The 114,093-nt window shown below is 50.6% G+C and carries 113 protein-coding genes, 1 tRNA gene, 2 rRNA genes and 2 pseudogenes (1 of these 118 only partly in view); 60 read left to right on the plus strand and 58 right to left on the minus strand.

Features of this window, described 5'->3' with window-relative positions:
• The first annotated feature begins 55 nt into the window (after nt 1–55).
• Genes rpsP through rplS form a run of 4 tightly spaced genes read left to right on the plus strand, consistent with a single transcriptional unit; the run spans nt 56 to nt 1,960 of the window.
• On the plus strand, nt 56–304 hold the full coding sequence (rpsP, locus tag ACMYUL_RS02380; protein ID WP_003740833.1) for a 30S ribosomal protein S16: 249 nt from the start codon (nt 56–58) through the stop codon (nt 302–304).
• A gap of 18 nt (nt 305–322) precedes the next feature.
• Nucleotides 323–832 (plus strand): ribosome maturation factor RimM, encoded by a 510-nt coding sequence (gene rimM, locus ACMYUL_RS02385; protein WP_415771870.1) that lies wholly within the window; start codon nt 323–325, stop codon nt 830–832.
• The gene (trmD, locus tag ACMYUL_RS02390; protein ID WP_070514387.1) at nt 832–1,581 is read left to right on the plus strand and encodes a tRNA (guanosine(37)-N1)-methyltransferase TrmD; all 750 of its coding nucleotides are present in this window, start codon (nt 832–834) and stop codon (nt 1,579–1,581) included. The genes rimM and trmD overlap by 1 nt, the downstream gene beginning before the upstream one ends.
• A 13-nt stretch (nt 1,582–1,594) precedes the next feature.
• Nucleotides 1,595–1,960: a 50S ribosomal protein L19 gene (gene rplS, locus ACMYUL_RS02395; RefSeq protein WP_003740828.1), complete on the plus strand. Its 366-nt coding sequence runs from the start codon at nt 1,595–1,597 to the stop codon at nt 1,958–1,960.
• Nucleotides 1,961–2,113: 153 nt separating this feature from the next.
• Here the strand turns inward: rplS and trhA are convergent, their stop codons facing one another.
• From trhA to ACMYUL_RS02410, 3 genes are all read right to left on the minus strand, one after another.
• Nucleotides 2,114–2,731 (minus strand): PAQR family membrane homeostasis protein TrhA, encoded by a 618-nt coding sequence (trhA, locus tag ACMYUL_RS02400; RefSeq protein WP_070514386.1) that lies wholly within the window; start codon nt 2,729–2,731, stop codon nt 2,114–2,116.
• 141 nt (nt 2,732–2,872) lie between these two features.
• Entirely contained in the window at nt 2,873–3,463 is a 591-nt protein-coding gene (locus ACMYUL_RS02405; RefSeq protein WP_070514385.1) for a tyrosine-protein phosphatase, read from the minus strand.
• A gap of 214 nt (nt 3,464–3,677) precedes the next feature.
• A protein-coding gene (locus tag ACMYUL_RS02410; RefSeq protein ID WP_415771101.1) for an IS5 family transposase occupies nt 3,678–4,473 on the minus strand; the annotation gives its coding sequence in 2 pieces (ribosomal slippage) (nt 3,678–4,106 and nt 4,108–4,473; 795 coding nt in all).
• A 114-nt stretch (nt 4,474–4,587) separates the two neighbouring features.
• On the opposite strand from ACMYUL_RS02410, the gene ACMYUL_RS02415 reads away from it, so the two are divergent.
• From ACMYUL_RS02415 to tyrS, 15 genes are all read left to right on the plus strand, one after another.
• Nucleotides 4,588–6,042: a transferrin-binding protein-like solute binding protein gene (locus tag ACMYUL_RS02415; protein WP_415771874.1), complete on the plus strand. Its 1,455-nt coding sequence runs from the start codon at nt 4,588–4,590 to the stop codon at nt 6,040–6,042.
• 155 nt (nt 6,043–6,197) lie between these two features.
• Entirely contained in the window at nt 6,198–7,130 is a 933-nt protein-coding gene (locus tag ACMYUL_RS02420; RefSeq protein ID WP_070864991.1) for a phasyl DNA replicon protein arp, read from the plus strand.
• Nucleotides 7,131–7,289: 159 nt separating this feature from the next.
• Nucleotides 7,290–7,559: a hypothetical protein gene (locus ACMYUL_RS02425; RefSeq protein ID WP_070864992.1), complete on the plus strand. Its 270-nt coding sequence runs from the start codon at nt 7,290–7,292 to the stop codon at nt 7,557–7,559.
• A 91-nt stretch (nt 7,560–7,650) separates the two neighbouring features.
• Nucleotides 7,651–7,872: a major capsid protein gene (locus ACMYUL_RS02430; RefSeq protein WP_070864993.1), complete on the plus strand. Its 222-nt coding sequence runs from the start codon at nt 7,651–7,653 to the stop codon at nt 7,870–7,872.
• 5 nt (nt 7,873–7,877) lie between these two features.
• Nucleotides 7,878–8,183, plus strand: coding sequence for a hypothetical protein (locus ACMYUL_RS02435; RefSeq protein WP_070865030.1), 306 nt, complete (start codon nt 7,878–7,880; stop codon nt 8,181–8,183).
• Nucleotides 8,173–9,996: a virulence factor TspB C-terminal domain-related protein gene (locus ACMYUL_RS02440; RefSeq protein WP_415771877.1), complete on the plus strand. Its 1,824-nt coding sequence runs from the start codon at nt 8,173–8,175 to the stop codon at nt 9,994–9,996. The genes ACMYUL_RS02435 and ACMYUL_RS02440 overlap by 11 nt, the downstream gene beginning before the upstream one ends.
• Complete coding sequence (locus tag ACMYUL_RS02445) at nt 9,993–10,277, plus strand: DUF2523 domain-containing protein (RefSeq protein WP_016687737.1); 285 nt, start codon at nt 9,993–9,995, stop codon at nt 10,275–10,277. The genes ACMYUL_RS02440 and ACMYUL_RS02445 overlap by 4 nt, the downstream gene beginning before the upstream one ends.
• Before the next feature lie 3 nt (nt 10,278–10,280).
• Nucleotides 10,281–11,459: a zonular occludens toxin family protein gene (locus ACMYUL_RS02450; RefSeq protein WP_070864995.1), complete on the plus strand. Its 1,179-nt coding sequence runs from the start codon at nt 10,281–10,283 to the stop codon at nt 11,457–11,459.
• Between the two features lie 7 nt (nt 11,460–11,466).
• Nucleotides 11,467–11,658 carry a hypothetical protein gene (locus ACMYUL_RS02455; protein ID WP_141763355.1) on the plus strand — a complete coding sequence of 64 codons (192 nt, stop codon included), beginning with the start codon at nt 11,467–11,469 and terminating at the stop codon, nt 11,656–11,658.
• A gap of 361 nt (nt 11,659–12,019) precedes the next feature.
• A complete protein-coding gene (locus ACMYUL_RS02460; RefSeq protein WP_070864996.1) occupies nt 12,020–12,967 on the plus strand; it encodes an IS110 family transposase in 948 nt (315 codons plus the stop codon).
• Nucleotides 12,968–13,451: 484 nt separating this feature from the next.
• Entirely contained in the window at nt 13,452–15,515 is a 2,064-nt protein-coding gene (gene glyS, locus ACMYUL_RS02465) for a glycine--tRNA ligase subunit beta (RefSeq protein ID WP_415771880.1), read from the plus strand.
• Nucleotides 15,516–15,726: 211 nt separating this feature from the next.
• Nucleotides 15,727–17,238, plus strand: coding sequence for a ubiquinone biosynthesis regulatory protein kinase UbiB (gene ubiB, locus ACMYUL_RS02470; RefSeq protein ID WP_415771882.1), 1,512 nt, complete (start codon nt 15,727–15,729; stop codon nt 17,236–17,238).
• A gap of 573 nt (nt 17,239–17,811) precedes the next feature.
• Nucleotides 17,812–18,903, plus strand: a complete 1,092-nt coding sequence (gene ychF, locus ACMYUL_RS02475) for a redox-regulated ATPase YchF (RefSeq protein ID WP_415771884.1) — start codon at nt 17,812–17,814, stop codon at nt 18,901–18,903.
• 88 nt (nt 18,904–18,991) lie between these two features.
• Nucleotides 18,992–19,810: a hypothetical protein gene (locus ACMYUL_RS02480; protein WP_415771887.1), complete on the plus strand. Its 819-nt coding sequence runs from the start codon at nt 18,992–18,994 to the stop codon at nt 19,808–19,810.
• Nucleotides 19,811–19,896: 86 nt separating this feature from the next.
• A complete protein-coding gene (gene tyrS, locus ACMYUL_RS02485; RefSeq protein WP_415771889.1) occupies nt 19,897–21,195 on the plus strand; it encodes a tyrosine--tRNA ligase in 1,299 nt (432 codons plus the stop codon).
• Nucleotides 21,196–21,268: 73 nt separating this feature from the next.
• Here tyrS and ACMYUL_RS02490 read toward each other — a convergent pair.
• Nucleotides 21,269–21,378, minus strand: a pseudogene (locus ACMYUL_RS02490) (IS5/IS1182 family transposase); the annotation flags it as partial.
• 131 nt (nt 21,379–21,509) lie between these two features.
• Between ACMYUL_RS02490 and ACMYUL_RS02495 the strand changes: the two are divergent.
• Nucleotides 21,510–22,067 (plus strand): NADAR family protein, encoded by a 558-nt coding sequence (locus ACMYUL_RS02495; protein ID WP_415771891.1) that lies wholly within the window; start codon nt 21,510–21,512, stop codon nt 22,065–22,067.
• A 66-nt stretch (nt 22,068–22,133) separates the two neighbouring features.
• Here ACMYUL_RS02495 and ccoP read toward each other — a convergent pair whose 3' ends face one another.
• Genes ccoP through ccoN form a run of 4 tightly spaced genes read right to left on the minus strand, consistent with a single transcriptional unit; the run spans nt 22,134 to nt 25,772 of the window.
• Nucleotides 22,134–23,498 carry a cytochrome-c oxidase, cbb3-type subunit III gene (gene ccoP, locus ACMYUL_RS02500; protein WP_415771893.1) on the minus strand — a complete coding sequence of 455 codons (1,365 nt, stop codon included), beginning with the start codon at nt 23,496–23,498 and terminating at the stop codon, nt 22,134–22,136.
• Nucleotides 23,499–23,528: 30 nt separating this feature from the next.
• Nucleotides 23,529–23,699, minus strand: coding sequence for a cbb3-type cytochrome oxidase subunit 3 (locus ACMYUL_RS02505; protein WP_003757997.1), 171 nt, complete (start codon nt 23,697–23,699; stop codon nt 23,529–23,531).
• 4 nt (nt 23,700–23,703) lie between these two features.
• Nucleotides 23,704–24,315 (minus strand): cytochrome-c oxidase, cbb3-type subunit II, encoded by a 612-nt coding sequence (gene ccoO, locus ACMYUL_RS02510; protein WP_003757996.1) that lies wholly within the window; start codon nt 24,313–24,315, stop codon nt 23,704–23,706.
• 23 nt (nt 24,316–24,338) lie between these two features.
• Nucleotides 24,339–25,772 carry a cytochrome-c oxidase, cbb3-type subunit I gene (ccoN, locus tag ACMYUL_RS02515; protein ID WP_415771896.1) on the minus strand — a complete coding sequence of 478 codons (1,434 nt, stop codon included), beginning with the start codon at nt 25,770–25,772 and terminating at the stop codon, nt 24,339–24,341.
• Nucleotides 25,773–26,101: 329 nt separating this feature from the next.
• Here ccoN and ACMYUL_RS02520 point away from each other — a divergent pair, with 329 nt between their 5' ends.
• From ACMYUL_RS02520 to ACMYUL_RS02535, 4 genes are all read left to right on the plus strand, one after another.
• Entirely contained in the window at nt 26,102–27,865 is a 1,764-nt protein-coding gene (locus tag ACMYUL_RS02520) for a M61 family metallopeptidase (RefSeq protein ID WP_070514378.1), read from the plus strand.
• A 64-nt stretch (nt 27,866–27,929) separates the two neighbouring features.
• Entirely contained in the window at nt 27,930–28,292 is a 363-nt protein-coding gene (locus ACMYUL_RS02525) for a hypothetical protein (protein WP_246830446.1), read from the plus strand.
• Nucleotides 28,293–28,328: 36 nt separating this feature from the next.
• The gene (locus ACMYUL_RS02530; RefSeq protein WP_070514376.1) at nt 28,329–28,769 is read left to right on the plus strand and encodes a TIGR01244 family sulfur transferase; all 441 of its coding nucleotides are present in this window, start codon (nt 28,329–28,331) and stop codon (nt 28,767–28,769) included.
• 364 nt (nt 28,770–29,133) lie between these two features.
• Nucleotides 29,134–30,051, plus strand: a complete 918-nt coding sequence (locus ACMYUL_RS02535) for a lysophospholipid acyltransferase family protein (RefSeq protein ID WP_070514375.1) — start codon at nt 29,134–29,136, stop codon at nt 30,049–30,051.
• 124 nt (nt 30,052–30,175) lie between these two features.
• On the opposite strand, the gene ACMYUL_RS02540 is transcribed toward ACMYUL_RS02535, so the two are convergent.
• A complete protein-coding gene (locus ACMYUL_RS02540) occupies nt 30,176–31,810 on the minus strand; it encodes a CTP synthase (RefSeq protein WP_070514374.1) in 1,635 nt (544 codons plus the stop codon).
• 192 nt (nt 31,811–32,002) lie between these two features.
• Here ACMYUL_RS02540 and ACMYUL_RS02545 point away from each other — a divergent pair, with 192 nt between their 5' ends.
• A complete protein-coding gene (locus ACMYUL_RS02545; RefSeq protein ID WP_070514373.1) occupies nt 32,003–33,313 on the plus strand; it encodes a sulfate adenylyltransferase subunit 1 in 1,311 nt (436 codons plus the stop codon).
• A 482-nt stretch (nt 33,314–33,795) separates the two neighbouring features.
• Here ACMYUL_RS02545 and ACMYUL_RS02550 read toward each other — a convergent pair whose 3' ends face one another.
• Entirely contained in the window at nt 33,796–34,434 is a 639-nt protein-coding gene (locus ACMYUL_RS02550) for a bifunctional 4-hydroxy-2-oxoglutarate aldolase/2-dehydro-3-deoxy-phosphogluconate aldolase (RefSeq protein WP_049231018.1), read from the minus strand.
• A 381-nt stretch (nt 34,435–34,815) separates the two neighbouring features.
• Nucleotides 34,816–36,651 (minus strand): phosphogluconate dehydratase, encoded by a 1,836-nt coding sequence (edd, locus tag ACMYUL_RS02555; RefSeq protein ID WP_415772857.1) that lies wholly within the window; start codon nt 36,649–36,651, stop codon nt 34,816–34,818.
• Between the two features lie 463 nt (nt 36,652–37,114).
• Here edd and zwf point away from each other — a divergent pair, with 463 nt between their 5' ends.
• From zwf to ACMYUL_RS02590, 7 genes are all read left to right on the plus strand, one after another.
• Entirely contained in the window at nt 37,115–38,560 is a 1,446-nt protein-coding gene (gene zwf / locus ACMYUL_RS02560) for a glucose-6-phosphate dehydrogenase (RefSeq protein ID WP_415771900.1), read from the plus strand.
• A gap of 214 nt (nt 38,561–38,774) precedes the next feature.
• Nucleotides 38,775–39,470 (plus strand): 6-phosphogluconolactonase, encoded by a 696-nt coding sequence (gene pgl, locus ACMYUL_RS02565; RefSeq protein ID WP_415771902.1) that lies wholly within the window; start codon nt 38,775–38,777, stop codon nt 39,468–39,470.
• Nucleotides 39,451–40,452, plus strand: coding sequence for a glucokinase (locus ACMYUL_RS02570; RefSeq protein ID WP_415771904.1), 1,002 nt, complete (start codon nt 39,451–39,453; stop codon nt 40,450–40,452). Before pgl ends, ACMYUL_RS02570 begins: the two co-directional genes overlap by 20 nt.
• Nucleotides 40,453–40,501: 49 nt before the next feature.
• Nucleotides 40,502–41,350, plus strand: a complete 849-nt coding sequence (gene hexR, locus ACMYUL_RS02575) for a DNA-binding transcriptional regulator HexR (RefSeq protein WP_415771906.1) — start codon at nt 40,502–40,504, stop codon at nt 41,348–41,350.
• Nucleotides 41,351–41,828: 478 nt separating this feature from the next.
• Nucleotides 41,829–43,472: a glucose-6-phosphate isomerase gene (pgi, locus tag ACMYUL_RS02580; RefSeq protein ID WP_415771908.1), complete on the plus strand. Its 1,644-nt coding sequence runs from the start codon at nt 41,829–41,831 to the stop codon at nt 43,470–43,472.
• Nucleotides 43,473–43,568: 96 nt separating this feature from the next.
• Nucleotides 43,569–43,919: a helix-turn-helix domain-containing protein gene (locus tag ACMYUL_RS02585; RefSeq protein WP_415771909.1), complete on the plus strand. Its 351-nt coding sequence runs from the start codon at nt 43,569–43,571 to the stop codon at nt 43,917–43,919.
• Nucleotides 43,823–44,713, plus strand: a complete 891-nt coding sequence (locus tag ACMYUL_RS02590; protein ID WP_415771911.1) for an IS3 family transposase — start codon at nt 43,823–43,825, stop codon at nt 44,711–44,713. The genes ACMYUL_RS02585 and ACMYUL_RS02590 overlap by 97 nt, the downstream gene beginning before the upstream one ends.
• 63 nt (nt 44,714–44,776) lie before the next feature.
• Here the strand turns inward: ACMYUL_RS02590 and ACMYUL_RS02595 are convergent, their stop codons facing one another.
• On the minus strand, nt 44,777–45,784 hold the full coding sequence (locus ACMYUL_RS02595; RefSeq protein WP_415771913.1) for an IS5 family transposase: 1,008 nt from the start codon (nt 45,782–45,784) through the stop codon (nt 44,777–44,779).
• 40 nt (nt 45,785–45,824) lie between these two features.
• Between ACMYUL_RS02595 and ACMYUL_RS02600 the strand changes: the two genes are divergently transcribed.
• Entirely contained in the window at nt 45,825–45,920 is a 96-nt protein-coding gene (locus tag ACMYUL_RS02600; protein ID WP_415771915.1) for an IS3 family transposase, read from the plus strand.
• A 201-nt stretch (nt 45,921–46,121) separates the two neighbouring features.
• Here the strand turns inward: ACMYUL_RS02600 and ACMYUL_RS02605 are convergent, their stop codons facing one another.
• The 7 genes from ACMYUL_RS02605 to ACMYUL_RS02635 form a co-directional block, all read right to left on the minus strand.
• The gene (locus tag ACMYUL_RS02605; protein WP_199901572.1) at nt 46,122–46,283 is read right to left on the minus strand and encodes a hypothetical protein; all 162 of its coding nucleotides are present in this window, start codon (nt 46,281–46,283) and stop codon (nt 46,122–46,124) included.
• Between the two features lie 147 nt (nt 46,284–46,430).
• Nucleotides 46,431–46,862, minus strand: coding sequence for a hypothetical protein (locus ACMYUL_RS02610; protein WP_415771917.1), 432 nt, complete (start codon nt 46,860–46,862; stop codon nt 46,431–46,433).
• Nucleotides 46,863–46,877: 15 nt separating this feature from the next.
• Nucleotides 46,878–47,369 (minus strand): CdiA family toxin C-terminal domain-containing protein, encoded by a 492-nt coding sequence (locus ACMYUL_RS02615; protein ID WP_234396258.1) that lies wholly within the window; start codon nt 47,367–47,369, stop codon nt 46,878–46,880.
• Between the two features lie 170 nt (nt 47,370–47,539).
• Nucleotides 47,540–47,743 carry a DUF2788 domain-containing protein gene (locus tag ACMYUL_RS02620; RefSeq protein ID WP_003768561.1) on the minus strand — a complete coding sequence of 68 codons (204 nt, stop codon included), beginning with the start codon at nt 47,741–47,743 and terminating at the stop codon, nt 47,540–47,542.
• Nucleotides 47,744–47,860: 117 nt separating this feature from the next.
• Nucleotides 47,861–49,030, minus strand: coding sequence for an O-succinylhomoserine sulfhydrylase (metZ, locus tag ACMYUL_RS02625; RefSeq protein ID WP_415771919.1), 1,170 nt, complete (start codon nt 49,028–49,030; stop codon nt 47,861–47,863).
• A 240-nt stretch (nt 49,031–49,270) separates the two neighbouring features.
• Nucleotides 49,271–49,876 carry a DUF3465 domain-containing protein gene (locus tag ACMYUL_RS02630; protein WP_107826113.1) on the minus strand — a complete coding sequence of 202 codons (606 nt, stop codon included), beginning with the start codon at nt 49,874–49,876 and terminating at the stop codon, nt 49,271–49,273.
• Nucleotides 49,877–49,981: 105 nt separating this feature from the next.
• Nucleotides 49,982–50,794, minus strand: a complete 813-nt coding sequence (locus ACMYUL_RS02635; protein ID WP_415771921.1) for a hypothetical protein — start codon at nt 50,792–50,794, stop codon at nt 49,982–49,984.
• A gap of 103 nt (nt 50,795–50,897) precedes the next feature.
• Between ACMYUL_RS02635 and ACMYUL_RS02640 the strand changes: the two genes are divergently transcribed.
• The 3 genes from ACMYUL_RS02640 to ACMYUL_RS02650 all read left to right on the plus strand — a co-directional run bounded on the left by ACMYUL_RS02640 (nt 50,898) and on the right by ACMYUL_RS02650 (nt 53,461).
• Entirely contained in the window at nt 50,898–51,149 is a 252-nt protein-coding gene (locus ACMYUL_RS02640) for an NGO1151 family protein (protein ID WP_016687175.1), read from the plus strand.
• A 73-nt stretch (nt 51,150–51,222) separates the two neighbouring features.
• Nucleotides 51,223–52,053: a basic amino acid ABC transporter substrate-binding protein gene (locus tag ACMYUL_RS02645; protein WP_415771923.1), complete on the plus strand. Its 831-nt coding sequence runs from the start codon at nt 51,223–51,225 to the stop codon at nt 52,051–52,053.
• Between the two features lie 175 nt (nt 52,054–52,228).
• Complete coding sequence (locus tag ACMYUL_RS02650) at nt 52,229–53,461, plus strand: multidrug effflux MFS transporter (RefSeq protein ID WP_415771925.1); 1,233 nt, start codon at nt 52,229–52,231, stop codon at nt 53,459–53,461.
• A 73-nt stretch (nt 53,462–53,534) separates the two neighbouring features.
• On the opposite strand, the gene ACMYUL_RS02655 is transcribed toward ACMYUL_RS02650, so the two are convergent.
• Nucleotides 53,535–55,367, minus strand: coding sequence for a Wzy polymerase domain-containing protein (locus ACMYUL_RS02655; protein ID WP_415771927.1), 1,833 nt, complete (start codon nt 55,365–55,367; stop codon nt 53,535–53,537).
• Nucleotides 55,367–55,729 carry a DUF2069 domain-containing protein gene (locus tag ACMYUL_RS02660; protein WP_070773153.1) on the minus strand — a complete coding sequence of 121 codons (363 nt, stop codon included), beginning with the start codon at nt 55,727–55,729 and terminating at the stop codon, nt 55,367–55,369. The genes ACMYUL_RS02655 and ACMYUL_RS02660 overlap by 1 nt, the downstream gene beginning before the upstream one ends.
• A gap of 216 nt (nt 55,730–55,945) precedes the next feature.
• Here ACMYUL_RS02660 and ACMYUL_RS02665 point away from each other — a divergent pair, with 216 nt between their 5' ends.
• The 7 genes from ACMYUL_RS02665 (at nt 55,946) to ACMYUL_RS02695 (ending at nt 61,042) form a co-directional block, all read left to right on the plus strand.
• On the plus strand, nt 55,946–56,647 hold the full coding sequence (locus tag ACMYUL_RS02665) for a peptidoglycan DD-metalloendopeptidase family protein (protein ID WP_415771929.1): 702 nt from the start codon (nt 55,946–55,948) through the stop codon (nt 56,645–56,647).
• A gap of 69 nt (nt 56,648–56,716) precedes the next feature.
• Entirely contained in the window at nt 56,717–57,079 is a 363-nt protein-coding gene (locus ACMYUL_RS02670) for a hypothetical protein (RefSeq protein WP_415771931.1), read from the plus strand.
• Nucleotides 57,080–57,107: 28 nt separating this feature from the next.
• Nucleotides 57,108–58,352: a type VI immunity family protein gene (locus ACMYUL_RS02675; RefSeq protein ID WP_415771933.1), complete on the plus strand. Its 1,245-nt coding sequence runs from the start codon at nt 57,108–57,110 to the stop codon at nt 58,350–58,352.
• A gap of 84 nt (nt 58,353–58,436) precedes the next feature.
• On the plus strand, nt 58,437–58,841 hold the full coding sequence (locus ACMYUL_RS02680) for a hypothetical protein (RefSeq protein WP_415771935.1): 405 nt from the start codon (nt 58,437–58,439) through the stop codon (nt 58,839–58,841).
• Between the two features lie 72 nt (nt 58,842–58,913).
• On the plus strand, nt 58,914–59,837 hold the full coding sequence (locus ACMYUL_RS02685) for a hypothetical protein (protein WP_415771937.1): 924 nt from the start codon (nt 58,914–58,916) through the stop codon (nt 59,835–59,837).
• Between the two features lie 268 nt (nt 59,838–60,105).
• Nucleotides 60,106–60,522: a hypothetical protein gene (locus ACMYUL_RS02690; protein ID WP_049230509.1), complete on the plus strand. Its 417-nt coding sequence runs from the start codon at nt 60,106–60,108 to the stop codon at nt 60,520–60,522.
• Between the two features lie 112 nt (nt 60,523–60,634).
• Nucleotides 60,635–61,042 carry a hypothetical protein gene (locus ACMYUL_RS02695; protein WP_415771939.1) on the plus strand — a complete coding sequence of 136 codons (408 nt, stop codon included), beginning with the start codon at nt 60,635–60,637 and terminating at the stop codon, nt 61,040–61,042.
• Between the two features lie 190 nt (nt 61,043–61,232).
• Here ACMYUL_RS02695 and ACMYUL_RS02700 read toward each other — a convergent pair.
• Nucleotides 61,233–61,308: transfer RNA gene (locus tag ACMYUL_RS02700), tRNA-Glu, on the minus strand.
• Nucleotides 61,309–61,463: 155 nt separating this feature from the next.
• Between ACMYUL_RS02700 and ACMYUL_RS02705 the strand changes: the two genes are divergently transcribed.
• The 5 genes from ACMYUL_RS02705 (at nt 61,464) to ACMYUL_RS02725 (ending at nt 66,151) form a co-directional block, all read left to right on the plus strand.
• Nucleotides 61,464–62,363, plus strand: a complete 900-nt coding sequence (locus ACMYUL_RS02705; RefSeq protein WP_009312388.1) for a recombination-associated protein RdgC — start codon at nt 61,464–61,466, stop codon at nt 62,361–62,363.
• A gap of 216 nt (nt 62,364–62,579) precedes the next feature.
• Entirely contained in the window at nt 62,580–62,996 is a 417-nt protein-coding gene (locus tag ACMYUL_RS02710; protein WP_342031590.1) for an MORN repeat-containing protein, read from the plus strand.
• Nucleotides 62,997–63,066: 70 nt separating this feature from the next.
• On the plus strand, nt 63,067–63,633 hold the full coding sequence (gene dcd / locus ACMYUL_RS02715) for a dCTP deaminase (RefSeq protein ID WP_003741335.1): 567 nt from the start codon (nt 63,067–63,069) through the stop codon (nt 63,631–63,633).
• A 238-nt stretch (nt 63,634–63,871) separates the two neighbouring features.
• On the plus strand, nt 63,872–65,176 hold the full coding sequence (serS, locus tag ACMYUL_RS02720) for a serine--tRNA ligase (RefSeq protein WP_342031591.1): 1,305 nt from the start codon (nt 63,872–63,874) through the stop codon (nt 65,174–65,176).
• A gap of 127 nt (nt 65,177–65,303) precedes the next feature.
• Nucleotides 65,304–66,151, plus strand: a protein-coding gene (locus ACMYUL_RS02725; RefSeq protein ID WP_099048485.1) for an IS630 family transposase whose coding sequence is annotated in 2 segments (ribosomal slippage) — nt 65,304–65,619 and nt 65,619–66,151 — 849 coding nt in all. Because the reading frame shifts where the segments join, the coding sequence is not laid out codon by codon here.
• Between the two features lie 49 nt (nt 66,152–66,200).
• On the opposite strand, the gene ACMYUL_RS02730 is transcribed toward ACMYUL_RS02725, so the two are convergent.
• The 5 genes from ACMYUL_RS02730 to ACMYUL_RS02750 all read right to left on the minus strand — a co-directional run bounded on the left by ACMYUL_RS02730 (nt 66,201) and on the right by ACMYUL_RS02750 (nt 70,509).
• Entirely contained in the window at nt 66,201–66,443 is a 243-nt protein-coding gene (locus ACMYUL_RS02730) for a DUF333 domain-containing protein (RefSeq protein WP_415771942.1), read from the minus strand.
• Between the two features lie 166 nt (nt 66,444–66,609).
• The gene (locus ACMYUL_RS02735; RefSeq protein ID WP_342032446.1) at nt 66,610–67,089 is read right to left on the minus strand and encodes a hypothetical protein; all 480 of its coding nucleotides are present in this window, start codon (nt 67,087–67,089) and stop codon (nt 66,610–66,612) included.
• An 86-nt stretch (nt 67,090–67,175) separates the two neighbouring features.
• A complete protein-coding gene (locus ACMYUL_RS02740; RefSeq protein ID WP_342032445.1) occupies nt 67,176–68,315 on the minus strand; it encodes a class I SAM-dependent RNA methyltransferase in 1,140 nt (379 codons plus the stop codon).
• 253 nt (nt 68,316–68,568) lie between these two features.
• Nucleotides 68,569–69,564, minus strand: a complete 996-nt coding sequence (locus ACMYUL_RS02745) for an ornithine carbamoyltransferase (RefSeq protein WP_415771945.1) — start codon at nt 69,562–69,564, stop codon at nt 68,569–68,571.
• Between the two features lie 135 nt (nt 69,565–69,699).
• Nucleotides 69,700–70,509 (minus strand): methylated-DNA--[protein]-cysteine S-methyltransferase, encoded by an 810-nt coding sequence (locus ACMYUL_RS02750; protein WP_342032222.1) that lies wholly within the window; start codon nt 70,507–70,509, stop codon nt 69,700–69,702.
• Between the two features lie 253 nt (nt 70,510–70,762).
• On the opposite strand from ACMYUL_RS02750, the gene ACMYUL_RS02755 reads away from it, so the two are divergent.
• Nucleotides 70,763–71,320, plus strand: coding sequence for a YbhB/YbcL family Raf kinase inhibitor-like protein (locus tag ACMYUL_RS02755; protein ID WP_415771947.1), 558 nt, complete (start codon nt 70,763–70,765; stop codon nt 71,318–71,320).
• Here ACMYUL_RS02755 and ACMYUL_RS02760 read toward each other — a convergent pair.
• The 8 genes from ACMYUL_RS02760 to ACMYUL_RS02795 all read right to left on the minus strand — a co-directional run bounded on the left by ACMYUL_RS02760 (nt 71,298) and on the right by ACMYUL_RS02795 (nt 78,065).
• Nucleotides 71,298–72,113 (minus strand): helix-turn-helix transcriptional regulator, encoded by an 816-nt coding sequence (locus tag ACMYUL_RS02760; RefSeq protein ID WP_415772858.1) that lies wholly within the window; start codon nt 72,111–72,113, stop codon nt 71,298–71,300. The genes ACMYUL_RS02755 and ACMYUL_RS02760 overlap by 23 nt on opposite strands.
• A gap of 383 nt (nt 72,114–72,496) precedes the next feature.
• Nucleotides 72,497–72,982, minus strand: coding sequence for a hypothetical protein (locus tag ACMYUL_RS02765; protein WP_070512851.1), 486 nt, complete (start codon nt 72,980–72,982; stop codon nt 72,497–72,499).
• A gap of 314 nt (nt 72,983–73,296) precedes the next feature.
• A complete protein-coding gene (dapE, locus tag ACMYUL_RS02770) occupies nt 73,297–74,442 on the minus strand; it encodes a succinyl-diaminopimelate desuccinylase (RefSeq protein WP_415772860.1) in 1,146 nt (381 codons plus the stop codon).
• Between the two features lie 85 nt (nt 74,443–74,527).
• Nucleotides 74,528–75,148 carry an HI_0552 family protein gene (locus tag ACMYUL_RS02775; protein ID WP_415771949.1) on the minus strand — a complete coding sequence of 207 codons (621 nt, stop codon included), beginning with the start codon at nt 75,146–75,148 and terminating at the stop codon, nt 74,528–74,530.
• Between the two features lie 119 nt (nt 75,149–75,267).
• Complete coding sequence (locus ACMYUL_RS02780) at nt 75,268–75,777, minus strand: hemerythrin domain-containing protein (RefSeq protein WP_003741856.1); 510 nt, start codon at nt 75,775–75,777, stop codon at nt 75,268–75,270.
• Between the two features lie 96 nt (nt 75,778–75,873).
• Nucleotides 75,874–76,461 (minus strand): azurin, encoded by a 588-nt coding sequence (gene azu / locus ACMYUL_RS02785; protein WP_003776920.1) that lies wholly within the window; start codon nt 76,459–76,461, stop codon nt 75,874–75,876.
• 294 nt (nt 76,462–76,755) lie between these two features.
• Entirely contained in the window at nt 76,756–77,178 is a 423-nt protein-coding gene (locus ACMYUL_RS02790; RefSeq protein ID WP_036491508.1) for a DciA family protein, read from the minus strand.
• Between the two features lie 39 nt (nt 77,179–77,217).
• Nucleotides 77,218–78,065 (minus strand): IS630 family transposase gene (locus tag ACMYUL_RS02795; RefSeq protein WP_156798183.1). Its coding sequence is split into 2 segments (ribosomal slippage): nt 77,218–77,750 and nt 77,750–78,065, totalling 849 coding nucleotides; the frame shifts between segments, so codons are not numbered across the junction.
• Nucleotides 78,066–78,238: 173 nt separating this feature from the next.
• On the opposite strand from ACMYUL_RS02795, the gene secA reads away from it, so the two are divergent.
• From secA to ACMYUL_RS02810, 3 genes are all read left to right on the plus strand, one after another.
• Nucleotides 78,239–80,992 (plus strand): preprotein translocase subunit SecA, encoded by a 2,754-nt coding sequence (secA, locus tag ACMYUL_RS02800; RefSeq protein WP_415771952.1) that lies wholly within the window; start codon nt 78,239–78,241, stop codon nt 80,990–80,992.
• A 175-nt stretch (nt 80,993–81,167) separates the two neighbouring features.
• A complete protein-coding gene (gene pssA / locus ACMYUL_RS02805; RefSeq protein ID WP_415771954.1) occupies nt 81,168–81,932 on the plus strand; it encodes a CDP-diacylglycerol--serine O-phosphatidyltransferase in 765 nt (254 codons plus the stop codon).
• Between the two features lie 3 nt (nt 81,933–81,935).
• Nucleotides 81,936–82,745 carry a sulfite exporter TauE/SafE family protein gene (locus ACMYUL_RS02810; RefSeq protein ID WP_415771956.1) on the plus strand — a complete coding sequence of 270 codons (810 nt, stop codon included), beginning with the start codon at nt 81,936–81,938 and terminating at the stop codon, nt 82,743–82,745.
• A gap of 142 nt (nt 82,746–82,887) precedes the next feature.
• On the opposite strand, the gene ACMYUL_RS02815 is transcribed toward ACMYUL_RS02810, so the two are convergent.
• Together ACMYUL_RS02815 and ACMYUL_RS02820 are read right to left on the minus strand one after the other, a co-directional pair.
• Nucleotides 82,888–83,735 (minus strand): IS630 family transposase gene (locus ACMYUL_RS02815; RefSeq protein WP_415769686.1). Its coding sequence is split into 2 segments (ribosomal slippage): nt 82,888–83,420 and nt 83,420–83,735, totalling 849 coding nucleotides; the frame shifts between segments, so codons are not numbered across the junction.
• A gap of 241 nt (nt 83,736–83,976) precedes the next feature.
• Nucleotides 83,977–85,452 carry an aldehyde dehydrogenase family protein gene (locus tag ACMYUL_RS02820; protein WP_415771958.1) on the minus strand — a complete coding sequence of 492 codons (1,476 nt, stop codon included), beginning with the start codon at nt 85,450–85,452 and terminating at the stop codon, nt 83,977–83,979.
• Nucleotides 85,453–85,895: 443 nt separating this feature from the next.
• Here ACMYUL_RS02820 and adhP point away from each other — a divergent pair, with 443 nt between their 5' ends.
• Together adhP and ACMYUL_RS02830 are read left to right on the plus strand one after the other, a co-directional pair.
• Nucleotides 85,896–86,939: an alcohol dehydrogenase AdhP gene (gene adhP / locus ACMYUL_RS02825; RefSeq protein WP_083294196.1), complete on the plus strand. Its 1,044-nt coding sequence runs from the start codon at nt 85,896–85,898 to the stop codon at nt 86,937–86,939.
• Between the two features lie 92 nt (nt 86,940–87,031).
• A pseudogene (locus ACMYUL_RS02830) lies at nt 87,032–87,139 on the plus strand (IS5/IS1182 family transposase); the annotation flags it as partial.
• Nucleotides 87,140–87,219: 80 nt separating this feature from the next.
• Here ACMYUL_RS02830 and ACMYUL_RS02835 read toward each other — a convergent pair.
• Nucleotides 87,220–87,678, minus strand: a complete 459-nt coding sequence (locus ACMYUL_RS02835) for a methyltransferase family protein (RefSeq protein ID WP_070512830.1) — start codon at nt 87,676–87,678, stop codon at nt 87,220–87,222.
• 75 nt (nt 87,679–87,753) lie between these two features.
• Nucleotides 87,754–88,497, minus strand: a complete 744-nt coding sequence (locus tag ACMYUL_RS02840) for a pseudouridine synthase (RefSeq protein WP_003760782.1) — start codon at nt 88,495–88,497, stop codon at nt 87,754–87,756.
• Between the two features lie 191 nt (nt 88,498–88,688).
• On the opposite strand from ACMYUL_RS02840, the gene ACMYUL_RS02845 reads away from it, so the two are divergent.
• Nucleotides 88,689–89,717, plus strand: coding sequence for a T6SS immunity protein Tli4 family protein (locus ACMYUL_RS02845; protein ID WP_415771961.1), 1,029 nt, complete (start codon nt 88,689–88,691; stop codon nt 89,715–89,717).
• Nucleotides 89,718–89,971: 254 nt separating this feature from the next.
• Here the strand turns inward: ACMYUL_RS02845 and ACMYUL_RS02850 are convergent, their stop codons facing one another.
• Complete coding sequence (locus tag ACMYUL_RS02850; RefSeq protein WP_070512827.1) at nt 89,972–91,168, minus strand: acetate kinase; 1,197 nt, start codon at nt 91,166–91,168, stop codon at nt 89,972–89,974.
• Nucleotides 91,169–91,692: 524 nt separating this feature from the next.
• On the opposite strand from ACMYUL_RS02850, the gene ACMYUL_RS02855 reads away from it, so the two are divergent.
• From ACMYUL_RS02855 to ACMYUL_RS02865, 3 genes are read left to right on the plus strand one after another with little or no spacing between them, the layout of a single operon-like run.
• Nucleotides 91,693–91,998 carry an HLGFF motif protein gene (locus ACMYUL_RS02855; RefSeq protein WP_070512824.1) on the plus strand — a complete coding sequence of 102 codons (306 nt, stop codon included), beginning with the start codon at nt 91,693–91,695 and terminating at the stop codon, nt 91,996–91,998.
• On the plus strand, nt 91,998–92,195 hold the full coding sequence (gene ccoS / locus ACMYUL_RS02860) for a cbb3-type cytochrome oxidase assembly protein CcoS (protein WP_016686280.1): 198 nt from the start codon (nt 91,998–92,000) through the stop codon (nt 92,193–92,195). The genes ACMYUL_RS02855 and ccoS overlap by 1 nt, the downstream gene beginning before the upstream one ends.
• Nucleotides 92,192–93,514, plus strand: a complete 1,323-nt coding sequence (locus tag ACMYUL_RS02865; RefSeq protein WP_342032355.1) for an MFS transporter — start codon at nt 92,192–92,194, stop codon at nt 93,512–93,514. The genes ccoS and ACMYUL_RS02865 overlap by 4 nt, the downstream gene beginning before the upstream one ends.
• A gap of 95 nt (nt 93,515–93,609) precedes the next feature.
• Here the strand turns inward: ACMYUL_RS02865 and ACMYUL_RS02870 are convergent, their stop codons facing one another.
• The 9 genes from ACMYUL_RS02870 to gmk form a co-directional block, all read right to left on the minus strand.
• A complete protein-coding gene (locus tag ACMYUL_RS02870) occupies nt 93,610–94,056 on the minus strand; it encodes a GatB/YqeY domain-containing protein (RefSeq protein WP_415771964.1) in 447 nt (148 codons plus the stop codon).
• Nucleotides 94,057–94,387: 331 nt separating this feature from the next.
• The gene (gene rpsU / locus ACMYUL_RS02875) at nt 94,388–94,600 is read right to left on the minus strand and encodes a 30S ribosomal protein S21 (RefSeq protein WP_002214819.1); all 213 of its coding nucleotides are present in this window, start codon (nt 94,598–94,600) and stop codon (nt 94,388–94,390) included.
• Nucleotides 94,601–94,901: 301 nt separating this feature from the next.
• Nucleotides 94,902–96,527, minus strand: coding sequence for an FtsK/SpoIIIE domain-containing protein (locus ACMYUL_RS02880; RefSeq protein WP_415771966.1), 1,626 nt, complete (start codon nt 96,525–96,527; stop codon nt 94,902–94,904).
• A 12-nt stretch (nt 96,528–96,539) separates the two neighbouring features.
• On the minus strand, nt 96,540–98,585 hold the full coding sequence (locus ACMYUL_RS02885; protein ID WP_415771968.1) for an AAA family ATPase: 2,046 nt from the start codon (nt 98,583–98,585) through the stop codon (nt 96,540–96,542).
• A 2-nt stretch (nt 98,586–98,587) separates the two neighbouring features.
• On the minus strand, nt 98,588–98,809 hold the full coding sequence (locus ACMYUL_RS02890) for a DNA modification system-associated small protein (RefSeq protein WP_415771970.1): 222 nt from the start codon (nt 98,807–98,809) through the stop codon (nt 98,588–98,590).
• Between the two features lie 43 nt (nt 98,810–98,852).
• Nucleotides 98,853–99,983 carry a DNA phosphorothioation system sulfurtransferase DndC gene (gene dndC, locus ACMYUL_RS02895; RefSeq protein ID WP_415771972.1) on the minus strand — a complete coding sequence of 377 codons (1,131 nt, stop codon included), beginning with the start codon at nt 99,981–99,983 and terminating at the stop codon, nt 98,853–98,855.
• A gap of 369 nt (nt 99,984–100,352) precedes the next feature.
• A complete protein-coding gene (locus ACMYUL_RS02900) occupies nt 100,353–102,509 on the minus strand; it encodes a RelA/SpoT family protein (RefSeq protein ID WP_415771974.1) in 2,157 nt (718 codons plus the stop codon).
• Between the two features lie 110 nt (nt 102,510–102,619).
• The gene (rpoZ, locus tag ACMYUL_RS02905; protein ID WP_003740638.1) at nt 102,620–102,826 is read right to left on the minus strand and encodes a DNA-directed RNA polymerase subunit omega; all 207 of its coding nucleotides are present in this window, start codon (nt 102,824–102,826) and stop codon (nt 102,620–102,622) included.
• 59 nt (nt 102,827–102,885) lie between these two features.
• Nucleotides 102,886–103,503, minus strand: a complete 618-nt coding sequence (gmk, locus tag ACMYUL_RS02910) for a guanylate kinase (RefSeq protein ID WP_039862844.1) — start codon at nt 103,501–103,503, stop codon at nt 102,886–102,888.
• A 211-nt stretch (nt 103,504–103,714) separates the two neighbouring features.
• Here gmk and dxs point away from each other — a divergent pair, with 211 nt between their 5' ends.
• Nucleotides 103,715–105,628: a 1-deoxy-D-xylulose-5-phosphate synthase gene (gene dxs / locus ACMYUL_RS02915; protein WP_415771976.1), complete on the plus strand. Its 1,914-nt coding sequence runs from the start codon at nt 103,715–103,717 to the stop codon at nt 105,626–105,628.
• 126 nt (nt 105,629–105,754) lie between these two features.
• Here the strand turns inward: dxs and ACMYUL_RS02920 are convergent, their stop codons facing one another.
• The 4 genes from ACMYUL_RS02920 to ACMYUL_RS02935 all read right to left on the minus strand — a co-directional run bounded on the left by ACMYUL_RS02920 (nt 105,755) and on the right by ACMYUL_RS02935 (nt 108,990).
• Nucleotides 105,755–106,420 (minus strand): sulfite exporter TauE/SafE family protein, encoded by a 666-nt coding sequence (locus ACMYUL_RS02920; protein WP_415771978.1) that lies wholly within the window; start codon nt 106,418–106,420, stop codon nt 105,755–105,757.
• A gap of 435 nt (nt 106,421–106,855) precedes the next feature.
• Complete coding sequence (locus ACMYUL_RS02925; protein WP_415771980.1) at nt 106,856–107,632, minus strand: TatD family hydrolase; 777 nt, start codon at nt 107,630–107,632, stop codon at nt 106,856–106,858.
• A gap of 4 nt (nt 107,633–107,636) precedes the next feature.
• The gene (locus tag ACMYUL_RS02930) at nt 107,637–107,993 is read right to left on the minus strand and encodes a PilZ domain-containing protein (RefSeq protein ID WP_003760734.1); all 357 of its coding nucleotides are present in this window, start codon (nt 107,991–107,993) and stop codon (nt 107,637–107,639) included.
• 19 nt (nt 107,994–108,012) lie between these two features.
• Complete coding sequence (locus ACMYUL_RS02935; RefSeq protein WP_415771982.1) at nt 108,013–108,990, minus strand: DNA polymerase III subunit delta'; 978 nt, start codon at nt 108,988–108,990, stop codon at nt 108,013–108,015.
• A gap of 145 nt (nt 108,991–109,135) precedes the next feature.
• Here ACMYUL_RS02935 and ACMYUL_RS02940 point away from each other — a divergent pair, with 145 nt between their 5' ends.
• A complete protein-coding gene (locus ACMYUL_RS02940; RefSeq protein ID WP_415771984.1) occupies nt 109,136–110,101 on the plus strand; it encodes an IS30 family transposase in 966 nt (321 codons plus the stop codon).
• A 64-nt stretch (nt 110,102–110,165) separates the two neighbouring features.
• Here the strand turns inward: ACMYUL_RS02940 and ACMYUL_RS02945 are convergent.
• The 5 genes from ACMYUL_RS02945 to ACMYUL_RS02965 form a co-directional block, all read right to left on the minus strand.
• Nucleotides 110,166–110,961 (minus strand): IS5 family transposase gene (locus ACMYUL_RS02945; protein ID WP_415771101.1). Its coding sequence is split into 2 segments (ribosomal slippage): nt 110,166–110,594 and nt 110,596–110,961, totalling 795 coding nucleotides; the frame shifts between segments, so codons are not numbered across the junction.
• A 447-nt stretch (nt 110,962–111,408) separates the two neighbouring features.
• Nucleotides 111,409–112,416: an IS5 family transposase gene (locus tag ACMYUL_RS02950; protein ID WP_415770271.1), complete on the minus strand. Its 1,008-nt coding sequence runs from the start codon at nt 112,414–112,416 to the stop codon at nt 111,409–111,411.
• A gap of 252 nt (nt 112,417–112,668) precedes the next feature.
• Entirely contained in the window at nt 112,669–112,959 is a 291-nt protein-coding gene (locus tag ACMYUL_RS02955; RefSeq protein ID WP_415771986.1) for a ComEA family DNA-binding protein, read from the minus strand.
• A gap of 390 nt (nt 112,960–113,349) precedes the next feature.
• Nucleotides 113,350–113,463, minus strand: a 5S ribosomal RNA gene (gene rrf, locus ACMYUL_RS02960).
• A 93-nt stretch (nt 113,464–113,556) separates the two neighbouring features.
• Nucleotides 113,557–114,093, minus strand: a 23S ribosomal RNA gene (locus ACMYUL_RS02965); it runs 2,355 nt beyond the window's last position.

A 114,093-nucleotide genomic window follows, 5' to 3' on the forward strand; every position in this document is an offset into this window, starting at 1 on the left:
AATGTCCTAAAATTAGCGGTTTCTTATCTATCCGATTTTCTCAAAAGGACTCAAAATGGTAGTTATCCGTTTGGCTCGCGGTGGTTCTAAACACCGTCCCTTCTTCCACGTAGTCGTTGCCGACTCCCACAACCGTCGCGACGGCCGCTTCATCGAGCGCGTTGGCTTCTACAACCCTGTTGCCAATGAAAAACAAGAGCGCGTACGCCTCCAAGCCGACCGCCTGAACCACTGGATCGCTCAAGGCGCACAAGTTAGTGACGCAGTTGCAAAACTGATCAAAGAACAAAAAGCTGCTGCTTAATCACCGGCTAATCTTGCTATGACCGACACTCGACAACGGGTAGCCATGGGCTACATCAAAGGCGTATTCGGCATCAAAGGCTGGCTCAAAATAGCCGCCAATACAGAATACGCCGACAGCCTCCTGGACTACCCTGAGTGGCAGTTAAGCAAAGACGGTAAAACACTGAATGTGACACTCGAAGCCGGCAAAATCGTCAGCGGAGAGCTTCAGGTCAAATTCGAAGGCATAGACGATCGCGATCAGGCTTTTGCCCTGCGCAGCTATACCATCGAAATCCCCCGAGAAGAATTCGCCCCTACCGAGGAAGGCGAATACTATTGGGCAGATTTAGTCGGCATGACTGTTGTCAACAAAGACGATATCGTGCTCGGCAAAGTCACAAACCTGATGGAAACCGGTGCCAACGATGTTTTGATGATTAATGGAGAACATGGTCAAATCCTGATCCCGTTCGTATCCAACTACATTGAAGCCGTCGATACCAAAAGCAAAACCATTACCGCCGACTGGGGCTTAGACTACTGATGTTGATACAAGCCATCACCATCTTCCCCGAAATGTTCGACAGCATCACCGAATACGGCGTAACCGGTCGCGCAAAAAAACAAAACCTTTGGCAATTCCAAGCCATCAATCCTCGCAAATTCGCCGACAACAAACTCGGCTATATTGACGACCGCCCCTTTGGCGGAGGTCCGGGAATGATTATGATGGCACCGCCGCTGCAAGCAGCGATAGAAGAAGCAAAACAAACATCTTCAGTTCCTGCAAAAGTCATCTATCTTAGCCCGCAAGGTCAACCGCTGACCCACAAAAAAGCCGTAGAACTTGCGAAATCTCCGCATCTCATACTGCTTTGCGGACGATACGAAGGAATTGACGAACGCCTGTTGCAAAGCAGCGTAGATGAAGAAATCAGCATAGGCGATTTTGTTGTCTCCGGCGGAGAGCTGCCCGCCATGATACTGATGGATGCCGTACTCAGACTGATACCCGGCGTATTGGGCGATATACAGTCAGCCGAGCAGGACTCATTTTCAGACGACCTGCTAGACTGCCCCCATTACACCAAACCCTTAGAATTCCAAGGCATGACTGTTCCCGACGTATTGCGTTCGGGCAATCATGGCTTGATAGCCGAATGGCGGTTGAAACAATCGCTGCGGCGCACCCTGGAGCGCAGACCAGACCTACTGGAAAAGCGCAGTTTAATCCCAAAGGAATCCCGCCTCTTAAAAGAAATCTTGCAAGAGCAACAGGAAATCCAATCATAATTTAGGAAAAACAATGAACCTGATTCAACAATTAGAGCAAGAAGAAATTGCTCGCCTGAACAAAGACATCCCCGAATTCGCACCGGGCGACACCGTAGTCGTTTCCGTACGCGTAGTAGAGGGTTCACGCAGCCGTCTGCAAGCTTACGAAGGCGTTGTTATCGCCCGTCGTAACCGCGGCTTGAACAGCAACTTCATCGTTCGCAAAATTTCCAGCGGCGAAGGCGTTGAGCGTACTTTCCAACTCTACTCCCCTACCGTAGAAAAAATTGAAGTAAAACGCCGCGGTGACGTTCGTCGCGCCAAACTGTACTACCTGCGCGGTCTGACCGGTAAAGCGGCCCGCATTAAAGAAAAATTACCTGCCCGTAAAGGTTAAGCAAAAGAATTGCAAAACAAAATCCCCACTTTTCAGTGGGGATTTTTTTACATCATCTTTCTATCATTCTGCAACAAATTCAATCACAGATAAGATTTCGGTTACCACCCTACAACCAAAACCTTAGAATAACTTCTGTAAACCGTCAGCCTCTTAAAGTACATAAAAATAGATGCAGATAAATTGAGCCAAGCTTCCACCAAGAACAAACAAATGCCAAATACCATGACCATGTTTAATCTTTTTATCATTCACAAACCAATAGATACCGACGCTATACAATACACCGCCCAACGCAAGCCAAAACAGTCCGGCAGATGAAAGCGATTGAACCAATGGAAATAAAGCAACCAAAATCAACCATCCCATTACCACATAAATAATCATGGACAACAGCCGTTTTTCACTCTTTCTCCCTATCGTAAGCTCTTGAATAATCCCTAAAAATGCCAAGCCCCACGACACACCGAAAATCGACCAACCCCATTCTCCCTTAAGAGGAATCAAGGTAAACGGGGTATAGCTGCCTGCAATTAACAGATAAATCATGCAATGATCCACTTTTTGCAAGACAGCCTTAATTTTAGGTTGAGGAATACTATGGTATAGCGTTGAGCCCAGATAAAGCAAAGACAGGCAAACGCCATAAGTGATCGCACTGGCAAGCTGATATGAATCATCAGCCTTGATAATCATCAGCACCAATGCGGCAACAGCCAGCATGGTACCGATTAAATGAGTATACGCATTAAAGCGTTCACCATGATACATAAGAATCGTTCTTAGCTTGAATAGACCGGCAAGTGTACGCCAAACACAATGTCACAAGCGCAAGAAAATGATAAAAATAAGTTAAAACCAACACCGTTATCATTCTGAAGCGCCTAATTCAACCTCACCTTACATTCAACATCATCCCTCTTTTCGCAAACGTTCCAAATGTTCGCGTACCTCCTGCACCTTTTCTTCGGTAAACAAATTCTCAATATTTTTCCAAATACTATGATAACCATAAGGCCCGTGTTGCATTTCCAACCTAGCCTCTTCCACCGACCAACCCTGATAAATAATACGGTACATTCCGGAAATCAAACCCGTACGGTCAGCACCATGATAACAATGAACCAATACAGGACCGTATTCTTGCTGCTTTTCAATTAAGAAAAGCGTTTGCGCGACATCTTTAGGCTTAATTTTCCACGTCAACAAAGGACGGTTCAGCAGCATCAAATTGCGGCCTTTTAAATGTGTTTCGTTGTCGTTCCGATCAAAAAATCGCAAATTAATCACGCTACGGATACCGAGTTGCTCAATCAGCTCCCCATCTTCCGCAACCGGCTGTTCACTGCGGTAAAGCTTATCATCAATACGGTACAAATTAGCATCTTGCTTTACCAAAGTCGCCCAACGGGCGGAAGCGGCAGAAATATCTTGAGGAGCCATAGGAGTGGAACACGCAGCGAGGAAACATGAGCACAAAATTACAGATAAAAAATGACGCATAAATTCTTCTCTAAAATAAAACGTGATTGTAATAGCAGGTCGTCTGAAAACGAAGCCTGATTAAAGTGAACAACCACAACCGGCAACTTCAAGCATTTTCAGACGACCTTTATGTCGTACAAATCAAACACAAACCACATATCGAAGAACAATCATCGCAGTAAATGTAAAAAACAGTTTGTTTTTGTCATGATTAGACCTCTTGCGAAAATATTCATCCCATCGCATTAACCAGTCCTGCAATCAGATTTACCCTTAACCCGAACCGTTTCCGCCTGTTGCGGTAAGGCAGCGACAAGATTTTGAATATCTTCAGTTTCCTGTTGATGTGCTCGATGACGGTTCTGAGTTTGCCTAACCGCCTGTTCGCCTCTTTATCCTGTTTGTTCAGCGGATGATGTTTGGATTTCTTTTTCGGGGTCTGTAATCCGGTTTTAGCCAATCCTTGATAACCCTTATCCGCAATGACTATTTTGTAGGGATAAAGCTCTGCAAGGTGCCTCTTGGCTAAACGCATGTCATGCTGAGCACCCATCCCCGTCCGGATGCTGATGATTTTTTCAGTTTCTCTGCCGTATATGACCTGGATTTTAACCGTGTGCCGCTTTTTCTTGCCGCTGTAATACTGCCGCTGTTTTTTTGGGACGTTCAATCGGGCTTTCGGTAACGTCAATGATGACCGTTTGATCGCCCAGATTCTTGTGTTTTGGCAGGGAAAAGCGTTTGCAACGGATGAGGGCGTCCTCGGTTTTACGGATGGTGCGGCAGACATTACTTTCAGAAAGGCCGTAGATGGCGGCCAATTCGAGTTGGGTATGGTAATGACGCAGATAGCTCAGGGTAAGCAGCAGTTGGTCTGCCAAGCTGAGCGTATGCGGCCTGCCTGACTTGACCTTCCGGCTTTCTGCTTCTGTGGTGACTTTCAGCATTTCGTGAAAAAGGACGGGCGTTACACCTGTGAGCCGTTTGAATTCCCTGTCGCTTCTTTGGATGAGGTTTTCGTATTTCATTTGGGAATTGTAAATCTTCAGGATACTTTCGCAAAAGGTCTATTATATCTATGATAACGCTTTTATGCTGTTTGATAAAAACGCACCATTCCAACCGACAAAAAAGGGGACAACATGTCTGTAATCAACACTAAAATCAAAACCATCATCTTAACCGCGATCAGCGCGGCAATCCTGTCTGCCTGTGGTGGCGGCGGTGGCAGCGGCGGCGCATCCACCCTTTCCACCGGCTCAACCAGCACAAGCGGCAACGGCAGCCCTGCTAAAAACAGCAGCCCAAGCAATGCCACCCCCAGCGCTAACAACAATAATGGCAATACCGTAGCAGCAGCAACCCCTAGTCATAACCGCGCTGACAATCTCGCGGACTTGATTGATGAAGCACCGCTTGAAGCTTTAAACCTTGCCACACCGCTGCACACCAGCTTCATTTCTTCAGCCAGCGCACAACAAGACAACCCAAATGTTCAATTGCGCCAAAAAGAAACAGGAGAGAAATTCCAAACTGACAACCAAAATAAAAACCAAGGCGGTTTGATCAGCTCTTTAGATTTTAAAGCCAACGATGAAGTGAAATTGGATGGAATTGTACTATTCAATAAAAATGCGAATGGCAGTGCAACACAACCCGAATGGACAACCACCGATTCCCTCATCGCAAAAATCAATTCTAAAGGCAACACAAAAGCCGATATCAGCGAACAAGATGGCAGCGAAAAAAATACCAAATACGAATACGGCAAATCAACTTTGGACGACCGTATTGTCGAAATCTTCAAACAATTGAAGACCGAACGGGAAAACCTTAAAAAAGCAAAAGAAGGCGGTACCGACGGTATTGATACAAACAAAATTGCAGAAATTGAAGCCAAGATCAAAGAGCTGTCAGAACTGTATGACTTTAAACGCCAACTTCGTGCAGGTTTGACAAAATATACTCAAGATTCCATGAATCAAATTGCCTATTTCCGCACTGATGCCGATGGTTTGGTGTTTGACAAACGATTCGACGGCATCTACGTCATCCGCTTTGTTGATGGTACGCAGATCGTTATGCACGATCCTGCCGCTGCCGGTTGGACTTACCAAACTTTCGCCCACTATATTGATCCGAAATCCGGTGTGATTTACGGCTATCAAAGCTTAGGCGATGAGACCAAGTTCACCGACCTGCCTGAAAAAGGTACGGCAACTTACAACGGATTGACTACTGCCTATGTTGTGAAAGGTGATCAAAGCCGTCAGTTGACGGCGGATGTTAAAGCCATCGTCGATTTTGGTTTTAAAGGCGTACGCTTTGAAACTGCCAATTCCCAATTCCACTCTCTCGACGCCAACGGCCGCCGCGTAAGCGAAGCCGATGCGAAGTACGACATGAAAGGTGCGGCGAAATGGGAAAACGGCAACCTCTTCCTTGGCTCGGTTGAAGCAGCCGCAGCAGGTCTGAAAGGTAATTTGAGTGGTAAATTCTACGGTGCAAAAGCTGCTGAAATCGGCGGTACTTACGGTCTGAAAAACCAAGACGGCAGCGAACACCTCATCGGTGGTTACGGCGCGAAACGTCAATAATCCTAATGACCGTCTCCTTTAAATAAAAAAGGTCGTCTGAAAGACTGTTTGCAGTTTCAGACGACCTTATATATTTCGCTTCCGTTAAGGGAGTGTAAAACACATTTAGAACCCCTTGACAAATTCGATTAACCGACATTTGAGAGGGGTCTAAAATGTTTTTACAGCAACAGATTGAATTTCAGCAGCAAGCGGACGCGAAGCGTGCCGCGCTTCCTTGTCTAAATAGTAACAACTGCATTGACGCAAAAAATACCAATGTAATCAAGGAAAAGCAAAAACCCGCAAGCATAGAAAAATACCTGCCGAACACAGCAAAACCCGAATTTAACGAATTTTCCACCTCACACAAGAAATCCGCCGCAGCCTTAGAGATGAATGTAAGACAGTTCATCGAAGTTTTCGGAATTGAAAAGGTCGGATTTCTTACCCTCACATTTGCCGACGACGTACAAGATGTCAAAGAGGCAAGCCGCCGCTTTCACAGCCTGCGCACAAACTTTCTTAAAAAGCATTTCGAACACTATGTCTGCGTATACGAGCGCATGAAAAGCGGTCGTATTCACTTTCATCTTATCGTCAACACCCGCGAAGACATCCGCCGCGGTCTGAATTTCCAACAAATTCAAGCTCGTAATTATACAAGCGCAAATAAAAATCTGCGTCAGCTTTGGCAAGTCCTCCGTGAAAACATGGAAAAGTACGGATTCGGACGATCCGAACTACTGCCCGTCAAAACCAACAGCAAAGGACTTGCCCGCTACGTCGGCAAATATATCGCCAAACACATTGATAGCCGTCTGCCTGAAGACAAAGGCTATCGTCTGATTCGTACCACCATAGACAAAAAACAGTTGTGGAAGATTGCGAACAGCAATTTTTCGTTTGTATCCGCAGGTTCGCGCCAGTGGCGCGAGAAGCTGCAAAAGTGGGTTATCTGCATTGAACCCCTTTTACAGGCACATGCCGAGCTTTTCTACGAAAGAAAGCCCAAAAAGATTACAGAGGACAATTACAACGCCGTCCTATCAGCCCTTTTAAGCCCGAAATGGGCGTTTTATAACCGAGAAACCATCATCAATATGTAGCGAAACCCGTAACCGTTGATTTTGGTTCGGGGGCGGGATGGGCGCGAAACCGCACTTGCGAAGCAAGGCGAACGGCGCAAGCCGTGTGTGAGCGCCCCTCCCGTCCCGCCCCCGAACCGTTGAATACCAGCAACCCCGACTTTAAAGAAAGGAAACATCATGTCTCAAGAAACCGAACGCAAACAAGGTATTTTCGTCATTGCCGCATTTGACCGTATGTTCACACGCGAACGCAAAAACCAAGACGGCACATTCAGCAAGACCCACTATGTCGGTCTGATTATCCGTTCAGACACAGAAACCCGCCTTTGCGAAGTTCGCACAAAACATCCCGAAAAGTACGAGCAGTACAAACCGCAGCAAATCGTCTCCATGCAAGTGTTTCCCCGTGCATTTAAAGACAACATCTACTATTCGGACGAAGCATAAACCAGTTTCAGGGGTTCGGCGGTGTCCCCTGAATTGACCCCGAAACACCGCCACAACTACTTTTTATCAACATTTCGTAAAGGAAAACAAAATGAAACTGAAACAAAAACTGCAATACGCCGTAGCCGGTGCATCCGTTGCCATCATGTCTTTGCCTGCAATGGCAGAAGACAGCGCGTTGATTACAGCCGCCAAAGCTGAATTGTCAGGTGCGAAAGAGGGTGTTTCGTCTATTGGCGCGGTTGTAATCGGTGTTGCTGCTGCAATGGTCGTTGTTGGTCTGATTATCAAAGCAGTACGCAAAGGCGGTTAATGGCAATGGGTTATCAAGTCGGCCGTGTCTGCCATTTCACACACGAAGCGGCGACAAACGAAGTGATGACCCGTGTAGTGCCGACAATAGACAAAGACGGGGTGCTGCATCACCCCGTTTTTAACGGCTCTACATGGCAGTATAACGAACAGCAAGTCAAACTGACCTTTCCCGATTGCGACCCGATGGAATATCAGAAGCTGGGCAAAGAGATAGGTATGATGTGCGTTTCAATCGTCGCCACGGTATTTGTCGTCAACCTAATCTACAAATTCATATTATCCACGAGAGAAAAGAGTAATGAAGAATGATACCCGAAGCAATGTTCATCATCGGCATACTGCCTTATGCCTTGTTCTGTCTGCTGCTTTATTCGCTGCTCCTGTAAGTGCAGAAGTAGGACTGCCCCCGCCGGCACAACATCAGGGGGCGGGCTTTCCGTCTGAGCAAGCCTTGAGACAAAAAGGCTACGACCCGAAAACGGGCGTATGGCGCGTGCAAAGCCAAAACAACGGCAGACCGACCGTAACCAAGTCGGGCGATACCATCAAGGGGTCACAACCGAAGACCGTAACCGCAACGGGCAATTATGGCGAAAAAGGAACGTTTAGAACGACACAAACGCAGACTGTAAGCTCGTCAAAATTGCAGAATACTATAAATGGCGTTTGGGCAGGTGGTGCATTGGCAGCTGCGGTTGATAAACATAGTGGTTTGATGGGAGCAAGAATAAGGTCAGGAGATTATAAAGGTGCTGTCGAAAGTGGTGTTTTAATGGCTGGTACCTTTGGAAATAATTTGTTTGGAGGAATTGCAGAGTCCTTGGGGAATTTAGGACGTGGATTAGGTCTGATTGATAGCCCGTCTCCTCAAGATTTCAGACAAGCTGGAGACCGTTTTTATCAATGGCAAATGCAGAAGGAACAAAGCGGTCAATTAGGCGAAGCAATCGCCGCCGCAGCCGCCAAAAAAGCAGCCGAAGGCGCAGCAGCCGCAGCGAAACAGGCGGAAGGATGGACGACATCAGGAAAAATGCTTGCTGAAGCCTCAAAGAACAAAGACGGTAGTTATTCCCAACTATATTTGAGACGTGTCGATATTGGTTCAGGTTCTAATGTTAGACCAAGACCTAATATAGAAGGCTATGCTTGGGTAATAGATAAATATAATGGTTCATATAATTGGGGATATTGTAATGGTGGAACTTGTAGTGGTTGGTATAAAGGTAGTCTTCCTGAAGGTTATGACAAAGTTGCAGGATACGTCTATACACCAATCACAAACGACGCCCAGCTACAAGATGCTAGAGCAAAAGTAACCTCTCAAACGCCTGCGGAACAACAAAAAATCATCAAAGAAATGACGCTCAATCAAAAGGATATCAAAGACATATTAGAGCGTATGTTGAATAACCAACAGACCAACCATGCCGAATTGATGAATCAGTTGTCAAAAATTGGCGATTCCGTTGAAAAATCGACTACGTCGAATGAATTTACCCCGATGACCGCCGATTCAGCACCCTACACCCCGCAGGGTAGCAATACACCTCAACAAACACGATTCACGATAAACAGAGACGGTTCAATTACGACAACGATTATTCCGCGTCCTGATTTGAAACCAAATTCCACGCTCGCCCCGACACGCAGCGAAATCATACCGACACCGAATAAAGGACAGAACACACCGACAACACCCAATAGTCCGAATACACCTACAACGCCCGACAGTCCGAATGCACCGACGACGCCGAACAGTCCGAATACGCCGAATCAGCCGAACAGTCCGACAGGGCAGCAAAATCAAAATCAAGAGAATCAGCAGCAGAATTTTTGTCAGCAAAACCCGAATGCTGCGCAATGTATGCCGGGTGGCGATATGACCTATGAAGACATCGTCTTGCCTGAAAACACAATAGATTTAGATTTTAGACCTGAAAACGTCTTCCAAACCGAAGGCGTTTGCCCGCAACCGAAAAGCGTGGATTTAGGCGCATTTGGGCAGGTCGAATTCAGCTATCAGCCGCTTTGCGACTTTGCCGCTAAATTGAGACCTGTCTTAATCATGATGACCATTCTTACCTGTGCATGGTTCGTCTATGGCGCATTGGAGGAGCTATGAACTGGGGTAGTTTGATAACAGCCGTATTAATGTCTGTGGCAGGCAGAATATTGACCGCCATAGGGCTTTCTTTTGTGACAGTGGCGGGATTTCGCCAGTTGCAATCCTATTTTATCCAACAGGTTCAAAACCATATTGGCGGTTTCCCTGAAGACGCATTGCAAATCGTCTACATCATGGGCTTCGGCGTCATGCTGAATTGGATATTTGGCGCATTCACATTTATAGCAACGATAAAGGGCTTTAAGAAACTGTCCACTATCGTCAAAAGCGAGGGATAAAAAATGCTTTACCTATATACAGGCGTTCCCGGTGCGGGAAAAACATTGTATGCGGTTTCAAATCTTGTCAAACGCAAGGACTTTAAAGACCGTCCCATCTTCGTGGACGGAATCAAAGACCTAGACCACGACAAAATAAACTATTTCGATATACCCGAAGGCGAAAGCATTCAGACATGGCCGAAGTGGGCGCCTCCGGGTGCGATTATCGTCGTTGACGAATGTCAACGCATATTCCGACCGCGACCAAGCGGCTCGAAAGTGCCCGATTACGTCGCCGAACTCGAAACACACCGACACCGTGGTCTTGATTTCATTCTGATAACCCAACATCCCCGCCTGATAGACGTCCATCTGCGTGGACTGATAGAACATCACACGCATTTAGGGAAGACCAATCTAGGGCTGCGTCGTAAGATGGAATGGACGACAGGCGGCGCAAAAGACCCTGAAAGCAGGGCAAACATCAGGGAAGCCCTAATCAGCGTGTACAGGCTTGATAAAAGCGTGTACGGGCTGTACAAGTCCGCCGAAGTACACACCAAAATCAGGACGAAAAAAAGCAAACTTTTAATGCTGTTCCCGCTCGCCCTATGCCTTGTCGGTTATGGCGTTTGGTCGTTTACTGGATTTTGGGGCAAATTCTCGGGCGAAGAACAGGCGAAGACGGCACAGGCACACGTTGCCGCGCCAGCGGCAAGCCCCGAAGCGCAGGCGGCAGCCGCTCCCGCGGCGGACGACGGCGCAGCGGGGCAGTACGCAGCCGCAAAGGTGCAAATGCCGTCCGAACCGCCAAAGCCCCATCTGACAGAAGAAGACTATCAGCCCCGTATCGCAGAACGTCCCGAAACCGCCCCGATATACGACGGCATGAACAAAGCCGTCAAAGTCATGCCGTGGCCTGCCGCCTGTATCAAAGCAGAGAACCGTTGCACCTGTTACACCGACCAAGGCACGAAGATTAAAGATATCGGCAAACAAACCTGCCTAAACTACGTAAAAGACGGCTTACCGTTCAACCCCTACAAAACGCAGACGGCAGAAGCGGTAAAACCGACGCAGACTGCATACACTCCCGACGCCACGCAGGTCTTGACAATGGGCGGGGCAGCCCCGCAAAATCTGATGTATGACGGATACAATGATAAAGCCCTGACTAATGTGGGCGGAAAGATAAATTAGGGAAACGATGAACGCATTAGAATTTGTTATTTCGTGTTTGGTTGTGTATGCAATAATTCATATTCATAGAAAGCATGGCACGGCTTATTTCAAAATGTTGATTAAAGAATTTGGCATTTTTATTTTTGGTCTTGCTATTATTTTTCTTGTATTATGCGCCGCAGGAGTTTTAATGTTCGCAGCCCAATCGCCCACCTAACCACAAGTCAAGGGGAGGGCGTCCAGAAAGATTTGTAAAGACGGCTTTATCGTCTTTATAAATCTTTTTGGATACCCCTTGACGCTAACCCACCCAAAGACGCTGCCCGCAAGGGGTGGGGTGTGTTTTTTACCCCACCCCCTGCCACGTGGCGAACGTCGCCGAAGGCAAAAAGAGTTCTAAGCCCTGAGCGGGAAAACCTCCCTTTCAGGGGTTCGGATTCATGACCCGAACCGCAGCCCGCGACTTCCGAAGCACGACCAAAGCCACAGCTTGGGAAAAAGATAGAAGCGCGGGCTTCCGTACATACCCAGTTTGAACACTATACAAGGCTACGAGCCTGAATAAATAAGGCAAAACAATGTACTACCTAGGGATAGACGTATCAAAGAAAACCATAGACTGCTGTCTGATTTCAGACAGCATTTTTTATGAACGGAGGTTTGACAACACAGAGGACGGATTCAGACGGTTGGACGACTGGATACAGGGGTACACCGCTAAAGCGGTGCATTGCTGTTGTGAAGCGACAGGAATCTACCACGAAGCCATAGCCGCACACTTAAGACAGAAACACATCGTAAGCATAGTCAATCCAAGCAAGATAAAAGGCTTCAGAGAAGCCGAACAGACACGAACTAAGACCGACCGACAGGACGCGAGGCTGATAGCCGAATACTGCCGACGAATGCAGCCCCAAGCATGGCAGCCGCCGACAGAAGAGCAAGAATACCTCCAAGCCATCACAGACTATATAGCCCGCCTTAAGCAGCAGAGAGCCGCAGAGCAGACCAAACACCAAACCGCACCCGATACTATCCGCCATCACATACAGACCACCATAGACCATCTGAACAGGCTTATAGCAACCGTACAAAACGAACTCAAAGACTTCTACCGCCAAAACCCCGCCTACAACGAAAAAAAGAACCGCCTGAAAACCATAGACGGTATAGGCGAATCCGCCGCTTCCGTTCTGCTTACCAAACTCACACGCTACGACTTCGCCAATCAGAACCAATTTACCGCATACCTCGGTTTAGATCCAAAAATCAAAGATTCGGGGACAAGCGTCAAAGGAAAGCCCCGAATATCTAAACAGGGGCAAAAGAACGCACGCAAAGCCCTGTATATGCCCGCACTTGTCGCTTACCGTATGAACGCATTTCCAGCCTTTACAGCCCGCCTCAAAGCGAGGGGAAAGCCTCCGAAGCTGATAATAGTCGCCATCATGCGCAAACTGGCGGTTATTGCCTACCAACTGTATAAAACAGGTAAAGATTACGACCGTTCCCGATACCGAAATTAGACAGCGGCATGAAAAAACGCCCCGAAAAATCGGGGCGCAGACCTCGTGTATCTTTAAGATATGTAAATGTTGTTGACGGTGGAATACACTATCTTTTTCTTTTTACCTGCCAAACATACCCGCACCAATATGAAAGCGCATAACACGATTACCCAATGCAGCGACAAATTGATTTGAAATCAGCGAAAAACAAGGAAGTTATCCTTATCCGGCAGCTTTGCCTCTTATCTTCATCACCCTCTACCCGCTTCTATCACCAACTTCTCTAATAATCGCGCCGCAGAGAAGGCGCAATTGTGGCATAATCTGCACCAAATCAAACAGACATCGGCAATGCACACCATACCGGCGCGCGGATCCGATGGCTTTATCACCAAACTTTCAGACAAATCAAATCAAGACGGAGCTTCCAGCCAGAGGTCGTCTGAAAGTATCCGCTTCAACGAAATTAAAACCGACAAATGTAAAGAGCAGAAAGTCTCCCATGACAACCCAAACCCTTTTAATCGAACTCCTTACCGAAGAACTCCCCCCCAAAGCCCTGAATAATTTAGGCAACCACTTCGCCGCTTCTGTTGCCGAAGGCTTGGAAAAAACGCAACTGATTGACGGTGCAGCCGAATATACCGCCTACGCATCGCCGCGCCGTTTGGCTGTTCAAATCAAAAATGTCAAAACCGTGCAAGCCGACCAGAAAATCGTGAAAAAAGGCCCAGCCGTGGCGAATGCCATGAAAGACGGCGCGCCGACCAAGGCTTTGGAAGGTTTCGCGCGCGGTGCTGGGGCGAAAATCGAAGACTTGACCATCCTCCACGACGGCAAGCAGGATGTGTATGCCTACGAATACGTCCAAACCGGCAAGCCGTTGGGCGAACTTTTGGAAGACATTATCAATCAAGCCGTTAAGAAACTGCCGATTCCGAAAGTGATGCGTTGGGGCAGCAGCACGTTTACCTTCGTGCGCCCCGTTCACGGGCTGATTGTGCTGCACGGCGGCGACATCGTGAACGTCAGCGTTTTGGGCCTGCAAAGCGGCAATCAAACCTTAGGACACCGCTTCCTGTCCAGCGGCGAAATCACCATTGAAAACGCTGACAGCTACGCCGCACAAATGCGCGAACAAGGTAAAGTCGTCGCTTCGTTTGCCGAGCGCAAAGCCGCGATTCAGACTGCCTTGAACGAGCAGGCAGGTCGTCTGAAAGCCACCGTTGCCGCCGATGAAGCGCTGTTGGACGAAGTCACCGCGCTGGTCGAATGGCCTGTCGTTTTGGAAGCCGGTTTTGAAGAGCATTTCCTCGCCGTGCCGCAGGAATGTCTGATTCTGACCATGCAGCAAAACCAAAAATACTTCCCGCTGCTCGACCAAAACGGCAAGCTGATGAACCGCTTCCTGCTGGTCTCCAACCTGCAAACCGAAGACCCGTCGCACATCATCCAAGGCAACGAACGCGTTTTGCGCGCGCGCCTGTCTGATGCCGAGTTCTTCTACAAGCAAGACCAAAAAGCGACTTTGGAAAGCCGCCTGCCCAAGCTGGAGAACGTGGTTTATCACAACAAAATCGGTTCGCAAGCCGAGCGTATCGAACGCCTGCAAAGCATCGCCGCCCACATCGCCAAGGCTTTGGGTGCGGATGCCGCCGCAGCCGAACGTGCCGCGCGTTTGGCGAAAGCCGACTTGGTGACCGAAATGGTCGGCGAGTTCCCCGAACTGCAAGGCACGATGGGCAAATACTACGCCCGCTTGGACGGCGAAACCGAAGAAATCGCCGAAGCCGTCGAGCAACACTACCAACCGCGTTTCGCCGGCGACAACCTGCCGAACGGCAAAGTTGCCACCGCCGTAGCGCTGGCCGACAAGCTGGAAACCTTGGTCGGCATTTGGGGCATCGGTCTGATTCCGACCGGCGACAAAGACCCTTACGCCCTGCGCCGCGCTGCCTTGGGTATCCTGCGGATGCTGATGCAGTATGGTTTGGACGTAAACGAGCTGATTCAGACGACCTTCGACAGCTTCCCAAAAGGTTTGCTCAACGAGAAAACGTCGTCTGAAACCGCCGACTTCATGCAGGCGCGCCTTGCCGTATTGCTACAAAATGACTATCCGCAAGACATCGTTGCCGCCGTACTCGCCAAACAGCCGCGCCGTTTGGACGATTTGACTGCCAAACTGCAAGCCGTTGCCGCGTTCAAACAACTGCCCGAAGCCGCCGCGCTCGCCGCCGCCAACAAACGCGTGCAAAACCTGCTGAAAAAAGCCGATGCCGAGTTGGGCGAAGTCAATGAAAGCCTGCTGCAACAAGACGAAGAAAAAGCCCTGTACGCTGCCGCGCAAGGCTTGCAGCCGAAAATTGCCGCTGCTGTTGCCGAAGGCAATTTCCAAACCGCCTTGTCCGAACTGGCTTCCGTCAAACCGCAAGTCGATGCCTTCTTCGACGGCGTGATGGTAATGGCTGAAGATCCCGCAGTGAAACAAAACCGCCTGAACCTGCTGAACCGCTTGGCAGAGCAGATGAACGCGGTAGCGGATATTGCACTCTTGGGCGAATAATATCGAGCCATAAACAAAGGTCGTCTGAAAACGGAAAAGCAGCTTTGTCCAACGTTTTCAGACGACCTTTTTGATTCTATGAATCTAATGCCATCCGTCCACGCACGAAGCCAATTCCCGCTCACATCCTTGTCTTAGCCCCATACCATTCCGTGTGGGCACGGCCTATTTACTATATAATTTCGACTTTCAGCATTTTCCGCGCTTAATCATGAAACGGCTCAAACGCATCAAAACCATCCTCCGCACGCTTTACCTCTACCACCTCGCCGAGCTGTTTACCGCGCTTGTCCGTCCAGGCTGGGCGCGGACGCTGTTGAAAATGCTGCCGCAGTCGTCTGAATACGAAAACGAACCGCCGGCCGTCCGCCTGCGCCTTGCCTTAGAAAGCTTAGGGCCGATCTTCATCAAGTTCGGACAGGTTCTCTCTACGCGCCCCGATTTGATTCCGCATGATTACGCGGTCGAACTGGCAAAGCTGCAAGACAAAGTCCCGCCGTTTGACGCGCAGCTTTCACGCTCGCAAATCGAAAAATCGCTGGGGCAATCCATCGAAACGCTGTACGCGGAATTTGAAACCGAACCCGTCGCCAGCGCATCCATCGCCCAAGTACACAAAGCCCGCCTGCATTCGGGCGAACAAGTGGCGGTCAAAGTTTTGCGCCCCAACCTTTTGCCCGTTATCGAACAGGATTTGTCGCTGATGCGCTTCGGCGCGGCTTGGGTCGAGCGTCTGTTTGCCGACGGCAAGCGTTTGAAACCGCGCGAAGTGGTGGCGGAGTTCGACAAATATCTGCATGACGAGTTGGATTTAATGCGCGAAGCCGCCAATGCCAGCCAGCTCGGACGCAATTTCCAAAACAGCGATATGCTGATTGTGCCTAAAGTGTTTTACGACTACTGCACCAGCGACGTGCTGACCATCGAATGGATGGACGGAACGCCCGTATCGGAAATCGCCAAACTCAAAGCCGACGGCATTGATTTGCACAAACTCGCCGATTACGGCGTGGAAATCTTCTTCACGCAAGTCTTCCGCGACGGCTTTTTCCATGCCGATATGCACCCCGGCAACATTTTGGTCGCCGCCGACAACCGCTACATCGCCCTTGATTTCGGCATCGTCGGCACGCTGACCGACTACGACAAACGCTATCTCGCCATCAACTTCCTCGCCTTTTTCAACCGCGACTACCACCGCGTCGCCACCGCCCACATCGAATCGGGCTGGGTGCCCGCCGACACGCGCGCGGAAGAATTGGAAGCCGCCGTCCGCGCCGTGTGCGAGCCGGTGTTCAACAAACCGATTTCGCAAATTTCCTTCGGTTTGGTACTGATGCGTCTGTTTGAAGTCAGTCGCCGCTTCAATGTCGAAATCCAGCCGCAGCTTGTGCTGCTGCAAAAAACGCTGCTCAACATCGAAGGCTTGGGACGGCAGCTTGATCCCGATTTGGACTTGTGGAAAACCGCCAAACCGTTTTTAGTGAAGTGGATGAACGAACAGGTCGGTCCCAAAGCCTTTTTGCGCAACCTCAAAAACGAAGCCCCCGACTGGGCGCAAATCATCCCTTCCCTACCGCGCAAAATCAGCGCGCTGGTTGACGAAAACCGCCAGCAGGAAATGCGCGATGCCTATATCCATTTGGTCAAAGTGCAGCAGCGGCAAAGCATGTGGCTGGGCGTGATTGCGGTTATTTTGTTTCTGATTTTGCTGTTTGATTAAAAATATATGTACACAAAAGGTCGTCTGAAAACGAAATAGTAGTTTTAGAAAAACTCGCCACCTTTGTTTTTAGACGACCTTTTTATTATGAATTTGAATAAAACGTCTGCCACTACCGTAGCGTGGGCTTTGCCCACGAAAATCAAGATATTTTCCCTCTCACACCAAACAAAATTGACCAACATAATTTCTCGCGGACAAAGCCCACGCTACCTGTTCCCATCTTCGTCGAGGTCGTCTGAAAACACTGATTACAGCTAAGCAAACCCGATATGTCCGTTTTCAGACGACCTTTTATTATGAATTTGAATAAAACACCCGCCGCAACCGTAGCGTAGGCTTTGCCCACGAAAATCAGGATACTTTATCCATCGCCCGAAAACAGAATAGACCGATATGTTTCTCGTGGGCAAAGCCCACACTACTTTTCCACTCATTATCGAGGTCATCTGAAAACGCCAAACCGTTCCCATCGCATGGAAACCGCGTTTTTCAGACGACCTTTACAGTGTTTTAGTCATTCCCCGATATGCTATAATCCGCCGTTAAACTTTTATCTTTTCAGGAAAAACCATGAGCTTGAAATGCGGCATCGTCGGCCTGCCCAACGTCGGCAAATCCACCCTCTTTAACGCGCTGACCCAATCGGGCATCGAAGCGGCGAACTATCCCTTCTGCACCATCGAACCCAACGTCGGCATCGTCGAAGTGCCCGACCCGCGCATGGCGGAGCTGGCGAAAATCGTCAACCCGCAAAAAATGCAGCCCGCCATCGTCGAGTTCGTCGATATTGCCGGTTTGGTTGCAGGTGCGAGCAAAGGCGAAGGCTTGGGTAACCAGTTCCTCGCCAACATCCGCGAAACCGACGCCATCGTCAACGTCGTGCGCTGCTTTGACGACGACAACATCGTCCACGTCGCAGGCAAAGTCGATCCGATTGCCGACATCGAAACCATCGGCACCGAATTAGCGCTTGCCGACCTCGCCAGCGTCGAAAAAGCCATCGTCCGTGAAGAAAAACGCGCCCGCTCAGGCGACAAAGACGCGCAAAAACTGGTCGAACTGTGCAAAAAACTGCTGCCGCATCTGGACGAAGGCAAACCCGTCCGCTCTTTCGGTTTGGACGCGGAAGAACTCGCCATGCTCAAACCGCTGTTCCTGCTGACCGCCAAGCCCGCCATGTATGTCGGCAACGTTGCCGAAGACGGTTTTGAAAACAATCCGCACCTCGACCGCCTGAAAGAATTGGCTGAAAAAGAAAACGCGCCGGTTGTGGCCGTTTGCGCCGCGATGGAAAGCGAAATCGCCGAATTGGAAGACGATGAAAAAGCCGATTTCCTCGCCGAAATGGGCTTGGAAGAACCAGGCTTGAACCGCCTGATCCGCGCCGGCTACGACCTCTTGGGTCTGCAAACCTACTTCACCGCCGGCGTAAAAGAAGTCCGCGCCTGGACCATCCACAAAGGCGACACCGCCCCGCAAGCTGCCGGCGTCATCCACACCGACTTCGAACGCGGCTTCATTCGCGCCCAAGTCATTTCCTACGACGACTTTGTCTCGCTCGGCGGCGAAGCCAAAGCCAAAGAAGCCGGCAAAATGCGCGTAGAAGGCAAGGAATATGTCGTGCAGGACGGCGATGTGATGCACTTCTTGTTCAACGTATAAACCAAATGCAATAAGTTTTCAGACGACCTTCCTAACCGAGGTCGTCTGAAAACCATCATTCTGTTGTTTCGGACTTAGGAAGTTATCCATGAAAAAATCTATTCTCTATATGACATTATTTTTCGCTGCCTCAACTGTCCAAGCACAAACACCGCAACAAATCGTACAGAAGTTTTATCCGAAATATTCGCAAAAATACCAATGTTACCAAGTCAATGTGAAAGACAATGGTCAATACTGTGTACGTCAAACCAAAAGCGAAACGCGCCAAACTGCTCAAGGCAAACTGATGTACCTGCTGTTTACAGGCAACGCATTTAATTTTGAAAAAGGCGTAGCAGACGGTGCGCACGTTCAATCCGGTCTGGCGGGCGTATTTGTTTTGAAACAGACTGGCAACGACTGGAAACTTCTCGCTGCGCAACCACATGGCTGGGCGGGCTCATTCGGTAATGCGCCTGAAGCAAAGTCTTGGTCGTTCCACGAATTCGGCAAAGACAAATGGGGATTTCTGACCCTTCATGGCGATGTTCATAATGGTTATGCGGGTTCTGCCTATCAATTGTTTGTTCATGACGGCGCGAAAAAAATCACAAAAAGCAGTATCACGGCAGAAGCAGAAAATACGGGGGCATTAGGCGACTGCTCGGAAAATTTTTATAAAGGTCGTAAAAACACCGCTGCCGAACGACGTAAATGCTTGAGCGAACTGTACAACCTTTCTTCTAAAATCAAAATACTAAAAGACGGTAAAACAAGTGCCGGTTTCTACCCGCTTCAATTGACGGTATCTGGTTTTGACGGCTCGAAAAAATACACCAATAAAGTCTTTATTGCCACCTATAACTCTGCCAAAGGATATTACAGCACCCCAAAAGACTATCCACTGGCAGATAAAGATTTTTAATTTTTCAGACGACCTCCGATATTTTAAGGTATAGAAAAGGTCGTCTGAAACACCGACTATATAACGACTATATAAAAGGAATTTCAGTGAAATCAGTTATCCAAGACCTACAATCGCGCGGCCTTATCGCGCAAACCACCGACATCGAAGCCTTAGACGCTTTGTTGAACGAACAAAAAATTGCCCTCTATTGCGGTTTCGACCCGACTGCCGACAGCCTGCATATCGGACACTTGCTGCCCGTATTGGCATTGCGTCGTTTCCAACAGGCGGGACATACGCCGATTGCCTTGGTGGGCGGCGCGACCGGTATGATCGGCGACCCCAGCTTCAAAGCAGTGGAGCGCAGCTTGAATTCCGCCGAAACCGTTGCCGGCTGGGTAGAAAGCATCCGCAACCAACTGAAACCGTTTTTGAGCTTTGAAGGCGAAAACGCCGCCATTATGGCGAACAACGCCGACTGGTTCGGCAGCATGAACTGCCTCGACTTCCTGCGCGACATCGGCAAGCATTTCTCCGTCAACGCCATGTTGAACAAAGAATCCGTCAAACAACGTATCGAGCGCGACGATGTGGGCATTTCCTTCACCGAGTTCGCCTATTCCTTGCTGCAAGGCTACGACTTTGCCGAATTGAACAAGCGTCACGGCGCGGTTTTGGAAATCGGCGGCTCCGACCAATGGGGCAACATCACCGCCGGTATCGACCTGACCCGCCGTCTGAACCAAAAACAAGTATTCGGCCTGACCCTGCCGCTGGTCACCAAATCCGACGGTACCAAATTCGGCAAAACCGAAGGCGGCGCGGTATGGCTGAACGCGAAGAAAACTTCTCCGTATCAGTTCTACCAGTTCTGGCTGAAAGTTGCCGATGCCGATGTGTATAAATTCCTGAAATACTTCACCTTCCTGTCTATCGAGGAAATCGACGCCATCGAAGCGAAAGACCAAGCCAGCGGCACCAAGCCCGAAGCGCAACGCATCCTCGCCGAAGAAATGACCCGCCTGATTCACGGCGAAGTCGCCCTGCAAGCCGCGCAGCGCATTTCCGAAAGCCTGTTTGCCGAAGACCAAAGCAGCCTGACCGAAGGCGACTTCGAACAGCTCGCCCTCGACGGTCTGCCCGCATTTGAAGTTTCAGACGACCTCAACGTCGTTGAAGCCTTAGTCAAAACCGGCTTGGCATCTTCCAACAAAGAAGCGCGCGGTTTTGTGAACAGCAAAGCGGTATTGCTCAACGGACAAGCCGCCGAATTGAACAACCCGAACCACTCTGCCGAACGCCCCGACGACGCCTACCTGCTGACCGACGCACACAAACGCTTCGGCAAATACACCATCGTACGGCGCGGCAAACGCAACCACGCGCTCTTGGTTTGGAAATAAGCCTTAAATAACAGAGGTCGTCTGAAAACCTGTTTCAGACGACCTTTTTCTATCGGTAATGGCATGAATAGCGAATATATAGTGGATTAAATTTAAACCAGTACAGCGTTGCCTCGCCTTGCCGTACTATTTTACTGTCTGCAGCTTCATCGCCTTGTCCTGATTTAAATTTAATCCACTATACCATCTGTATTCTCTGAGGTTTAGTCCCATCCTGATTTAAGGTTAATCTAGTGCGCCTGCACATATCATGAGTCTTAAATCACGCAACGCTCTATCGATTTGAATTTAATACGCAATAAGAAAGAAATACTATGCCTGCCCTCTACTCTCTTGTTGATTTGAAAGCCGCCTACCAGCGCAAAGAAAAATTGAAATATCTATACTTCTGGGGACACACGCCAAAACATAAAAATGAGATAGATAAAGCCGTCTTCAGCCAATGGTATCCTACGCCCTTTGAAATCGACGGCATCCGCTATGCGACTGCCGAACACTATATGATGGCAGAAAAGGCGAGGCTGTTCGGCGCAGACGATATCCGCCGCCAAATCATCGCTTCCGCCCATCCCAAACAGGCTAAGGATTTGGGAAGACAAGTCATCGGTTTTAAAAACGATATTTGGAATGCCCGCCGCTTCGATATCGTTTGCGAAGGCAACCGTGCCAAATTCATCCAACACCCCGATTTGAAACGCTTTCTGCTTGGCACCGGCAGCCGCATCCTAGTAGAAGCCAGCCCGGTTGACGCAATCTGGGGAATCGGACTTGCCCAAGATGATCCACGCGCCCAAAATCCATTGCAATGGCGGGGTTTGAACCTACTTGGTTTCGCACTAATGAAAGTACGGGATGAACTTCAGGTCGTCTGAAAGCAACTTCAGACGACCCCATAAAAAAACGCACCTTATGAAAAGGTGCGTTTTAATTTCTATGGTTTAGAATTTAGCGCCGGATTGGTTGGCCATATAGTCAACCGCTGCTTTGACTTCGTCATCGCTCAGACTTGTGTTACCGCCTTTGGCAGGCATGGATTTAAAGCCTTCGAGCGCGTGTTTGTGCAGGGTATCTTTACCTTGTTTGATACGCGGAGCCCACTCGTCTTTTTTGCCTATGCCTGGAGCACCGGGGATGGTACCGCCGTGACACATTTTACAGTTGGCTTCAAAAACGGCTTTACCGTCCACTTTGGCAGAAGAAGCATCTGCTTTTTCTGCCGGCTTGGCTTCGGCAGGAGCGGCCGCTTTTGCATCAGCTGCTGAAGCTGCTTTTTCAGCTTGTACAGGTGCGGACGCAGATGAAGCGTCAGTGGATGATGCGGCAGCAGAAGCAGGTGCCGGTGCGGGAGCAGGTTCGGCTTTTTTCACGGGCACTTTGCCGTCTTTATTGGACAGACCCCATACATACGCAGTCATGATGTGGAGTTTGTCTTTATCCAAGAAACGACCCCAAGCCGGCATTTGACTGTGTCGGCCGTTGGTGATGGTTTCGATAATCGATTTTTGAGTACCGCCCCACAGCCATACGTTGTCGGTCAGGTTCGGACCCAGTCCTTGGATACCTTGACCTTTGTCGCCGTGACAGGTAAAGCAGTTTGCCGGTGGACCACTGAACAATACTTTACCGCGTGCGGCACGTTCTTCATCGTATTGGTCTTTGGATTTAGATAAGGACATGACATAGTTTGCCACATCTTTTACCCGCTCTTCACCCAACGCAGGACCCCATGCTGCCATCGTCGCCGTACGGCCTTTTTCAATGGTCTCATGGATTTTCTCAGGTTCGCCGCCCCACAACCAATCGTTGTCGGTCAAATTCGGGAAGCCTTTGGAACCTTTGGCATCAGAACCGTGACATTGGATACAGTAGGTATTGAAGAGGTTTTGACCGATGGCGCGTGCTTCAGGATTTTTTGCCACTTGCTCAATCGGCATATTAGCAAACTTGGCATAAACTTTGCCGTACTTCTGGTCTGCTTTAGCCATTTCCTGATCATATTGTCCGTGGCTGCTCCATTTCCACTGGCCTTCATAATCGCCCAAACCCGGATACATGACCAGATAGCCGATACCGAACAGCCAGACAAAGACATACAGCCAAAACCACCAGCGTGGCAACGGGTTGTTATATTCTTCGATACCGTCCCATTGATGACCTGTCGTTTTGACTTCTTCGCCCTTTTTAGGACGCTTCACAACGTTTTGGGAAAGCAGCAGCCATGCCAAGCCGATAAAGCTGAGCACGACGATGACTGCAATGTATATATTCCAGAAATTACTGGTAAATTGGGGTGATGTGTTCATTATTTTGCTCCGTGATCACGGACTAAACTGTTATCGCCCGTCTTTTTCAGACGACTCTTTATCCTCATCATTTTCGAAAATACTGTTGGCGGCATCATCGTAGTTCTTTTTATTGCGTCGGTTGAAAACGATATAAAGCACTAAGATAAAGCTGATAAAAACCCAAACAGTAAAGAGCGAGCGTGCCCAGTTTACGTCCATGATGTTACCTTACGTTTTTCAATGCCAAGCCTAAGCCTTGCAGGTATGCAATCACCGCATCCAGCTCCGATTTGTTTTCCAAGGCTTCAGGCGCTTTAGCAATCTCTTCGTCGCTGTAAGGCGTACCGACTTTACGCAGGGCTTTCATATGCGCCACGGTTGCTTCGGCATCGACTTTGTTGCGGGCAAGCCATGGGAAAGCGGGCATATTGGACTCCGGCACAACGTCGCGCGGATTCAGCAGGTGGATGCGGTGCCATTCGTCGGAATAGCGGCCGCCGACACGTGCCAAGTCCGGACCGGTACGTTTGGAACCCCATTGGAACGGATGGTCATAAACAGACTCGCCGGCAACGGAGTAATGACCGTAACGTTCGGTTTCCGCACGAAACGGACGGATCATTTGAGAGTGACAGTTGTAACAACCCTCACGGATATAGATGTCGCGACCAGCCACTTGCAAAGCGTTATAAGGTTTCACACCTTCAATAGGCTTGGTGACAGCTTTAGTAAAGAACAGCGGCACGGCTTCAATCAACAGGCCTACGCTGACTACAAGCAGGGTAAATACAATCAGGACGCCGACTTTTTCTTCAGCTAATTGTTGTAATTTCATTTTGGTAGCCTTTTCTTATGTTTTTAGTGGTGCTGGGTTTGAGACACCACGGGAATCTCGGCATCAACCGCTTTGCCACTGATGGCCGTACGGTAAACGTTGTATGCCATGATACACATACCGCTCAGGTACAGCAGGCCGCCGGTGAAACGAATCATGTAGAAAGGCATGGTGCGTTTAACTGACTCTACAAACGAATAGGTCAAAGTACCGTCCGCATTCAGAGAACCCCACATCAGACCTTGCAATACCCCTGCAATCCACATGGAGGCGATATACAGAACCACGCCGATGGTCGCAATCCAGAAGTGTGCTTCCACCAATTTGGTGCTGTACATTTCATTTTTACCGAACAGGCGTGGAATCATGTAGTACACGGAACCAATGGTCACGAAGCCCACCCAGCCCAATGCGCCGGCATGAACGTGTGCAACGGTCCAGTCAGTGTAGTGGCTCAAAGCGTTGACGGTTTTAATGGACATCATCGGACCTTCGAAGGTGGACATACCGTAGAAGGAGAGGGAGACGATCAAGAACTTCAAAATAGGGTCGGTACGCAGTTTGTCCCATGCCCCGGACAAGGTCATGATACCGTTAATCATACCGCCCCAAGAAGGTGCGAACAGAATCAGGGACAACACCATACCCAAGGACTGAGTCCAGTCAGGCAGCGCGGTATAGTGCAAGTGGTGGGAACCTGCCCACATGTAAGTAAAAATCAAAGCCCAGAAGTGGACAACGGACAGGCGGTAAGAATAAACCGGACGACCTGCCTGTTTCGGCACAAAGTAATACATCATGCCCAAGAAACCTGCTGTCAGGAAGAAACCTACGGCATTGTGGCCATACCACCATTGAACCATCGCATCGATTGCACCGGCGTAAACAGGGTAAGATTTCATCAGACCGGCAGGGATGCTGATGTTATTGACGATGTGCAACAGTGCGACAGCCAAGATGAAGCCGCCGTAGAACCAGTTGGCAACGTAGATGTGTTTGATTTTACGTTTGGCAATCGTACCGAAGAATACGATGGCGTAAGCAATCCAAACCAAAGCGATCAGGATGTCGATAGGCCATTCCAATTCGGCATACTCTTTAGCTTGGGTATAACCCAAAGGCAGGCTGACGATTGCCGCAACGATAACTGCCTGCCAGCCCCAGAAGGTAAATGCCGGCAGCCAACCGCCGAACAGGCGTGCATTACAGGTACGTTGAACAACGTAGTATGATGTACCCATCAGACCGCAACCGCCGAACGCAAAAATCACCGCATTGGTGTGCAACGGACGCAGGCGACCGAAGTGGAACCAAGGGCCGACATCTGATAAATCAAGGGCTGGGGCGAACAATTGGGCGGCAACGATGACGCCGACCAACATGCCCACAATACCCCAAACTACGGTCATGATGGCGAACTGGCGCACCACTTTGTAGTTATAAGTTTGTGTGTCCATGAGAGTCTCCATGAATTATGGGAATAAAAATTTTTTATCTCACTTTGCCGTATGCGTTTTGAACAAACGCAATAAGGGCTAGGTTTAAATTTTTCTAAATTTAACATATAAGACAAGCCTAGCCAAGCAGAATTACATTTCACTCCATCTGGCGGCTTTATCGATTTTTTATATTTTTTACTTTATAATCATATTATTATTTAACAACCTTCCCGGCAGCGCCACTTTATTTTTTCAAGCCTCCCTTGTGAAGGGGAGTTTATCGATATAAATCAAACTGCATAATTCGACTTTTTTATTCATAAAATTTAACAAATGCATTAATAGTCATGATTAATTACAAAATCACCCCTAACCCGCTCGCCCACGAGTGGCATATCCGCCTAACCTTCCGACAAGAACATGATTTGGAAACAGAAATCAGCCTGCCGAACTGGGTTCCCGGCAGCTATCTGATACGCGATTTCTCGCGCCACATCACCACCATCCGCGCCTTTTGCAACGGCGAATATGCCCATCTGACCCAAGTCAAAAAAAACCGATGGCACACTGCCCCGCAGTCCGGCGAGTGGGAAATTTACTACACCGTTTACGCCTACGACCTGTCCGTCCGCGGCTCGTTTTTGACTGCCGAACGCGGGTTCTTTGACGGTGCATGCCTCTTTTTGCAGGTGAACGGACACGAAAACAGCACACACCAAATCGAATTCCCGACACTGCCAAAAACATGGCGGATTGCCACCACCCTACCCCAAACCAACGTCCATAGCTTTCAGACGACCTCCTACCACGACTTAATCGACCACCCTGTCGAACTGGGCAACATCGAATTTCTCGATTTTGAAGCCGGCGGCATCCCGCACCGCATCGCCTTAAGCGGCCACTATCCCGATTTCGACCGCAACCGTCTCGTGTCAGACATTCGCAAAATCTGCGAAACCGAATTGGCCATGTTCCCCTCCCCTGCCCCGTTCACGCATTACCTCTTTCTGCTCCACGTCGGCGACAACATCTACGGCGGACTTGAACACATCAGCAGCACCGCCCTGCTCGCCGACCGCCACAGTCTGCCGCCGCACGGCATGACCGATGCCAACGACGCCTACACCCAACTGCTCGGACTGTTCTCACACGAATACTTCCACGCTTGGAATGTCAAATCCATCAAACCCGCCGCCTTCGCCCCCTACGACCTTGACCGCGAAAACTACACCGAGCAGCTCTGGGCGTTTGAAGGCATCACCTCCTACTACGACGATCTCTTCCTCGCCCGAAGCCGCACCATCGCCCCCGAAGCCTACCTGCGCCTGCTCGCCCAAAGCATCACCCGCATTCAGCAAACCAAAGGTCGTCTGAAACAAAGCCTTGCCGAATCCAGCTTCACCGCTTGGAACAAATTCTACAAACAAGACGAAAACAGCCCCAACGCCATCGTCAGCTACTACCAAAAAGGCGCACTCGCCGCCCTCTGCCTCGACCTCGCCATCCGCAACAAAAGCAGCGGGCGACACACCCTCGACAGCGTCATGCAGCAACACTACCGCGATTGGCTGGACACCCGTCAAGGCATCCCCGAAAAACAATGGCAAGCCCGTTGCCAAGTGTTTACCGGTCTGGACCTCGAAGACTTTTTTCAGACGACCCTCTACACCACCGCCGACCTGCCCCTTGCCGAACTCCTCGCCACCATAGGTATCGGACTGCAATGGCAGGCACAGCCGCGCAGCCACGGCGGCGCATTCCTGTCCGAACCGCCAACCGAAACGCCCGCCCCCGTATCCGACTTCGGCGCAAGGTTCAAACAAAACAGCGACCACGCCACCCTGACCCACGTCTTCAACGGCGGCAGCGCGGAAAACGCCGCCCTCTGCCCGCAGGACAAAATCATCGCCATCGACGGCTACGCCTGCACCGACCTTGCAGCACAGTGGGCGCAACTCCCCATCGGCGCCACCGCCCGCCTCCACTACTTCCGCACCGGCATCCTGTACGTCGCCGACATCACCGTCCAAGCCGCCGAAGCCGACACCGCCGTCCTCTACATCACCGACCGCGAATTATTTGAAAACTGGCTTTATAATGACCGAGCCTGATTTTCAGACGACCTCAAATACCAGATTGAGGTCGTCTGAAACATCCACACCGAAAGAAACAACCATGAAAAAACTCCTTATCGGCATCACCGCCCTGTTACTCAGTTTGCACGCCACTGCCGCCCCCGTTCAAGACCCCATCACTTCCCCTGTATCACTGGATTTCTATTGGGAAACCTACTTTGCTACTGGCAATCCGGAAGCGGTCGAGCGTATCGTTGACTACATCATCGAAGCCCAAACGACTGCCGCCCACCCCCCTGACTATATAGATGACTTCACACTTACCGTTGCCATTTTGTCAACCCGATCCAATATGGAACAAAATACAACGATTGACAGCATTGTCCGCAAACACATACAAAAACAATCCGAAGCCAATAAAAAACTATTGGAACAGACCCTGTTAGCCCCTCAAGACGACTAAAATCAATCCATCTTCAAACGTAGAAAAGGAAAACCCATGTCTATCCAAAAACTTGCCGACAACCTCTACATCGCCCCGCAACTGACTGAAGCAGACGTACAAGAAGCCGCCAAACTCGGCATCCAAACCGTCATCTGCAACCGTCCTGACGGTGAAGAAGAAAACCAACCCTCGTTCAAACAAGTCGAAAGCTGGCTTAAAGCCGCGGGCATCCGCGAATACCATCATCAGCCCGTCGTCGCACCCGCCATCAACGCCGCCGATGTCGCCGCCTTCCAAAACCTGCTCAAAAGCGTTCCCCAACCCGTCCTCGCCTACTGCCGCACCGGTACCCGCTGTTCACTGCTCTGGGGCTATCATCAGGTGCAAAACGGTGCAAGCGTCGCCGAAGTCGTCGCTGCCGCACAACAAGCAGGCGTCAACCTAAGCAACTTCGAAGCCCGCCTGCAAGACGCGCAACAAAACGGGCTGGTGTAACACGCCTTCCGTTTAACCAAACGCAAAGGTCGTCTGAAATACCGTTTCAACGAATGGAAACCGTTTTCAGACGACCTTTTTACATTATGCCGTTTGGCGAACCGAATGAACGCATCCGATATAGTGGATTAACTTTAAATCAGGACAAGGCGACGAAGCCGCAGACAGTACAGATAGTACGGAACCGATTCACTTGGTGCTTCAGCACCTTAGAGAATCGTTCTCTTTGAGCTAAGCCGTCCTGTTTTAAAGTTAATCCACTATATTTTAAGCATGGCGGCAATCCGATACATTCGGATGAAACTCAATATTCAGACCTGCCGTTTTCATTTACAATCCCCCCGTTCCATCTCATCAATCTATTATGCAAATCCTGCTCACTTTTTTGTTTAAATGCTTTGCGGCGCTGCCTTTGCCGTTTTTACACGTGCTGGGAAATGCGGCGGGCGGCTTGGGCTATTATCTGCTCAAAAGCGACCGGCAGCGCGTGTTCGACAATATGCGGCTTGCCGGATTGAATCCCGAGCCTTCGTCGGTCAAAGCCGTTTTCCGCGAAACGGCAAAAGGCGGGCTGGAATTGTCCGTCGCCTTTTTCAGACGACCTGAAAGCATTGAAACGCTGTTTAAAGAAGTGCACGGTTGGGAACATGTCCAATCGGCTTTGGACGCCGGAGAAGGACTGTTGTTTATTACCCCGCACATCGGCAGCTACGACCTCGCCGGACGCTATATCAGCCAGCAGCTGCCGTTTCCGCTGACCGCCATGTACAAACCGCCTAAAATCAAAGCCTTAGATTCCGTCATGCAGGCGGGGCGGGTTCGCGGCAAAGGGAAAACCGCTCCCACCAATATTCAAGGGGTCAAACAAGTCATTAAGGCTTTGCGTTCCGGCGAAGCCACGATTGTCTTGCCAGACCACGCGCCCTCCCCCGAGGAAGGCGGAGACGGCGTATGGGTGCCGTTTTTCGGGAAATACGCCTATACCATGACACTGGCGGGCAAACTGGCACAAGTCAAAGGCGTGAAGGCACTGTTTTTCTGCGGCGAGCGTTTGCCGAACGGCAAAGGATTTGCGCTGCACATCGAGCCTATGCGCGGCGAGCTGAACGGCGACAAACAACACGACGCGCAAATTATCAATGAAAACACCGAATACTGGATACGCCGCTTCCCGACCCAATATCTGTTCATGTACAACCGCTACAAACAGCCCGCAGGTGCACCGCTTTCTCCCGACTGGAAACCGGAACCCGGTTGGAAACCTGAGCAAGTACAAGACTGAACATTCCTTGCGGGTCGTCTGAAAAGGCGGCTGATACCCGGTTTCTCAAAACATCGCCATACCAACAAAAAAAGCACCTCAACCGAGGTGCTTTTTCTCTTTTCAGACGACCTTTTGCCGAGTATCAGCCTTTTTTATTGTTCAACGCGGCTTTGACAAACGCGGTGAACAAAGGATGGCCTTTGCGCGGGTTGGAGGTGAACTCGGGGTGGAACTGGCAGGCGAAGAACCAAGGATGGTTCGGCAGTTCGATGGTTTCGACCAAACGTTCGCGTCCTGCGGATACGCCGCCGATGACCAAACCTGCTTGTTCCAGCGCGGGAACGTAGTTGTTGTTGACTTCGTAGCGGTGGCGGTGGCGCTCGCGGATGTGTTCGCTGCCATAGATTTTGGCGGCGAGGCTGCCTGCTTTCAATTCAACCTCTTGCGCGCCCAAACGCATGGTGCCGCCTAAATCAGCAGATTCGTCGCGGGTTTCGACGCTGCCGTCGGCGGTTTGCCATTCGTCAATCAGGGCGACAACAGGTGCGGCGCATTTGAGGTCGAACTCGGTGGAATTCGCGCCCTTCAAGCCTGCAATATCGCGGGCGTATTCGATCAGCGCAATCTGCATACCGAGACAGATGCCCAAGTATGGCACGTTGTTTTCGCGGGCGTAGCGCACGGCGGCGATTTTGCCTTCCACGCCGCGCGAACCGAAACCGCCGGGAACGAGGATGGCGTCCATGTCTTTGAGCATGGAAACGTCGCCGTTGTTTTTTTCGATGTTTTCGCTGTCGACGAAGGTGATTTGCACGTCGGTTTCGGTATGGATGCCCGCGTGTTTCAAGGCTTCGATCAGCGATTTGTAGGATTCGGTCAAATCGACGTATTTGCCGACCATGGCGATTTTGACGGTGTGTTTCGGATTTTTGATGGCATGGACGATTTTTTTCCACGCGGTCAAATCCGCCTGTTGTACGTTCAGCTGCAACTGCTCGGTAATGATGTTGTCGATGCCTTGGTCGTGCAGCATTTCGGGGCATTCGTAGATGCTGTCCACGTCATAGCTGCCGACAATCGCGCGCTCTTCCACATTGCAGAACAAGGCGATTTTGCGGCGTTCATCCGCGGGCATGGTTCTGTCCATGCGGCAAATCAGGATGTCGGGCTGCAAACCGATGCTCAACATTTCTTTAACGGTATGCTGGGTCGGCTTGGTTTTGATTTCGCCTGCGGCGGCGATGTAGGGGACGTAGCTCAAGTGGGCAAACAAAGTGTTGTTGCGTCCCAACTGGCTGCGCATCTGACGGATGGCTTCCAAAAACGGCAGCGATTCGATGTCGCCGACCGTGCCGCCGATTTCGACGATGGCAACGTCGTAACCCGCCGCGCCTTCGTGGATGCGGCGTTTGATTTCGTCGGTAATGTGCGGGATGACTTGAACCGTACCGCCGAGGTAATCGCCGCGGCGTTCTTTGGCGATGACGTTTTCGTACACCTGCCCCGTACTGAAGCTGTTGCGGCGGGTCATGGTGGCGTTGATGAAACGTTCGTAGTGTCCCAAGTCGAGGTCGGTTTCCGCGCCGTCGTCGGTCACGAACACTTCGCCGTGCTGAAACGGACTCATGGTGCCGGGGTCGACGTTGATATAAGGGTCGAGCTTGAGCATGGTCACGTTCAGACCGCGCGATTCGAGGATGGTGGCAATAGAAGCGGCGGCGATACCTTTTCCGAGTGAAGATACGACGCCGCCGGTTACGAAAATAAATTTAGTCATGATGCAGTACCCATGTTGGAATACGGGATTTTACCTTTAAGCGGGTTTTCTGGCAAACGCGGGAAGCCGACGCTGTCCGAAAGAAACCGCCCGAATATAACGAAATCATCTTTTTTTAAAACCAAGCATTCTTTCCCATTTTCAGACGACCTCATTAAAGTAACGAGCAATCCGAGAAATAAGGAAAGAACCATGACCGCAACCACCGCCCCGCTTTTGCGCTTCATCACCGCCGGCAGCGTCGACGACGGCAAATCCACCCTCATCGGCCGCCTGCTCTACGACAGCAAAACCCTGCTGACCGACCAACTCGACAAACTCAACCGCGCCGCCGAAAACGGCGAAACGCCCGACTTCGCCAGCCTCACCGACGGCCTTGCCGCCGAGCGCGAACAAGGCATCACCATCGACGTCGCCTACCGCTATTTCGCCACGCCCAAGCGCAAATTTATCATCGCCGACACGCCCGGACACGAACAATACACCCGTAACATGGTAACGGGCGCATCGACCGCCGACGCCGCCATCGTCCTGATAGACGCAACGCGCGTTGATTTTTCCGGCAGCGAACCCGTCCTCCTGCCGCAGACCAAACGCCACAGCGCGATTCTGAAACTCTTGGGCTGCCCCAATATCATCGTCGCCGTCAACAAACTCGACCTGCTCGACTTCGACGAAGCCAAATATCAAGCCATTACCGCAGCCTACCGCAAGCTGGCGGAACAAATCGGCCTCCAAGCCCAAATCCACTTCCTGCCCATCAGCGCGTTAAAAGGCGACAACATCGTCAACGCCAGCAGCCAAACCCCGTGGTATCAAGGTTTGCCGCTGTTACCCCTGCTCGAAAGCCTGCCCGTCAACCGCCAAAACGCCGCCGACCAAGCCGCCCATTTCCCCGTGCAGCGCGTCGCACGGCAAGACGGCAGCAGCAGCGACGACTTTCGCGGCTATCAAGGAAGACTGGAAGCAGGCCGTCTGAAAACAGGCGACGAAATCAAAGTCCTGCCTGGCGCACACACCGCCAAAATCGCCGAAATCTACAATCCAAACGGCAAAACCGAATCCGCCGAAGCAGGCGAAGTGCTGACCATCGCGCTCGACACCGACCTCGACATCTCGCGCGGCAACAGCATCGCCGCCGCCGACAGCTCCGTCGCGCCCGAACAGCAGTTCCAAGCCGCGCTGTGCTGGTTCGACGACATCCCGCTCAACCTCCGCCGCAAATACCTGCTGAAACACACCACCCAAACCACGCCCGTCAAAATCAGCGCGATTTCCTACGTTTGGGACGTGAACACCCTCAGCCGCGTCGAATCCGCCGACACGCTCAAACTCAACGACATCGGCAGCGTCAGCCTCAAAACCCAGCAGCCGATCGCCGCCGCGCCCTACGAAGAAAACCATGCCCTCGGCGCGTTTATCCTGATAGACGAAGCCACCAACCACACCGTCGCCGCAGGCATGATACGCAAGGCTGACCAAGCGGACAGTTTTGAAATTTGAAACAAGGGCATCTTGAACCACAAAGGTCGTCTGAAAAACCGAAACAAGGGTTTTCAGACGACCTCTTTAGTTTGGCAGATTAAGGTAGGGAATGTGGCAGGTCGGCTTTAAGCCATACGGCGTTGCCTTATCCTCAGCCAGCGCGGTGGGAAATCACAGTGAATTATAGTGGGTTAAATTTAAATCAGGACAAGGCGACGAAGCCGCAGACAGTACAGATAGTACGGAACCGATTCACTTGGTGCTTCAGCACCTTAGAGAATCGTTCTCTTTGAGCTAAGGCGAGGCAACGCCGTACTGGTTTAAAATTAATCCACTATAAAATAACGAAATCGCGGCATGGCATTTTTCATTTGGACACATGGTAAAAGGTCGTCTGAAAATCCAAAATCGGATTTTCAGACGACCTTTGCCTTACTTACTTCAACCACCTTAGCAGGCGGACATCATGACCGCTAAGGTTTGGCTTACCTTTTGAAACATCAGGCTTTGGGTTTCAACGCCGCCGCTTCTTTGGCGAGGCGAGTGATGGTGTCCCAGTCTTTGTTTTTCACGGCTTCTTTCGGGGTCAGCCATGAGCCGCCGACGCATAAGACGTTGGGCAGCGCCAAGTAATCGGGCGCGGTGGTGAGGCTGATGCCGCCGGTCGGGCAGAAGCGTACGTCGGCATAAGGGCCGTAGAGGGCTTTGAGCATGGCTTTGCCGCCGACGACTTCGGCGGGGAAGAGTTTGAGGGTATCGATACCGTGTTCCAAAGCCAGTTGGACTTCGCCCGGAGTGGCAACGCCGGGAATCAGGGGGATGCCGCTGTTGTGGCTGGCTTTGGCGAGGGATTCGTGCAGACCCGGACTGATGGCGAAAACCGCGCCTGCATCTTCGACGGCTTTGAGCTGTTCGGGGTTGGTAACCGTACCCGCGCCGACGATGGCGTTGGGCACTTCTTTGGCAATCAGGCGGATGGCGTCGAGGCCGACGGGGGTGCGCAGGGTAATTTCGAGGGTGGGGATGCCGCCTTCGACAAGGGCGTGGGACAAATCGACGGCGGTGCTCAAGTCGTCAATCGCCATGACAGGCACAACTGCGCCAGCAGTCAGGATTTCGCGTGGGGTCAGTTTGGACATTTCGATTCTCCAGATGGGATGGGGTTGTCGTTTTTGTTGAGGTCAAACGGGATGGGGGTTTAAGTTTTCAGACGACCTTTGGGGGCTGTAGGTCGGATTCTTGAATCCGACAAACCTTCTGATAACGTCGGATTCAAGAATCCGACCTACGTCTTTGCTTTTGTTCGCGGGCAAAGCCCACGCTATGTTTGCTGCGTTCAAACGGGACGGGATTTAAAATTTCAGACGACCTTTGGAGGGCTGTAGGTCGTATACCCGTATCCGACAAATGCCCGCTGATAACGTCGGATTCGAGAATCCGACAGTTGCTACGTCTGTTTTAAACGGCTTCAATAATTTTTCAGACGACCTTCCGTTTGAAAAGGTCGTCTGAAACGTGCATCAGGCAAATTCGCCGCCGAAGCTCATGGCGCCGGTTTCTGCGCTGCTGGTCATGCTGCGGAAGTTGGCGAAGAGTTCGCGGCCGCAGCCTTGTTGGTTCGCGCTCAAATCGATGTGTTCGACTTCGCGGGCGTTCCATACGGCTTCATTAATCAGGACGTTGAGCTCGCCGGTAACGGAGTCGAAGCGGATCAGGTCGCCGGTACGGATTTTGGCGATGTTGCCGCCCATCAGGGCTTCGGGCGTCATGTGGATGGAAGCGGGCACTTTGCCGGATGCGCCGGACATACGGCCGTCGGTCAGCAGCGCCACTTTGAAGCCGCGGTCTTGCAGGATGCCCAAAGGCGGGGTCAGTTTGTGCAACTCGGGCATACCGTTGGCGCGCGGGCCTTGGTAGCGGACGACGCACACAAAGTCGCGTTCCAACTCGCCGCGCTCAAACGCAGCCAACACTTCGCGTTGATCGTTGAATACGATGGCGGGCGCTTCGATGATGCGGCAGCCTTCACGCACGGCGGACACTTTAATTACGCCGCGTCCGATGTTGCCTTTCATCAGGCGCAGACCGCCGTCTGGGGAGAACGGGTTGTCGGCTTTACGCAGGATGTCGTCGTTGCCGCTGGTTTCAGGGGCTTCGCGCCATTCGAGTTTGCCTTCGATGAGGAAAGGTTCTTTGGTGTAGTGGCGCATACCGTGTCCGACGACGGTATCGACATCGTCGTGCAACAAGCCTGCGTCCAGCAATTCGCGGATAACGAAAGGCAGGCCGCCTGCTGCGGTAAAGTGGTTCACGTCAGCCTTGCCGTTGGGGTACACGCGGATAAGCAGCGGAATGATGGAAGAAATTTCGTCAAAGTCGTCCCAATTCAAAATCACGCCGGCGGCACGCGCCATAGCGACGAGGTGCATGGTGTGGTTGGTCGAACCGCCGGTCGCCATCAGACCGATCAGGGCGTTGATGAAGGATTTTTCGGTCAACATTTCGCCCAAGGGTTTGATGGTGCCGTTTTTGATGCCGCACGCGAGGTGTCCGGCGGCGTAGCGGGTCAGGGCTTCGCGCAAATCGGTATAAGGATGAACGAAAGCGGCGGCGGGCAGGTGTACGCCCATCATTTCCATCATCATTTGGTTGGAGTTGGCTGTGCCGTAGAAAGTGCAGGTGCCGGGGCTGTGGTAAGAACCCATTTCGCTTTCGAGCAAGGCATTGCGGCCGACTTTTCCTTCGGCGAAAAGCTGGCGGGTACGGGCTTTTTCTTTATTGCCGATACCGCTGGACATCGGGCCTGCGGGGACGAAGATGCCGGGAATATGACCGAACGAAAGCGCGCCAATCATCAAACCCGGCACGATTTTGTCGCACACACCCATAAACAGGCTGCCGTCAAACATTTGGTGCGACAGGCCGACGGCGGTACTCATGGCGATGACGTCGCGGGAGAACAGCGACAATTCCATACCGGCGTAGCCTTGCGTGATGCCGTCGCACATGGCGGGCGTACCGCCGGCAACTTGCGCGGTTGCGCCGTTTTTCTGCGCTTCGTCTTTAATTTGGTCGGGGAAGTCTTTAAACGGCTGATGTGCGGAAACCATGTCGTTGTAGGCGGTGATGATGCCTAAGTTGGGAACGGTGTCCTGAAGCATTTCGATTTTGATGCTTTTGGGCATGGAGGCGTAGCCGTGCGCCAAGTTGCTGCAACCGAGCTGGTTGCGCTCCAGCCGTCCCATTTGTTTGGCGCTGCGGATTTTCGCCAGATATTTTTCGCGGGTCGGACGGCTGCGTTCGATGATGCGCTCGGTGATTTCGGCGAGCTTGGGGTGGATAGGAGTGGGGGTCATGTTCGGTCTCCTGTCGGAAGGGGTGGTATGGGATTTTTGTTTGCGCGTTTCTGATTTTTTGTATTGGGTGTGGGGCGTTTGGCGTTTCAGACGACCTTTCAAACCGTACAAGGGGTCGTCTGAAAACCTCACTCTATATATGTAGGCTATTATAATACAAAACTTGTAATTTAGTTACAAAATAATCCGCTAAATGTAAGAAATTTGATTTAAATCGTGATATGCGTCATTTGTGAAAATCTACCAGACCAAACTCATCAAACTTTTAAACTAAGTCAAATAATTTGTAAAAATGAGAATAGACAAAATGTGTAGCCATGTGTAGTATTACTACTCATTAGCCCGCCTGTTTTGAAATTTTGGTGCAGGCGATTGGTTTCCATTGCTTTTCTGCCGAAACCGCCCGTCTTTCACGGCATCCGGCGGCACCGGCACAAGGCCTTCCTCAACGAGAGATAAAACGATGAGTACACAAACAAATTTTGATTTGGTGTTGTTCGGCGCGACCGGCGATTTGGCAATGCGTAAGCTGCTGCCTTGTCTGTATCAGGCGCACGTTGCAGGGTTGCTCAATCCTCAGGGCCGTATTTTGGGTGTCAGCCGCAGCGATTTGGATACGGCGGGCTTTTTGGCAAAAGTGGAAACCAACTCCAAAATCCATGTCAAACAAAACTTTTCAGACGACGCTTGGGCATCGTTCGTCAAACGCATCGAATATTTGAAAGTCGACGTTACCCAAGAAGCCGATTTTGCCGCTTTGGGCGAAAAAGTCAAAGCCCGCAAAGAGACCGACAACGTCATCATCTATCTTTCCACCGCGCCGAAATTCTTCGCACAAGCCTGTGAAAACCTTGCCAAAGTCGGACTGAACGCCGACAACGCGCGCGTCGTCTTGGAAAAACCGCTGGGTACCGACCTCGCCTCTTCCCAACAAATCAATACCGATGTCGCCCGCTACTTCAAAGAAAGCCAAATCTACCGCATCGATCACTACTTAGGCAAAGAAAGCCTTCAAAACCTGCTAGCGCTGCGTTTTGCCAACGTGATGTTCGAGCCGTTGTGGAACAACAAATACATCGAAAGCGTACAACTGACCATCGCCGAACAGCTCGGCGTGGAAGAACGCGGCGAGTTCTACGACATTACCGGCGCGCTGCGCGACATGGTGCAAAACCACCTGATGCAAATACTGTGCATGACCGCGATGGAAGCGCCCGCCAGCTTGGATGCCGACGCAGTGCGCGATGAAAAAGTCAAAGTCATCAAATCTTTGAAACCGCTGGCCATCGAATCCGTCAACGAAAACGTCGTGCGCGGACAATACACCGCCGCCAAAGGCATGAACGGCTATCTGGAAGAAATCAACGTTCCGCAAGACAGCTTCACTGAAACCTACGTCGCCATCAAAGCCGAAATCGAAAACGACCGCTGGAAAGGCGTGCCCTTCTACCTGCGCACCGGCAAACGCATGGCGGGCAAAGTGGCGGAAATCGTATTGAACTTCCGTCCACTGCAAAACCATATTTTTGAAAACAGCCAAGCCGCGCCCAACCGTTTGGTTATCGAATTGCAGCCGACCGAATCCGTGCGCCTCTATACACAGATGAAAACGCCGGGCGCAGGCAACAAAGTCGAAATCGTGCCGTTGGCAACCGACTTGGAAAAAGCCCTCGAAGGCCGCCGCGCCGAAGCTTACGAACGCCTGCTGCTGGACGTCATCAACGGCAAACTCGCCCTCTTCAACCGCCGCGACGAACTCGAAGCCGCTTGGGAATATGTGATGCCGATTTTGGACAACTGGGCAAGCAACACCACCCCGCCGCACGGCTACGACGCGCATTCATGGGGGCCGGAAGCCGCCCGCGAACTGTTGGCACGCGACGGACACAAGTGGCACGAAGACCAGTAAAGCCTTTTCAGACGACCTTTGTTTGAAGCGTTCACGGTTCAAAAAGGTCGTCTGAAAACCATAAGGCGGCGGATTAGGAGTTTCCACCGACATTCACGCCGCCATCAACGACACAGGCTCTTACTTACTTTCCCGCTCACAAACACTGCCTTTCAGACGACCGCCCACATCCTCCCTACAAAAGGTCGTTTGAAAACAGAGAAAGGACACTTTTATGTTCGTTTGGCATGAATACGAAAACACAGCAGCAGCCTCAGAAGCTTTGGCGGACGCAGTTGCCGCCGCGCTGCAAAACGCGCTGGATAACAAAGGCAGCGCAGCGTTGGCGGTTTCCGGCGGCCGCTCGCCGATTCCGTTCTTCCAGGCCCTGTCGCAAAAAGATTTGGACTGGCAAAAAGTCGGCATTACTTTGGTTGACGAGCGCATCGTGCCGACCACCCACGCCGACAGCAACACCGCCTTGGCACACGAATACCTGCTGCAAAACAAAGCCGCCGCAGCGACTTGGATTCCCGTTGTCGAAGCGGGTAAATCTGAAACTGAATTACAACCCGACAGCGTCGTTGCCTACGCGCTGAAACATTACAAACAACCTGACGTGCTGATTTTGGGCATGGGCGGCGACGGGCATACCGCCTCCCTCTTCCCGCAAGCGCCGCAACTGAAGGCAGCCATCAACGAATCGAACGACCCAACCCTTATCCACACCACCCCCGTTACCGCGCCGCACGAGCGCGTCAGCATGACTTTGGGTGCCATCGCCAAAACGGACAACGTCTTTCTGTCGATTCAAGGTGCGGAGAAGAAAGCCGTGTTCGACAAAGCCGCCTCCCGTGCCGATTTGGAATATCCGACCAGCCTGGTATTGAACCATCAAGGAGTGAACTGCCATGTCTTCTACTCAAACTGATATTCAACAACCCGTCAGCAAAAGCTATCCGCGCCTGGTCGCTGACATCGGCGGCACCAACGCCCGCTTCGCGCTCGAAACCGCCCCACAGCAGATTGAAAAAGCTCAAGTCTTGCCGTGCAAAGACTACGACACCATCGTCGATGCCGCCCGCTCCTATTTGGAACAGACAGGTGGAGTCGAAGTCCGCCACGCCGCCTTCGCCATGGCAAATCCGATCTTGGGCGACTGGGTGCAAATGACCAACCACCATTGGGCGTTTTCCATCGAAACCACCCGTCAGGCGCTGGGACTGGACACCCTCATCCTTTTGAACGACTTTACCGCGCAGGCTTTGGCGGTAACGCAGACTTCAAGCAAAGACCTGATGCAGATAGGCGGGCAAAAACCCGTCGAATTTGCTCCTAAAGCCGTCATCGGTCCGGGAACCGGTTTGGGTGTAAGCGGACTGGTACACAGCCCCGCAGGCTGGGTCGCGCTTGCCGGTGAAGGCGGCCATTCGAGCTTCCCGCCGTTTGACGACATGGAAGTTTTGATTTGGCAGTATGCAAAAAACAAATACGGCCATGTTTCCGCCGAACGCTTCCTCAGCGGTGCAGGTTTGAGCCTGATTTACGAAGCACTCGCCAAACGCGACAAACTGAAAAACTACCGCCTCAAACCGTCCGAAATCACCGAAAAAGCCTTAAGCGGCACTTCCCCGCTCTGCCGTCAGACTTTGGACATCTTCTGCGCCATGCTCGGCACGGTTGCCTCCAACCTCGCCCTGACGCTGGGCGCGCGCGGCGGCGTGTATTTGTGCGGCGGCATCATCCCCCGTGTTTTGGAATATTTTAAAAACTCACCTTTCCGCAGCCGCTTTGAAAACAAAGGCCGTTTCGAAGCCTATCTCGCCGCGATTCCCGTCTATGTCGTCTTAAGCGAATTTCCGGGCATCACCGGCGCAGCGGCGGCACTCGACAACCACTTGAAAAACGTTTAATCACACCAGCCGCCCCGCCGCGGGGCGGCACACACCGAAGGGCATATTTATGTTAAGCAAAATCAGCGAATCACTGTCAAACCTGTCGGGCGCGGAACGCAAAGTCGCCGAATGCGCCTTGGCGGAACCCAAATGGTTTGTCCATGCCGCCGTCGCCGAAATCGCCGAGCGCGCATCCGTCAGCCAGCCGACCGTCATCCGTTTTTGCCGCAGCCTGGGCTACAAAGGACTGCCCGAGTTCAAACTCGCCCTGTCCGCCAGCATAGGCCACGAAGGTATGCCCTACGTCCATGAAGAGCTCAACGCCGACGACGACATGAGCATCGTTGTCGAAAAAGTATTGGGCAACGCCGCCGCCTCCATTTTGGGCGAACGCCGCTTCCTGAAAGAGTCCGAACTGGAAAATGCCATCGCCACCCTGATGCACGCGCGCCGTGTCGAGTTCTACGGCGTCGGCAACTCCGGCATCGTCGCCCAAGACGCGCAACACAAATTCTTCCGCTTCGGCATTTCCACCGTCGCCTACGTCGATACCCACACCCAACTGATGGCGGCTTCCGTCCTGACCGATCAAGACGTCCTCGTCGCCATTTCCAACACCGGCTCGTCCATCGAGCTTTTAGACGCCGTCAGCATCGCCAAAGAAAACGGCGCGTCCGTCATCGCCCTGACCCGCAACGACTCCCCGCTGGCGCAGCTTGCCGACTGCGTTTTGAGCATCGCTACGCAGGAAAATGCCGAGCTCTACACCCCCATGGTTTCCCGCCTGCTGCAACTTGCTGTCATCGACATCCTCGCCATCGGACTCGCCCTGCGCTTGGGTGATGCCGCCAGCCTGCAACTGCAAAAAAGCAAAAAAAGCATACACAACAAACACATCGAATACGATAAAGACTAAACAATACCTTTTCAGACGACCTTCTATATCTCAAGGTCGTCTGAAAATACCGACCGACAAATCAGCGCTACCGTTATCCCTCAACACCAAATATAGTAGATTAACAAAAATCAGGACAAGGCGACGAAGCCGCAGACAGTACAGATAGTACGGAACCGATTCACTTGGTGCTTCAGCACCTTAGAGAATCGTTCTCTTTGAGCTAAGGCGAGGCAACGCCGTACTGGTTTAAAGTTAATCCACTATACATTTTCAGACGACCCGGCATATCCCAAGGTCGTCTGAAAATCAAGGTCGTCTGAAAATACCGACCAAAAAATCAGTGCCGCCGTTTTCCCTCAATGTTGATACCCAACCCAAATAACGGCAGACAACCCGCCTTTGCAACAAACCCTAAAAACGGAAACCCACCCGTTCCCGTTTCAGACGACCTCGCGGCCGTTTTTCCCACAAAACCGTCCAACCTCAGGAGCATCCGATGAAACACCTTCACGACTTACCGGCTTGGTCAAAATTATGGATACATTTTGACGAAACCAAAGAACAACACATGCGCGAAATGTTCGAGCAAGACCCGCAGCGGGTGGAACGCTACTGGCTGCAAGTCGGCGGGCTGACGCTGGATTACTCCAAAAACCGCATCACCGACGAAACCATGTCGCTGCTGACCGAGCTAGCCCGCGAAGCCGGCGTACCCGAGCGTATGCAGCAGATGTTCCACGGCGAAAAAATCAACACCACCGAAAACCGCGCCGTCCTCCACGTCGCCCTGCGCAATCGCACCAACTCCCCCATCGTCGTTGACGGCGAAGACGTCATGCCCAAAGTCAACCGCGTCCTCCAACGCATGGGCGAATTCGCACACGAAGTCCGCAGCGGCAGCTGGTTAGGCTACACCAACCAAGTCATCACCGACATCGTCAACATCGGCATCGGCGGCTCCGACCTCGGCCCGCTGATGATGTGTACCGCGCTCAAACCCTTCGGACACCCCCGCCTCAACATGCACTTCGTCTCCAACGTGGACGGCTCCCAACTGCGCGACGTATTGTCCAAAGTCCACCCCGAGACCACCCTCTTCATCATCGCCTCTAAAACCTTCACCACCCAAGAAACCCTCACCAACGCCCTGACCGCGCGCAAATGGTTCCTTGACCACGCAGGCGACGAAGCCGCCGTCGCCAAACACTTCGTCGCCGTCTCCACCAACCAAAAAGCCGTTGCCGAATTCGGTATCGACACCGCCAATATGTTTGAATTCTGGGACTGGGTCGGCGGACGATACAGCCTCTGGTCGGCAATCGGCCTGCCCATCATGCTCTACTTGGGCGAAGAAAACTTCATCGAAATGCTCAACGGCGCGCACCTGATGGACCAACACTTCATCAACACCCCGCTCGAGCGAAACATGCCCGTCATCCTCGCCCTCATCGGCATCTGGTACATCAACTACTACGGCGGCGGCAGCCACGTCATCGCCCCCTACGACCAGCACCTCCACCGCCTGCCCAAATTCATCCAGCAGCTCGACATGGAGAGCAACGGCAAACAAGTTACCCTCGACGGCAAGTCTATCGGCTACGAAACCTCCCCGATTATTTGGGGCGAAACCGGCATCAACGGTCAGCACGCCTTCTTCCAACTGCTGCACCAAGGTACCCACATCACCCCGATCGACCTCATCGCCTCGCTTGAAAAACGCAGCAACCTGCGCGGCCACCACGAAATCCTGCTCGCCAACGTCTTCGCCCAAGCCGAAGCCTTCATGCGCGGTAAAACCCCCGACGAAGTCCGCGCCGAACTCAAAGCCCAAGGCATGGAAGAAGCCCGCATCGAAGAGCTGGTTCCGCACAAAACCTTCTCCGGCAACCGCCCGACCAACCTCATCCTCATGGACAAGGTTAACCCCCGCAACATGGGCAGCCTGATTGCCATGTACGAACACAAAACCTTCGTCCAAGGCATCATCTGGGGCATCAACAGCTTCGACCAATGGGGTGTCGAACTCGGCAAACAGCTCGCCAAAACTATCCTTGCCGAGCTGACCGGAGAAACCGGCTTGCAGAAACACGACAGCTCCACCACCCGCCTGATCAATCTTTATCTGAACGCCAACAAATAAAGACAGCTCCATCAGGACAAAAGGTCGTCTGAAAACCCTGAACTGCACCCCAAAAGTTGGACATCCCCCCTCCAACTCACAAGGTGCAGTTTTTTTATGAGCAAATATACATTACACTTCAAATACCAAGCCGTACTCCACTACCTGCACATACGCAGCCAACAGCGTACCGCAGACCACTACGGCATCTCCCGAACCCACCTGCGGCGATGGATACGCGCCCATCAGGAAGGCGGTATCGGCGCACTCGAACATCCCCAATCCAAAACCATGACCGAACACCGCAAAAACCCCTTCATCGCCGACAAACCCGACAACGAAAAAACACAGGCAGAGCTTATCGAAGAGTTGTGCTATATGCGCGCAGAGGCCGCCTACCTAAAGGAGTTAAAAGCCCTCAGCCAAAAGCAGACCGAAAAGGACAAAGCCAAACCGTCCAAGCACTGAGGGCGCAACACCCGCTCAAATACCTGCTGCATATCGCAAACCTGCCCAAAAGCAGCTTTTACTACCACCACCAAGACCGACCCGACCCCGATGAAGCCGACAAAGCCCTCCTTATCGAAACCTACCGGCGGCACAAAGGACGCTACGGGCAAAGGCGCATTGCCGCAGCATTGGATTGGAACCGCAAAAAAGCAGCTCGGTTAATGAAACAGATGGGGCTGAAAGCCAAAATACGGGCGAAAAAAGCCTACCACCATCCCGCCATGGGCGAAATATCGGAACACCTCCTCAAACGCCGGTTCAAAGCCCGAAAGCCCAACGAAAAATGGCTGACCGACGTGACCGAACTCAAAGGAAAGGACGGCAAACTGTACCTCTCGCCAATCTTGGACTTGTTCAACCGAGAAATCGTCGCCTACGCCATGAGCCGCAGAGCCGACAGTGAAATGGTGAAGGAAATGCTCGAAAAAGCTGCACCCCGTCTGACTGATAAGGGAACGATGCTGCATTCCGACCAAGGTGTGCTGTACCGTACGGCGGGGTATAGGGAATTGCTTGCGGAGCATTCCATGGTTCAAAGTATGTCGCGTAAGGCAAACTGCTGGGACAATGCACCGATGGAAAGCTTCTTTGCGGTATTGAAGACGGAGTGTTTCTATCGTGCAGGGGAATTGACGGTGGATGAATTGATGAAACAGATAGATGGAGACCTTTGCAAAAAAGCCCTTCCCCCGACAGCCGAAACCCAAACACAGGTTTTCGTCTATTTCCGCCCCCCCCCAAATCACTCCTAATTTTACCCAAATATCCCCTTAATCCTCCCCGGATACCCGATAATCAGGCATCCGGGCCACTTTTTAGGCAGCAACAGGCACACTTAGCCTGTTAGCCGCTTTCAACAGGTTCAAACACATCGCCTTCAGATGGCTTTGCGCACTCACTTTAATCAGTCCGAAATAGGCTGCCCGCGCATAGCGGAATTTACGGTGCAGCGTACCGAAGCTTTGTTCCACCACATAACGGGTCTTCGATAAATAGCGGTTACGTTTGGTTTGCGCTTCCGTCAGCGGACGGTTGCGGTGGGCTTTTCGCATAATGCCGTCCAACAACCGATGCTCTTTCAGGTGTTGCCGGTTTTCCGTACTGTCGTAGCCTTTGTCGGCATAGACGGTCGTGCCTTCGGCAATACCCTCCAACAAAGGGGACAGATGGTTGCACTCATGGGTATTGGCGGGGGTAATGTGCAGTTTCTCGATATAGCCTTCCTCATCGGTGCGGGTATGTTGTTTGTAACCGAGTTTGTAGAGGCCGTTTTTCTTTGTCCAGCGGGCATCGCTGTCTTTACTCGGTGTGGTTTGTCCGCTGACTTGTCCTTCTTCATCGACTTCTATGGCCTGACGCTGTTTGCTGCCGGCGGTCTGAATAATGGTGGCGTCAATGACGGCGGCGGATGCTTTCTCTATTTTTAGGTTTTTTTCGGTCAGTTGGCGGTTAATCAGTTCCAGCAATTCGGACAGGGTGTCGTCTTGCGCCAGCCAGTTGCGGTAGCGGCATAAGGTGCTGTAATCGGGGATGCTCAATTCGTCAAAACGGCAAAACAGGTTGAAATCGATGCGGGTGATGAGGCTGTGTTCGAGTTCGGGATCGGAGAGGCTGTGCCATTGTCCGAGCAGGACGGCTTTGAACATGGACAACAGGGGATAGGCGGGACGGCCGCGGTGGTCTCTAAGGTAACGGGTTCTTTGACGATTCAGGTACTGTTCGATCGGCTGCCAATCAATCACCTGATCCAACTTCAATAGTGGGAAGCGGTCGATGTGTTTGGCAATCATGGCTTGTGCGGTTTGCTGGAAGAAGGTGCTCATGGAAAATCCCCTAAATGTCTTGATGGGAATTTAGGGGATTTTGGGGAATTTTGCAAAGGTCTCAGATGATTATATGGATTACTACAACCGGGAGCGTTGCAGTTTGAAATTGAAAAAGCTGAGTCCTGTCGCATAAAGAACCCAGCTTACACAGAGCGCCTGAATAGGCTTTTATCGGGTGTCCAAGATTTGGGGGCCAGTTCACCCAGATTCAAGGTTTTCAGACGACCTTTTTCATTCCATGTATTGCGTTTATATAGTGGATTAAATTTAAATCAGGACAAGGCGACGAAGCCGCAGACAGTACAGATAGTACGGAACCGATTCACTTGGTGCTTCAGCACCTTAGAGAATCGTTCTCTTTGAGCCAAGGCGAGGCAATGCCGTACTGGTTTAAAGTTAATCCACTATTACCCATTTCTTTGGCAACTTTGTAGATAGATTGGCCTTGTTTGATTTTGCTTAAGGCCAGTTGGCGGAAGTCTGTTGAGTAGGTCATGGTGGATAGTATGGAGGAAGTTAAGGTTTTTGGCTATATTTACTTGCATAACAAATGCCGTCTGAAAAATTGTGAGCTTTTCAGACGGCATTGAGCCGTAAATCATGGAACGCGTGCGTGCTGAAGCACACACCTTACGCATGGATTTTAGGTTTCATGCAGGCTACAGTTTGTTTGAGAATATGTTTTTTGTATTTCTTTACACTTTTTTTGATATTCAGGGTGAGCTATTAAGAAATCAGATATTGCAATATTAAAGTAATGATATGCTAAATTAATAGGTATAATTAATTCTTCAGGATTGAAATCATCTCCAACTGAAAAATAAATAGAAGGAGCTTTATCAATATACTCAAATCCATTTACCTCTTCATAATCTCCAATCCATCTGGTAGCATCTATTTTTTCATATTCAGCACCTATTACTCCAAAATGTCCGGTAGTTGTAATATTTTTAAAACACTCTAAAAGCGTATCTTTAGTTTCAAATTGGTAAATTGTTTCAAAAAAAATCGAAATAACAAAATGGTTGTTATTTATAGATTTTTTCTTTAAGTTTAGAAAAATATTATTTTTCATAATTTTTCCTTTAAATTATTCTGGGTGAATGTTTGTAATTCTTCCTGTATTTACATCAAAATATGATCTAAATTTGATTCCGTCAAAGGTTTCTGAGAATTGAATGACATTTTTTCTTTCCGATATTGATTTAGTTCTTTCATTTTGAGCAATTTTAGAGGCTTTTGAATATCCTTGTGAAGCAGCTTTTTGAGCCATTTGAAGTATTTTATCATCAGAAAATTTTTTAGGATCATAAACAGTTTTTATACTTGAAATTTCCTTAAATCCACCATCAGGTTTACCTGTCCTGTCTAGTGTAGGAATCTCATATTTAATTCGGGTAATGCCTTCAATATCAGTTTGGGTTTCAGATTTTACGCGTCCTCCTCGTGAATTTAGTTCTGCCATAAAATTGGTGCGGTTATGGGCTCCTTGTTTCGTGTTTAATCCGAATCCTCGATTGACGGCAACGATATCTACTGCACACCATAACAGACACAACAACAGACCCGATGTCATAAACATACATATTCTCCCTGTTTTCTAAGCTGTTTTCAGACGACCTTTGCGCTTATTTCGCCGTTATAGTGGATTAAATTTAAATCAGGACAAGGCGACGAAGCCGCAGACAGTACAGATAGTACGGCAAGGCGAGGCAACGCCGTACTGGTTTAAAGTTAATCCACTATACCGTCTCAAGGCAGGGCGATGAATTTAATCAGCACTTCTTTAAAAATAAATCCGAAAACGCCCAAGCCCAAGACCAAGAACAAAATCGCGATGCCGAATTTGCCCGCCTTGGATTCCTTGCCTAAGTTCCAGACGATAAAACCCAAGAAAATAACCAGTCCGGTCAGGCAGATTTTCATCGCCCAATCGGAAAATTCTGCTTCACTCATAATCAATGTCCTTATTTGATGTTGCGTGTATTTTAATGTTTTCAGACGACCTTTGGAACGCCAAGAGGTCGTCTGAAATGTAATGGTTCAGCAAATGCCGTCCGTTAAGTGTTTGCCTTAACGCGCCAACGCCTGTTTCAAATCGTCGATCAAGTCATCGACGTATTCCAAGCCGACGGACAGGCGCACCAGTCCGGGGCGGATGTTGGCGACGAGTTTTTCTTCGGGCTGCATCCTGCCGTGTGTGGTTGTCCACGGGTGGGTAATGGTCGAGCGCACGTCGCCGAGGTTGGCGGTACGGGAGAAGAGTTCGACGCTATCGATGACTTTCCACGCGGCTTCTTGGTCAGCGACTTCAAAACCCACCACGATACCGCCGCCGTTTTGCTGTTTGCGGATAAGCTCCGCCTGCGGATGGTCGGGCAATCCGGTGTAGTACACGGCTTGGACTTGCGGCTGTGTCCGCAGCCATTGCGCGATTTTCAGAGCGTTGTCAAACTGTTTTTCCAAACGCAGCGACAGGGTTTCTACGCCGCTCAACAACTGCCATGCGTTAAACGGCGACATCGCCAGCCCGCAAGAGTTGCAATACATGGCGACCTGCGTCAGCAGATCTTCCGAACCTGCCAACACGCCGCCCATCACGCGTCCGTGTCCATCAATAGCTTTGGTCGCAGAGGAAACGGAAATATCCGCGCCGTGTTTCAAAGGCTGCGAACCGGCGGGTGACAGCAGGCTGTTGTCCACCACTAAAAGCGCGCCGATGCTGTGCGCCAATTCGGCTAAAGCTTCCAAGTCGGCCACTTCGCCCAAAGGGTTGGACGGCGTTTCCAAAAACAGCAGTTTGGTGTTGGCTTTGACGGCGGCTTTCCATTCGTCCAAATCGGTCGGCGACACATGGCTCACTTCGATGCCGAATTTGGTGACGATGTTATTGATAAAGCCGACGGTCGTGCCGAACAGGCTTCGGCTGGAAATCACATGGTCGCCCGCCTGCAAGAAGGTGAAAAACGATGCCTGAATCGCGGACATGCCGGTCGAAGTGGCGACCGCGCGTTCTGCACCTTCCAAAGCGGCGATGCGTTTTTCAAAAGCGGCGATGGTCGGGTTGGCGGTGCGAGTATAAGTGAACCCTTTGATTTTTTTGGAAAACAAATCGGCGGCGTGTTGGGCGTTGTCCCACATGAAGCTGCTGGTGAGGAACAATGCCTGATTGTGTTCGCGGTATTCGGTTTGCTCTTTGCCGCCGCGTATGGCGAGCGTCTGCGGGTGGAGTTTTTTACTCATTTGTTTTCCAATCTTGTTCAGCAGGTTTGTTTGATGTCTTATAGTGGATTAACTTTAAACCAGTACGGCGTTACCTCGCCTTGTCCTGATTTAAAGTTAATCCACTATAAATAAGAGAAGCCATAGGTTAACTCGTTAACATTTTGCGCTTATTTGCGCCGTCTTTCAAGTTTGGCAGCGAATGGCAAAAGGTCGTCTGAAAACGTTTTTCAGACGACCTTTTGCAATCGTTCCAGTCTTTTATTGATAAACACGTCCATTGTGTTCCAGCCAGCCGTCGGTATGGCGGCCTGCGGGGTCGTGGTGCGTCCAATGGAGGACGCCGCCCTGCTCCGACCATTCGTATTCGCCGTAGAAGCCGACTTTATCGCCTTTTTTCAAGCCTTTGATTTTGTCGGCGAGGTCGATGTTGTGCGCCACTAAAAGCGTTTGCCCACTCGACAGCTTCAAGATAAAACGCTGATGGCGCGTGCCTTGGTTGTCGTCGGGCAGCGTTTTGAGAACGGTACCTTCGCCTTTCACCTGAATATCACTTTGTTGGTTTTCAAAGGCTTGCTGCAATATTTGTTCCGCGCTGCCCTGCCCTGCTTGGCGGTCGGACTTCGGCTGCTTCGGTTGCGACTTTTTGGATTCAGATTGCTCAGGCTGGGGCTGCCCGGATTGGCGTTTTCCCGCTTGGGTTTGGGGCTGCGTTTGGGTTGGTACGGCATCCGCTGCCTGACCTTGCCGCCCCTGCTGCATTTTTTGATAACCGATTGCCACAGCGGCAACAATCAGTATCCAAATCCATTTGTTTTTGTTCATAAAATCCGTGCCCAAAAAAATGCCCGACGGTTCATCGGGCATAAATTATTTGAAAGGAGTTAAATCACGATAACGTGAGCCGCCATTATATACAAAACCGGCGGAAAAATCAGCATTTTCAGTCCGATACCTGAAGCGGCGGCGTGATCACGCTTTTTTGTTTCCCTGACTGTATTTCATTTCGTATTTGATGTCATTCAGGATTTTTTTCACGTTGTAATCCAAAAGCTGTTCCACCAAATCGGGCGCCTGCTCGCTGAGGGTTTGTTGGAGCTGGTAGGTAAACAGCGCCATTTGTTTCTGAACGGCGGTGCGTATCATGCCGTTGACTGCGTCGGCGACGTGCGGGCGAAGGCGTTTGATCAAACGCTCGCTCAGGTCTTGCTCGGAAATGCAGAACACTTCCCTGCGGTTGATAACCTGCGGGTTCAACACGTTGATATTGACGGTAATCGGCGGCATTTCTTGTTTGAGGTCGTCTGAAACCTGCTCTTGCGCCTGAGAACCTTCGTTTTCAGACGACGTTGCCTCTTCTTTTACGGGTGCGTTAAATTCGACCGTTTTACGTTTCGGGTTCAGCCAAACTGTGCGCGTGGACTCGATTTGCCTGTCGGACGCGCTCATTTGCAGCGAAGACTGCGCGTTCAGCCAGTTTTCCTGCAAAATCACCATCGCATCGGTCTCCGCCGTTTCGGCAGCGTCTTCCTCCAGCATGGCGTTGTGTTCCTCCTGCCATTTGCGCAGATATTCCGTCAAGACGGCATCGCGGTTGGCATCGTCGAGCTTGGCGGTTTTGGCTTTGGGCTTCTGCTCGACGGCTGGCTCTTGAGATTCGCGCACCAAAGGCGCGTGTGTGTAAGGTGCGTTCAATTGGCGGGTTTGCCGCAGCTTTTCCAAGCGGCTTTCCCAATCCAGGCTTTCATCCGCTTGTTGTGGCGTATCGGGACGATTCGTATCCATTTTTTTACTTTCGTTCTTCCGTTGTGTCATTTCATTTCACGCGCATAGCGAATGCCGTGATTTGCTATAATGCGGTATTTTAACAGATTCCTAGGAACACATCATGAGCAGCATCGAACAACGCCTCGAATATTTGGAAGAAGCCAACGACGTTTTGCGTATGCAGAACCACGTCCTCGCCACCGCCCTCAAAGGCCTGATCCGTTCGCTGCCGTCCGACATGGCAAACGAAGCCGTCGAATCCATCCAGCTTGCCTTTGAAGACGCACTCGCCGAGTTGAACTACGAAGACAGCCCGCATACCGACCTCTTCCATGACGTAACCTACGCTTTTTTCCGCGAAAAAGAACACTGACGCGTAGCGACTTCCCCAAACCGTGTTAAACTATCCGTTTATTTATTAATATCCGTAAAGAAGGAACCTCCCCATGAACATGAAAAAATGGATTGCAGCCGCCCTCGCCTGCTCTGCGCTGGCACTCTCCGCCTGCGGCGGCCAAAGCAAAGACGCTTCCTCGTCAGCCCCTAAAGCCGACAAAGTGTACCGCGTCGCCGCCAACGCCGAATTCGCCCCTTTCGAATCATTGGATTCCGCCGGCAACGTTGAAGGTTTCGACGTCGATTTGATGAACGCCATGGCAAAAACCGGCAACTTCAAAGTCGAATTCAAACACCAGCCTTGGGACAGCCTCTTCCCCGCGCTCAAAAACGGCGATACGGATATCGTCATCTCCGGCGTAACCATTACCGACGAGCGCAAGCAGTCCATGGATTTCACCGACCCTTATTTTGAAATCACCCAAGTCGTCCTCGTTCCCAAAGGTAAAAAAGTTACTTCTTCAGACGACCTCAAAAACATGGCGAAAGTCGGTGTCGTTACCGGACAAACCGGCGACTTCTCCGTTTCCAAACTCTTGGGCAACGACAATCCGAAAATTGCCCGCTTTGAGAGCGTTCCTTTGGTCATCAAAGAGCTGGAAAACGGCGGCGTGGATGCCGTAGTCAGCGACAGCGCGGTCATCGCCAACTATGTGAAAAACAACCCGACCAAAAGCATGGACTTCATCACCCTGCCTGATTTCACGATTGAAAACTACGGCATCGCCGCACGCAAAGGCGACGAAGCGACCGTCAAAATGCTGAACGAAGCGCTGAAAAAAGTACGCGACAGCGGCGAATACGACAAAATCCACGCCAAATACTTCGCCAAAGAAGGCGATAAAGCGGCAGCAGCCAGCCAACCTGAAGCAGCCAAATAATCTGTTCCAACGTTCTTAAGCAATAAGAAAGGTCGTCTGAAAGCCTGTATCGCGGTTTTCAGACGACCTTTTATATCGGATTTTGTTCCGAAGGCAGTTATTGTGCGGATTAACCGAACCCTCGTTATTGCCGAACGAATCCGCCATAGAAATTCAAATACACAGAAAGTCCCTTATGTCCCAATCCACCCCCTCCCCGCTGGGCGAAAAGCAAATGGCGGTTTTGATGGCGATGTTGGTTGCCCTGATGCCGTTTTCGGTCGATGCCTACCTGCCCGCCATTCCGGAAATGGCGCAGTCGCTGAGCACGGATATCCACCGCATTGAGCAGAGTTTGGTTTTGTTTATGTTCGGCGTGGCGTTCGGTCAGATTGCCGGTGGCGCGGTTTCGGACATCAAGGGACGCAGACCGGTGGCTTTGGTCGGTTTGAGCATTTATTTTGCGGCCGTTGTCGCGCTGACGATGGTGCAGTCGGTGGACGGGCTGTTGAACCTGCGCGCCGTACAGGCGTTCGGGGCGGGGATGACGGTGGTCATCGTCGGTGCGATGGTGCGCGATTATTATTCGGGCAGGCAGGCGGCGCAGATGTTTGCCTTAATCGGCATTATCCTGATGGTCGTGCCGCTGATTGCGCCTATGTTCGGCTCGATGTTGCAGGATTTGGGCGGCTGGCGTTTTATTTTCGGTTTTTTGGCGGCGTATTCGTTTGTTTTGTTCATCTTGGTGTTTACTTTCCTCCCGCGTCCGAAGCAGACGGGTAAAATCAGGATGGACATTTTCGGACTGGTGGCGGGCAGGTTTGCCAGAGTGCTGAAAACGCGGGCGGCGATGGGCTATCTGTTTTTTCAGGCATTCAGCTTTGCGTCGATGTTTGCATTTTTGACGGAATCGTCTTTTGTTTACCAAAAACTGTACCATGTGACGCCGCACCAATATTCTTGGGCCTTTGCGCTGAACGTCCTTACGATGGCTTCGTTCAACCGCATCACGGCATGGCGGCTGAAAACGGGGGCACACCCGCAAAGTATTTTGAAATGGGGCATTATCGTGCAGTTTGTGGCGAACCTGACGATGGTGCTGTTGGTCGTATCGATGGGGCTGCCGCCGATGTGGGCTTTGGTGCCATGCGTAATGTTTTCGGTAGGCACGCAAGGCTTGGTCGGCGCAAACACACAAGCTTGCTTTATGACTTATTTCAAGCAGGAAAGCGGCAGCGCGAATGCGGTGTTGGGCGTATTCCAATCCATCATCGGCGCAAGCGTGGGATTGCTGGCGACTCGGCTGCACAATGGTTCCGCCTTGGTCATGGCGGGCATGATGCTGACTTCGACAGTATGCGGGATTGTGTTGCTTTGGCTCTTTTCGCATCAGGCTTGGAAGGAAAACAATAAAAGGGAATATGTGTGAATAATCAATAACAAAAGGTCGTCTGAAACCTTGAAATCGGGTTTCAGACGACCTTTTTACATCAGCCTATTGTTTATTGCACAACATCGCAAGACTTCGCTTTTTCGTGTTTAGGCGCATTGACGAAATCTTTGCAGTCCGCCAGCAGCTTGGGCAAAAGCGGTTGGAACACGGGATGGCTGCGCAACTTGCCCGCGTAAAACGACATCATGTACGGATAATAATACTGCATCGCCTGCATCCATTTCGCGCCCTCTTCCTTCTTGCCTTGCCGGTAGAGATACAGCGCCACCTGATAAGCGTTGGAATACGGACGGTAAGACAAGGAATTAATCGCCGCCTTCTCCGCCCAAGGTTTGACCTGCATATCGGTCGGCTCGGCTCGGCGGGTCAGGCTGAGGTCGGCATAATAAGCCAGCATCGGGCTGTTTTCAGAAATATGGCGCAAACCGTTAATCTTACGTCCGACCATCTCCGTACTTTCATTTTTCGGAATCCGGCTGTAATCGACCAAATCGGTATACGTCCAGCCCATATGCAGCAGCCCGCCGATAATCAGCAGCGTGGCAAGCCCGCCTGCCCAATTGCGGCCGCGCGCCCAAGCGAGGTCGTCTGAAACGTCTTCATAACGTGCCGGCGCAAGTGCGAACATCAATACAAACGGCGTCAGGAAATAGATATACCACAAAGGATACTCCAGCATACTGTGGCACATACTGACGGCAACCATAGACAGCAACAGCAACGAAGCCGGATGGTAAGGACGCACCAACATCCGCCACAGCCCCGCAAGCATCGTCAGGGCAACCAATACCGTACCGACCAGCCCGACTTCGGAAAGCAGTTGTAAAACAATATTGTGCGAATGGGTAAACAATACTCCTAGGATATTATTCGGGAAATACTGCTGCTCCGCATTAATCCAGAAAGTCTGTTGGGCAAAGCTGTTCCAACCGTGTCCGAACCAAGGCGCTGACAAGAAAGCAGTCCAGGCCTTACGCCATTCAATCTGACGCATCGAGCCTTCAAAACCGCTGTTTCCGGCGCGTTCGACCGCCGTTTCATATTGACCGTTGCCCAGCAGCTCCAAAATCGAACCCATCGCAAATTGAAATACCGCCACCAGCGCGACCGTCAGGAAAAATATCCGCACCAGCCTCGCAGAATCCCGTCCCGCACGCCAACGCCACACGGGCAAAATCAACGCCACGCCGGCCACATAGCCCAGAATCGTGCGCGAGTTGACCAAGCCCAAGACAGCCGTCATCAAGAAAACCAACAAAAATCCCAACCAGTTCGGCATTTTGCGGGTTGACCACAAATAAGCCGCCGCCAAAACACCCCACATCAAATAATGCCCGAGGTGGTTGCGTTGTCCAAGCTGACCGCTGACCTCCTTCCCGCTATACACAATCATGTTGCGCAGGAAACCAAGATCATACCAGCCCTTAAACTGTATAAACGCAATCGCAGCCTCTACCAACGTACCAAACAATAGCGACCATGCGAACACCGTCACGATGCGTTCCTGCCCATAGGCAGCCACCCAACCGCGGCAAGCCCATACCGCCAAAGCCAAAATGACAAACGTCCACATCACCATATCGTTCATGCCGACGTAAATCAAATCCATCATCCGCGCCTGAAGCCACCAAAAAGCCGCCAAAACCAACAAACCGACAGCCGCCTTAGGCAGGCGCACGCTCAACAAACCCTTATACGCCGTGACCAACACCAGCATCAGCGCACCCAGCAGCGAAGCCGCTTCCAGATAAAAACTCGACAACGGACCGACACGGTAAAAAGACAAAAACGGCGCGGCGCATATCCACAAGAAACAGCACCACAACGGCAGCAAACGCTTGTCCCATTCACTCTTAAGGTCGTCTGAAAAACGCATAAACATTATTTCCCCGCCTTTCTCTGCTGCTTCACAAAAGCCAGGCATGCAACAAAAAACACCAAACATGCCGTCAACGATAAAGCGGCACACACCACCTCGGCAGTACCCGCATTGAACAAACGCATCACCGCCTCGGCAAAATAAATCAAAATCAACATAGAACTATACTGGTAAGTATAAACTTTACCCTTCAAAATACCCGACAACGGCAGGCACAAAGGCAAAGCCTTCAGCGCCAACCACGAACCGCCGCTGCGCAAAGGCGCAATCCACAGTTCCCAAGATAAAGAAAGGACAATCAAAAAAATCAAGCTGCCGCAAGCAGCCAGATAAGGCAAAGAAGATTTATGAGAAGAAGTATTCACGGATAAAGTTCAACAGGCATCGTGCCGAGTGTAAAATGCAGGATTATACCGAAAACCGAAACAGCCGTTGCAGCCCGACCGTTTCAGACGACCCCGGGCTACCGTCAACATCCGTCGTATTGCTTTTCAAACTGTCCGACGAATCAAAAAGATATCCTATCAGGTTGAACCTTCGAGCCTGCCCATAATCCTATTGATTTATCCATTTAGTTCCCTATGAAAACAAACCGTACCCTATCTTTCAAAACCGCACTTCTCCGTCTGACCGCATTAGGTGTAGCATTCACGCTCGCCGCCTGTGCCGGCGGCGGCTCGCCCACTGGTGCCGTACCCGACGGCTACTACCGCGTCAAACCGGGCGACACCCTCAGCCAAATCGCCAAACGCTACGGACAAAACGTCAACACACTGGCATCCTGGAACAATCTGAACAACGCCTCACAAATTGAAGTCGGACAAGTCTTGCGCGTCCGTAAAAACGTCGCCAACCGCCCCCGCTCCGGCAGCACCGACATCAGCAACGCCAAAACCGTCACCCCCGTCAACCGCCTGACCCTGCAATGGCCGGTCGACAACGGCAAAAATTCCATCATCCGCGGCTACGACAACGCGACCAACAAAGGCATCGATATCGGCGGCACACTCGGACAAAGCGTCAAATCCGCAGCAGCCGGAACCGTCATCTACGTCGGCGAAGAAGTCCGCGGCTACGGCAAACTGATTCTCATCAGCCACAACGACTTCTCCATCACCGCCTACGCACACAACGACACCATTCTGGTTCAAAAAGACCAAAAAGTCGCAGCAGGCCAGCCGATTGCCACCATGGGCAATACCGACACAGACGGCGTCAAACTGCATTTCGAAGTCCGCTTGAACGGCAAAGCCGTCGACCCGATGCAGTACCTGCCCGGTTGATTCACATCTTAATAGAACCCAAACCAAGCCTCAGCCCGATTCCGACAAACGGATTGCAGGTCGTCTGAAATGCGAAAACGCTTCTGTTTTAAGAAACAGAAGCGTTTTTCACAATTTGGCATTTTCGAGGATATGCTGATGTACCTGCTGGCTACGCCTTGCACAATTCCCCTTAATAACCTTTACAGGGAAGATATCCTCAAAACTCAAAACATAGATCAAGTTAAAAACAACATTATCAAAAAGGGGTCGTCTGAAACTCTCTATTCAGACGACCCAATTCTATTTATCCCCACCACCCTCAAACAACCATCCATAACGCATTTCCACCATTCATCATCGTTCATTTGTCCTATCTGCCTTTTTGATTTATGTTCAACTGGAAAAGTACACGAATTCGATGCCCATCATGGTAATCCACCTGCCGAATAAACCACAACAGCCATATAAAAGAGACAATATGACAACCAAACTATACGAGTCCCTGCAACGGGAAGCCGATGAAATCCTGATGTATGACGAAGACTACAATATCAATGCCCGTCTGGGACTGACCATATTGATCTACTACACGGGTGGCGGTTCGGTAGCGGGACAACGCAAGACGCTGGAAGCTGCCGAACGCTTTTATTTAAAATATCATAGGTGTTTGAAAATGCATTTTTGGACAGACATGCGCCGTTTTGCACGACTCAATCCGACCGCATTTCAAAACAAAATAGACCGTACCATTAAAAATGCCGAATCAGGTCGCAGATTAGAATGTGTGCTGACTTCTGATACGGAATATGGTCAAAGAGCCCCGGAATATCAATTCAAAACTCTATCCTCCCATCCCATAGATGAAAATGGATTGTCTTGCCTTCAAATTACCCTGCCTTTGTCCTTTTTATCAACCACTGCCCAACAGCAGGAATTTGAAGAGTGGGTGGAATATGTTTGCAAACAGTTTGATATTTTCCATGGCTATGCCGGACTGACCATCGCCCTCCCTGACTCCTACTATAAATACCAATTTTATGAATACGCTGTGACCAAACGTTATTGGGGGGTAACACCTGATTCAGATTCACCCATAACCCTCCTTTGGTACGCAGGTATAAAATCTATCAGCTGGTACACACTTGTCGGCAAGACGTTCCAAGATAAATTGAACAGCATGGAAATCCAAAACGTTTTAAACCATTATCCGGACATTACGCTGAAGACCTTTAACGGCATCATGGTATTCAAAGCAGGGAAATTTCCCGACTTGGGAGATAAAACCAAACCGTTGCCCATTAATTACTTGGTAGTAAACAACCTGATGCGGCCGATACTGACACAAAAGCTGAACGACTCACTACATACCGCCTTCGGCAACGGCAAAAACCGCTACTCAGCTTCCCAAGGCTATTACTGGCTGCACCGTTGGGATAATGCCAATTTTGAAAACGGGATTTTTGATCCTAAAGGGACGAAGCAGGAACTGATGCCGGTTTACCGTGAGAGACCTTTGGAAGCACCTTATGCCGGGCTGTGGATACCCGACAATCTGGAGAATGCAATAGAACGGCATTTTGAAAAGGGAGAAATCTTTCCTGATGATGGTGAATACCTTCAGCACCTACAAAATGGTACGACCGTAATTTGGAAAACCGATGCGGTCTGGCGGCTACTCAAACGAGACGATGGCGGCAGTGTACTGGTGGCTTCAGAGTTTTAATGATCCGATATTGCTGCTCCGCCGTTTCAGACGCCCCCTGACTCTGCCCAAACACAACAATTACTTCTAGAAAGGACACATACAATGTTTGATTTAACGTGCAACTACTTAGACGATGATGATATAGATCACGTAGCCGAAAAGAAGTGGATTTTTAAAACTCTGCACCAGCTTGAAAAAGAAGAGGAAATTAAATCCTTGTTGAACGATTTTTCAAAATTCTCATCGTTATATGACGAAGCCGTTGCAGCAGGATTGAAAAAAAGTGCAGTCAACGACTACATTATTATTTCCGCCTCAGCACCAGAGGAGGTAATCAGTGCGCTCAAAGAATATTTGGGAAAAACCATCTATGACGCATGGGGCAGAACCGTGTCAAAAAGCCAAATGCTGCGTGATTTCGTCAGTGAATATAAATGGGCGCATTTAGATATGGAAACATTCGACGCCATGAATCGGGAGAATTTTTTTAATAATATTGAACTCTAGCAGTATTCGATAGGCGGACAGGAAATTGCAGCGAATCCCAAATACGCCCAAAGAATGAATCTAGGAAACTAAATGAAAAAAATCGATTTTACTATGCATTTTTCTGCTGTGCAGCAGTCCCTTGATCGGGTATTTAAGGATATGCTGGCCTTTCAAAAAGAACACCTCCAGGAATTATTTATATGCAACGATACGGTTACGGTAAAACTGTTGACAGAACGTAGAAATATCAAAAACGGCATGGTCAACTTTAAAGACAAAAGCTATCCGGTGATCAAGACCAGTAAAAACTACAATCACAACTATAAAGACAAATACGTCGAGTTTCCCCTGCCTCTTGCCGATCTTGCACTGATGAAGGATTTTGCACTGACTTCGGAAGAAGTACGGCATGAACCCGAAATGTTCGACCTAGATTGGCTGAATGTGTCCTATAAGGAATGGTATAAATATGAGGATGAACATCGTCCAATAGAAAAACAACACGGTTTGTTTAAACTAGGTTTAGCCCCAAGTACCGATGGATCTTCTTCTGTTGCGTTTGGTCATTATTTTTTGATGAATGAATCCGACATTGATAAAGCCTTGATAAAAGAATGGATATTCTTTTATTTGGATAAATATCTGCCACATTGTCGGTTTCGAGGAGTAAACCGTTTTTATCCCTCGAGAGTCCGGCCATTTTCCCTTTATGAAAAACGTATGGCTTTTGAATGGTTTACCTTTCTACCTGCCGAAATCCTACCAGAGGAAGTACCCAGTGCAAACGAGGTTATCTATCTTCCGAATAGAGGCAGTATCATTATCAGCACCGAGCAACCCTACGACTTTGAGAATCCTGAAATGCGTAAAGTGGCTGCCGCAATCGAACAGGAGCTGCACCATTTAGGATTGCTGCCTCTTGTGGATCATTTTGGCATTCCTCAAATTAGCGATTTACCCTTTATCAGTCGTGAGCAACGCCTGAAAAACATAAATCAGGGAAGCGGGATATAGGCAAAGAAAATAATACGTTTTAACTTTTCAGACGACCCTATGGGATTGTAGCCGTATAAGTTGTTTAGACTTTCCTACGCCCTTTTATAGTTGTAAGCTTTGTCAGTAACTGCGCACCGCCATCGCGAGAAGCGATCCGCAATAAAGGTCGTCTGAAACCCGTGATCAGACAACCTTAAAAGGGGCATTAACGTCATCTTCAAGTGGGTAAAAGTAATTCTTCATACTTCAAATACAATCAACCAGCAACCTGAAATAGTAATATTATATGTTTGATTTTTTCATTAAAAATCCAATTTCTATAGATGAAATTATAGAATTTCTTGCCTCAGCCTTAGGCTGTTCTTCAAATAAAATTCTAGCAACCACTTTTGAAAAACTTAATGATCCAAATTTTCCAAACAATGATTTGAATGAAATATGCTGCCTTTGTGTTTATTCTAAAATTGATGGCAATGCTTCTTGGCTTGTGAATTTATATCGGGTTGCAGCAACAGATGATGAAATTAGAGATAAAATTATAGCAGTATCTCAACTCAAACATATTGCTTGTTATATCCCTAATGATGACTTTAATGGATATTTATTGACTGGGGAATCGGAAAATCCAATTCAAGTTTATGAAGATGAAGACATAGAAGAAGAAAATACATATGTATTTAACCAATTAATTTCAAATTCCTGAATATGTAATAAATACAATCACCTTTCTGCTTCAGAATTCAACATTCACGGTCGTCTGAAAACCTGAATTTTGGGATTTTCAGACGACCACATCATGAAAAGATACCTATATTATGTCATTAGAAATTAAGAATTTTTTATCTATTACCGATGCTGAGAGAATCGATTTAGCTTTAAATCAACTGCCTTGGACTGGATCAAGCATAGATTGGGATAAGATTAAAGGCGAGAAGCTGCGTATTTCCTTATTTAGGGAAATAACGACAGCATCTATTCATTATGACACTTTTAAAAGATTTAAAGCTTGCCAAGGAAAGTACGTAGTAATTTACTACTCGCCATCACATCGACCTTGGATACTGGATACGGATGATTTTATCTATAATTGGTTAAGCATCTTTGAAGAATTACTTGCGTTTCCTAGATTTATAGTATTTTGTTATGAAAGAATCTGGCAGCCTGGATATTTAGAAAATTCAATAGAATGCGAACCTATTGGAGAGTTGATGGGTTTAGTCTGAAAAAGAACCATAACACGCATAATTTCTTAATTTGCACACTAAGGTATGTATGGAATGCACGCGCAGGGATTGAGGCATGTGATGCAGATTCTTGAATGGCTGCATTAAAACACTCAGCACCCCATCCCACCCATTTCAAAAGACAAAAAATAAACCCTTACTGTTCTCCAGTAAGGGTTTATTGAAAATCTGGCACGCCCACGGGGATTCGAACCCCGGTTGCCGCCGTGAAAGGGCAGTGTCCTAGGCCTCTAGACGATGGGCGCGTAACCGAGTTGCGAACTATACATAAGCGTTAAAACGCTGTCAACGGGTCTGGCGTTTTTTATGGTCAAACTGGTTTCAGACGACCCTTCTGCTCCTTATCTTTGTATCGGCTTTGCCTGTATAATGCCGCTTTTAATGAAAAGGAAAACAAACCATGTGGTTCAAGCAGATCAGTTTTTATCCGCTCAACAAAGAAAAGCTGCCCGAAGCGGACGTACTTGCCGACAAACTTGCAGAGGCTGAATTTACCCGCTGCCAAGGTTTGGACTGGTCCAGCGAAGGCTTTGCCGCACCGGTTTCGTTCTCCCCAGAACTTGTTTTCCCTGCCGATTTTACTTTGCGCGTCGCCCTGAAAAAAGAAGAAAAAGTCCTGCCTGCCGGCGTCATCCGCGATATTTTGGAAGAGAAGGTGGCGGAAATTCAAAACAATGAAGCCCGCAATGTCGGTCGCAAGGAAAAACAAGAGCTTAAAGAGCAAATTACAGACGACCTGTTGCCCCGCGCGTTTACCCGCAGCAGCCGTACTGAAGCAGTGTTCAACACCCGCCACGGCTATCTGCTCGTCAACAATGCGGCTTCCGCCAAAGCGGAAAACATCCTGACCAAGCTGCGCGAAGCCTTGGGCGGTTTGGAAGCCTCGCTGCCGAATACCAAGCAATCACCCTCCTCCCTGATGACCGAATGGCTTTTGCAAGGGCATTGCGAGGGCGGTTTTGAATTGGACAGTGATTGCGAACTCAAAGGCGTGGGTGATGTTGTTCCCGTCGTCAAAGTGTCCAAACAAGATTTGACCGCCGATGAAGTGGTTCAACACGTCAAAAACGGCAAAACCGTGACCCAACTGGGCTTAGTGTGGCGCGAACAAATCGCCTTCATCCTCACGCAAGACTTCACGCTCAAGCGCATCCAATACCTCGACGTATTGCAGGAAGAAGCCGAGAGCAACGGCGACGATGCTGCTAGCCTTGCCTTCGCCTCACAAATCCTGATGGCGGAATCCGTCAGCACCATGTTGGAAGAGCTGGTTTCCTATTTGGGCGGCTGGCAAGACTAATTTTTCAGACGACCTTTACACGATATAGTGGATTAACAAAAATCAGGACAAGGCGACGAAGCCGCAGACAGTACAGATAGTACGGAACCGATTCACTTGATGCTTCAGCACCTTAGAGAATCGTTCTCTTTGAGCTAAGGCGAGATAACGCCGTACTGGTTTAAAGTTAATCCACTATAAAAGGTCGTCTGAAACCTACATCCGATGGACAACCTTATGTTTAAACACCTCGCATTCCTGCCGCTTGCCATTATGCTTGCCCTCCCCGCCTCAGCCGCCGTCCTGAATTCCTATCAAGAACCGGGCTGCACCTACGACGGCGATGTCGGCAAAGACGGCAAACCCGCCGGCAAAGGTACATGGCGCTGCCAAGACGGACGCAGCTACACCGGCGCGTTTAAAAACGGCAAATTCGACGGTCAAGGCGTTTACACTGTCTCCGTCAACCGCGAAACCTTCATCGAGCCGTTCAATTCCAACAGCACCAAGTTCCGCAACATGGTACTGTCAGGCACGTTCAAAAAAGGCCTGGCACACGGCAAATTCACCGCCTCGCAAAACGGCGAAACCGTCTTCATCATGAAATGCGAAAACGGCATGATTAAAGAAGTGAAACTGCCCAAAACCAAATAATCCCGTCCCGCATTTTCAGACGACCTCCCCGAAGACGTCGTCTGAAACCGCAAGAAACAAGGAAAACATTATGAGCATCAAGTCCGACAAATGGATACGCCGCATGAGCGAAGAGTTCGGCATGATCGACCCCTTCGAGCCGAACCAAATCAAAGAAGCCAACGGACAGCGCATCATCTCCTACGGCACGTCCAGCTACGGCTACGACATCCGCTGCGCCAACGAATTTAAAATTTTCACCAACATCAACAGCACCATCGTCGATCCCAAAAACTTCGACCCCAAAAACTTCGTCACCGTCGAAGACGACTGCTGCATCATCCCGCCCAATTCCTTCGCACTGGCGCGCACGGTCGAATATTTCCGCATCCCGCGCAACGTCCTGACCGTCTGTTTGGGCAAATCCACCTACGCCCGCTGCGGCATCATCGTCAACGTCACCCCGTTCGAGCCGGAATGGGAAGGCTACGTTACCCTCGAGTTTTCCAATACCACCCCCCTGCCCGCCAAAATCTACGCAGGCGAAGGCGTGGCGCAAGTCCTCTTTTTCGAGAGCGACGAAATCTGCGAAACTTCCTACAAAGACCGCAACGGCAAATACATGGGTCAAACCGGCGTCACCCTGCCGAAAACCTGATGATGGCAACCTGCCGACCGTCTTTTGCAGACATTAAGGGCATTAGAAAAAACACATCCGACGGCATCGGGTTTAGCGTATCCGAATCCGTCCGAGGTCGTCTGAAAACTTAAATCCGGCGTTTCAGACGACCCTTTTCATATCTGCCGCAAAGCCCGCCGCCCAACGCTTCCATTGTGAAAATATCCTTAATTTGGTTTACAATGATGCCATTTCCAAATCTTACCGAGAGAACAAAATGTTAGACATCCAACAGCTCCGCAGCCACACCGCAGCCGTCGCCGAACGTTTGGCACAGCGCGGTTACGAGTTTGATACCGCACGTTTCAATGCCTTGGAAGAGCAGCGCAAAGCCGTCCAAGTGAAAACCGAAGAACTGCAAGCCTCGCGCAACAGCATTTCCAAACAAATCGGCGCATTGAAAGGACAGGGCAAACACGAAGAGGCGCAGGCGGCCATGGATCAAGTTGCCCAAATCAAAACCGATTTGGAGCAGGCAGCCGCCGATTTGGATGCCGTTCAGAAAGAATTGGACGCATGGTTGTTAAGCATTCCCAACCTGCCGCACGAAAGCGTCCCCGTCGGTAAAGACGAAACCGAAAACGTCGAAGTCCGCAAAGTCGGCACACCGCGCGAATTTGACTTTGAAATCAAAGACCATGTCGATTTGGGCGAACCTTTGGGCTTGGATTTCGAAGGCGGCGCGAAACTGTCCGGCGCGCGCTTTACCGTCATGAAAGGTCAAATCGCCCGCTTGCACCGCGCGCTGGCGCAATTCATGCTCGATACGCACACGCTGAAACATGGCTATACCGAGCATTACACACCCTACATCGTGGACGACACCACCCTGCAAGGCACGGGCCAACTGCCTAAATTTGCAGAAGATTTGTTCCACGTTACCCGCGGCGGCGACGAGAGCAAAAAAACGCAATATCTGATTCCGACTGCCGAAGTGACGCTGACCAATACCGTTGCCGACAGCATCGTGGCAGGCAGCGATTTGCCGCTGAAGCTGACCGCCCATTCTCCATGCTTCCGTTCCGAAGCGGGCGCATACGGCAAAGACGTGCGCGGTCTGATTCGCCAACACCAGTTCGACAAAGTGGAAATGGTACAAATTGTTCATCCCGAAAAATCATACGAAGCGCTGGAAGAAATGGTCGGTCACGCCGAAAACATCCTGAAGGCTTTGGAACTGCCCTACCGCGTGATTACCCTGTGTACCGGCGACATGGGCTTCGGCGCAACCAAAACGTATGACTTGGAAGTCTGGGTTCCCGCGCAAAATACCTACCGCGAAATCTCAAGCTGCTCCAACTGCGAAGATTTCCAGGCCCGCCGCATGAAAGCACGCTTCAAAGACGAAAACGGCAAAAACCGCTTGGTACACACTTTAAACGGCTCCGGCTTGGCAGTCGGCCGTACTTTGGTGGCGGTTTTGGAGAACCATCAAAACGCCGACGGCAGCATCAATATTCCTGCCGCTTTGCAGCCTTACATGGGCGGCGTGACCAAACTGGAAATCCAGCAAACCGCGTAACTGCATTCCATCGCAAACATGTCAAAAGGTCGTCTGAAACCCTTAAACAAGGTTTCAGACGACCTTTCTTTATCATATAGTCAATTAAAAATAAAATAGTACAATACTCAACTTTTAAGGTCTAACCATGGCATACTCTGCGGACTTAAGAAACAAAGCTTTAAACTATTACGAACAATGCAAAAACATCAGCCAAACCGCAGCGACGTTTAACTTGTCAAGAAACACGCTTTACCTGTGGATTCGCCTTAAAAAGCAAACAGGCAGCCTAAAACATCAAGTTACCGGTCTAAATGCCGTCAAATTGGATAGGCAAAAACTGGCTCAATATGTTGGGCAACACCCGGATGCCTATCTGCATGAAATCGCCAAACATTTTGATTGTACGCCAGCCGCCGTTTGCTATGCACTCAAACAGATGGGGATGACGCGCAAAAAAAGACCACCACTTACAAAGAACAAGACCCGGCCAAAGTAACGCATTATTTGACACAACTGGCCGAATTTTCCGACTACCAACGTGTTTATTTGGATGAAACAGGATTTGACCGCTACCTGTTCCGTCCCTATGCCCGCAGCCCGAAAGGGCAAATAGTGAAAGCGCAGATAAGTGGAAAAAGATACCAACGCTTATCTTTGGTGTCCGCACAAGTCGGCAACCGGCTGATTGCTCCGATGGTTTATCAAAATACGATGACCGGAGTCTTTTTTGAAGCGTGGTTTCAGCAATGCCTACTGCCCGCATTGACTCAAAAATCGGTGATTATTTTAGATAATGCACGATTTCACCGTATGGGTGTCTTACGGGAAATGGCGGAAAAATGGGGACATAAGGTATTGCCTCTTGCACCTTATTCACCTGAGCTCAACCCGATTGAGAAGGTGTGGGCGAATATTAAGCGGTATCTGCGAACCGTATTGTCTGATTACGCCCGATTTGACGATGCGTTACTGTCCTATTTTGATTTTAATTGACTATATTTAGCGGCAATCAGAACATCATCTCGTCCAAATGCCCAAAGCGTTAATTTTTATTGTTCTGACGGAAATATTCCCATTCTTCAACGACCGTACCGTCCGGCAGATGGCACAGCGCATACTCCGCACCGTCCTTGTCTTTTTTCATTTCCAACTTGCCGCCTTGCTTCACGCAAAACTCAGAAGCCGGATTTGCCGCGCCGACCATAGGGGCATCTTCATTACCAGACGTACCGCAAGCCGCCAAAACCGCAGCGGCGGCAATGCTTAAAACAGCAGGTTTAATCATATTATTTCCTTTCGATATTGTGATTCAGACGACCTCAGCCCAAATTTCGCGACAGGCAACACGAGCTGCCGCGCTGTTTTCACGGGTCATCCGAGTGAAATCGGACAGTTTCTATTGAAAGAAAGTTCCTACGCTTGAGCAAATAAACGCAATCAACCTCATCGGATTACCCGCCCATTTCCTGCTTTCGCTGCTCATTCCGCCAACGATACCATTCTTGCGGACTCATTTTCTCTTCGTCGGTCATGTTTTCCGAACAGGCGATGATGATGAAATGCTCATCGGCGTACATAAAGCGTTTGATAACTGCCGAAGAAATTTCCCGCCCCTGATGGTTGAACGATACTTTAGGCGGCGGCGCCTGTCTCACACCGAAACCGAACAACCCCGCCAACTGCCTACTGTCTTCCAAACGTCCGCCCGCTTCCAAAGTGAATCGGCGGGGAATCTGCTTCCACGGACGCGTCAGCCGCTGCTTGGCTCGCGCTTCGACGGCGTGTTCGCAACGATTGATGATTTCCACATGCTGCGTCAAAGGCTGCGACATGGCTTCCGCGCGCCCGACGGCAAGCAGGCAGAAGATGCCCGCTGCGATAAGCGGAAGAGCGGATATTGTGCGCTTGTTTGGCGGGTTGTTTTGCATCATGTTTCACTCACTCTTTTCCAAACGAAAAGGTCGTCTGAAAACGATACTGCATCGTTGCCTTGGTTTTCAGACGACCTCTATCAGATTTATCGGTTCGACCCTTTGACCATATCCATCAAAAACAGGCGGCAGTCTAAGTTGCCGTTGTAGAGCGGGATTTTGCGTTTGGGCGAAAGGCGCATGAATTTCGGCATATCGCGGTCGCCGGTAAACATGCCCGCCAGCCAGCCCGCGTAATGCTGTTTCAACCACGCGCCCAACTGCGGGTAAAGGGCTTGCAGGGCTTGGACTTCGGCAAGGCGGACGCCGTAAGGCGGATTGGAAATCAAAATGCCGCCTTCCCCGTTCGGACGGGTGTCCTGCGCGTCTTTGACTTCAAAACGGATAAACGTGTCCACTTCGGCAGCTTGGGCGTTGGCAACGGCGGCGCGGATCATATAGCGGTCATTGTCGCTGCCCGAAATCGCAGCTGGCGCGGGGCGGATTTGCGTTTCGGCTTCGTGTTGCAGCTTTTTCCAAAGGGCGGCATCGAAGTTTTTCAGCTTTTCAAACCCGAAACGGCGCATCAAACCGGGCGCGCGACGGGTGGCAATCCATGCGGCTTCGATGACGATGGTGCCGCTGCCGCAAAATGGGTCTTGGAAAGGCTGCGTGCCGTCATAGCCTGCCAGCAGCAGCAAGCCCGCTGCCAAGTTCTCGCGCATCGGCGCTTCGCCTGTGTCTTGGCGGTAGCCGCGTTTAAACAAAGCTTCGCCGGACGTGTCGATAAAAATTTGAATGTCGCGCTCGTCGATAAAGGCATGGATGCGGATGTCGGGGCGGATTTTGCCGACGCTGGGACGCGCGTCGCAAGCGTCGCGGAACACGTCGCACACGGCGTCTTTGATTTTCAGCCCGACGAAATCCAAACTTTTGACTTGGGCGCGTTTGCCTTCTACTTTGACTTTGAAGGTTTGTTCCAAGTCGAACCAATCCGTCCAGCGGATATTTTTCGCCGCTTTATAAATGTCTTGCTCGTTGCGGTAGCCGCTTTTGGTCAGGCGCAGCAACACGCGGCTTGCGGTGCGCGAATGCAGGTTGATGCGGTACACCTGCTCCATACCGCCTTTGCACGCGACGCCGCCGTCAACGGCGCGGATGTCTTGGCATTTGAATTGTTCGAGTTCTTGGGATAAAGGGGCTTCGAGACCGCGCGGGCAGGTAACGAAGAGGGAATAAGTGGTCATGCGAACCTTTCGGATGAGCGGCGTATTCGAATGGCGGATTAAGCTTCAATCTGGACAGGCGGAGCCATGCCAAACCCGTTTAAACTGAACCCGCCATGCCTCTGCCGCGTATTGCTCCGTCGCCGCTTGGAGGGGCGCGCGGATAAAAATGTGATGGACGTGATTATAAAGGATATAAAGGCAAAAGGTCGTCTGAAAACCCGTTATATTGATTTTCAGACGACCTTTTTAATGGATTCAAACAGAAACGCCGTCAATCCCCCAGTGCCGCCACCATCACCGCTTTAATCGTATGCATCCGGTTTTCCGCTTGGTCGAACACGATGCTGGCGGGGCTTTCGAACACTTCTTCCGTCACTTCCACGCCGTTTAAGCCGAAGGTTTCGTAAATCCATTCGCCGACTTTGGTTTCGCGGTTGTGGAAGGCGGGCAGGCAGTGCATGAATTTGACCTGCGGGTTGCCCGATGCCGCCATCAGTTCGGGAGTAACGCGGTAATCTTTCAATAAATCAATGCGTTCCTGCCACGCCTCTTTCGGCTCACCCATGCTGACCCACACGTCGGTATGGATAAAATCTGCGCCTTTGACGGCTTCTTCCGCGTTTTCGGTGAGCAAAATCTTTCCGCCGGTTTCTTCGGCGACGGCGCGTGCGCGGGCGACGATGTTTTCAGACGGCCACAAGGTTTTCGGTGCGCCGATACGCACGTCCATACCGAGCTTCGCGCCCAACACCAGCAGCGAATTTGCCATGTTGTAACGCGCGTCGCCGACGTAGGCAAACGCGGTTTGGTTCAAAGGTTTGCCGCTGTGTTCGCGCATGGTCAGCGCGTCGGCGAGCATTTGGGTGGGGTGGAACTCGTTGGTCAAGCCGTTGAACACGGGCACGCCGGCGTATTTCGCCAATTCTTCGACCACGTCCTGCCCGAAGCCGCGATATTCGATGCCGTCGTACATCCTGCCTAAAACGCGGGCGGTGTCTTTGATGCTTTCCTTATGCCCGATTTGGCTGGCGGACGGCTCCAGATAAGTCACCCCCGCCCCTTGGTCGCGCGCGGCGACTTCAAACGCGCAGCGGGTGCGGGTCGATGTTTTTTCAAAAATCAGGGCGATGTTCTTCCCTTTCATCCGCTGCACTTCGCGCCCTGCCTTCTTAGCGGCTTTCAACTCGGCGGCAAGGTCGAGGTAGGCGGTGATTTCTTCGGTCGTGAAGTCCAAAAGTTTCAGGAAATGGCGGTTTTTCAGGTTCATATTCGTATTTCTCCTTTCCGGCAGGTCGGGCATTGATGAACAATCTGCCGCTACTCTATTTTAGTCAGGTCGGATTTTCGAATCCGATCATTTCAATCGGCGTTGTCGGATACCAGTATCCGACCTACCTCAAAATCAAAACAAGGTCGTCTGAACTTCGCCGCGTTCCAAAGCAAGCAGCGACTGTTTGCGGTTCAGGCCGCCTGCGTAGCCGGTCAGCTTGCCGTCGCTGCCGATGACGCGGTGGCAGGGAATCAGGATGGACACTTTGTTCTGCCCGTTGGCGGCGGCAACGGCGCGGACGGCTTTAGGATTGCCCAAACGCTGCGCCTGCTCCTTGTAGCTGCGCGTTTCGCCGTAAGGAATCGCCAGCAGCGCATCCCATGCCTGCTTTTGAAATTCAGTGCCAATCTGCTCCAAAGGCGTGGCAAAGGTTTTCAGACGACCCTTGAAGTATAAGTCCAATTCCTGCCGCAGAAGTTGCGTTCGCTCATCCTCCCGAAACACAAACCGTCCGCGCAAGGCTTTTTGGACGGCGGTAATTTCCTGCTCCATATGCTTCTGCCCGACAAATTCCAGCAAACACAAGCCTTTGCCGCCGAACACCGCCAGCATCTCGCCCAAAGGCGTGGCAATGGCGGCAGTAGTTAATTCGTTTGGACTGTCAAGATAACGTGCTTCCAGCAGGCGGATGGCTCTGCGGATGCGGACATATTCTTCAGGTGTGCAGCCGATGCAGTCGATAAAATCCTGTTCGAACTGCTTGGCTTCGTGTTCCGTCAGATTGGGATACGGCATGACTTCACACTCAAAAACTTGGGTTTCGAGCCAATGGCGGATTTCATCCCATTTTGACGGCAGATTGTTTAAGGAAGGCAGGGTAATCATTCGTTTGCTCCGTATCTCTATCATGGATTTGGCGGCAAAATCCCCAATTTTCGCCATTCCCGCACGCCGGCGCAGGAACGGGCTACGACGGAAATCTTGAGGGTTAGGTTGCGGCAATTCCTAAATATTCGATATTTCTAAAGCCTCAGGGAAAGGAATTAAAGACTTCAGACGACCTGCAAAGGGTCGTCTGAAACCACGATTTTTGCATTTGCGCATTTCGGCACATCATCCAACCGTTTCGGCACATTCCTGCCGCCGTTGACAGCCTATAATGAATCCACTTATTCATCAAGCAAAGGAATCATCTATGCAAACCCGCATCCTCTCCGCCGTACTGCTGGCTTTTTCAACCGCTGCCTTTGCCAAGGGCGCATTCACGCTGCAATTCGACAACCCGTCCAAAGACGGCGGCTTCACGCAAAACCAGCTTTTGAGCGCGCCTTACGGCTTTGGCTGTTCGGGTGGCAATGTTTCGCCCGCGCTGTCGTGGAAAAATCCGCCCGCAGGGACAAAAAGTTTCGTCCTGACCGTTTACGATAAAGACGCGCCGACCGGCCTGGGCTGGATGCACTGGGTGGTCGCCAACATCCCCGCCGATGTCCGCCGCCTGCCCGCAGGCATTACCGCGCAAGGTGGCAGGCTGCCCAAAGGCGCGCTGCAAACCCGCACAGACTTCGGCACTCCGGGCTACGGCGGCGCGTGTCCCCCCGAAGGCAGGAAACACCGCTACGAATTCACGCTCACCGCGCTGAAAGTCGCCAAGCTGCCGAACATCACCGCCGAATCCACACCCGCGCTGGTCGGTTTCTTTACTAAGGCAAACAGCTTGGGCGAAGCGAAATTCACGGTCGAACACCGACGCTGACCTGCCCCGTGCGCCGATATGCCGCCGGCTCCGCTTCCGAGCGGACCGCCGACGGCACGCAACCGAACCGCTCTTTGAAGCGCGCGCTGAAACGGGACGGGCAGTCATAGCCGACCGCGCCGGCAATCTGCGCCACCGGCCATTGCGTAACCTGCAACAGCGTCAGCGCGCGCATCATGCGTACATCCGTCAGCAGCGTACGGAAATTCGTGTCCTGCCGCGCCAACCGCCGCCGCAACGCGGCCTCGCTGCAATTAAGCCGCTGCGCCAACATCGCCGACGACCAGTCTGCAGCCATATCGGCGGTAATCAGTTTGCGGATTTGCCGCATCAGGTTGACGCCTTCGTACACGGTAAAACCGATGCCGTCATGCTGCAACCACGCCAACACGCCGCAAAGCGCGGCCTCCGCCGCATTGTGCGGCACTTTTTCATCCGCCAGCACCGCAGCCGCATAATCAAACGCCGCGTTCATCTGCCCGGGGTGCGGCAGCTTCACCGCATCGCACACTGCCTGCGCCGTCCCGTATTGTGCGGCAAACCTTTCTATGGCTTCCTGTTCGAAAGCAATCCATTGCGCCTGATAGAGGTTGTCTGAATCGGGAATATTGATGACGTCAAACGTCTGCCCGCCTGCCAAGGCGACAGCCTCACCCGCCGCAATCCTCAATTCGCGCCCCGCCCACCGCAGCTTCTTGCATCCGCGCCGCACGATAACCACGGTCGGTTCATGTACCGCCACGCTGCGGTACAAGGCGGTATGATGTTGCACGATGCCGCCTAAAGCACCCAATCGTTCACGCGTATGAAAGTAATTTGACGGCACGGTTATATTCCTTAAGAAATTCTTGTGAAAATCGGCGGTTTGGCGCAGCAATCGCAGGTAGGGTAATCATAGGGATAGATCAATTTACGATAAAGGGAGGCTTGCTCCTCCCTGTTACTGTTATAACGATTTATCGGCTTCTTTGCCAATATCACACCGCACCCCGCTTTCATTTCATAGACTTTTATTCCCGATAATCTACAAACCCCAACCGATTACCCGACGGATCGATAAATTCCACAGCCGATTCGGTATGATGACTTTAAAACCAATTATGTACAGACTGGCTGAAAACCGTCGCCTTTCTCAACAAAATTCACTCAAAATTTTATAAAATCCCAAAGTTGAAATTATAGAATTTTCTTTAAAACAACAAATTCTTTGTCTTTTTCTATCTTAAATTTTCCCAAGACCCACTCGCCGTTCTTTTTAAACTCTCCGTTTTCTCCACAATAGCCTCTTTGCTCAACTTTGGTTGTTTGCAAAATCACTTCGTCATCACTTACAAATCGATAAAGACCTTCTGAATGCGGAAAACAATCATTACCGCATTCTGCTGAATAACCGCTGCTAAACCTGCCATCTTTATCAAACTCAATGTGCTTTCCATAAATGTGATTGTCAGAGCCGGCTGTTTCTACCCGACTGAGATAATATGCGTTTTGGGGAGTATCCATGGGTAACTCGTCAATATGCCACAATCCCACCAGTGTATTTTTTTCTAAAATTTTTCCTTGACTGATTGAAACCACCGGGGGCTTTGGTTTGGACTCAAAGCAACCTGTCAAAGACAATGACAATCCCAATACAACAAGGGCAGAGATAAATTTCGGCATGGGGAAACCTTTAGTGAAGAAATCGATTAATGACAGTCAATGTATTGGGCAGCAAAATAAAATGATTTTTATGATAAGCATTTATTATAGCTTCGTTTCAAATCTTAACCAAATGGCGTAACTTGAAATTAAAATTCATAAAACCATGAAAAATAGCCACTATCACTCATAAAACTTTCAAACACCCCATAATATTTCCTCAAATCTCAATTAAGAAATCAGAAGAAACCGGGTTGAACCATCATTGAAATGTTCTTCAGGGTATTACCTCAAAATATGCCGATTTGAGCGCGGCAATACCCTTTCTGCTGTTTTCAGACGACCTTTTCAGCCAACAACCGCGCCAATATCCCCTCATACACCACCGACAGCTTCGGAATATCGTCCAGCCGCACGTTTTCGTTGATTTGGTGGATGGTGGCGTTGGACGGGCCTAATTCGATGAGTTCTTTTGCAATGGCTTTGATGAAGCGTCCGTCCGAAGTGCCGCCGGTGGTGGACAATTCGGTCTCTACGCCGCAGGTTTCGGCGATGGCTGCGCGTGCCACGTCGGTCAGTTTGCCCGCATGGGTCAGGAAGGGCTGCCCCGAACACGACCATTGCAAATCGTATTGCACGCCGTGTTTGTCCAAAATGGCGTGAACGCGTTGTTTCAGCCCTGCTTCGGTGGACTCGGTGGAGAAGCGGAAATTGAATTTGACGTTCAGCTCGCCCGGAATGACATTGGTCGCGCCTGTACCGCCGTTGATATTGGAAATTTGAAAGCTGGTCGGCGGGAAGTATTTGTTGCCTTCGTCCCAGACTTCCTGCGTCAGCTCTAACAAGGCCGGGGCAAAAGTATGCACGGGGTTGATTGCCAAATGCGGATAAGCAATATGCCCTTGCTTGCCTTTGACGGTCAGGTTGCCCGACAGCGAACCGCGTCGGCCGTTTTTAATCATATCGCCCAATTTGTCCACGGCGGTCGGTTCGCCGACGATGCAGTAGTCAATAAGCTCGTCGCGCGTTTTCAACACATCGACGACTTTGGTCGTACCGTCCAACGCGTCGCCCTCTTCGTCGGAAGTAATCAGAAGCGCAATGCTGCCTTGGTGGTCGGGATGTTCAGCAATAAAGCGTTCGCAGGCGGTAACGAAGCAGGCGATGCTGGTTTTCATGTCCGCCGCGCCGCGCCCGTATAATCTTCCGTCGCGCTCGGTCGGCTCGAACGGGGGCGAATCCCATTTTTCAACAGGGCCCGTCGGCACGACGTCGGTATGCCCTGCAAAACAGACGACGGGAGCCTGCGTGCCGCGTCGCAACCAGATGTTTTTGGTGTCGCCGAAATGGAGTTCTTCAGCCGCAAAACCGATTTTGTACAGGCGTTCGGCAAGCAATTTTTGGCAATCTCGGTCGTCGGGGGTAACGGACGGGCGGGAAATCAACGCTTTGGCGAGTTCTAGGGATTGGGTTTCAGTCATTTTGTTCACTTTGGAAATCAGGTCGTCTGAAATGTTCTCAATTTGATTTTCAGACGACCTTTGGGTTGGGTTGATATGTTCTGAATCATTTGCCATGACAGGCTTCATAAAGCGGCAGCAAATCTTCCACTGTTTCGACTATCCATTTTGCTACATCCTGTTTGCCCAAATCATCGCGTTCTATATGTTTGCCGATGCAGAAAAAGTCTTCGTCGTTTTGCAACCTTCGGTCGGATTCGCTTTGTTGTGCGACAGTGCGGTAGTCGTCATATTCGCTTTCCGCGCCGTGCCACATATCGAATGCGGCGTATTTTTCGGTATCGAAATCATCCAGCCAGCGGTTGTATTCCGGCAGCGCAATCGGCGACACGTCGGCTTTGTAGCAGTGCCAATCCAAGCTGACGCTCAGGCGGCGGCGGTTCAATAAAATCGATAAAATCGCGGCGGAATTTTTGTATTGGGCGTATTTGAAGTAGGCGAAGAAATGGGCGCGAACCTGCCAGCCGTTACACCAGCGTTCGATATGCGGCGGGGCGAAAGGTTCGCCCAAATCCGCAGCGACCTGCTGTATCAGCTGCTGCCATATCTGCCAGTTTTCCTTGTAGTCGGCTTTGATTTGCGGAATGCTCTCGGGCTGGTATTTTTTGAGCTGGACAAACTGGAAAAACGGGATATTGAACAAATCGCAGCTTTTTGGCGTCAGCATGGTTTGCTTCCTTTTCAGACGACGTGGTTGTGTTACGGGGGATACTGGGGTCGTCTGAAAATCTGTTTTCAAGTTTTCAGACGACCTTTGTTTGAAGAAACGGCAATCTGTAAACGGCCTTATCTGCGTCGGCGTGCCGCCATGATTTCGCCGATTTCGGTCAGTTTCTCTTTGGGGATAAACGTTTTGCCCATGTCGAACAAGGGTTCTTCAATCGCCAAATGGACATCGTAACCTGCCACAAAGCGTTTGAACGCTTCCGCATCGGGGATATAGGCGTTGTCTGCTTCGAGTTTGGCAAATTCGGCAGCCACGGCATCCCAGTTACCATGCAGGCTCACATGCTGGCGCAAAAGCTCGTCCACGCTTTCTTGGGCTTGCGGCGCGTATTGCAGCAGGAGCGGGAAGAAGTTTTCTTCTTCGTCTTCATGGTGCAGCGGCGCGGCAACGTTGAAATACTGGGCGATTTGGCGGATGGTTTGCAAAACAATCTGATTGCAGCCGTTTTCGGCGATATAGTCCGACAGCATAGCGACCTGGCCGCAGAAACGGCGCACTTTGCCGTGGCAGGCATACAGCATTTCTATCGGTTCGGCAAAGGTAACGCTTTTGGTTTCAAACGGATTCATGTTGGCGTGTTCTCAACGGGGTACTTTTCAGACGACCATTTTATAACAAAACAGCCTGCATAAAGCAGGCTGTCTGTATTTTGAAGCTTGGACGGATTAGTCGACCAAAGTCACTTTGCCGTTCATCAAAGCACCGTGTCCCGGGAAGGTGCAGGCAAATTTGTATTCGCCGCCCGCCAGTTTGGCAGGATCCAGAGTCAGGGAAGCTTCTTCGCCGCCGCCGACCAGTTTGGTGTGGGCAACAACGCGTGCATCGTCAGCTTTCACGTAGTCGGTTGCAGCAGCGCCGGCACCGTCTTTGAAAATACCGTCCATGTCTTCGGCTTTACCGATGACGATGTTGTGACCCATGCTTTCTTTAGGTTGGGTACCGGTGTGTTTCAGGGTAACGGTGAATTCTTTACAAGCTTTGCTGACTTGGATTTCTTTAGTGTTAAACTGCATAGCGTCGTTGGCTTCGACAGTAGTCGCGCAGTTGCCGGCGGCAGGTGCTGCTGCAGAGTTAGCTGAAGCCGCGCCGGAAGCAGGAGCATCGGCAGGAGGTGCGCTTTCTGCAGGTGCAGGTGCGGCTTCGGAAGCAGCAGATGCAGTCGGGGCAGAGGCTTCGGCAGGTTTTGAAGCTTCTTGTGAACAAGCGGACAAGCCGATAACGGCAGCGGAAATCAGAGCCAAATAAGCTTTCATGTGTATCTCCTAATGATAGGTGAGAATATGTTAAGTTCTACAAAATAAAAACTTGCGAATATATATTAATGAACCTAATTTCAGATTTCATATCCGCAAGCGAAAGAAGGATGAAAATGAAGCTATATTCTGCTACAACAAATCGAACAAATCCAAAATTCAACGGCTGTTTTACCTCAGTTTACACAAATGAGAATGGCTACTATTAATGTCGTATTTCTTTAGTATTAGATTTTATCAGTCATACGAAATACTCTTTAACTTTAATTAACAAACAACATAACCATTTCAAACTCAACGGCTGTGTTTGCGCACCAACTCCGCCAGCGCGGCAGCCAATTCAGGATGCTTGTCTTCCAATTTTGCCGCCGCCGCATCAAAACTCTCCAATGCCGCCCCACTCAAATGCAGGCTGTTGACTTTGGGTTGCGCCGGCGGCTTCGGCACGACTTTGACCGCCACATCCCGAATCCCCGCGTTCAACTCCTGAAGCTGCGGCACAAGCGCGGGCAATATCATTTTCAGGCGCGAAGCCGCCATACCGTTTGCCGCCAGCAACACCAGCCTGCCCTCTTCGATGCAGGCAGTTTGAAAGTGCGGGTGTAGGTTTGCCGGCAGGATGCGTTTGACTGCCGCATCCAGCCTGCGCCATTGTTGCGACTGCTGCAACAAACCGGCCAACCGCGCATCCCGCTTGCCCAATTGTTCCAAATTCATATGTTTCAGACGACCTTTTCAAAGTGTACGGTTGTATAGTCAATTAAAATCAAAATAGGACAGTAACGCATCGTCAAATCGGGCGTAATCAGACAATACGGTTCGCAGATACCGCTTAATATTCGCCCACACCTTCTCAATCGGGTTGAGCTCAGGTGAATAAGGTGCAAGAGGCAATACCTTATGTCCCCATTTTTCCGCCATTTCCCGTAAGACACCCATACGGTGAAATCGCGCATTATCTAAAATAATCACCGATTTTTGAGTCAATGCGGGCAGTAGGCATTGCTGAAACCACGCTTCAAAAAAGACTCCGGTCATCGTATTTTGATAAACCATCGGAGCAATCAGCCGGTTGCCGACTTGTGCGGACACCAGAGATAAGCGTCGGTATCTTTTCCCACTTATCTGCGCTTTCACTATTTGCCCTTTCAGGCTGCGGGCATAGGGGCGGAACAGGTAGCGGTCAAATCCTGTTTCATCCAAATAAACACGTTGGTAGTCGGAAAATTCGGCCAGCTGTGTCAAATAATGCGTTACTTTGGCCGGGTCTTGTTCTTTGTAAGTGGTGGTCTTTTTTTGCGCGTCATCCCCATCTGTTTGAGTGCATAGCAAACGGCGGCTGCCGTACAATCAAAATGTTTGGCGATTTCATGCAGATAGGCATCCGGGTGTTGCCCAACATATTGAGCCAGTTTTTGCCTATCCAATTTGACGGCATTTAGACCGGTAACTTGATGTTTTAGGCTGCCTGTTTGTTTTTTAAGGCGAATCCACAGGTAAAGCGTGTTTCTTGACAAGTTAAACGTCGCTGCGGTTTGGCTGATGTTTTTGCATTGTTCGTAATAGTTTAAAGCTTTGTTTCTTAAGTCCGCAGAGTATGCCATGGTTAGACCTTAAAAGTTGAGTATTGTACTATTTTATTTTTAATTGACTATATTATCAAGATTGAAATCCGGTAAAACTGCCTTTATTTCAAACGGCATGACTGCCTTGCCGCGAGGCTTGTGTTAAAATCCCCGTTTCGCCATTATTTTATATCAGGCGCAGGAACTATTTCATGCTGACAAACATTGCTAAGAAAATCTTCGGCAGCCGCAATGACCGGCTGCTCAAACAATACCGTAAATCCGTTGCCAAAATCAACGCACTCGAAGAACAAATGAAAGCCTTGAGCGATGCGGATTTACAGGCTAAAACAGCCGAATTCAAACAACGCCTCGCCGACGGACAGACTTTGGACGACATTTTGGTCGAAGCCTTCGCCGTCTGTCGCGAAGCGTCCCGCCGCGTACTCGGTATGCGCCACTTCGACGTCCAGCTTATCGGCGGTATGGTGCTGCACGACGGCAAAATCGCCGAAATGCGTACCGGCGAAGGTAAAACCTTGGTCGCCACCCTTGCCGTCTATCTCAACGCCCTGTCCGGCAAAGGCGTGCACGTCGTTACCGTCAACGACTACCTTGCCGCCCGCGACGCAGGCATTATGGAACCGCTCTACAACTTCCTCGGCTTAAACGTCGGCGTCATCATCGCCGATATGCAGCCGTTTGACCGTCAAAACGCCTACGGTGCCGACATTACCTACGGTACCAACAACGAATTCGGTTTTGACTACCTGCGCGACAATATGGTAACCGACCAATACGACAAGGTTCAGCGCGAATTGAATTTTGCCGTAGTGGACGAAGTGGACTCCATTTTAATTGACGAAGCGCGCACCCCGCTGATTATCTCCGGTCAGGCGGATGACAATATCCAACTGTACCAAATCATGAACAGCCTTCCTGCGCACCTTATCCGCCAAGAAACCGAAGAAGGCGAAGGCGATTACTGGGTCGATGAAAAAGCACACCAAGTCATCTTGAGCGAAGCGGGTCACGAACACGCCGAGCAAATCCTGATTCAAATGGGCTTGCTGCAAGAAAACGACTCTCTCTACTCCGCCGCCAACATCGCCCTGATGCACCACCTCATGGCAGCATTGCGCGCGCATACGTTATTCCATAAAGACCAACACTACGTCATCCAAGACGGCGAAATCGTCATCGTGGACGAATTTACAGGCCGTCTGATGTCCGGCCGCCGTTGGTCCGAAGGTCTGCACCAAGCCGTCGAAGCCAAAGAAGGCGTGGAAATCAAACGCGAAAACCAAACCCTCGCCTCCATCACCTTCCAAAACTATTTCCGCCTGTACACCAAGCTCTCTGGCATGACCGGTACCGCCGATACCGAAGCTTTTGAGTTCCAAAGCATCTACAACCTCGAAACCGTCATCATCCCGACCAACCGCCCCGTACAGCGTAAAGACTTCAACGACCAGATTTTCCGTTCTGCCGAAGAAAAATTCGAGGCCGTCGTCAAAGACATCGAAGAATGCCACAAACGCGGACAACCCGTTCTCGTCGGTACCACCAGCATCGAAAACTCCGAGCTGGTTTCCCGTCTTCTGCAAAAAGCCGGACTGCCGCACAACGTCCTCAACGCCAAAGAACACGAACGCGAAGCCCTGATTGTCGCCCAAGCCGGTAAAGTCGGTGCTATTACCGTTGCCACCAACATGGCGGGTCGCGGTACCGACATCGTCCTCGGCGGCAACCTCAAACACCAAATCGAAGCCATCCAGTCCAACGAAAACCTGAACGACGAAGAAAAAACTGCACAAATTGCCGCCCTTGAAAACGGCTGGCAGGCAGAACACGACCAAGTGGTCGCGGCAGGCGGTCTGCACATCATCGGCACCGAACGCCACGAAAGCCGCCGTATCGACAACCAATTGCGCGGACGCGCAGGCCGTCAGGGCGACCCAGGCTCCAGCCGCTTCTACCTCTCTTTTGAAGACCCGCTGCTGCGCCTCTTCGCGCTCGACCGCGCCGCCGCCATCCTCAACCGCCTTGCGCCGGAACGCGGCGTCGCTATCGAACACGGCATGTTGACCCGTCAAATCGAAGGCGCGCAACGTAAAGTCGAAGGCCGCAACTTCGACATGCGCAAACAAGTATTGGAATACGACGACGTTGCCAACGACCAACGTAAAGTCATCTACCACCAACGCAACGAAATCCTCAACAGCAAAGACGTCAGCGACCTGACTAAAGGTATCCGCGAAGAAGTCATCAGCGATTTGGTCGATTTGTACATACCGCCCGACAGCATGGAAGAGCAATGGGACATCCCCGCACTCGAAAGCCAGCTTGCCGCCGAATTCCGCCTGCACGAAGACATCCAAGCATTGCTCAAAGCAGACACCACATTGGACAATCAGGACATCAAAGAGCGTCTGATTAAACGCGTGGAAGAAGAATACGCGGCCAAAGTCGAGCTGGTCGGCAAAAAACCGATGGCGGATTTCGAACGAAACGTCATGCTGCAAGTCATCGACCTGCAATGGCGCGAACACCTTGCCGCCATGGATTACCTGCGCCAAGGCATCCACCTGCGCAGCTATGCCCAGAAAAATCCGAAACAGGAATACAAACGCGAAGCCTTCGCCATGTTTGAAAACCTGTGGCGCGGCATCAAGCATCAAACCGCCGCCCTCTTGACCTCCGTCCAAATCGAGCGCAACACCGATGTAGAAGAAATTGCCGAACCCGCACCCGTCGGCATCCAAACCATCCACTCCGAAGCGCCCGACATGGAAGAATTGCTCGGACAATCCCAAACCGATTTGGTTACCGAAGCGTTCGCCCCTGACGGAACAGACTTCAGCCCCGAAGCGCTTACCGCCCAAGGCCGTATCGTCCACCGCAACGACCCCTGTCCTTGCGGCAGCGGCCTGAAATACAAACAATGTCACGGCAAACTGAGCTGATGACAGCTTAAACAAAAGGTCGTCTGAAACCTCGAAAGGTTTTCAGACGACCTTTTTCATCACCCAAGTTACAGAACCGCGCCGCCATAAAAAAATACCATCGTTATTAAATTGTCAGGCAGTCACGATACGGTATAATCCCTAAATCTGCTTCGTACAGCATCATCAAACGCTTATGGACAATACGCAAATTCCTCAAAATCCGCAACGCAATTCGTTGCGTCGCAACAGCATCTACCTGCTACCCAACTCCTTCACCATCGCCGCCCTGTTCTGTGCTTTCTTCGCCATTACCCAATCCATGCACAAGCATTTTGAAATAGCGGCGATTGCGGTATTTCTCTCCATGTTGCTCGACGGCATGGACGGGCGTGTAGCGCGGCTGACCAACAGCCAAAGTGCATTCGGCGAACAGCTCGACAGCCTTGCCGATATGGTCAGCTTCGGCGTTGCGCCTGCACTGATTATTTACAATTGGCAACTTTCGCAGTTCGGCAAAATCGGTTATTCCGTTGCCTTCATCTACTGCGCCTGCGCCGCACTGCGCCTCGCACTGTTTAACACCCTCATCGGCAAAGTCGATAAACGCTGGTTCATCGGCGTTCCCAGCCCGACCGCCGCCGCGCTGATTGTCGGTCTGATTTGGGTTAACCACAGCGTCGAACGCTTCCCCGGCGTAAAGTGGTGGGCATTGGGCATCACGCTTTTCGCCGGCATTTCCATGATTGTCCAAATCCCGTTTTGGAGCTTTAAAGAAATCAACATCCGCCGCCAAGTTCCCTTTATGGGCATGGTACTTGCCGTGTTGATCCTCCTCTTAGTCACATGGAAGCCTGCCCTCGTCTTATTCCTCTTCTTCTTGGGATACAGCCTCTCAGGCTACATTATGGCGGCACGGCGTTGGCTGAAAAAACGCCGCAGGAACAAAAAGGTCGTCTGAAAAATGTGGACTTGGGATATTATCCTTTCCCTGCTCGCCGTCGGAAGCGCGGCGGGCTTTATTGCAGGATTGTTCGGCGTAGGCGGCGGCACATTGATTGTCCCCGTCGTCTTGTGGACGCTGCAACTGCAAGGCATCAGCGGTCATCCCTACGCCCAACATCTCGCCATCGGCACATCCTTCGCCGTGATGGTATTCACCACCTTCTCCAGCATGTACGCGCAGCATAAAAAAAGCGCCATCGACTGGCAGACCGTCCGCCGCATGACCCCCTCCATGATATTTGGCGTACTGATCGGCGCGGTCACCGCCAAATACATGCCTACCCGCGCCCTGCAAATCTTCTTTATCGTATTCCTGACCCTTATCGCCCTCAAAACCCTGACCGACTCCAAACCGAAAGCCTCGCGCCACCTGCCCGGCCTACCCGGCCTAAGTGCTGTCGGCACATTGTTCGGCGCAGCTTCGAGCTGGGTCGGCATCGGCGGCGGCTCGCTGTCCGTCCCCTTCCTGATGTATTGCAACTTCCCCGCCCACCGCGCCATCGGCACATCCTCCGGCCTCGCCTGGCCGATTGCGCTTGCAGGTACCATCGGTTATCTCATTACCGGCTGGAACATCCCCGACCTACCCCACGGCTCCGGCGGCTTCCTCTATCTGCCCGCCGTCGCCATCCTCAGCATCGTCACCATGATTTTCGCCCCAATCGGCGTCAAAACCGCGCACAAACTCCCCGCCCGCCAGCTCAAAATCTCCTTCGGCATCATGCTGCTGCTGATTGCCCTCAAAATGGTTTGGAACCTTATGCGCTAACCATGCTGGCAAACACCGTATAACAAAATTACCCACCACCCTTTGGCATCATGAATCTTCTAAAAACCGTTTAATCTTTCCCAAAGCCAAGCCTGACGATTTATTTGTCTATAACGACAAGTATAGTGGATTAAATTTATAGTCAATTAAAATTAAAATAGGACAGTAACGCATCGTCAAATCGGGCGTAATCAGACAATACGGTTCGCAGATACCGCTTAATATTCGCCCACACCTTCTCAATCGGGTTGAGCTCAGGTGAATAAGGTGCAAGAGGCAATACCTTATGTCCCCATTTTTCCGCCATTTCCCGTAAGACACCCATACGGTGAAATCGCGCATTATCTAAAATAATCACCGATTTTTGAGTCAATGCGGGCAGTAGGCATTGCTGAAACCACGCTTCAAAAAAGACTCCGGTCATCGTATTTTGATAAACCATCGGAGCAATCAGCCGGTTGCCGACTTGTGCGGACACCAGAGATAAGCGTCGGTATCTTTTTCCACTTATCTGCGCTTTCACTATTTGCCCTTTCGGGCTGCGGGCATAGGGACGGAACAGGTAGCGGTCAAATCCTGTTTCATCCAAATAAACACGTTGGTAGTCGGAAAATTCGGCCAGCTGTGTCAAATAATGCGTTACTTTGGCCGGGTCTTGTTCTTTGTAAGTGGTGGTCTTTTTTTGCGCGTCATCCCCATCTGTTTGAGTGCATAGCAAACGGCGGCTGGCGTACAATCAAAATGTTTGGCGATTTCATGCAGATAGGCATCCGGGTGTTGCCCAACATATTGAGCCAGTTTTTGCCTATCCAATTTGACGGCATTTAGACCGGTAACTTGATGTTTTAGGCTGCCTGTTTGTTTTTTAAGGCGAATCCACAGGTAAAGCGTGTTTCTTGACAAGTTAAACGTCGCTGCGGTTTGGCTGATGTTTTTGCATTGTTCGTAATAGTTTAAAGCTTTGTTTCTTAAGTCCGCAGAGTATGCCATGGTTAGACCTTAAAAGTTGAGTATTGTACTATTTTATTTTTAATTGACTATAAATCAGGACAAGGCGACGAAGCCGCAGACAGTACAGATAGTACGGCAAGGCGAGGCAACGCCGTACTGGTTTAAAGTTAATCCACTATACTCATAAAAATCCAGTCAACACAAAAAGGTCGTCTGAAACCCGAATCCGGATTTTCAGACGACCTTTTTTCTACATCAATAAACGATGTTCAACATTCAATCAATAGAAGCCTTCTCGCTCTTCGCGGGTGGAGATGTAGATGTTTTTCACCTGCGTGTAGGCGGCGAGCATCATTTTGTGGGTTTCGCGGCCAATGCCTGAAGTTTTGTAGCCGCCGAACGGTGCGCCTGCGGGCAGGCGGTTGTAGCAGTTCACCCAGACGCGGCCGGTTTCCAGCGCGTTGGAAACGCGCAGGCAGCGGTTGATATCGGTACTCCACACTGCGCCGCCCAAGCCGTATTCGCTGTCGTTCGCCATTTTGATGACTTCTTCTTCGGTTTTGAATTTAATCACGGTAGCAACCGGGCCGAAGATTTCTTCTTGGGCGACGCGGGCGCTGTTGCTGCCGGCTTCGATCAAGGTCGGCTCGACAAATTCGCCTTTGCCCAACTCGCCTTCGATTTTCTTACCGCCGGTGATGATGCGGCAGCCTTCCTGCTCGCCGATTTTGACGTATTTCAAAATGGTTTCAAGCTGGCCGGCATTGACTTGCGAACCCATTTGGGTGTCGTCTTCCCAAGGCAGGCCGACTTTGATTTTTTTGAACTCTTCAGCCAAGGCGTTAACGAATTTGTCGTAAATGCCTTCTTGTACGAAGATGCGCGAGCCGGCGCAGCACACTTGGCCTTGGTTGAACAAAATACCTTTTTGCGCGCCTTCGAGCGCTTTGTCGAACGGCATGTCGTCAAAGAAGATGTTGGCGGATTTGCCGCCCAGCTCCAAGGTGGCGGGAATCAGCATTTCGGCGGCGGCGATGCCGATGTGGCGGCCGATTTCGGTCGAACCGGTAAAGGCGAGTTTGTTGAAACCTTTATGGTGCAGCATGTATTCGCCGGATTTAGAACCGCGTCCGGTAATGATGTTCAGCACGCCTTTAGGCAGCAAGTGGTTAATTTTTTGTGCGAACGACAACAGGCTCAGCGAAGTGCTGGAAGACGGGTGGATAACGATGGTACAGCCTGCGGCGAGTGCGGGGGCGATTTTCCAAGCCGCCATCAGGAAGGGAAAGTTCCACGGAATAATCTGACCGACTACGCCGATGGGTTCGCGCAGGACGATAGACAGGTCTTCGGAGTCAAGCTGGGTGGCAGTGCCTTCTTCGCCGCGGATCACGCTGGCAAAGTAGCGGAAATGGTCGGAAGCCAGCGGGATGTCGGCGGCACGGGTTTCGCGGATGGGTTTGCCGTTGTCCAACGTTTCCTGCAAGGCGAACAATTCCAAGTTGTCGTCAATCACATCGGCGATTTTGTTGAGTATGGCGGCGCGTTCGGTGGTGGTGGTTTTGCGCCATGTTTTGAACGCTCCTTGCGCGGCGGCGACGGCAGCATCCACATCGGCGTCGGTCGCGTCGGTAAATTTCGCCAATACTTCGCCGTTGGCAGGATTGTATGAATCCAAAAGCGCGCCGGGTTTCGTCCACACGCCGTTAATCAAAAGGCCGTACTCTTTATCAAACACATTTAAATCTTTTGCCATGATGCTGTCTCCTTGGTTGTCTTTCTTAGGTTTTGGACGTTCCTCAAACGTCGTCTGAAAACAGGATAGTATTTTTTCTCTTTCAGTTCAAGCACTAAAAAAGATAACGTTCTCAAAATTCCAAATATGTAATTTTCTAAAATAGGAAATCCAATCCGATAAGGCTTGGCCCCGTATGGAAACGAAGCGCGTTTGTTAATATATTTAAATTTTTCAGACGACCTTTTTTACATGATATGTGTAAGAATTTTTCAGCGCTTTAACAGGTATATTTTTACGCAGATAAAATGTTATGGTATAACATTTTATTTCTTATTTTTCAAAAAGATAGGGTGTTGACACAGCGAAATGAAGGGGAGTATTCTCATTTAGAGGAAGGGCGTTATTCCGATTCCGCCTGTCCCACCATTTACGGATTTCTTACGAATGCCAAGGAGAACACCATGAAGATGCAAGCAGTTGTTGTGAATCAAAATGTAGCAGGCGATGTAGAAGTTGTAGAACGCGAAGTACGCCCGTTGGAATACGGCGAGGCGTTGGTTGAAGTCGAATATTGCGGCGTGTGCCATACCGACTTGCACGTTGCGGCAGGCGACTACGGCGAAAAACCGGGTCGTGTGTTGGGGCACGAAGGCATCGGCATCGTCAAAGAAGTCGCTCCGGGTGCGAACGCCCTGAAAGTCGGCGACCGCGTCAGCATCGCATGGTTGTTCCAAAGCTGCGGTTCGTGCGAATACTGTAATACCGGTCGCGAAACCTTGTGCCGTTCCGTATTGAACGCAGGCTACACCGCTGACGGCGGCATGGCGACCCACTGTATCGTCGATGCAGACTACGCTGTCAAAGTACCCGACGGTCTTGACCCTGCACAAGCTTCCAGTATCACCTGCGCCGGCGTAACCACTTACAAAGGCGTGAAAGTTTCCGGCGTGCGTCCGGGACAATGGATTGCCGTTTACGGCGCGGGCGGTTTGGGCAACTTGGGTGTCCAATACGCGAAAAAAGTATTCGGCGCACACGTTGTCGCCATCGACATCAACGATGAAAAACTGGCATTCGCTAAAGAAAGCGGCGCAGATTTAGTCATCAACGCCGCCAAAGAAGACGCAGCCAAAGTGATTCAGGAAAAAACCGGCGGTGCACACGCAGCCGTTGTTACCGCCGTATCCGCCGCCGCGTTCAACTCTGCCGTGGACTGCGTCCGCGCTGGCGGCCGCGTCGTTGCCATTGGTCTGCCGCCCGAATCTATGGACCTGTCCATCCCTCGTCTGGTCTTGGACGGCATCGAAGTGGTCGGCTCGCTGGTCGGTACGCGCAAAGACTTGGAAGAAGCCTTCCAATTCGGCGCAGAAGGCTTGGTGGTACCGAAAGTCCAACTGCGCGCCTTGGACGAAGCTCCGGCGATTTTCCAAGAAATGCGCGAAGGCAAAATCACCGGTCGTATGGTTATCGACATGAAAAAAGAATGCGGTTGCGGTCATCATTAATTTGATGTAGGCAGTTGACTAAAAAGGTCGTCTGAAACCTTGCTTTGGGGTTTCAGACGACCTTTTGTTTGATTTGAACCATCGCGGGTTCATATAGTGGATTAAATTTAAATCAGTACAAGGCGACGAAGCCGCAGACACTACAAATAGTACGGCAAGGCGAGGCAACGCCGTACTGGTTTAAATTTAATCCACTATACAATCAGAGTAATTGGCGCAGCCGAATCATTTCATGCCGAAAAAGTGCAGGATGGCGATATCTGATTTGACGTTGCCGCTTTTATAACCAACGGCGGACGCGGCGGCAGTACGCTTCATACTCGGCACCGAATTTCCGCGCCAAAACACGTTCTTCGGGCATGATTTGAAAACGCGTCATATAGGCGGCAAATACCGCTAAAAACAGCCACGGCAGCGGATGCGCCAAGTGTCCCGCCCATGCCGCCAGCCAGAAGCCCATACCCGCATACATCGGGTTGCGGCTGAAACGGTACACGCCGTCTGAAACGAAATGTTCGGTTTCTTCGGGATTGAACGGGCTGACAGTCGTGCGCACACGGCGAAAAGCCCACACACCCAATACGCCCAACGCCGTCCCAAACACGATCAAAACAGCCGACAGCCATATAGGAAAGCGTGGCAGTATGCCTGCCAGCGCGGATACTTGCGCAGAGGCATACATCAGCAATGCGCAGATAAAACATACCGCCGGCGGCGGAATTTTGGTTTCTAAATTCATATTCTTGTCTTTATAAAACAGATACAGTGACGTTTTCAGACGACCTCTTGCCGTCATTCCCAAGTTCAAATCCAATCAAAACGATTCATCCGCCCGCAGGTAACGCCATTTGCCGGGCGGCAGTTTGCCCAGTTTGACTTTACCCATCCGAATCCGCTTCAACCCGACAACGCGCAAACCGACGAGTTCGCACATGCGGCGGATTTGCCGCTTTTTGCCTTGTTTCAACACGAAACGCAGTTGGTCTTCGTTTTGCCATTCGACTTTGGCGGGACGCAGTTTCTCGCCGTCCAAACTCAATCCGTGGTTGAGCAAGGCAAGCCCTTTTTCGTCCAATTTGCCGCGCACGCGCACGAGATATTCTTTTTCGCTGCCGCTGTTTTCGCCGATAAGCTGCTTGGCGATGCGCCCGTCTTGCGTCAACACCAGCAACCCGACGGAATCAATGTCCAGCCGTCCGGCGGGCGCCAAGCCGAATTTGTGTTTTTCGTTGAACGGAATGCGGCTGTCGTCGCCTTCCCAACGGTTGTCCGCAGTAATCAGCTCGGCGGCGGATTTGTAGCCTTTTTCCGCCTGCGCGCTGACGTAGCCGACGGGCTTGTTGAGCAGGATGGTAACGCGCTCTGCCTGTTTTTCATGCGCTTGCCGGTTGAGGTCGATGCGGTCGCGTTCGGTTACTTTCTGACCGAGTACGGCGGTTTGCCCGTTGACTTTGACCCAGCCTTGCTCGATGTAGCTGTCTGCCTCGCGGCGCGAGCATAAGCCCAATTGCGCCATACGCTTGGAAAGGCGCATGGTTTCGTTTGAATCGTGTTCCATAATGGTCTGCCTGAAAAGAATGAATCAGATTATAAAGCCAAACAGCCGTTTTCCCTACCGACATTATGCTTATTCTGTCGCGCGAAATGCCCGCCCATGTCGGATAAATACCGCCAAACCCGTTTTATGACAAAGGTCGTCTGAATCAAACTATACTTTCAGACGACCTTTTTCAAACACGGAGCTTATCCATGCCCATCCGTCTGACTACATTATCCCTGATCCTTGCCGTCGCAGCCTGCTCGCCCAATGTTTCCCCATCCGCAGAAACTTCGCCGACCGTAAACAAATCTACCATCGATACCGCCTACTGGACCGAACAGCCCTATTGCAGCGGTCGCTATCAATTGCGCCTGCCGTCCAAACGCCGTCATGGCAGTACGCACCTTGATTACAATGGCTGGAGTGTGATGGTCATGTTTAACGACTGGAAGAGAAACGTTAGGACCATCAATGAGAATCAGCAATATGGTTATGATGGAACCGATATTGTCGTCGATACCCGTACCCTGATTCCGAATCGGGCGATGATGCAGGTTACACGCGGAGGGTTTGATTGGGAAGATCTTGTTGGGGATGACGGTATGCCCTACGAAGCCGATTTATATTTCAAACTGGATAATGATGACGCCTATATCGTACGCAGTTTTTTCTATATCCCTGCCGACAATAAGAAAGCCCCTGCCAACTGGAAAGCCCAAGAAAAAGAAGCAATAAACACCATGGAGAAAAAATTCCGCCAAGAAATCCTCAATGGGTTGAAAACCAGGCAGGAATTTGAAGTGCCAAATAAACATGGCATCTGTCTGATAGGCGGTTTTATCGCCGATGACGGCAAAAAACCGTTTGAAGTCCATAGCACCGTCGAATTTGCCAAGCAACACGATATGAGTCTGGAAATCATGCACGGCGATGTGCTGAAAGCGGGCGAAGCGACACTGCTGAAACGCAAAGTCGACCCAGAAAAAGGCTTATTGGTTAAAGCGTTAACCCGCACCATCCGCCAAGGCAAACGCACCATCAACGGTATGTCGGGCGAGGAAAAACTGGTGAAATGGGGCGGTAACAAATATATGTTCTTTTGGGAACGCGACGGCGGAGACCCGCGCATCATGATGCAGTTTGGCGCGGAGAAGAAAGACGGGACGAAGCGCAGTGAAGCCGAAGTGCTGGCGATTTGGGATACGGTTTTGCCGACTTTGAAGCCCGTGAAGCAATAGCGATGAAAAAGGTCGTCTGAAAATTTTCAGACGACCTTTTTACTGCAAAGCAACTTATCGCCGCCCTTATTGGAAGAAGAAAATCGGGGTAATGTCGTTTGAGATACGCAGCAGAAAAACCTACGCCCTCTTCTTTCCTTTGACGATAGAGAAAAAATCCCGAAGCGGATTATGCAGACAAGTCATGCTTTTTTCGCTGCGTAAACGAAAAACCTGCCGCTTCGGGCAGGTTTTTTATCGGATGATGTGCTGTATTACAGGCCGCTCAGACGGGCGGTGTCGTGTGCAATCATCAATTCTTCGTTGGTCGGAATCACAACGGCGACGGCTGCGCTGTCGGCAGTCGTAATCACGCCTGCGTTACCGAAGCGGGCTTTCAGGTTGGCTTCGTGATCGGCTTTCAGACCGAGGAAGCCTAAGTAGCAGAGTACGCGCTCGCGGATGATGTCGGAGTTTTCGCCGATACCGCCGGTGAAGACAAGTGCGTCAAGACCGCCGGCTGCGACAGCCATGCTGCCGATGTATTTGGCGAGGCGGTAGATGAAGATTTCCAGAGCCAGTTTGGCACCTGCGTGGCCGTTGGCGGCTTCTTCTTCGATGGTACGGCAGTCGTTGGACAAACCTGAGATACCGAGCAGACCTGATTTTTTGTTCAGCATGTCGGTGATTTGGGCGATGGTCATGTTGGCATTTTCAGCCAAGAAGCTGAACACTGCGGGATCGATGTCGCCGCTGCGTGTACCCATGACCAAACCTTCCAGCGGGGTCAGACCCATGCTGGTATCGCGTGATTCGCCGTTGGCGACGGCGGTAATAGATGCGCCGTTACCCAAGTGAGCAATCACCATGCGCAGGTCTTTTTTGTCTTTACCGAGGAAACGGGCAGTCTCATCAGAAACGTAGCGGTAGCTGGTACCGTGCGCGCCGTAGCGACGCAAGCCGTATTTTTCATACAGTTCATGCGGAATAGCGTAGGTGTAGGCATGTTCCGGCATGGTTTGGTGGAAGGCGGTATCGAATACGACAACGTTGGGCAGACCTTTGAAAATGCTTTGTGCGGCACGCAGACCCAAGAGGTGTGCAGGGTTGTGCAGCGGAGCGAGCGGAATACATTTTTCGATGCCGGCGATAACTTCGTCGTCAACGAGGATGGATTCGCTGTACAACTCGCCGCCGCTGACGACGCGGTGGCCGATGGCGCCGATGCGGCTGTCGAGGCCGTGGGCTTTGAGTTCTTCCATCAGGGCTTCAACTGCGCCGGTGTGGTCGGGCTTGGCAGACAGGTCTACTTTGTGTTTTTCGCCGTTTACTTTGAACGTGATGTAAGCGTCGGGCAGGTTGAGTTTTTCGGCAAGGCAGCTGAGCAGGACTTCGCCGCTGTCGTTATCCAGTACGGCGCCTTTGAGGGATGAGCTGCCGCAGTTCAAAACTAAGATGAGTTTTTGGGTCATTTGTTGTGGCTCCTGAAGGTTTCAGACGACCTGTGTAGGCAGTATCGGCAATCTGTTCTTTGTCGTCGATATCCCGCCAAACATCTCCCGCAGGCATAGTGGATGCGTTGAGGGCGGCGCCGAGCGTCTGCGCGACGTGCCGTATTGATTTGGTGGCGTAAAATCTATGAAAGAAAAAATTATCGTTACATTCGGAATGGCGGCAACTTTATGAATGTTGCTTTCCTTGTGGCTTCTGCCGCCGCCGGTTGGACGGGGTCGTCTGAAATCGGTTGATGAATGTAAACCGCGCTATTCTAGCAAAAAACGGGGGCGGCTGCTTGGCTTAATGTTTGACTTGGAACAGTCTGGAGACGATAAAGGAAGATATTGATGTTTAAAGGGAAACGGTTTGTTTTCAGACGACCCGTCGAACGCGGGGGCGTAAAGCCCTTTGCAGGGGCGTGTCAAACTGTTACATTTAGACAGTTTTTGTGTTCACTATGTCGTCTGAAAACAGCGGCAGCCTTTTAAGATTCTTTGATATGCACTACTTCAGTATCCATACGCAACAAGGCGCCCATGTGGGCTTTTTCATCATGCTGCCGGATGACGAATCCGAAACGCAGCCGCAGAGCGGGCGTTTTGCCGTCAAGCTGCAAAGTGAAGAAGGCGTGGCGGCGGAGGCTTTGGCTCCTTTCGAGCAAACGGAGATTCCGCAATATTGGCGCGTCGTGAAAGACCATATCGAGCTGTTTTTCGACGACGCCCTTGTCGGCTCGCTGCGCAACGAATATCTGACCGTATCGGGACAGACTTTCGTCTTAACCGATTTGACCGGAGCGATGTGATGGAAAGTATGTTTATTTTGGTGCCCATCAGCATCATTTTGGCATTTGCCATCGGCTATTTTTTCTGGTGGTCGGGCAAAAACGGACAGTTTGACGATCTCGAAGGACCGGCACACCGCATCCTGATGGACGACGATTCCACCGACAAGCTGCTTGAAAACGAAATAGAAAAAGAAGAACAAAAATCCGAAAAATGAGCCTCAAAAAAGACAACCTGAATTTCCCGACCAGCCGCCGTTTCGCCCCATTATTCGGCACGCAGTTTCTGGGCGCGTTCAACGACAATATGTTCAAAACCGCGCTGTTTGTGATGATCAGCTTCTACGGTTTGGGCAAAAACGACTTCCTGCCCGCCAGCCAAATGCTGAACTTGGGCGCATTGCTGTTTATCCTGCCGTATTTCCTATTTTCTGCGCTGTCGGGACAATTGAGCACCAAATTCGACAAAGCCGTCTTGGCGCGATGGATCAAAGTATTGGAAATCGTCATCATGGCGGTGGCGGCGTTCAGCTTCTATATCCAGTCCGCCCCGCTGCTCTTGATCTGCCTGTTTTGCATGGGTGCGCAATCGACGCTGTTCGGCCCGCTGAAATACGCCATCCTGCCCGATTACCTCAACGACAAAGAGCTGATTATGGGCAACAGCCTGATCGAATCGGGAACATTCATCGCCATTTTGTTCGGTCAGATTTTAGGCACATCTGTCGCAGGCTTGCCGCCCTCCGTCGTCGGTATCTTAGTCTTGCTCGTCGCCATCGGCGGCACGTTGACCAGCTTCTTCATGCCTAACGTCCCCGCCAAAGCCCCCAACACGAAAATCGAATGGAACATCGTCAAAGGCACGCACGCGCTCCTGCGCGAAACCGCACAATATGATTCCGTCTTCACATCCATCATCGGCATTTCATGGTTTTGGTTTATCGGCTCGGTTTACACCACCCAACTGCCGACCTTCACGCAAATCCATTTGGGTGGCAACGACAGCGTCTTCAACCTCATGCTTACCCTATTCTCCATCGGCATCGCCGCCGGCTCGGTGTTGTGCGCCAAACTCAGCCACGAACGCTTGCTCTTAGGCTTGGTAACCGTCGGCACGACGGGTTTGACTGTATTCGGCTTGATTTTGGTATGGCTGACCCAAGGGCAACGCTTTACCGAACTCAACGGCATCACCTGGTTCCTGTCGCAAGGCATGGCGTATCCCGTCATGCTCGTCATGACGCTGATCGGCTTCTTCGGCGGCTTCTTCTCCGTCCCGCTCTACACTTGGCTGCAAACCGCCAGCAGCGAATCCTTCCGCGCCCACGCCGTCGCCGCCAACAACATCATCAATGGCGTGTTCATGGTATCGGCTGCCATTTTAAGCGCGGTACTCTTGATGCTGTTCGACAGCATTTCCCTGCTTTACCTGATCGTCGCCATCGGCAATATCCCCTTGATTGTTTACCTGATCCAGCGCGAACCCCGTTTCTTAAACGATATGGGCAAGATATTTCACAATATCGGTAAACGGTAAGCCTAAGCTTAAAAAAGGTCGTCTGAAAACGGGAATCCCATTTTCAGACGACCTTTTTGTCGTTCTTGAATCCGTCCAAAGCGGTCGGTATTCAATTATGAAGTCAGCGCAGCTTTGAGGATTTTATTGACTTCGCCCATATCGGCTTTGCCTGCCAACTGGGTTTTCAACACGCCCATGGCTTTGCCCATATCAGCCATACTGGAAGCCCCAGTCATGGCGATTACAGTTTCCACGGCAGTGCGGATTTCTTCGGCAGACATCATTTGTGGCAGGTAGCGGTGCAGGATTTCGATTTCGGCATTTTCTTTGTCCGCCAGGTCCTGACGGCCTGCTTCGGCGTAGATGTTGGCGCTGTCTTTGCGCTGTTTGACCATTTTGGTGATGATGGCAATCACTTTGCCGTCATCGGCTTCGGTGCGCTCGTCCACTTCAAATTGTTTGATGGCGGCATTGATGAGGCGGATGGTGCTTAACGTAGTTTGATCTTTGGCACGCATCGCGGTTTTCATGTCTTCGGTTAATTGTGCTTTCAGGCTCATGGGATGACTTTCAGGAAAAATGGAAGATGGTATTGCACATACTGCCTTAGGGATTCTCTATTTTTCAGACGACCTATTATCCTAGGGGCTGTCGACATTTAATTTTCCAAGTGGATTTTTGTTCACAAAGCGGAAGATTCAAGGCGGAAACCGCAACAAGGTTGGACACCTTGTGAGGATTTCCAACGCAGAAGATACCGCTTGGGGGATAAAAAGACACGGAAACTATTGAATGTCGACAGCTCCTAAAGGTCGTCTGAAAAACAAAACACACCGCAGGTCAAGCCTTGCGGTGTGTTTCGGCATCACAGGGCAGACCTGCAATTGATGTTTAGTACATTTTAGGAGGCAGTTGTTGGCTGCGCAGGCGTTTTTGCAGGCGTTTTACGGCTGCGGCTTTTTTGCGTTTGCGCTCGGTAGTCGGTTTTTCGTAAGCTTCACGGGCGCGCAGCTCAGTCAGCAGACCGGTTTTTTCTACGGCACGTTTGAAACGGCGCATGGCTACTTCGAAGGGTTCGTTCTCTTTAACGCGGATTGCAGGCATTTTATTTCCTTTAAATTGAATTCTGGTTTCAAACCGCCGAAAGGGATAAGGATAAAAAGGGCGGTTTGTCAAAAAAATGGTTATTTGTATCTCGGGTGTCTTGCGACCGGCGGGATACACGCCGTGATGTAAACATCACCTCCTAACAAGTCAGCTTGGACGCCGGGCATGCCGTCGATGCGGCTGCAAATGAATTGCGGGATTATCTTTGATTGCGTCGTTTCTGTCAAGTTTGAAGGTCGTCTGAAAAAGAAGGTTAAAAGTTTTTCAGACGACTTTTTAAGTGATTAGCCAGTAGAGATTAGACATTATACCCATGTAAAAACTGTATTTTGCCATCATTCCATTTGACCAAATGATCGCCGCTTCCTGCTAATTTTTCCGCACGCAACCCACTTTCTCCCAATACAATTTCAGACGCTTTAGCATTAACTACACTAAAAGAGATACGGGTGGGGATATTGGCACGTAGCCTTTGCGAGAAGCTCTCGCTATTTGGGGTTTGAGTAGACAACAACAGAAAAATTCCTGCAGAACGAGCTTTTTCTGCGAGTTGGCAAAGTAAATCCTCCACTTCTTTATTTTTACTCAATAGGTTGGCAACTTCGTCAACTACAACAACAACGTAACGCGGCGATACTTGGCCTGTCGGCAATTCTGCAATATTTTTTTTGCCCTGCGCTTGCAATAAATCGTTACGCCTTTCAACCTCATCGACCAATTCACGCAACACACTATCCATTTCATTACTGTCTGTAACGATGCTGCCACCGTAAATATTGGAATATGTTTGCATAAAATCTTGATATTCCGTCTTTTTAGGATCGAGGATGGCAACTTGTACCTGTTCCGGAGGGTTGAGTTTTAGCAAGCTGTGTAACAGACTGTGTACAAACACGGATTTACCTGAGCCTGTTTTCCCTGCGACAAAACTGTGTACAGCAGCAGTAAGATCAGCAAATACGGGGTTGCCTGTTTCATCCACACCAATCAATACAGGCAGTTTGAAAGCTTTATTTGAATATTGATATTGGGATAAAGCTGACTGAAATTCATTTTGAGCGAATTGTTGCCAAGTATTTTCAGGGCGAAGTAATTTAATCTGCCAAGCGTGCGGCAATCCTGAATGTTGTTCCGCACGAATCTCGCTACCATCGGCCTTAATCCCCATTGCAGAACAGAATTTGTCATGCAACTTATCCCAATCTACATATTCTGTAAACTGGACGAGATAACTGTCATAGCGAACACCTTTACCCAAAAATGTAATACTCTTTATGCCTTTGCCGATGCTCTGTAACGCAGCAACGATTTTTTCGCCTGTTTCACGGGTGGCTGCAGGAGTATTTTTCAAATCAATTCCGTTTAAATTGCTGTTTTTGTCTTGTACATCGTCTAAATGCGTTGAATCATTTCCGATACCCGCATTCTTCACGGCAAGTCCTACTAATTCGTTCAAAAAAGCTTTTCGTGCTTCCAAATCGGTTTCCTGGCATGCTTTGTTGGCGAGCCAGCGTTTTTCCAATTCAATCGCGCCCGTATGCCAAAGCTTATGAATTAAGGTGTATAAGTCGTCTTTGGTAACTTTTTTTTCGGGATTCAGCTTGAACAGGGTTTCACTGAGCAAAACCAGCCAAAGTCTTGCGTAATCTTGGAAGCAGGTTTGGAAAGACGGGATTTCCGTCCCACCGGAAGAACTTGGTGCGGGAATTAGTTTTTCAGGATTTTCGGTCAGTTTTTTGGCAAAGCAATAGCCGATACACAACATGGCCCAATCGAAATTATTATCCAAAACTGGCAATGCACCTGCATCACTCAATCGCTGGCGGATTTCCTTGGCTTCCTTGCTTGAGATAATCCGCTTTTCGCTCATCAATGTATGAAAAAAATCGGTATCCCATTGTTCCTGATTGTTTAATTGATACAATTTTGTTCCCCTTTATTCAAAATAAACATCTGCACTAACTGTTGAACGCGCGCCCGCACTATCCAATGATTCTGCTTTAACTAAATAAGTACGGCTGATATATGGTTCGAGACGGTTATATACTTCGGGTGTAATTTCAGTATCTTGAGACAGCAAAATGACCTGCTGTTCTAATCCGCTCCAATGTTTGAACAAGCCTTCTCGGTGTCCTTCATCCAAGCGTGCCAGTGGGGTGTCGATGATAAACGGTGCACGGTAACGGGTAACTTCCGCCATTGCGGATACTAAGGACATAATCAAAATCTGCATTTGCCCTGCTGATAAGTCAACACGTGATTCGTAACCGTCTTTGCCAAACAAACCCATTCTGCCATTGGTCTCGATACGGATTCGGTCAATACGGTCATCGTGTGCGATTTCTCGATTTATCCGTGTCGCAGCGTCTCCAACTTCTTTGACTTTCTGCTTCATTAGCTCTTCGGTCAGGCGGTTAATTACTTTTTCAACTTCTCCAGCACGCTTAGACTTCAACAGACGGGGGTCGCTCTCGCTGATTTTATCCTGTAATGCTTTAACTTCGTTCTCCAGCCGCTGTCTGATTTTTTCCTGATTGGCAACATTGCTGTTTAGATGCCCTGTTTGTCCTTGTGCCTTATCCGCTTCCTGATTGGCGGTTTTCAACTGTTCGACCAGTTCGTCATTATTCGTTCCTTTCAGCAATTCGAGTTCGGCTTGGACTTTTTTTCGTTCATCTTCTTTTTTTTCTATCTCTTCCAACAAATTACCAATTTGAGTTTGCGGCATACCGCCCAACCTGCCAATTTCGTTTTGGATTTCGGCATGGGCGTTAACAGAAAGATAGTTGTGGCGTATGGTATTGGCACAGTTTTTCGGAAGCGGGTAGAACAGTTTTTCCCAGCAGTCTTCAACCGCTTCTTTCAATAATGGTTCACTAAAAATGGTTTTTGCCAACGGACCGATGGCTTGTTTAACTTTATCGCTTTCAACAAATGTTTCCCAAAAATCGTTTACCTTATCCTTGGTTTGATTTTTTGCTGCCTCATGATTCAAGCGGTTGTTCTCCAGTTCCAATACGACTTGTAAGGTTTTGAGCTGTTCACGCGGTAAAAAGGCAAGCGGCATGGCCTTGACGGCATCTTTGACTTTTTTATCAAACTCTGCCATCTCTTTTTCCAGTGCAGCACGTCTATCAAGCAAATCTTGAGAAGTACGAATGTCGCTGCCGCCACCTAATTGCAACATCAGACGGTCGCGCTCTGCTGCCCAATGCCCCCATTTTTCTTTGACAGCAGACAATTCTTCGTTCATAACGGACAAGGTATCCTCTGCCGTTTTCAATGCGTTTTCGGCACGATCCAAATCCTGCCTCATTTTCAGCGAAGTATTCTCGGAAATACAGGCATTTTTATATTTCTTCAGGCTCTCTTGCAGGCTGACCAATAAGGTAACGCCCAGCAAACCTTTCAATGCGGAGTTAAGCCATAGACCTGTTCCACTTTGTTGAGCCGTCTGAACAATTTTTTCGCCATCGAAAAAGAAAAACGGAGCATAGTCGATGGGTAGGGCGTAGGCATTCAGATACTGCCCGATTTTTTCGCCACCGATATGTTTGCCGACTCCGTCAACAAGCAGTTCGCATAGGGATTCGTTGTCGGCAGTCCTTAATTTTTTGTCGTAGTCGAAAGACCAATTCCGTCGGATTTTGAAGCCATATTGTTTGCCCTGATAATTTTGACGGATTTCGATTTCCAAACTCATGGAATACTGACCGTATTGAAGTTTGGCTTTATGGTGTAAAGCAGATTTCAAAAAATCTGCATAATTGTTTTCACTGCTGTTCAATCCTGCGCGTTGTAAGTGTTTGACCGCATCTTTGTCATAGAGGCACAAATATATGGCTTCTAACAATGTTGTTTTACCATGTCCGTTTTGCGCACCGATCAATACAATATTTTTGCCGTCTTCGGGTTCGGGAAAACTGAAAAAAGCATCATCGTAGGATTTGAAATTTTTGAGCCGGATGGAATGGATACACATCGTCATTTCCTCCAGTAGTTGCTGTTGCCAAATACGCTGTCAAACATTTCGGTCATTCCGAATTTTCTTTGTTTCGACTGGCTTTCACGTTCCCATGCAATTAATTCAGCCAAAGCATCGACAGATACGCCGTGTTCTTCGGCAATTTCTTTCATCAGGCGATATGCCGGTTCATCGCTCCAAAGCAGTAAATCACTTACTTGTTCTCGTGTTTCAGGAGACATTTTCTTTCCTTATGTACATGGTTTGTTCCGATAAAATCACTTTTCAGACGATCTTTTTCCTGCTGTGCAGTGCAATCAGGTCGTCTGCCCAAATCTGTTTGATCAAATCGATTTCTTCCTGCGTAATCAGTTCGCTACCATAGATCGTCTGAACTTCCAAAAGCCTGTTCAGAATCATTTGCCGTGCTTCTACGGTAAATGGACCAGGGATATGTTTGCCGCCTTTGATGGTCAACGTTCCGTTGCGGCGTTCGACTTGACGGTATTCCGGTTTGTTGCGAATTTCGATCAGCCAGTCGCGGAAGTCCAAAAGGGGTTGGAATTCGGTTTTGCCGATATCTACAAATCCTTGTAGGCTTTTGTCTTTATTGACGACGGTGCAGGTCCAGCAGCCGAATCGGCTGGAGTTGGTGCCGCAGCCTGGAGCTTCTTCTTGTGAGAGAACGATGGGGCATTCACCACCTGCCGCTTCGCGGTAGAGGCGTATCAAACCGTCGTGTGTACCGCCCCAAGGTGGATTGTTGAGAGATAAAAATTCCCATACGTCGTCTGTAGAGACATCGACAATCGGACGGTAAACAAAAGCATTGGTAAGGCTGCCATGCGGGGTCAGATTGGAATTTGCGATATTCTTGTGGCTTTCGATGCTGGTTTTGCGTGTGGACGACTCGTCTTTACGCACACCTAAAAGAATAATCGCTGCCCCGTTTTCATCAACAGTATTTTTGATAAATTGACTGGTTGGTTCGATTTTCAAACGGTCTGTGCACCAGCGCATATTACGGTTGGGAGAGGGATAGCCTTTACCAATCAGCAAAGTCCAAAAAGTTTTATCCAAACTCGGCTTAGTAATTGTGCCTTCGACAGGTAATTTGAGGATTTTTGCCGCATCAAGTATTTTTTTTAGCGATCTATGCATATGTTGTGCGACAAGTGGGCTTTCTACCAAAGTGTCGTTGGATACGAAATAGATTTTTCGGTTGCGTAGAGAGGGGGGTAATTCCAATAATGCTTCAAATACAAGGTGGGCAACCAAAGTGCTGTCTTTTCCGCCGGAGAAAGTTACAATCCAAGGGTAAGATTGTGATGGACTAAGATACTCGTCAATAATACCATTTCTAACTATCTGGAAATCTGTGGTCTCAAGGGTTATGGGAATAACTGTAGGCGACATAAGAAACTCAAACTTGGCGAATCTGCATTTCAAATAAAAACGCAAAATTTTTCATATTATACATATACATAGACATTAATCAACCACTATTTCATGTAGTAATCAATATAAATTTTCGCGCGTCTTGTTGATTTTGCGAAAGTATAGTGGATTAACTTTAAACCAGTACGGCGTTGCCTCGCCTTAGCTCAAAGAGAACGATTCTCTAAGGTGCTGAAGCACCAAGTGAATCGGTTCCACTATCTGTACTGTCTGCGGCTTCGTCGCCTTGTCCTGATTTAAAGTTAATCCACTATATCTTCCGGATTTTAAGAAGACTTAAACCCTATCAGGCGGCACAACGACATCGGCTTTACCGCCCTTTTTCCACTAGCTTCTGACCACTTTGCGCACTTGGGGAATGGCGTGCAGGTTGTGAATAATTTGGTTGATTTGTGCCAAGTCCTTCACTTTGATGATGAACTTGAATTCGACAAACCCTTCCGTACCTGCCAGCGCTTTGTTGGGGGTTTCGACGGATTCGATGTCTGCGCCGGAGTTGGAAATGGCTTGCGCCATAAGGGCGAGCAGGCCGTGGGCGTCTTCGGACTGGATGCTGAGTCCGGTGCGGTAGGTATGGCTGCCTATGCCTTCCCAGTTCGCATCAAGCTGCTGTTCGGGGTCGGATTTGAGCAGGGTCGGACAGGTATCGCGGTGGATAATCATGCCTTTTTCTTTGACCAAAAGGGCGCGGACGGAATCGCCCGGGACGGGATGGCAACATTCGGCAAAATGGATGCGGCCGGTTTCTTGGTCGTTGACTTTGATGGGGCTGAGTTTGACTTCGCTGCCGAAGTGCTGCCCTGCCAGTTCGGCGATGTGCATGGCGACATACACGGGCAGGGTATGCCCCATGCCGACGTTGTAGAGGACTTCTTCAAACGAGGTTTGTTTGTCGTTGAGGTCGGCAAGGTATTTTTCTTTGAGGTCGTCTGAAAGCAATACATCTTTGGGCAACAGGCTGGACAGGGCTTTTTGCAGTAGGTTTTCGCCGAGGACGATGGCGTCGTGGCGGTTGAGGTTTTTGACGTATTGGCGGATGGCGCTGCGCGCGCGGCTGGAAACGGTGAAATTCAGCCATGCCGGATTGGGCTTGGCGTGTTCGGATGTGATGATTTCAACGGAGTCGCCGGTTTTGAGTTTGGTGCGCAGGGGCATCATGGTGTTGTTGATGCGCGCGGCAACGGTTTTGTGGCCGATGTCGGTGTGAACGGCGTAGGCGAAGTCTATGGGCGTCGATCCTTTAGGGAGGGTGAGGATTTTGCCTTTGGGTGTCAGGATGTAGACTTCGTTGGGGAACAGGTCGACTTTGACGTGTTCGAGGAATTCGATGGCGTTCGCGCTGCTGGCTTGCAAATCGAGGATGTTTTTAAGCCATTGGTTGGTATGGAGGACGGCTTGATCGACGGTATTTTCGCCGGATTTGTATATCCAGTGTCCTGCGATGCCGCCTTCGGCTACGGCATCCATTTCGCGCGTGCGGATTTGGACTTCAATGGGCAAGCCGTAAGGACCAACTAAGGTCGTGTGCAGGCTTTGGTAGCCGTTGCTTTTCGGGATGGCGATATAGTCTTTGAAGCGGCCGGGTTTGGGCTGATAGAGATTGTGCAGCGCGCCCAGTGCGGCGTAACACGCGGGAATGCTGTTGACGATGACGCGGAATCCGTAAATGTCCATGACTTCGGCAAAGCGCAATTTTTTCGCCAACATTTTTTGATGGATGCTGTACAGGTTTTTTTCCCTGCCTTTGATTTTGGCTTCGATGTTCGCGCCGACCAAACGCTGACTGAAGGCGCGCAAAACTTTGCCGACGACGTCGCGGCGGTTTTTGCGGCTGTTGTCCATCGCTTTTTTGAGAGTTTCGTAGCGGCTCGGGTGGAGGTTTTGAAACGATAAATCCTGAAGCTCTTGGTAGGCGTTGTTCAAACCTAGGCGGTTGGCGATTTGGGCGTAGATTTCGAGGGTTTCTTTGGCAATGCGGCGGCGTTTGTCAGGGCGCATGGAGCCGAGCGTGCGCATATTGTGCAGGCGGTCGGCGAGTTTGACGACGATCACGCGTACGTCTTTGGTCATGGCGAGAATAAGCTTGCGGAAGCTTTCCGCCTGATGCTCGGCGTGATCTTCAAATTTGAGTTTTTCGAGTTTGGAAAGCCCGTCCACCATCTCGGAGATGGTTTCGCCGAACTCTGCCGCCATTTCGATTTTGGATACGCCCGTGTCTTCGAGTACGTCGTGCATCACGCCCGCGCACAAGCCTTGTATGTCCATGTGCCACAACGCAAGCTGCGTGGCGACGGCAAGGGGGTGGGTAATGTAGGGTTCGCCGCTTTTACGGGTTTGTCCGTCATGGGCGTGAAAGGCGTAGGCGACGGCTTTTTCAAGCTCGGCCTGTTCGGATGGGCTGAGATAGGAGGCGGTGCGGAACAAGAGTTCGCGGGCTTCGGCAGTCAGCGCGTCGTAGGGGGCAGTGGGCTGGGGGGCGGGCATTTCAGACGGCCTTCGGTGTGTGTTTTGTTTTGAGCCGTCAGACTGTATCGGTCGGATGTGTCGCGCCGATACAATCCGCGCGGCGGTTGAGCAGATTTTGCCTGCCGGTATTATTTGTTGCGGGTCAGCAGTTCGGTACCGATTTGACCGGCGGCGATTTCGCGCAGGGCGGTAACGGTCGGTTTGTTGTTGCGGATGTCGTCAACCATAGGGGCGTTGCCGTTTTCAAGCTGGCGTGCGCGGCGGGCGGCGACGAGGGTCAGGTCGAAATGATTGGGGATTTTGCCTGTGCAGTCTTCAGTGGTGATACGGGCCATTTGTTTGCTTTCTTTCTATTAATTTGTGATGGAATGTAAATGCGTATTTTCGCTGTTTTTCAGGAATTTTCCAACAGGTTTGAGATAAATCCTTGCTGGGAAGATTTTTTCAGACGACCTGCTTTGATGATGTGAAGCAAATCGGCTTCCGCCCTGTCTAAATCATCGTTGACGACGATATAGTCAAATAGGACGGATTGTTCGATTTCGTGACGCGCTTTGGAGAGGCGGGTTTGGATAACTTCCTCGCTGTCGGTGCCGCGCCCGTTAAGGCGTTCGGCAAGGACTTCGAACGAAGGCGGCAGGATGAAGATGCTGCTGGCTTCGGGCAGGGATTTGCGCACTTGCGCCGCACCTTGCACGTCGATTTCCAAAATCACATCGTAACCCTCTTCGCTAAGGGAATTGACCCCCGCGATGCTGGTTCCGTAATAATTACCGAAAACGTTTGCGTGTTCGAGGAAGGCTTTTTGTTCAATTAAGGATTCAAATTCTTCTTTGGGAACAAAATGATAATGCACGCCATGCTGCTCGCCTTCGCGCGGCTGGCGGGTGGTGTGCGATACGGAGACGCGCAAATCGCCGTTGTTTTTCAAAAGACGGGAAACCAGCGTAGTCTTGCCCGTACCGGAAGCGGCGGAGATGATGAAAATATTGCCTTTTTTATGGGGTTTCATGATGTTGGTACCGATGGAATTATCTGTTGATTGTAGCATACGGGGCGTGTAATTTCATGTTCAGACGACCTTTACATGCATCCCCAAACGCCGCTTCCATCGGCAAGCAACCGCTTAACGGCGATACCCGACCTCCGGCAGGAAACCCACGTCTTTCTAAACTCTTGCTATAATTGCCCGCTATACACAAATAAGCCTGCAAAGACACACCATGAGCCACACTCCGCTACTCGATACCGTCGGCAGCCCGCAAGATTTGCGCCGTCTGGATAAAAAACAGTTGCCCCAAGTCGCCGCCGAGCTGCGGGAGTTTCTGCTGGATTCGATAGGCAAAACCGGCGGTCATTTCGCCAGCAATTTAGGCGCGGTCGAGCTTACCGTGGCTCTGCACTATGTTTATCACACGCCTGAAGACAAGTTAGTTTGGGACGTCGGCCATCAAAGTTATCCGCACAAAATCCTCACCGGTCGCAAAGACCAGATGCACACCATGCGCCGTTATGGCGGCTTAGCGGGTTTCCCCAAGCGCAGCGAATCCGAATACGACGCTTTCGGCGTGGGTCATTCCTCTACCTCCATCGGCGCGGCGTTGGGCATGGCGGCGGCAGACAAGCTCTTGGGCAACGACCGCCGCAGCGTCGCCATTATCGGCGACGGCGCGATGACGGCGGGGCAGGCGTTTGAAGCCTTGAACTGCGCAGGCGATATGGACGTGAACCTGCTGGTCATCCTCAACGACAACGAAATGTCGATTTCCCCCAACGTCGGTGCGCTGCCGAAATACCTCGCCAGCAACGTCGTGCGCGATATGCGCGGCGTGTTGAGCACAATCAAGGCGCAATCGAGCAAGGTTTTGGACAAGCTGCCCGGCGCGATGGAGCTTGCCCAAAAAGTCGAACACAAAATCAAAACGCTGGCGGGCGAAGCCGAACACGCCAAGCAATCGCTGTCTTTGTTTGAAAACTTCGGTTTCCGCTACACCGGTCCCGTGGACGGCCACAACGTCGAGCATCTGGTTGACGTATTGAAAGATTTGCGCGGACGCAAAGGCCCGCAACTGCTGCACGTCATCACCAAAAAGGGCAACGGCTACAAACTCGCCGAAAACGACCCCGTTAAATACCACGCCGTCGCCAACCTGCCCAAAGACGTTTCAGACGACCTCAAAACCGCAACGTCGTCTGAAAAAGAAAACAAACCTGCCGCCAAACCGACCTATACGCAAGTGTTCGGCAAATGGCTGTGCGACCAGGCGGCGGCAGATTCCCGATTGGCGGCGATTACCCCCGCTATGCGCGAGGGCAGCGGACTGGTCGAATTCGAACAACAATTTCCCGACCGTTATTTCGACGTCGGCATCGCCGAGCAGCACGCCGTTACCTTTGCCGGCGGTTTGGCTTGCGAAGGCATGAAGCCCGTCGTCGCCATTTATTCCACCTTCCTCCAACGCGGCTACGACCAACTGGTGCACGACATCGCCCTGCAAAACCTGCCCGTTTTGTTTGCCGTCGACCGTGCGGGCATCGTCGGCGCGGACGGTCCTACCCATGCCGGTTTGTACGATTTGAGCTTCTTGCGCTGCGTGCCGAACATGATTATTGCCGCACCGAGCGATGAAAACGAATGCCGCCTGCTGCTTTCGACCTGCTATCAGGCAGACGCCCCTGCCGCCGTCCGTTATCCGCGCGGTACGGGAACAGGCGCTCCCGTTTCAGACGACCTTGAAACCGTAGCCATCGGCAAAGGCGTCATCCGCCGCCAAGGTGAGAAAACCGCATTCATTGCCTTCGGCAGCATGGTCGCCCCCGCATTGGCGGTTGCCGAAAAACTGAACGCCACCGTCGCCGATATGCGCTTTGTCAAACCGATAGATGAGGAACTCATCGTCCGCCTCGCCCAAAGCCACGACTACATCATTACCGCCGAAGAAAACGCCGAACAAGGCGGCGCAGGCAGCGCAGTGCTGGAAGTGTTGGCGAAACACGGCATCTGCAAACCCGTTTTACTTTTGGGCGTAGCCGACACCGTGACCGAACACGGCGATCCGAAAAAACTTTTGGACGATTTGGGCTTGAGTGCCGACGCAATGGAAAAACGCATACGCGGCTGGCTGTCTGCGGCTTAAACCGAAGCCGTTATCAAAACGCGCCGCCATTGAGCGTCATTCAAAAAGGTCGTCTGAAAACTGATGTTCAGACGACCTTTGATATTAAGAGCCCCTACCCTTTTAAAAGGCGTTTCAGTGCCAGATTCAAAGCATTACCGCCAAACGGAAAATCGCCCAGCCTGCAACCAATAGTCCGGCGCACAAACGGATGGCTCTGCGTTGCAAAAGTGTTTTCAATTGCGCTGCAAAAATCCCCATCGCCAACAAATTCGGCAACGTTCCCAGCGCGAAAGCCAACATATACAGCCCGCCCTGCACCGCATTGCCGCTGCCTAAAGCATACAATGAGGCACTATACACCAAGCCGCAAGGCAGCCAGCCCCACAACATGCCTACACCGAAACAAGCCGGAACGGATTTAATCGGCAGCAGTCGGTTCAATATCGGATTCAAACGCTTCCATATCGGTCTACCTATGCGCTCAATCTGCGTAGCCGCTGTAGAAAGACCCGCCAGATACAGCCCCAACAGCAACAGCAACATATTCGCCGCAATATACAAGCCGTTTTGCAGCCAACGCGTATCATCCAAAGAAATACCGATTTGCCCGACCAGCCCGACAATCAAACCAATCAATACATAGCTGCTGATACGTCCCAAATTCAATAGGACAATCAGCCCCAACCGATTAAGATGAGGCGGAAGCTGCAACGCAAACGCACTACTCAACCCGCCACACATTCCGACACAATGCGTACCGCCGAAAAAGCCGAGTAAAAACAAAGTAAAAAAGGTGATGTCGTAATTCATTATTGGAAAAGCGATTTGTCGATAGATGTATGATTTGTCGGAAAAGCGGGAGCGATATGATGAAAGCCATATCTTTAAATGTTTTCAGGAAGTTGCCATCTTGATTTTTGGATAGCTGCCTATTACCCACGCAATCCAATATTCTTGGAACAAAATGAATGGTTAACCGAAATAGAGAGGTTTTTAATAGACAATGGTAATTTTACTATCCGCGCAAACAGCCGATTGTTGATTTTAAACCCATCCATGACTATCTGTCCGCTTTTGCACTTGCCTTCTTGTTATACCGATTTATAGGTTACCCTGCCATCGTTCATTGCCGTCCCTAGCCTATTTGATATTCGACTGAACACTTATATAAAAACATTCCAAATTTCAAAAGGTCGTCTGAAACGCTAGATGAAGCATTTTCAGACGACCTTTTTTCTATTCGAATCAAACACGGATGTCGGGTACTTTATTGAACAGACGATAGAAATTGTCGCTAGTGTAAGCGGCAAGCGTTTCTACGGGTTCGCCGCGCAGTTTCGCCACAAACTCGGCGGTATAGCGGACATAGGAAGGTTCGTTAGGCTTGCCGCGTTTGGGAACCGGAGCGAGAAACGGGGCATCGGTTTCGACCAGTATTCTGTCCGCAGGGACGTATTTGGCGGCTTCCTGAATTTGCGGGGCATTTTTGAAAGTAACAATGCCGGAGAAGGAAATGTATAGCCCTAAATCCAAAGCAGCTTTGGCGAAAGCGGTATCTTCGGTGAAGCAGTGAATAACGCCCGAGTTGGTTTGACCTTCTTTCAGAATCGCCAAAGTATCGGCGGCGGCATCGCGGGTGTGGACAATCACAGGCAAACTGCTTTCGTTGGCGGCTTGGATGTGTTCGGCGAAGCGGCGGTGCTGCCATGCCAAATCGCCTTTGCACCAGTAATAATCCAAGCCCGTTTCGCCTATGCCGACGACTTTCGGGTGTTTTGCCGCTTCGACCATTTCAGCGACGGTAAATTCTTCGGCTTCTTGGCTGTCGGGGTGGACGCCTATGGTGCAGTAAATCTGTTCGTTGGCTTGGGCAATGTCGAAGACTTCGGCAAAACTCTGTTTGCTTACGCTGATGGCAAGCGCCTGCTTGACGCTTTGTTCTTCCATATTGGCAAGCACTTCAGGCAGGCGGTTGCTTAAGCCTTCGAAATTGAGGTGGCAGTGTGAATCGATTAAATGCATGGTTTTAAAGCGTAAAGGTAACGCGATCGCTGCGCAATTTTGGACCCAGCTCGCCTTCAATCAGGGTTTTCGCCTGAAGGCAGCTCTCGTGTTCGGAAAATGCCAGCCCGACACCTTTAGGGCGGTGTGCCGAAGTACGGGCGGGGTTGATCCAGACGACTTTGGTAGGCAGGAAGCGTTTGGGGTAATCGGCGATTTCAACGGCGAGCAGGATGTCTTCGCCCAATGAAAATACGTCTTCGGTCGGAACGAAAAGTCCGCCGTGTTCGAGAAACGGCATATAGCAGTTGTAGAGCAGAGTCGGGTCTTTAAGCTGCAACGCCATCATTTTCGCCGGAATGTCTTTATTGTTGTTTACCATTTTGTTTTACCTTATCTGATTATTTGTTTTGCCAAAATTCGAGATATTCAGTCAGCAGATACTCAAGCTGCATTTTAACACTCAAGGTGTGGTATCCGTAAGGGCTGAGTGCGTTCAGACGACCTGTCAGCGCAAACAGGCGGCGCGGATCGGTTTTGCAAGCCGTCTGCGACAATGCCTGCGCGTAATCCGGATAATAAAGCGGCGGCATTTGTTGTTGCGCCAAGCCGACATCCAACAGCCATTTCTGCATCCAATCGATAAATACTGCCAACGGTTGCTTGTGTTTGTCGAACGCAGCGGCGTAGTCGAGTATCGTCAACAGGCGCGGGGCGACAAGTAAAGTGAGCAGCTCTTCGCGCAAGTCATCGATTTCAGGCGTATGGGCAAACAACGGCGCGCCGCTGTGAAAAGCCAGCAAAGATTCCGCATCATCCACACCCTCTTCTCGAAGATATGCCAAAGCTTCATCACGCGAAGGCGCGGGCAGAACCATCTGGCGGCAACGGCTTTTAATGGTCGGAAGAAGCTTATCACGCGCATGCGTAACCATCAAAAAAACAACATGTTGCGGCGGTTCTTCCAAAGCCTTAAGCAAGCCGTTTGCCGCCTGCACGTTCATACTTTCAGCGGGATGCACCAATACCACCCGCAATCCGCCGCGCACAGCCGTCAGATAAATGTTTTCCACAATATCGCGCACGGCATCGATTTTAATCTGCAACAATTTTCGCCCGACCGCACCATCTTCGGGGATTTCAGGAGTAAGTTCGTAGAAATCGGGATGGCTGTTTTGCAAAAACAAATGACACGAAGCGCATACGCCGCAAGGCTGATGATCTTCCCGAGACGATTCGCACAGCAAAGCCTGTGCCACAAACCGCGCAAACGCTGTTTTGCCGGTGTTTTCCTTGCCGGTAAACAGCCAAGCGTTCGGACGGTTTCCCCAATGATCGGCAAGCTGCCGCCACTGGTTTTGATGCCACGGATAAATCATGTCGAAAAGTACAAGCGTTTGAACAAAAGCGTGATTATACAGGGAAATGTTAAAGGTCGGCGGATTCGCATTTGAAGTGCAACTTTCCATAACAGAAAAGGCCAGTATGCGGTAGCATACGGCCTTTCCTGCAAGAAAGATTGCCATGAGCTACACACAACTGACCCAAGACGAACGATACCACATCCAATACCTGTCCCGCCACTGCACCATCGCCGAAATCGCCAAACAGCTTAACCGTCACAAAAGCACCATCAGCCGCGAAATCAAGCGGCACCATACCCAAGGACAGCAATACAGCGCCGAAAAAGCGCAACGGCAAAACCGGCTTACCAAACAGCACCCGCGAAAACCCTATAAGCTCGATTCGCAGCTGATTCAGCACATCGACACCCTTATCCGCCGCAAACTCAGTCCCGAACAAGTATGCGCCTACTTGTGCAAACACCACGGGATCACGCTCCATCACAGCACTATTTACCGCTACCTCCGCCAAGACAAAAGCAACGGCGGCACTTTGTGGCAACACCTCAGAATATGCAGCAAACCCTACCGCAAACGCTACGGCAGCACATGGACCAGAGGCAAAGTGCCCAACCGCGTCGGCATAGAAAACCGACCCGCCATCGTCGACCAAAAAGCCCGCATCGGTGATTGGGAAGCCGACACCATCGTCGGCAAAGGACAGAAAAGCGCATTACTGACCTTGGTCGAACGCGTTACCCGCTACACCATCATCTGCAAATTGGACAGCCTCAAAGCCGAAGACACTGCTCTGGCAGCCATTAGGGTATTAAGGGCACATAAAGCCAGAGTGCACACCATCACCATGGATAACGGCAAAGAGTTCTACCAACACACCAAAATAGCCAAAGCATTGAAGGCGGAAACCTATTTTTGCCGCCCTTACCATTCGTGGGAGAAAGGGCTGAATGAGAACACCAACGGACTCATCCGGCAATATTTCTCCAAGCAAACCGATTTCCGCAACATCAGTGATCGGGAGATACGCAGGGTTCAAGATGAGTTGAACCACCGGCCAAGAAAAACACTTGGCTACGAAACGCCAAGTGTTTTATTCTTGAATCTGTTCAAACCGCTGATACACTAGTGTTGCACTTGAAATCCGAATCCAAGGTCGTCTGAAACCGAGAATAGACCTCTTGCGAAAATATTCATCCCATCGCATTAACCAGTCCTGCAATCAGATTTACCCTTAACCCGAACCGTTTCCGCCTGTTGCGGTAAGGCAGCGACAAGATTTTGAATATCTTCAGTTTCCTGTTGATGTGCTCGATGACGGTTCTGAGTTTGCCTAACCGCCTGTTCGCCTCTTTATCCTGTTTGTTCAGCGGATGATGTTTGGATTTCTTTTTCGGGGTCTGTAATCCGGTTTTAGCCAATCCTTGATAACCCTTATCCGCAATGACTATTTTGTAGGGATAAAGCTCTGCAAGGTGCCTCTTGGCTAAACGCATGTCATGCTGAGCACCCATCCCCGTCCGGATGCTGATGATTTTTTCAGTTTCTCTGCCGTATATGACCTGGATTTTAACCGTGTGCCGCTTTTTCTTGCCGCTGTAATACTGCCGCTGTTTTTTTGGGACGTTCAATCGGGCTTTCGGTAACGTCAATGATGACCGTTTGATCGCCCAGATTCTTGTGTTTTGGCAGGGAAAAGCGTTTGCAACGGATGAGGGCGTCCTCGGTTTTACGGATGGTGCGGCAGACATTACTTTCAGAAAGGCCGTAGATGGCGGCCAATTCGAGTTGGGTATGGTAATGACGCAGATAGCTCAGGGTAAGCAGCAGTTGGTCTGCCAAGCTGAGCGTATGCGGCCTGCCTGACTTGACCTTCCGGCTTTCTGCTTCTGTGGTGACTTTCAGCATTTCGTGAAAAAGGACGGGCGTTACACCTGTGAGCCGTTTGAATTCCCTGTCGCTTCTTTGGATGAGGTTTTCGTATTTCATTTGGGAATTGTAAATCTTCAGGATACTTTCGCAAAAGGTCTAATACAATTCGAAACGTTTATAACATCGTTTCTATCCTCTTTCCGCCTCTTCTCAGCCTTTTTGACCCTCCCTTCTCCTCAAAAGGTTCCCTATACCCCTATTCCCCTAGCGTCATCTACCGCAACGGACGTGAACGCGCTATTTGGCGGGGACGTAGTCGGCATAGTGCGCCAGCAAGGCAGTCGTTTCCAATAACGAGCGTTCTCACAGCGCATACTAAGACAGTATTGCAGCCCGCAACCTTTTCAGACGACCTGAGACCTTTGCAAAAAAGCCCTTCCTTCAACAGCCGAAACCCAAACACAGGTTTTCGTCTATTTCTCTCCCCCAAATCACTCCTAATTTTACCCAAATATCCCCTTAATCCCCCCCGGATACCCGATAATCAGGCATCTGGGCCACCTTTTAGGCAGCAACAGACACACTTAGCCTGTTAGCCGCTTTCAACAGGTTCAAACACATCGCCTTCAGATGGCTTTGCGCACTCACTTTGAGCAGACCAAAATAGGCTGCCCGGGCATAGCGGAATTTACGGTGCAGCGTACCAAAGCTTTGTTCCACCACATAACGGGTCTTCGACAAATATCGGTTGCGTTTGGTTTGTGCTTCCGTCAGCGGACGGTTGCGGTGGGCTTTGCGCATAATGCCGTCCAGCAACTGATGTTCTTTCAGATGTTGCCGGTTTTCCGTACTGTCGTAGCCTTTGTCGGCATAGACGGTCGTGCCTTCGGCTATACCTTCCAGCAAAGGCGACAGGTGGTTGCACTTATGGGTATTGGCGGGGGTGATGTGCAGTTTCTCGATATAGCCTTCCTCATCGGTACGGGTATGTTGTTTGTAACCGAGTCTGTATAAACCGTTTTTCTTTGTCCAGCGGGCATCTTTATCTTTGCTCGGTGTGGTTTGGCCGCTGACTTGCCCTTCTTCATCGACTTCTATGGCTTGACGCTGTTTGCTGCCGGCGGTCTGAATAATGGTGGCGTCAATGACGGCGGCGGATGCTTTCTCTACTTTTAGGTCTTTTTCGGTCAGTTGGCGGTTAATCAGTTCCAGCAATTCGGACAGGGTGTCGTCTTGCGCCGGCCAGTTGCGGTAGCGGCATAAGGTGCTGTAATCGGGGATGCTCAGTTCGTCAAAACGGCAAAACAGGTTGAAGTCGATGCGGGTGATGAGGCTGTGTTCGAGTTCGGGATCGGAGAGGCTGTGCCATTGTCCAAGCAGGACGGCTTTGAACATGGACAACAGGGGATAGGCGGGACGGCCGCGGTGGTCTCTAAGGTAACGGGTTCTTTGACGATTCAGGTACTGTTCGATCGGTTGCCAATTAATCACCTGATCCAACTTCAATAATGGGAAGCGGTCGATGTGTTTGGCGATCATGGCTTGGGCGGTTTGCTGGAAGAAGGTGCTCATGAGAAATCCCCTAAATGTCTTTGTGGGAATTTAGGGGATTTTGGGGAATTTTGCAAAGGTCTCGACCTATTCTTCCTCCCCAATCCATCCGTATGCCTCCGTCTATCCCGTTCTGACGGCCGAATGAAGCGGGACAGGCATGACGGCATTACCCGCCCGACACAAAGGCCGCCCGAATCCCCGAGGGGTTCGGACGGCCTTTTGATAATCAACCTGTTGCACACACTCCCATTCGGGAATGCGGCATCGGGCTTATTTCTTAGCGGCAGGCACGGCGGTTTTAGCCGGTGCGGTCGGGGCGACGGTTGCTTCCGCCTTCAGTTTGGAGAAGATGCCCTCACCGATACCTTTGACGTTTTTCAACTCCTCCACCGATTTGAAGGCACCATGTTGCTGACGGTAGTCCACAATGGCTTTGGCTTTGGCAGGGCCGATACCGGGCAGGGCTTCCAACTCGGACGGGGAAGCGGTATTGATGTTGACGGCGGCCAGAGACAGCGAAGCGGTCAGCAGGGAGAGGGCGGCAAAGAGGAATTTTTTCATAAGAAGGTACTCCATAGTTTGTGAATGCGGATGATGCCTGTGTGTGCGGCACCGTAAAATAGTTGGCTATCATATCCGTCTTACCGTTTCCGTTCAAACGATACCTGAAGATTTCTTAGTTTACTATCTCTTTATGTATTGATTCTGCAACATCCCTATTCTACCCGCACCCTCCCAATCCGTCACATTTACCCGCTGCGCCATCGTCGCACCCGCCTATCTCCACTCGTGAGCAAGTAAGCCATAGCAAGAAGGCAAGAAGGCAAGAAGGCAAGAAGGCAAGAAGGCAAGAAGGCAAGAAACAGCAATGACGAGTTTCAAGTAAAGGTATGAATAAAATATGAGATAAAAGTAAAAGCCCCCGACATCTGTCGGGGGCTTAGAATAGGTGTTTGGCAGTGACCTACTTTCGCATGGAAGAACCACACTATCATCGGCGCTGAGTCGTTTCACGGTCCTGTTCGGGATGGGAAGGCGTGGGACCAACTCGCTATGGCCGCCAAACTTAAACTGTACAAATCGGTAAAGCCTTAATCAATATATTCGGTGATGACTGAATCAGTCAGTAAGCTTTTTATTTGAAGTTCTTCAAATGATAGAGTCAAGCCTCACGAGCAATTAGTATGGGTTAGCTTCACGCGTTACCGCGCTTCCACACCCCACCTATCAACGTCCTGGTCTCGAACGACTCTTTAGTGCGGTTAAACCGCAAGGGAAGTCTCATCTTCAGGCGAGTTTCGCGCTTAGATGCTTTCAGCGCTTATCTCTTCCGAACTTAGCTACCCGGCTATGCAACTGGCGTTACAACCGGTACACCAGAGGTTCGTCCACTCCGGTCCTCTCGTACTAGGAGCAGCCCCCGTCAAACTTCCAACGCCCACTGCAGATAGGGACCAAACTGTCTCACGACGTTTTAAACCCAGCTCACGTACCACTTTAAATGGCGAACAGCCATACCCTTGGGACCGACTACAGCCCCAGGATGTGATGAGCCGACATCGAGGTGCCAAACTCCGCCGTCGATATGAACTCTTGGGCGGAATCAGCCTGTTATCCCCGGAGTACCTTTTATCCGTTGAGCGATGGCCCTTCCATACAGAACCACCGGATCACTATGTCCTGCTTTCGCACCTG

Origin of the sequence: Neisseria sp. CP9, assembly GCF_047758525.1 — a bacterium.
Lineage (GTDB): Bacteria > Pseudomonadota > Gammaproteobacteria > Burkholderiales > Neisseriaceae > Neisseria.

Coding starts and splice junctions, on each gene's coding strand:
- rpsP (WP_003740833.1), top strand. CDS start 56: ATGGTAGTTATCCGTTTGGCTCGCGGTGGTTCTAAACACCGTCCCTTC.
- rimM (WP_415771870.1), top strand. CDS start 323: ATGACCGACACTCGACAACGGGTAGCCATGGGCTACATCAAAGGCGTA.
- trmD (WP_070514387.1), top strand. CDS start 832: ATGTTGATACAAGCCATCACCATCTTCCCCGAAATGTTCGACAGCATC.
- rplS (WP_003740828.1), top strand. CDS start 1,595: ATGAACCTGATTCAACAATTAGAGCAAGAAGAAATTGCTCGCCTGAAC.
- trhA (WP_070514386.1), bottom strand. CDS start 2,731: ATGTATCATGGTGAACGCTTTAATGCGTATACTCATTTAATCGGTACC.
- ACMYUL_RS02405 (WP_070514385.1), bottom strand. CDS start 3,463: ATGCGTCATTTTTTATCTGTAATTTTGTGCTCATGTTTCCTCGCTGCG.
- ACMYUL_RS02415 (WP_415771874.1), top strand. CDS start 4,588: ATGTCTGTAATCAACACTAAAATCAAAACCATCATCTTAACCGCGATC.
- ACMYUL_RS02420 (WP_070864991.1), top strand. CDS start 6,198: ATGTTTTTACAGCAACAGATTGAATTTCAGCAGCAAGCGGACGCGAAG.
- ACMYUL_RS02425 (WP_070864992.1), top strand. CDS start 7,290: ATGTCTCAAGAAACCGAACGCAAACAAGGTATTTTCGTCATTGCCGCA.
- ACMYUL_RS02430 (WP_070864993.1), top strand. CDS start 7,651: ATGAAACTGAAACAAAAACTGCAATACGCCGTAGCCGGTGCATCCGTT.
- ACMYUL_RS02435 (WP_070865030.1), top strand. CDS start 7,878: ATGGGTTATCAAGTCGGCCGTGTCTGCCATTTCACACACGAAGCGGCG.
- ACMYUL_RS02440 (WP_415771877.1), top strand. CDS start 8,173: ATGAAGAATGATACCCGAAGCAATGTTCATCATCGGCATACTGCCTTA.
- ACMYUL_RS02445 (WP_016687737.1), top strand. CDS start 9,993: ATGAACTGGGGTAGTTTGATAACAGCCGTATTAATGTCTGTGGCAGGC.
- ACMYUL_RS02450 (WP_070864995.1), top strand. CDS start 10,281: ATGCTTTACCTATATACAGGCGTTCCCGGTGCGGGAAAAACATTGTAT.
- ACMYUL_RS02455 (WP_141763355.1), top strand. CDS start 11,467: ATGAACGCATTAGAATTTGTTATTTCGTGTTTGGTTGTGTATGCAATA.
- ACMYUL_RS02460 (WP_070864996.1), top strand. CDS start 12,020: ATGTACTACCTAGGGATAGACGTATCAAAGAAAACCATAGACTGCTGT.
- glyS (WP_415771880.1), top strand. CDS start 13,452: ATGACAACCCAAACCCTTTTAATCGAACTCCTTACCGAAGAACTCCCC.
- ubiB (WP_415771882.1), top strand. CDS start 15,727: ATGAAACGGCTCAAACGCATCAAAACCATCCTCCGCACGCTTTACCTC.
- ychF (WP_415771884.1), top strand. CDS start 17,812: ATGAGCTTGAAATGCGGCATCGTCGGCCTGCCCAACGTCGGCAAATCC.
- ACMYUL_RS02480 (WP_415771887.1), top strand. CDS start 18,992: ATGAAAAAATCTATTCTCTATATGACATTATTTTTCGCTGCCTCAACT.
- ACMYUL_RS02495 (WP_415771891.1), top strand. CDS start 21,510: ATGCCTGCCCTCTACTCTCTTGTTGATTTGAAAGCCGCCTACCAGCGC.
- ccoP (WP_415771893.1), bottom strand. CDS start 23,498: ATGAACACATCACCCCAATTTACCAGTAATTTCTGGAATATATACATT.
- ACMYUL_RS02505 (WP_003757997.1), bottom strand. CDS start 23,699: ATGGACGTAAACTGGGCACGCTCGCTCTTTACTGTTTGGGTTTTTATC.
- ccoO (WP_003757996.1), bottom strand. CDS start 24,315: ATGAAATTACAACAATTAGCTGAAGAAAAAGTCGGCGTCCTGATTGTA.
- ccoN (WP_415771896.1), bottom strand. CDS start 25,772: ATGGACACACAAACTTATAACTACAAAGTGGTGCGCCAGTTCGCCATC.
- ACMYUL_RS02520 (WP_070514378.1), top strand. CDS start 26,102: ATGATTAATTACAAAATCACCCCTAACCCGCTCGCCCACGAGTGGCAT.
- ACMYUL_RS02525 (WP_246830446.1), top strand. CDS start 27,930: ATGAAAAAACTCCTTATCGGCATCACCGCCCTGTTACTCAGTTTGCAC.
- ACMYUL_RS02530 (WP_070514376.1), top strand. CDS start 28,329: ATGTCTATCCAAAAACTTGCCGACAACCTCTACATCGCCCCGCAACTG.
- ACMYUL_RS02535 (WP_070514375.1), top strand. CDS start 29,134: ATGCAAATCCTGCTCACTTTTTTGTTTAAATGCTTTGCGGCGCTGCCT.
- ACMYUL_RS02540 (WP_070514374.1), bottom strand. CDS start 31,810: ATGACTAAATTTATTTTCGTAACCGGCGGCGTCGTATCTTCACTCGGA.
- ACMYUL_RS02545 (WP_070514373.1), top strand. CDS start 32,003: ATGACCGCAACCACCGCCCCGCTTTTGCGCTTCATCACCGCCGGCAGC.
- ACMYUL_RS02550 (WP_049231018.1), bottom strand. CDS start 34,434: ATGTCCAAACTGACCCCACGCGAAATCCTGACTGCTGGCGCAGTTGTG.
- edd (WP_415772857.1), bottom strand. CDS start 36,651: ATGACCCCCACTCCTATCCACCCCAAGCTCGCCGAAATCACCGAGCGC.
- zwf (WP_415771900.1), top strand. CDS start 37,115: ATGAGTACACAAACAAATTTTGATTTGGTGTTGTTCGGCGCGACCGGC.
- pgl (WP_415771902.1), top strand. CDS start 38,775: ATGTTCGTTTGGCATGAATACGAAAACACAGCAGCAGCCTCAGAAGCT.
- ACMYUL_RS02570 (WP_415771904.1), top strand. CDS start 39,451: ATGTCTTCTACTCAAACTGATATTCAACAACCCGTCAGCAAAAGCTAT.
- hexR (WP_415771906.1), top strand. CDS start 40,502: ATGTTAAGCAAAATCAGCGAATCACTGTCAAACCTGTCGGGCGCGGAA.
- pgi (WP_415771908.1), top strand. CDS start 41,829: ATGAAACACCTTCACGACTTACCGGCTTGGTCAAAATTATGGATACAT.
- ACMYUL_RS02585 (WP_415771909.1), top strand. CDS start 43,569: ATGAGCAAATATACATTACACTTCAAATACCAAGCCGTACTCCACTAC.
- ACMYUL_RS02595 (WP_415771913.1), bottom strand. CDS start 45,784: ATGAGCACCTTCTTCCAGCAAACCGCACAAGCCATGATTGCCAAACAC.
- ACMYUL_RS02605 (WP_199901572.1), bottom strand. CDS start 46,283: ATGACCTACTCAACAGACTTCCGCCAACTGGCCTTAAGCAAAATCAAA.
- ACMYUL_RS02610 (WP_415771917.1), bottom strand. CDS start 46,862: ATGAAAAATAATATTTTTCTAAACTTAAAGAAAAAATCTATAAATAAC.
- ACMYUL_RS02615 (WP_234396258.1), bottom strand. CDS start 47,369: ATGTTTATGACATCGGGTCTGTTGTTGTGTCTGTTATGGTGTGCAGTA.
- ACMYUL_RS02620 (WP_003768561.1), bottom strand. CDS start 47,743: ATGAGTGAAGCAGAATTTTCCGATTGGGCGATGAAAATCTGCCTGACC.
- metZ (WP_415771919.1), bottom strand. CDS start 49,030: ATGAGTAAAAAACTCCACCCGCAGACGCTCGCCATACGCGGCGGCAAA.
- ACMYUL_RS02630 (WP_107826113.1), bottom strand. CDS start 49,876: ATGCCCGATGAACCGTCGGGCATTTTTTTGGGCACGGATTTTATGAAC.
- ACMYUL_RS02635 (WP_415771921.1), bottom strand. CDS start 50,794: ATGGATACGAATCGTCCCGATACGCCACAACAAGCGGATGAAAGCCTG.
- ACMYUL_RS02640 (WP_016687175.1), top strand. CDS start 50,898: ATGAGCAGCATCGAACAACGCCTCGAATATTTGGAAGAAGCCAACGAC.
- ACMYUL_RS02645 (WP_415771923.1), top strand. CDS start 51,223: ATGAACATGAAAAAATGGATTGCAGCCGCCCTCGCCTGCTCTGCGCTG.
- ACMYUL_RS02650 (WP_415771925.1), top strand. CDS start 52,229: ATGTCCCAATCCACCCCCTCCCCGCTGGGCGAAAAGCAAATGGCGGTT.
- ACMYUL_RS02655 (WP_415771927.1), bottom strand. CDS start 55,367: ATGTTTATGCGTTTTTCAGACGACCTTAAGAGTGAATGGGACAAGCGT.
- ACMYUL_RS02665 (WP_415771929.1), top strand. CDS start 55,946: ATGAAAACAAACCGTACCCTATCTTTCAAAACCGCACTTCTCCGTCTG.
- ACMYUL_RS02670 (WP_415771931.1), top strand. CDS start 56,717: ATGCGAAAACGCTTCTGTTTTAAGAAACAGAAGCGTTTTTCACAATTT.
- ACMYUL_RS02675 (WP_415771933.1), top strand. CDS start 57,108: ATGACAACCAAACTATACGAGTCCCTGCAACGGGAAGCCGATGAAATC.
- ACMYUL_RS02680 (WP_415771935.1), top strand. CDS start 58,437: ATGTTTGATTTAACGTGCAACTACTTAGACGATGATGATATAGATCAC.
- ACMYUL_RS02685 (WP_415771937.1), top strand. CDS start 58,914: ATGAAAAAAATCGATTTTACTATGCATTTTTCTGCTGTGCAGCAGTCC.
- ACMYUL_RS02690 (WP_049230509.1), top strand. CDS start 60,106: ATGTTTGATTTTTTCATTAAAAATCCAATTTCTATAGATGAAATTATA.
- ACMYUL_RS02695 (WP_415771939.1), top strand. CDS start 60,635: ATGTCATTAGAAATTAAGAATTTTTTATCTATTACCGATGCTGAGAGA.
- ACMYUL_RS02705 (WP_009312388.1), top strand. CDS start 61,464: ATGTGGTTCAAGCAGATCAGTTTTTATCCGCTCAACAAAGAAAAGCTG.
- ACMYUL_RS02710 (WP_342031590.1), top strand. CDS start 62,580: ATGTTTAAACACCTCGCATTCCTGCCGCTTGCCATTATGCTTGCCCTC.
- dcd (WP_003741335.1), top strand. CDS start 63,067: ATGAGCATCAAGTCCGACAAATGGATACGCCGCATGAGCGAAGAGTTC.
- serS (WP_342031591.1), top strand. CDS start 63,872: ATGTTAGACATCCAACAGCTCCGCAGCCACACCGCAGCCGTCGCCGAA.
- ACMYUL_RS02730 (WP_415771942.1), bottom strand. CDS start 66,443: ATGATTAAACCTGCTGTTTTAAGCATTGCCGCCGCTGCGGTTTTGGCG.
- ACMYUL_RS02735 (WP_342032446.1), bottom strand. CDS start 67,089: ATGATGCAAAACAACCCGCCAAACAAGCGCACAATATCCGCTCTTCCG.
- ACMYUL_RS02740 (WP_342032445.1), bottom strand. CDS start 68,315: ATGACCACTTATTCCCTCTTCGTTACCTGCCCGCGCGGTCTCGAAGCC.
- ACMYUL_RS02745 (WP_415771945.1), bottom strand. CDS start 69,564: ATGAACCTGAAAAACCGCCATTTCCTGAAACTTTTGGACTTCACGACC.
- ACMYUL_RS02750 (WP_342032222.1), bottom strand. CDS start 70,509: ATGGCGAAAATTGGGGATTTTGCCGCCAAATCCATGATAGAGATACGG.
- ACMYUL_RS02755 (WP_415771947.1), top strand. CDS start 70,763: ATGCAAACCCGCATCCTCTCCGCCGTACTGCTGGCTTTTTCAACCGCT.
- ACMYUL_RS02765 (WP_070512851.1), bottom strand. CDS start 72,982: ATGCCGAAATTTATCTCTGCCCTTGTTGTATTGGGATTGTCATTGTCT.
- dapE (WP_415772860.1), bottom strand. CDS start 74,442: ATGACTGAAACCCAATCCCTAGAACTCGCCAAAGCGTTGATTTCCCGC.
- ACMYUL_RS02775 (WP_415771949.1), bottom strand. CDS start 75,148: ATGCTGACGCCAAAAAGCTGCGATTTGTTCAATATCCCGTTTTTCCAG.
- ACMYUL_RS02780 (WP_003741856.1), bottom strand. CDS start 75,777: ATGAATCCGTTTGAAACCAAAAGCGTTACCTTTGCCGAACCGATAGAA.
- azu (WP_003776920.1), bottom strand. CDS start 76,461: ATGAAAGCTTATTTGGCTCTGATTTCCGCTGCCGTTATCGGCTTGTCC.
- ACMYUL_RS02790 (WP_036491508.1), bottom strand. CDS start 77,178: ATGAATTTGGAACAATTGGGCAAGCGGGATGCGCGGTTGGCCGGTTTG.
- secA (WP_415771952.1), top strand. CDS start 78,239: ATGCTGACAAACATTGCTAAGAAAATCTTCGGCAGCCGCAATGACCGG.
- pssA (WP_415771954.1), top strand. CDS start 81,168: ATGGACAATACGCAAATTCCTCAAAATCCGCAACGCAATTCGTTGCGT.
- ACMYUL_RS02810 (WP_415771956.1), top strand. CDS start 81,936: ATGTGGACTTGGGATATTATCCTTTCCCTGCTCGCCGTCGGAAGCGCG.
- ACMYUL_RS02820 (WP_415771958.1), bottom strand. CDS start 85,452: ATGGCAAAAGATTTAAATGTGTTTGATAAAGAGTACGGCCTTTTGATT.
- adhP (WP_083294196.1), top strand. CDS start 85,896: ATGAAGATGCAAGCAGTTGTTGTGAATCAAAATGTAGCAGGCGATGTA.
- ACMYUL_RS02835 (WP_070512830.1), bottom strand. CDS start 87,678: ATGAATTTAGAAACCAAAATTCCGCCGCCGGCGGTATGTTTTATCTGC.
- ACMYUL_RS02840 (WP_003760782.1), bottom strand. CDS start 88,497: ATGGAACACGATTCAAACGAAACCATGCGCCTTTCCAAGCGTATGGCG.
- ACMYUL_RS02845 (WP_415771961.1), top strand. CDS start 88,689: ATGCCCATCCGTCTGACTACATTATCCCTGATCCTTGCCGTCGCAGCC.
- ACMYUL_RS02850 (WP_070512827.1), bottom strand. CDS start 91,168: ATGACCCAAAAACTCATCTTAGTTTTGAACTGCGGCAGCTCATCCCTC.
- ACMYUL_RS02855 (WP_070512824.1), top strand. CDS start 91,693: ATGCACTACTTCAGTATCCATACGCAACAAGGCGCCCATGTGGGCTTT.
- ccoS (WP_016686280.1), top strand. CDS start 91,998: ATGGAAAGTATGTTTATTTTGGTGCCCATCAGCATCATTTTGGCATTT.
- ACMYUL_RS02865 (WP_342032355.1), top strand. CDS start 92,192: ATGAGCCTCAAAAAAGACAACCTGAATTTCCCGACCAGCCGCCGTTTC.
- ACMYUL_RS02870 (WP_415771964.1), bottom strand. CDS start 94,056: ATGAGCCTGAAAGCACAATTAACCGAAGACATGAAAACCGCGATGCGT.
- rpsU (WP_002214819.1), bottom strand. CDS start 94,600: ATGCCTGCAATCCGCGTTAAAGAGAACGAACCCTTCGAAGTAGCCATG.
- ACMYUL_RS02885 (WP_415771968.1), bottom strand. CDS start 98,585: ATGTGTATCCATTCCATCCGGCTCAAAAATTTCAAATCCTACGATGAT.
- ACMYUL_RS02890 (WP_415771970.1), bottom strand. CDS start 98,809: ATGTCTCCTGAAACACGAGAACAAGTAAGTGATTTACTGCTTTGGAGC.
- dndC (WP_415771972.1), bottom strand. CDS start 99,983: ATGTCGCCTACAGTTATTCCCATAACCCTTGAGACCACAGATTTCCAG.
- ACMYUL_RS02900 (WP_415771974.1), bottom strand. CDS start 102,509: ATGCCCGCCCCCCAGCCCACTGCCCCCTACGACGCGCTGACTGCCGAA.
- rpoZ (WP_003740638.1), bottom strand. CDS start 102,826: ATGGCCCGTATCACCACTGAAGACTGCACAGGCAAAATCCCCAATCAT.
- gmk (WP_039862844.1), bottom strand. CDS start 103,503: ATGAAACCCCATAAAAAAGGCAATATTTTCATCATCTCCGCCGCTTCC.
- dxs (WP_415771976.1), top strand. CDS start 103,715: ATGAGCCACACTCCGCTACTCGATACCGTCGGCAGCCCGCAAGATTTG.
- ACMYUL_RS02920 (WP_415771978.1), bottom strand. CDS start 106,420: ATGAATTACGACATCACCTTTTTTACTTTGTTTTTACTCGGCTTTTTC.
- ACMYUL_RS02925 (WP_415771980.1), bottom strand. CDS start 107,632: ATGCATTTAATCGATTCACACTGCCACCTCAATTTCGAAGGCTTAAGC.
- ACMYUL_RS02930 (WP_003760734.1), bottom strand. CDS start 107,993: ATGGTAAACAACAATAAAGACATTCCGGCGAAAATGATGGCGTTGCAG.
- ACMYUL_RS02935 (WP_415771982.1), bottom strand. CDS start 108,990: ATGATTTATCCGTGGCATCAAAACCAGTGGCGGCAGCTTGCCGATCAT.
- ACMYUL_RS02940 (WP_415771984.1), top strand. CDS start 109,136: ATGAGCTACACACAACTGACCCAAGACGAACGATACCACATCCAATAC.
- ACMYUL_RS02950 (WP_415770271.1), bottom strand. CDS start 112,416: ATGAGCACCTTCTTCCAGCAAACCGCCCAAGCCATGATCGCCAAACAC.
- ACMYUL_RS02955 (WP_415771986.1), bottom strand. CDS start 112,959: ATGAAAAAATTCCTCTTTGCCGCCCTCTCCCTGCTGACCGCTTCGCTG.